We start from the raw sequence: 89,249 nt of genomic DNA on the forward strand, positions 1-89,249 counted from the left end.
ACCGCCCCCCCCCCCCCACCAATAACCACCCCCCCCGCCCCACCTACCAGCCCGCGCGCGGGCCGCGCGCCCCAACTGGACACCCCCCCCCCCCCCCACCCCTCCGCCGTGTGCGTCAGAGCGCGCCGAGCGCCTGACTGATGGCGTCGGCGGCCTCGATGACCTCTCGTACGAGGGCGAGGCGCTGCCCCTCCGTGTCGGAGCGGTCCCCGAGCAGCGAGGTGGGGCCCCACAGGGAGATGGCGGCGACGACGTCCCCCGAAGCGTCCCGGACGGGCGCGGCCAGGGACGCGCGGCCCAGGGCACGCTCCTCGGCCTCGACGGCGTAACCGGTGCGCCGGACGGTGTCGATCTCCGTGTCGAGGAGGTCGTGACTGGTGGTCGTGTACTCGGTGTGCGCGTCGAGCGGTTCGGTCAGCAGCTTGCGACGCTCTTTGGGAGCGAGTCCGGCGAGAAGGCACTTGCCGATGCTCGTGGCGTGCAGCGGGGCGGTATGCCCTGCCTGCGTATAGGACTTGGGGGCGCGCGTTCCCTCGAAATTGCACAGGAACATCAGCTCGGTGCCGCGGCGGACGGCCACGTTGGCCCCGAGCCCGGTGCGGGTGGCGAGGTCCTGGAGCACCATGCGGGCGGCCCGGTGCACCGGGTGGCGGTTGGTGGCGGTGGCGGCGAGGGTCAGGAGACCGAGGCTGAGCCGGTAGAGGTTGCTGACCGGATCGCGTTCGACCATGTCGAGGCGCTCCAGGGTGGACAGCAGGCGAGAGGTGGTCGACGAGCCCAGTCCGGTGAGCTCGGCGACGTCGGAGACGCGCAGTTCGGCCCGGCCGGAGTCCAGTGCGCGCAGCACCGAGACCGCTCGTTCGACGCTCTGGTTCGTCCCGACATCGGTCGCCCGCGTAGCCATGACCCTCCTCATTTTGCAAATCGCTTGCACAATCTGCATCAGCATATCGCGCATGATCGAGGCCTGTACCTGATATCAGCGACAGTGGGGCGGCGCGCGGCGACGGCCGCCCGGACTCGCCGGCCCGCCGGGCGATCGTCGCCTGTGGCGCCGGGTGGACCTGCGTGATCCGCCGGGCCGTCCTCACGGGGCCGGATGGCTGGTCGCCGCCGCCGGGACCGGCCGATGCGGCGGATTGCGGCAAGGTGGCTCGTACCGTGCTCGCATGACCGTACGTCACCGCAGGAGCCGCCGCCCCGGGTACCTCGTGGCGGCGGCGGTGTTCGCCGTGGGCATGGCGGGCACCACCCTGCCCACGCCGCTGTACGGGCTCTACCGCGCCCAGATCGGGTTCTCCGAGCTGATCGTGACGGTGGTGTTCGCCGTGTACGCGGTCGGCGTCGTCGCCTCCCTCCTGCTCGCGGGCGACTGCTCCGACCAGGTGGGCCGTCGTCCTGTTGTCCTGTGCGCACTGGGTTTCGCCGCCGCCGCCGATCTGTGCTTCCTGTTCGAGGGCGGTCTGCCCCTGCTCTTCGCGGCCCGACTGCTGTCGGGGCTCTCGGCCGGACTGCTCACCGGCGCGGCGACCGCCGCCGTCATGGAACTCGCCCCGCCGGACCGCGCGGCGCGGGCCGGATTCGCGGCCACCGCGGCGAACATGGGCGGCCTGGGCTGCGGCACGCTGCTGGCCGGCCTGCTCGCGCAGTACGCTCCGGCTCCGTTGCGGCTGCCCTTCGCGGTGCATCTGGCCCTGGTGGCCGCGGCCTGTGTGCCGGCCTGGCTGCTGCCCGAGACCGTGGCGCGCCCCAGGCGGCTGCCGCACGGACGGCCCCAGGGGATGAGCGTGGCGCCTCAGGCGCGGGGAGTGTTCCCCTCGGCGGCGATCGCCGCTTTCGCGGGCTTCGCGCTGCTCGGCCTGTTCACCGCGATCGCACCGAGTTTTGTGGCCGAGGTGCTGAGGATCGACGATCTGGCGCTGTCCGGGGCGGTGGCCTTCTCCGCCTTTCTCGCCTCCACCCTGGGGCAGTTGCTGACGGGGCGGCTGGGTGTGCGCCGGGCGCTGCCCGCCGGATGTCTGACTCTCGTGGCCGGACTGCTGCTCGTGGGCGCGTCCGTCGTGGTGGAGTCGCTGCCACTGCTGCTGGCCGGTGCGCTCGTCGGCGGTTTCGGTCAGGGGCTGGCCTTCCGGGCCGGCCTGACGGCGGTCGGTGATGCCACTCCGCGCGAGCACCGCGGCGGTACCCTCTCGGCGTACTTCGTCGTCGCCTACATCGGAATCGCCGTGCCCGTGGTGGGTGTGGGAGCGCTGACGCTCGGGCTGGGGCTGCGGACCGCAAGCCTGATCTTCACTGCCGTGGTGACGGCCCTCGCCCTGGGCGTCGGCCTGTATCTGCTCCGCCGGCCCCGGCCGGGGCCGGCGGGCAGGCCGACGGACGCCCCCGCCGGCTGAGCCGCGCCCGCGACGAACGGCCCGCCGCGGCCGTGGCCGGCCGGAGGAGGACGACGGTGCGGCCGAGGCGGTCCGGACGCCTGAGCCGCAGCCGGCGGATCCGTCGTGCGCGGGTGGTCCGAAGGCCTACCGGGGCGGGTGGGGGAGTTGGGCGCCAGGTGTGAGGCGGTCGGCCGGCAGGGGGGTGTCGTCGCGGAGTTCGGGGGGCAGGAGGGGGCCGGGGAAGGACTGGTAGCAGACCGGGCGCAGCCAGCGCTCGATGGCGAGGGTGCCGACGCTCGTCGTTCCGGGGGAACTCGTCGCGGGCCACGGTCCCCCGTGCACCATCGCGTGGCCGACCTCGACCCCGGTGGGCCAGCCGCCCCACAGGATGCGTCCCGCCCGTTCCTCCAGCACGGGAAGCAGTCGCAGGGCCGTGGCCCGATCGGCGTCGGTTCCCTGCACGGTGGCCGTCAGCTGACCCTCCAGATTCTCCAGAAGAGAGAGAAGTTCCTCCGTCCCGGACCAGCGCACGACGAGCCCCGCGGCGCCGAAGACCTCACCGGTGAGTTCCTCGTGCGCGGCGTACGTGGCGGCGTCGCAGGCGAGGACCGCGGGGGCGGGGGCGTACGGGCCGTCCCCGGCCGTGCCCCGGGCCACCTCCCGCACGCCCTCGACGGCCGCCCACCGCTGTACGCCCTCGGTGTAGGCCCGGGAGATCCCCGGATTGAGCATGACCTGGCCCTTTGTGCTCGCCACGGCCTGAGCCACCGCGGAGAGGAAGCCGTCGCCCGCCGGCCCGGCCGGCAGCAGCAGCAGGCCGGGGTTCGTGCAGAACTGCCCCGCGCCGCTGGTCAGCGAAGCCACGTATCCGTCGGCCGCGGGTCCCGGCTCGGCGAGGGCCCCGTCGAGCATGATCACGGGATTGACCGCGGACATCTCGGCGTGGACGGGTACGGGCACCGGGCGGGACTGCGCGGCGGCGACCAGCGCCAGCCCACCGGCCCGGGAGCCGGTGAAGCCCACTGCGGCGATCCGTGGATCACCGACCAGGGCGAGCCCGGCCTCGTTGCCCCGGCCCACCAGCAGCGAGAACACCCCGGCCGGCATGCCTGTTCGTGCGGCGGCCGTCGTGACGGCGCGGGCCACCGCCTCGCTGGTGCCGGGGTGGGAGGGGTGTGCCTTGACCACCACGGGGCAGCCGGCGGCCAGCGCGGACACGGTGTCTCCGCCCGCGACCGAGAACGCCAGCGGGAAGTTGCTCGCGCCGAACACCGCTACCGGACCCACGGGAATCCGGCGCATCCGTACATCCGTCCGGGAGGCCCCGGAGTCGATCCGCACACCGAGCGCGGTTCCGCTTCTGACCAGATCGGCGAACAGGCGCAGTTGACCGCAGGTCCGCCCCCGTTCACCGGCCAGCCGGACCGGGGGGAGCCCGGTCTCGTGGGCCGCACGGTCCACAAGGGCGTCGCCGAGTGCTTCGATCTCCTCGGCGCAGGCATCGAGGAAGGCCGCCCGGCGCTCGGCGGGCAGGGCGCGGAAGGCGCGGGCGTCAGCCTCGGCGAGCCGGGCGGCCTCGGCGATCTGCTCCGCCGACGCGTCCCGGAGCGGAGGGCCGATCGGCTCGCCGGTCGCGGCGGTGACCGCCCGCCAGGCGTCCCCCGTACCGGGGGCTTCACAGCCGGCCAGGATCGAGTGTCCGGTCAGGTTCACAACGATTCATCTCCCTGTGTGCACGGTGGACGACGTGCCGTCAGCGGCTTCGGGTGAAGATCACCCGGCCGGCGGCGTTGTCTTCGGATCAGTCCGATGTATAGCCTAGCTGTGGCATGTGACATTGCACTGAGGGGGTGGCCATGAAAGTTGTTGTCGTGGGTGCGGGCATTGTGGGCGCCGCGTGCGCGTTCCACGCCGCCGCGGCGGGCCTCGACGTCACGGTTCTCGACCGGGGGCCCGTCGGCGCCGGCACGACCAGCCGGGGAGAGGGCAACGTACTCCTCTCCGACAAGGAGCCGGGACCCGAACTGGAACTGGCGCGGCTCAGCCGCGATCTGTGGGACGAGGCGGGCGAGGAACTCGGTCCGGACACTCTCGAACTGGAGGCCAAGGGCGGCGTGGTCGTCGCGAGCACACCCGAAGCCCTCACCGCCCTGCGGGCGTTCGCCGCGAGCCAGGCCGCAGCCGGCGTCCGCACCGAACCCGTCGAACGCGTCCGCGATCTCGAACCGCGGATCGCGCCCGGACTTCCCGGCGGCGTCCACTACCCGCAGGACGCCCAGGTACAGCCCGTCCTCGCGGCAGCCGGACTGCTGCGCGCCGCGATCCGGCGCGGCGCGCGGACGCACACCGGCGAAGCCGTCGCCGCGATCACCGGACCGGGCGGCCGGATCGCGGGAGTCCGCACCACCGACGGCACCGTGCTGCCCGCCGACGCCGTGGTGAACGCCGCGGGGACCTGGGGCGGCGAAGTCGGCCGACGGCTCGGCGCCCCCGTCGAGATCCTGCCGCGCCGAGGCTTCGTCCTCGTCACCGAGCCGCTGCCGCCGATGATCCGGCACAAGGTCTACTCCGCCGACTACGTCGCCAACGTCGCCTCCGGCGACGCGGGGCTGGAGACCTCGTGCGTCGTCGAGGGCACCCGGGCGGGCACCATTCTGATCGGCGCCAGCCGCGAACGCGTCGGCTTCGACACGACCATGAACCCCGCCGTGGTCGCCGCGCTCGCCGCCCAGGCGTGCCGCCTGTTCCCGTTCCTGCGCGGCGTCCACCTGATCCGCGCCTACCGGGGCTTCCGGCCGTACTGCCCGGACCATCTGCCGGTCATCGGCCCCGACTCCCGTGTGCCGGGCGTCATCCACGCGTGCGGCCACGAGGGTGCCGGTGTCGGCCTCGCTCCGGGAACCGGCGCTCTGGTCACCGCACATCTGCTCGGCCGCCCCTGGAGGGGCGCCGATCCGGCCGCCCACACCGGCCTCCTGCCCGACCGATTCCTCACCACCGGAGGTGTGCCGAAATGAGCGAGTTCACCGTGGACGGCGAACCGCTGCCGTTCGTGCCGGGACAGACCCTGGCCGCCGCGCTCGTCGCCTCGGGCCGGGTCGCCTGGAGGGTCACCAGGCTCGGACAGCGGCCCCGCGGAGTCTTCTGCGGGATCGGTGTCTGTTTCGACTGTCTGGTGACCATCGACGGACAGGGCGGGCAACGGGCCTGCCTCGTACAGGCCCGCACGGGCATGGCCATCACGACCGGGGAGGGTGACGATGACTGAATCCGTCGACCTTGTGGTGGTGGGCGCGGGCCCGGCCGGCATGGCGGCTGCCGCCACCGCCCTGAGCGGTGGACTGCGCGTCGCTCTCGTCGACTCGGGAGCGGCCCTGGGCGGCCAGTTCTGGCGCCACCCCCCTCGACAGGCGCGTGAGGCCATCCCGACCGCGGATCTGCACCACGGACTGCGCGAGTACCGGGCGCTGAGCGCGACACTGTCCGCCCACGCGCGCACCGGCCGGCTCACACTGCTGCTGAACCACCACGCGTGGAGCGCGGTCCGTGAGGGCGATGGGTTCACCGTCCACGCCGTGGACCGGAGCCGGGCGCCCGAGGAGACCGCCGTATCGCTGCACGCCCCGGCACTGCTGGTGGCGACCGGCGCCTACGATCGCCAACTTCCCTTCCCGGGCTGGGATCTGCCCGGTGTGCTCACCATCGGGGGTCTCCAAGCGCTGCTCAAGGGCGGGGGAGTCGCCGCCGGCCGCCGGGTGGTGCTCGGCGGTACGGGACCGTTCCTGCTGCCGGTGGCCGCGGCCCTCGCCGCGCGCGGGGCCGAGGTCGCCGCGGTGTGCGAGGCGGCCTCGCCCTCGGCCTGGCTGCGACACCCCGTACCGCTGTTGCGCAACCCCGCCAAGTGGGCCGAGGCCGCACAGTACGCGGGCACACTCGCCCGGCACCGCGTCCCTGTCCGTACCCGCACCGCGATCGTCGGCGCCGAAGGCGACGGAAGGGTCGCCATGGTGCGCGTCGCCTCCCTGGACGCCGACGGCACCCCGCTCCCGGGTACCGAGCGCCGGATCGAGGCCGACACCGTGGGAGTCGGCTGGGGCTTCGCACCCCAGCTCGACCTCCTCGTCCCCCTCGGCTGCTCCCTCGCCGACGCGGGCGACGGCACCATGGCCGCCGCCGTCGACGACGGACAGCGCACCGGCGTGCCCGGCCTCTACGCGGCGGGCGAGACCTGCGGCGTCGGCGGTGCCGCGCTCGCGGTGAACGAGGGCGCGATCGCCGCGGTGTCGGTGCTCACCGACCTGCGGGCGCCCGGCCTGCCGAACGTCCGGCGCCTGGCCGCGAAGCGTGCCGCGGTGGCCAGACACCGGGACTTCGCCCGCGCGATGGCGCAGGCGCACCCCCTGCCACCTGCCTGGTCCGCGTGGCTGACCGACGACACGCTGGTCTGCCGGTGCGAGGAGGTCACCGCAGGGGCGGTGAGAGCCGCCCACGCCGACGGATCGGCGTCCGACCACCGGCAGGTCAAACAGCTGACCAGGGCCGGCATGGGGTGGTGCCAGGGCCGGATGTGCGGGCCCGCCGTGCACTGCCTCGTGGCCCGTGATCAGCCGTACGCATCCGCGGAACGGCTGATCGCGACCCCCATCACCCTCGGTGGGCTCGCCGGTATCGACGAGTCCACCACCGATCACACCTGAGGAGTTCACATGAACCAGAACCGCATGCCCTGGCACGGCGTCATCGTCGCGACGAGCCTTCCGTTCGACCGTGACCTCGCCGTCGACCACGGTGCCTTCGGGGACAACGTCGCCTGGCTCGCCGAACAGGGCCTCCACGGCGTCGCGCCCAACGGCTCGCTGGGCGAGTACCAGACCCTGACCTACGAGGAACGCGACCGCGTCGTGGAGACCGCCGTCGCGAACGCCCCCGAGGGCTTCACCGTCATGCCGGGTGTGGGAGCCTACGGCGCGGTCGAGGCGAAGCGGCACGCGCAGTTCGCCAAGGACGCCGGCTGCCACGCCGTCATGTGCCTGCCGCCCAACGCCTACAGAGCAGATGACCGCGCCGTCCTGGAGCACTACCGGATGGTGGCCTCCGCCGGACTCCCCGTCACCGCCTACAACAACCCCATCGACACCAAGGTCGACCTGCGCCCGGAGCTGCTGGCCAAGCTGCACGCCGAGGGTTACATCGTGGGCGTGAAGGAGTTCTCCGGCGACGTCCGGCGCTGCTACGCCATCAGTGAGCTGGCCCCCGGGCTCGATCTCCTGGTCGGCACCGACGACACCCTCGTGGAAGTCGGTCTCGCCGGCGCCAAGGGCTGGGTCGCGGGCTACCCCCAGATCTTCCCGCGCGCCTGCCTCGACCTCTACAACGCCTCGCTGGCAGGCGATCTCGACACCGCGCTCCCGCTCTACCGCCGGCTTCACTCCGTGCTGCGCTGGGACAGCAACACCGAGTTCGTACAGGCCATCAAGCTCGGCCAGGACATGATCGGCCGGACCGGCGGCGCCTGCCGTCCGCCCCGGCAGGCGCTGGCCCCCGAGACCGAGGCCTTCGTGCGCGCCGCCACCCAGGCCCTCATCGACGCCGGAGTGAACTGAGATGCGTTCGGTCGCCTGTTACCACGCCGTCGACTCGCACACCGAGGGGATGCCGACCCGGGTCATCACCGGCGGGGTCGGCGTCCTGCCGGGCGCGACGATGGCCGAGCGGCGGCAGCTGTTCGTCGAGCGACGCGACCGGCTGCGCACCCTGCTCATGTGCGAGCCGCGCGGACACGCGTCCATGTCCGGAGCGATACTCCAGCCCCCGACCCGGCCGGACGCCGACTTCGGCGTTCTGTACATCGAGGTCTCCGGGTGCTTGCCCATGTGCGGGCACGGCACCATCGGCGTGGCGACGGTTCTCGTGGAGACGGGCATGGTCGAGGCGGTCGAGCCGGAGACCCTCATCCGCCTCGACACCCCCGCCGGGCTGGTCACGGCTCGGGTCGCCGTGCGGGACGGCCGCGCCGAGTCGGTCACCCTGGAGAACGTCGCGTCCTACAGCCACGCGCTGGACCAGGTGGTCGAGGTCGAGGGCTTCGGCCCGGTCCGCTACGACATCGCCTACGGCGGCAACTTCTGCGCCTTCGTGCGCACCGAGGACCTCGGCATCCCCTTCGCCCGGGTGGAGAAGCAGCGGCTGCTCGACGCGGGCGTGGCCGTCATGGAGGCGATCAACGCGCAGAACCCGGTGGCCCATCCGGAGGATCCCGCGATAGACGTCTGTCATCACGTCTATCTGGAGGCGCCCGGCTCGACCGCCGGGCACTCGCGGCACGCCATGGCGGTCCACCCCGGGTGGTTCGACCGCTCGCCGTGCGGGACGGGAACCAGCGCCCGGATGGCGCAACTGCACGCGCGGGGGCTGCTGACGACCGGACGGGACATCGTCAACGAGTCCTTCATCGGTTCCCGCTTCACCGGCCGGATCCTGGGAGAGACCACGGTCGGCGGCCGGCCCGCCGTACTGCCCTCCGTCACCGGCCGCGCCTGGATCACGGGCACCGCGCAGTACCTGCTCGATCCCGCGGACCCCTTCCCGGCCGGGTTCACCATGTGAACCGGCCGAGGGGCGTACGCGGCGGGCCGGACACCGTGCGGCGTCCGGCCCGCCGCGCCGCTCTGCCCGGACGCCGCACGGCCGACCGGGCCACAAACACGCGGACAGCGACACATCAAGGAGCGTGATCGAGTGACAAGGGAGAGTCCGACGGTGGCTGACACACCGCAAGGGAACAGGAGGGCGGAACCGGCGGCGGGGCCGCGCGGGCCGCTGCGCACCGAACCGATCGAGACGGTGGACTGGCACACCGGGGGCGAACCGTTCCGGATCGTGCCGCAGGCCCCGCCCGTCGTGACCCGGGCCGGGCTCACCGTCGCCGAGCGGCGCACGGCCGCCATGGCCAGCGACGAGGTCCAGTGGACGCGGGCCCTGCTGTGCGGCGAACCACGCGGCCACGCCGACATGTACGGGGCCTTCCTGGTGCCGCCGGACGACGACGGCGCCCACCTCGGCGCCCTCTTCTGGCACAAGGACGGATTCTCCACGGCCTGCGGCCACGGCACGATCGCCCTCGGAGCGTGGGCGGTCGCCTCGGGCCTGGTCCCGGCGTCCGCCGACGGAACGACGGACGTCGTGATCGACGTACCCTCCGGCCGCGTCACGGCGAGCGTGCGCACGGTCGGCGGCCGGGTCGCGGACGTGACGTTCATCAACGTCCCCGGCTACGTCCACGCGCGCGGCGTCGAGGTGGCGACCTCGCGCGGGACCGTCGCCGTGGACATCGCCTTCGGCGGCGCCATGTACGCGGTGCTTCCGGCCGAGCGGTTCGGGCTGCTGGTCCGGCCGGAGGACATTCCCCGGCTCATCGCGGCGGGCCGCGAGATCCGCGACGCGCTGAACGCGGCCGGCGCGGCCGAACACCCGGAGGACCCCCGGCTGTCCGGGGTCTACGGGACGGTGTTCACCGAGGAGGCCGGCCCGCCGGCCCACCGGTCCGACGGCACCCGGCGGTTGCACCACCGCAATGTCACCGTGTTCGCGGACGGTGAGGTCGACCGCTCCCCGTGCGGCTCGGGGACCGCGGCCCGGGTCGCGCTGCTCGCCGACGCCGGACAACTGCACCCCGGCGACGAACTGCTGCACGAGTCGGTGGTGGGGTCGGTCTTCCACGCCAGGATCGCGCGCCTGACCACCGCCCACGGCCTCCCCGCGGTCGTCCCGGCCGTGACGGGCACGGCGTACGCCACCGGGACCTGCCGTTTCACCGTCGACCCCGACGACACCCTCCTGCCGGGGTTCGTGCTGCGATGACGACGATGCTCGACGAGAAGGACGTGTTCGCGCTCGGTCCGGCCGGCGCGGTCGCCGCGGTCCGGGAAGCGCTGGCCGGGGGGCTCGACCCGGAGGGCGGCGTGCCGCGGGCGATCATTCCGCTGGCACATGGTCAGGGACTGCTCATGCCCTCGGAATCCGGCGGCTGGTTCGGTGTGAAGATCGCGACCGTCGCGCCGGGCAACGCCGCGCGCGGGCTGCGGCGCATCAACGCCACGTATCTGCTGCACGACAGCGAGACCCTGACCCCGGTGGCGATCCTGGACGGGGTGGCGCTGACGACCCTGCGGACCCCGGCCGTCTCGGTCGCGGCCTGCCTGGACCGGCTGCGCGCGCTCGCGGACGACTGCGGGGGCCTGCGTCTGGTGGTCTTCGGCGCGGGCCCGCAGGGCGAGGGACACGTCGCCACCGTCCGGGCCCACGTCCCGGTGGCCGATGTCACGGTCGTCACCCGGCGCGGGGGACCCGTGCCCGGCTGGGCGGACCGGCATACGACGGCGGACGGCGCGGAAACGGCCGGCCCGGTGTCCCGCGCGGATGTCGTCGTCACCGCGACCTCCGCCCGCGAACCGGTGGTCGACGGACGTCTGGTGCGCGACGGCGCGGTGGTACTCGCGGTCGGCTCGCACGAACCGGACGTACGGGAGCTCGACGGCGCGCTGATGGGCCGTGCGACAGTCGTCGTGGAGAGCCGGGAGACCGCCCTCCGCGAGGCGGGCGATGTGGTGATGGCGATGCGCGAGGGCTCGCTCACCCCGGACTCGCTGGTGACCATGGCGGACCTGATCTCCTCGCGGGCCGTCGCCCCGGCCGGCCGGCCGCTGGTCGTGAAGACGTGCGGAATGGCCTGGCAGGACCTGGTGGTCGCCGTCGCGGCCTACCGGTGGAAGGGGGGAACGCCGGAGGAACGGACCTGCACCTGACCCGACCGTCGGGTCCGTGGGCGCCTGATCCGGTCGGACCACCGGCCGTACCGGACGGGCCCCGGCGTCAGCGGGTTCCGCGTCGGCGGACTTTGCGTCCGGGCCCCGGTGTCAGTGGATTCCGCGTCCGGGGGCCGGGGACACGTGCTCGGCTTCCCGCTTCCGCGCCGACCACAGGGTCCGCACATGTGCGAGATGGCTGCGCATATGCTCCTCGGCACCCGCCGCATCGCCGGCGATCATGATGTCCAGAAGCGCGGTGTGCTCCTGCGCCGAACCCGCCAGCGAACCTTCCTGGGACAGATCGGCGAGCCCGTAGAGCCGGGAGCGCTTGCGCAGTTCGGCCACCGTCTCCACCAGACGGGCGTTGCCCGCGAGGGCGAGCAGATCGAGATGGAAGCGGCGGTCCGACTCCAGGTAGGCGATCAGGTCGCCCCGGTCGGCGGCGGCCACGATCTCCTCGGCCACCGGGCGCAGCGCCTCCAACTGCTCGCGTGAGGCGGACCGGGCCACGCGGCCGATGGTGGGGATCTCGATGAGCGCGCGGATCTCGGTGTACTCGTCCAGGTCGCGGTCGGAGAGTTCGGTGACCCGGAACCCCTTGTTGCGCACCGCCTCGACCAGGCCCTCGCGGGCCAGATCCAGCATCGCCTCGCGCACGGGCGTGGCGGAGACGCCGTACTCGGCGGCCAGCGTGGGCGCCGAGTAGATCACGCCGGGCTGGAGATCTCCCGAGATCAGCGCGGCGCGCAGGGCGTTGGCCACCCGGTCGCGCAGGTGCTCCTGCACCGAGAGGAGTTTGCGGGACGTCAGCCCACTCATGCATTCCCTTTCAGCGGTTTGTCCCCGCACTATACAATGTCACGTTGCGCAGAACCCCCTCATCGTCCGCCGCGGGACGGCGCGGGGCGCCTCCGGCAGTCGGTCCGCCGTCCGGGAGTGGACCACCCAGCCCCCGATCCCGCCGGCCGTGCGGGCGGCGCGACGGCGAGGGATTCCGCGCCGTCGGCGGTATCAGGACACCGGCGTGCGCGCCGGGTCGCGGCGCTCCCGGAGGCCGGGGCTCCGGGACACGGTTCGGTAACAGGGTGACCTACTCCTTGGCTGTGCAATGTCACATTACTATTTTACAGGTCACACACCACGCGCCCCAGCAGTTGCCCCGGGCCTGACGGTCCGCAGCGCCTGCCCCGGGCCGTCCGGCCACCCCGGATCACGAGATCCCTCCGGACCATCCCTTCCATCCGGCCTGTTCCGCGTCTGCCGTGTCTTCCCCGTACCTGTACCGAGGAGTGCCCCCATGTCCCGTCGCACCCGTGCGCTGTCCGCATCCCTGAGCGCCACGCTCTCCCTGGCCCTGCTGGGCGCCTGCACCGCTCAGGGAGGTGACGACCGCGGCTCGGAGAAGGGACAGCCCGGCGTGGCCACCGGCACCGTCATCGGTGGCACTCCGAAGCGGGGCGGCACCCTGACGGTGCTGTCCAACCAGGACTTCGCCCACCTGGATCCGGCCCGCAACTGGGTCCTGCCGGCCATGGACTTCGGCACCAGGCTGCTCTACCGCACCCTGACCACCTTCCGGGCCGCTCCCGGCGAGAAGGGCGGCGAAATCGTCCCGGACCTCGCGACCGACCTCGGCACGCCCTCCGACGGCGGCCGTACCTGGACCTTCACCCTCAAGCCCGGCCTCGTCTACGAGGACGGCACGCCCATACGGGCGCGGGACATCAAGTACAACGTGGAACGCTCCTTCGCCCCGGATCTCGCCGGCGGCCCCGACTACGCCCAGCGCTACCTGGCGGGTGCCGAGGGATACGACGGGCCGCTGGGCGGCAAGCACCTCGACTCGATCAGCACCCCCGACGACCGCACCATCGTCTTCTCGCTGCGCAGACCGGTCGCCGAGTTCTCCTCCACGGTCACGCTCTCCACCTTCTCGCCCGTGCCCGAGTCCCGGGAGAAGGGTGTCCAGTACGACCTGCGGCCCTTCTCCTCCGGGCCGTACCGCATCGAGAGCTATGCGCGCGGCAAGAAGATGGTGCTGGTCCGCAATCCCCACTGGGACGCGGCGACCGACTCGGTGCGCAAGGCCTACCCCGACCGGATCGTCGTGATCCAGGGCCTCAAGGGCGGCCAGATCGACGACCGGATCATCGCGGGCGCGGGCGCCGACGCCTCCGCGGTCGAGTGGTCCGACCTGCAGCCCGCCAGCGTCGCCAAGGTCCTTCCGCGGCCCGAGGTCAAGCAGCGGCTGTCCGCCGAGCGCACCGGCTGCACCGACATGCTCGCGCTGAACACCTCCCGGCCGCCCTTCGACAACCTGAAGCTGCGTCAGGCGATGCAGTACGCCGTCGACAAGGAGGCGCAGGTCACCGCCAACGGCGGACCTGCCCTCAACGACATCGCCACCGGCTATCTGCCGCCGTCCCTCATGGGCGGCAAGGCCGCCGACCCGGTCCACGGCCGGTCCGCCACCGGCGACGTGAAGCGGGCCGAGAAGCTCCTCGCCGAGGGGGGCAAGCCCGACGGCTTCGACACGACGATCACCGTGTCCACGGGCGACAAGAACCGCGCCGAGGCCCTCCAGCAGAGCCTGTCCCGGGTCGGCGTGCGGCTTCGGATCGAGACCGCCGACCCCTCGGTCTACTACGACACCATCGGCGACACCGCCAACGCCCCGGACATGGCGATCAGCGGATGGTGCCCCGACTACCCGTCCGCCGCCACCTTCCTGCCGTTCGTCTTCGACGGCCGCACCATCAAGCCCAAGGGCAACCAGGGCAACGTCTCCCAGTTCCGCGACAAAGCCGTCGAGAAGCGCATGGACGAGATCGCCGCGATGCCCGACGCGGCTGCCGCCGACAAGGCCTGGGCCGAGCTGGACACGGTGATCCAGCGCAAGTCCCCGGCCGTCCCCCTGCTCTGGGAGCGCAAGCCGCTGCTCGTCGGCGAGAACATCGCCGGAGCCTTCGGACACCCCTCCTGGACCGGCCAGTTCGACTTCGCGGTCATCGGCCTGAAGGACCCCTCCCGGAGCCAGGGCTGAAAGGGCGAGGACACAACATCATGAGCCTCACCGCGCAGACCGCCGGACCGGGCGACGCCCCGGCGGCCGATGGACCCGGCTCCCCACCGCCCGACGCTCCCTGGCGGACCACCTGGCGCCGGCTGTGGAGCGACCGCGGCAGCCGTACCGCCCTGCTGGCCGCCGCGCTGCTGATCCTGGTCGCCCTCGCCGCGCCCCTGCTCAGCCGGCTGGGCGGCTGGTCGCCGACCGCCTTCGACCCCTCCGCCATCGACCCCTACCTCGGTGGCCTGCCCCGCGGCCCGCTCGGCGGCATGGGCGCCGAACACTGGCTCGGCGTGGAACCGGTCACCGGCCGCGACCTGTTCGCCCGCGTGGTCCACGGCGCCCAGGTGTCCTTGACGATCGCCTTCGCCGCCACCGCGATCGTCGTCGTCACCGGCACCGCCGCAGGCATCGCGGCCGGCTACTTCGGTGGCCGTATCGATACCGTCCTGAGCCGGCTGATGGACCTGACCATGTCCTTCCCCTCGCTCATCTTCATGATCGCGATGATGTCGGTGGCCCAGGACGTCAACCGGGTGGTGCTGATGACCGTCGTCATCGGTGTCTTCGGCTGGCCGGGCATCGCCCGGGTCGTCCGTGCCGAGGCCCTTTCCCTGCGCCACCGCGAGTATGTCGAGGCCGCCCGTGCCTGCGGCTCCGGACCGTGGCGCATCCTCACCCGGCAGGTCCTGCCCAACATCTCCGGGCCCATCATCGCGTACACCACACTGCTGATCCCCGGAATGATCAGTACGGAGGCGGCGCTCAGCTTCCTCGGGGTGGGCGTGCGCCCGCCCACCTCCTCCTGGGGCCAGATGATCGCCGAGGCCGTCACCTATTACGAGACGGACCCGATGTACTTCATCGTTCCCAGTGCCTTCCTCTTCGTCGCCGTCCTCGCCTTCACGGTGCTCGGCGATGCCCTGCGCGACATCCTCGACCCCCAGGGAGGCCGCCCGTGATCGCCTACCTGGTCCGCAGAGGACTCGGCGTCGCCGGAGTCCTGCTCGCCATCTGCGCCGTCACCTTCGTCATCTTCTACCTGCTGCCCGCCGATCCCGCGGCAGCGGCGTGCGGCAAGACGTGCAGCCCCGAACGCCTGGCCGAGGTACGCCACTTCATGGGGCTCGACCAGCCCGTCTGGAGACAGTTCGGCGACTATCTCGTCGGGATCTTCACCGGCCGGGAGCTCGGCAGCGGCCCCCACGCGCTGCAGTGCGGCTTCCCCTGCCTCGGCTACTCCTACGAGAACGCCCTGCCGGTGTGGGACCTGTTGATGGACCGCCTGCCCGTCTCCGCCTCCCTGGCCTTCGGCGCCGCCTGCCTGTGGCTGGTGCTCGGGCTGAGCGCCGGAGTGACCGCCGCCCTGCGAAAGGGAGGACTGCTCGACCGCACACTCATGGTCGGCGCCGTGGCCACCGCCTCGCTGCCCGTCTACTTCACCGCGGTGATGCTCCTGTACGGCCTGGTCAGGCTGACCGGGCTGCTGCCCTACCCCACCTACGTACCGCTCACCGACGACCCCCTGGGCTGGGCGACCAACCTGGTGCTGCCGTGGACCGCCCTGGCGCTGCTCTACGCCGCGATGTACGCCCGCCAGAGCCGCAGTTCGATGATCGAGACGATGGCACAGCCGTACATCCGGACCGCCCGCGCCAAGGGCATGCCCGCCCGCGTCGTCGTGGTCAAACACGGACTGCGCTCCGCGCTGATGCCGGTGCTCACGCTCTTCGGCATGGACCTCGGCGCGCTGCTGGCCGGAGCCGTCATCACCGAGTCCATCTTCGGCATCCCCGGTGTGGGCCGGCTGTTCTACGACGCCCTCCAACGCTCCGACCAGCCCGTCGTGCTCGGCGTCACGCTGCTGGCGGCGTTCTTCATCGTGGCCGCCAACGTCGTCATCGACCTTCTGTACGCCGTCGTCGACCCCAGGGTGAGGAACTGAACCGTGCGGACCACCACTGAACCGGCCCAACCCCTGCTGCGCGTCCGCGATCTGCGGGTCGCCTTCGACACCCCCACCGGAGCGGTCCAAGCGGTCGACGGAGTCTCCTTCGCCGTGGAGGCCGGCCGTACCCTGGGCCTGGTCGGCGAATCCGGCTCGGGCAAGTCGGTCACCTCCCTGGCCGTGATGGGCCTGCACCGCCGAGCCCGGGTGAGCGGGTCGATCACCTTCGCCGGACAGGAACTCCTCGACCTGACCGACCGCCGGTTCGGCCGGCTGCGCGGGCGCCGGATGGCCATGGTCTTCCAGGATCCGCTGTCCGCGCTGCACCCCGCCTACACGGTCGGCGAGCAGATCGCCGAGGCCCACCGCCACCACTTCGGCAGCGGCCGGCGGGTCGCCCGCAAACGGGCCGTGGACATGCTCGGCGAGGTCGGCATCCCCGAACCGGCACGCCGGGCGGGAGAATATCCGCACCAGTTCTCCGGCGGTATGCGCCAGCGCGCCATGATCGCCATGGCTCTCTCCTGCGAACCCGAACTGCTGATCGCCGACGAACCGACCACCGCGCTCGACGTCACCGTCCAGGCGCAGATCCTCGAACTGATCGCCCGGCTCCAGCAGGAACGGGGACTGGGTGTTCTGATGATCACCCACGACCTGGGTGTGGTGGCGCGCGTCGCCCATGACGTCCTCGTCATGTACGGGGGGCGCGGCGCCGAACAGGCAACGGTCGATGACCTCTTCCGCAGCCCCGCGCACCCCTACACCCGAGGCCTCCTGGACTCCCTGCCCCGGCTGGACGATCCCGACGACGCACCGCTGCGCGCCATTCCCGGCAGCCCGCCCTCGCCCGCGGAACCGATACCGGGCTGCCCCTTCGCGCCCCGCTGCCCACGGGCGGCCGAGGCCACCGAGCCCGAGCGGACCCGCTGCGCGGAGGAGAAGCCCCTGCCGAGGGACGTTCCCGGCGAGGGCGGGCGGCTGGTCGCCTGTCATCTGCCCCTGACGGCCGTCCCCGGCACGTCGCACCCCGGTTCGCCCGGCAGGGCCGCCGTACCGGCCGAGGAGGCCCGATGAAACCCCCGCTCCCGAAGTCCACTCACACACCCCCGCGTTCACGGGAGGAAGGAGCCGCACCGGCCGCTGCCCCGGGAACCGCCCCCGCGGCCGGGGGGACGACGCCCCTGCTGTCCGTACGCGACCTGGTGAAGACCTTCCCGGGCCGCCGCGTCCTGGGGCGCCCCGCGGCACCGGTCCGCGCGGTGGACGGCGTCGATTTCGAACTCGCCGCGGGTGAAACCCTCGGCCTGGTCGGAGAGTCCGGCTGCGGCAAGTCCACCACCGGCCGGATGCTGGTCAGGCTGCTGGAACCCACCGCCGGCACCGTCGAGTTCGACGGTCAGGACATCACCCATCTGTCCCCGCGCAGGCTGCGGCCCACCCGCCGCCATCTCCAGATCATCTTCCAGGACCCCTATGCCTCGCTGAACCCCCGGCAGACGGTCGCCCGGATCATCGCCGAACCGCTGCTGGTGCAGGGCAGCACGGACCGGGCCGCCCGGGAGAAGGCCGCCGAACTGCTGGACCTGGTGGGCCTGGGTGCCCAGCATCTCGACCGGCATCCGCACCAGTTCTCCGGTGGCCAGGCGCAGCGCATCGGCATCGCCCGCGCCCTCGCGACCGGCCCCCGCCTGATCGTCGCCGACGAACCGGTCTCCGCGCTCGACGTGTCCGTCCAGGCCCAGGTCGTCAACCTGATGGAGCGCCTGCGCCACGAACTGGGCCTGTCCTTCCTCTTCATCGCCCACGACCTGTCCGTCGTGAAACGGGTGTGCGACCGCGTGGCGGTGATGTACCTGGGCCGCATCGTCGAGATCGGCGACAAGCACGAGGTGTACGACACGCCCGCCCACCCCTATACCCGGGCGCTGCTCTCGGCCGTTCCCCTGCCGGACCCGGCGGCGGAGCGGCGCCGGGAACGGATCCTTCTGCTCGGCGACCCGCCGAGCCCCGCCGCACCACCCAGTGGCTGCAGCTTCCATCCGCGTTGCCCGAAGGCGCAGGCCATCTGCCGTACCGAGCGACCGCTGCTCGACATCGTGGGTCCCGGCGCCCGCAAGGCCGCCTGCCACTTTCCCGGGACAACCTGACGGGCTCGGGCCTGCCCGGCGGTCCGCCGTACCCCGGGCCGGCCACCCCGCCGCCGTACCGGCGCCCCACTGCGGCGCCGATGCGGCGGCGAAGGGGGTCGATCCCGATGCCGTTCCGGGTGGGCAGGTGTTCCAACCGTCCACCGGCATGCCGTCCACCGGCAGGCCGTCCGCCGGGAAGCGGATCGGCGGGCCGCGCGAGAAGACGTCCGGCTCCCTGTGGGAGCGGAGCGTCCACGAGGTGCCTACCCGGCGCCGAGGCCGGTGCCGGACCCGTCCGGCCCGGGGGAGTGGTGTCCCAGGCCCCGGCGGATCGCGATCTCCACGGGTGAGTACGCGCCGTCGGCCCGCTCCAGTTCATACGGCGCGGCCGGCATCAGCGGCGGCTGGGCCATGAAGCGAGGCCGCGCCCCGTGGTGCGGTTGCGCCGCGTGCACCAGGAACGGATGGCACAGGAAGACGTCGCCCGGGGACCCGGTGGCCAGGGAGAGCGGCCGGTGGTCGGACGCCGCCACCAGATCGGGCGCAAGGGTCAGCCCGCTCGCCCCGTCCTTCCCGTACGTCTCAAGCACCTTCGGCACGTCGAGGTGTGAGCCGACCCGGATCCGGGTCGGGGCGTCCTGTTCACCCACCTCGCTGAACAGGAACAGCATCAGCAGTGCCCGGCCCCGGGAGCGCAGATTCGTGAAGTACCAGCTCTCGCCCTCCGGCAGATAGCTCCCCTCGATGTGCCAGCCCGCGTCGTCCGGCTCCTCCTCGTGCGGGAAGCGCAGCGGGAACGTGCCGAGCGAGTAGCGCGGCTCCCAGCCTCCGGCCCCGACGAGCAGGTCGTACGCGCGGTGCAGCAACGGGGAGTTGGGCGCGGCGGCGAACGGCCCCTGCGCCATGCCCGCCACCCAGTGCACGGGCCGCGTCCACGTCGCCGGATCGTCCGGGTCGCAGCCCGTCTCCCGCCACAGCAGCCGCGCACAGTCCGCGGCCACGCGCGGCGCGACGGCGCCCTCCAGCTTCACGAAGCCGTCGCGGAGAAAACGGGATACCAAGGTCGTGTCATCCATGCCCCCATCGTGGGGCGACACCGGCTCCGGACACCCGACCTTCTCCGCACCGTCTTTGTCGGGTGTTGACCGAGCCCCTCCCGCCCCTCTCGGCAGAAGCTGTCGCCTGAAGCTTCTGCCGAGAGGAGCGGGAGGGGCGGAGCGGCCGGGGGCGCTTCCATGAACGGACGCGCCCCCGGCCCTCCTCGTGGGTACGTCAGTTCAGCGGAGCGGGGGGCTGCGGGCCGTAGAACGTGAGCGGCGGCCAGCCCTTCGACTCGGCGATCGCGGACAGCGCGTTGGCGATCTCCAGGGGGGTGATGTCGTGCGCCGACGGGTAGCCGTTGGGCCAGTCCACCCGCACGCTGAACGTCATTTCCATCATGAGGTCGGACTCGGCCATGCTTGAGCTGGCCTCGAACTTGGACCCCGGCGAGAACTCCACCGCGGTCGACTGTGCCGCGTCCGCGTCCGTGTCCTCGGCCGCGGCCGTTCCGGCGGACGCGAACACGGCCCCCGCTGCCGCCGTCCCCGAATACCCCAGCAGCGACCGTCTGGATATGTTCGACATGGTCCCCTCCTTCTGTCGATCCCCACGCCCCGCGGGGATCGACAGCGATCATATGAACGACTCTTCGGCGGAAGGGAGGCTTCCGGGGATGCGGGGAGAACGAGCGACGGACGCGCGGGCGGCGGAGCGGGCGCGCGGCCCGCGACACCGGTCCTCACACGGCTACCGGCCGGCTCCTCGTCCGGCGTCGGCGATCGACTCCTCGCGCGCCCTCGCGGCCCGCCATGTCCTCCGTTTCCCGGCCGTACGCCTCCTCCTGGGTGGCGCCCTCGCGGGGGCTCCCGCCCGGATGTGCTCCTGGAGCTGTTCGGCCACCGGGTGGTGGCGGAAACCGGCGCCGGCGTCGCCCGGTCGCCAGGGGCCGTCGCCGTGACAGGGGCCGAGGCGGGATTCCGTACTGTTCGGCTGTGCGTCCGGTTCGTGGACGCGCGCCGGGCACGAGCTCGCGCGCAGGTGTCACACGGTGAGAGGGCAGTGATGGTGTCACGCAAGCAGGAGATCTCGGAGGAGACCCGCAGGCGGTTGATGGAGGCGGCATGCGAACTCGTCGCGGACGGGGGCGCGGCGGCCATGTCGATTCAGGCGGTGGCCGTACGTTCCGGTATCAGCCGGGGGTCCGTGGCCTGGCACTTCGGTTCGAAGGACGGGTTGCTGGTGGCCGTGGTGGAGGAGGCTTTCCGCCGCGGTACGGAGTTCCTGGTGCAGCGGCTTGAGGCCGAACCGCGTGGTGCCGCGGCGTTGATGCGGGCGAACCACGCGCTGATGTCGCGCCCGGAGGCCCGGATCTTTTCCACGCTGCTCCTGGAAGCGGTCACCAGGGAGTCCGAGGTCGGGGAGACCTATGCGCGGCAGTACGTCGCCCTTCGGGGCGTGTACTCCGACTACCTGCGTTCGGTGACTCCGGAGCTGACCGCGATGTTCGACGCCGATGCCCTGGCCGTCGCCATGCTCGGCACCACCCTGGGCATCAACATCCAGCACCGGCTCGACCCGGCCTCGGTGGACCGCGAGGGCGCGGTCCATGTGGTGGAGGCGATCTACGACGCGGCCCTGGAATCAACAGAGGGCACGGGTGGTAGCGGAGAGTAGCGACTGCTCCTCTTGCGGGTTCGGCCACTCGGTTCTATGTTGGACGTCCAACATAGAAAGGTGGTTCCGTCGTGGACCTCATCGATCTCACGAGGACTCTGGACCCGGAGGACCTTGAGCGGCTGCCTCCGGAAATGCGTGCGTTGGGAAGGGTCCTGGCGCCCGACATCACCTACGCCCACCCGGCCGGCGCGGGCCGCCAGGAGTTCGCCGCGGCGATGGCGTGCGGGGTGGAGGATCTGCCGGGTGGCGAGGGGTGGGGCTCGGAGGTCCTGAACGGTTTCAGCTCGCACCTGGGCACGCACGTGGACGCGCCCCTGCACTACGGATCGACCTGCGAGGGCCGCCCGGCACGCACCATTACCGACATCGCGCTCCAGGAGCTGTGGTGCGAGGCGGTCGTGCTGGACCTTCGTGGCCGATGCACGGCGAATACCGCGATCCCGGTATCGGCGCTCCAGGACGCCGTCGACGAGATCGGCGGAGCGGTGCCGCGGAACGGAGCGGTGCTGCTGCGCACGGGCCAGGAAGAGTTCGGGCTGCAGGACGCGGAGTTCTTCCAGTATCCGGGAATGAGCCGGGAGGGGACCCTGTTCCTGGCCGGACTGGGCGCGAAGGTGCTCGGATCCGACGCCGCGGGCTGGGACCTGCCCTTCCCCGTCATGGCCGCGGCGTTCCGGGCCACTGGCGACAACGCGGTGCTGTGGGACGGGCACCGCGCGGGCCAGGAGCGGGAAGTGTTCATCGTCCAGCAACTGGCCAACCTGGCCGCGCTCCCCCCGACCGGTTTCCGGGTCGCGTTCTTCCCTCTGAAAATCGCCCGCGCCAGCGCGGCCCCCGCTCGCGTCGTCGCGTTCGTGTGACCTGCTGATCCCCCCGAGGAGTTTGTGATGAAACTGGCCACTGTCATCCATGACACGGGCGAGCACGCCGCGGTGGTACTCGAAGAAGAGCGCCGCGTCATCCTGCTCGACCGCGCAGCCCGCATCCTGTCACCCGAGCCCGAGCCGGCGCTGGAGTCGGTGCTGGCGATCATTGAGGGCGGGGCCGCGGCCCGCGCCGCGGCCGACCGTATCGTCGCCGATCCGCCGGAGGAGGCCGTCGTGCGGTTCGACGACGTGGTGTGGCGGTCCCCGCTGCCCCGCCCCCCGCAGATACGGGACTTCGGCGGGTTCATGGACCATTTCCGCAACGCCCGCGCGCGTCTGGAGGGTGTGCCGGTCGAGCGCGTCGAACTGCCGCCCATTCAGCAGGAACGTCCTCTGTACTACGTCGCGAACCGACTGGCGGTAGCCGGACACGAAGCCGAGGTGCGCTGGCCGCCCTACTCCTCGGTGATCGACTACGAACTGGAGTTCGCCTGCGTGCTCGGCCGCGGCGGCATGGACATCACCCGTGAAGCGGCGGGGTCCCACATCTTCGGCTACACCATCTTCAACGACTTCACCGCCCGTGACACCCAACGGGAGGAGATCTCCACCGGTCTCGGACTGAGCAAGAGCAAGGACTTCACCGACGCGAACGTGCTCGGCCCGTGGATCGTCACCGCTGACGAACTGGGTGACCCGTATCAGCTGCTGATGACCGCGCGGATCAACGGTGTCGAAGTCAGCCGCGGCACCAGCGCGGACATGGACCACACCTTCGCCGACATGATCGCCTTCACATCCACCAGCACACGCCTGTATCCGGGCGAGGTGCTGTGCTCGGGCACCGTACCCACCGGCTGCGGCTTGGAGCACGGCAGGTTCCTCCAGCCCGGCGACACCGTCGAACTGGAAGTGTCCGGCATCGGCGTCCTGCGCAACAAGGTCATCGCGACATGAGCGCGCCCGCCCGCCCAACCGCCGCCGACGACGTCGTCATTCTGGGCGTCGGCTCGACCCCGTTCGGCCGGCACCCCGACCGTACCGCCTCCGGCCTGGCCCGACAGGCGGTGACCGAAGCGCTCGCCGACGGACAGGTCTCCCGCGACGAGATCGGGGCGGTCTTCTACGCCAATGTCAGCCAGAAGGCCCTCGACGGCCAGCACATGATCCCCGGCCAGGTGTCGCTGCGCCCCCTGGGCCTCACGCACGCTCCGCTCGTCAACGTCGAGAACGCCTGCGCGGGCGGCGCCACCGCCCTGTGGCTGGCGGTCTCCCACGTACGCGCGGGCCTGTCCGATGCCGCACTCGCCGTCGGCGTCGACAAACTCGTGTGCGCCGACCCGGCGCGCGGGCTGGCCGTCTTCGACGGGGCCATGGACGTACAGCACCGCGAAGAGACCCTCGCCGGGCTCCGAAACCTGTCCGGCGCCACGGCCGCGGACGACGACGACGGTGCCGGCCGATCGGTGTTCATGGACATCTACGCGTCACTGGCCCGCGCCCACATGCGGAAGTTCGCCACCACCCGCGAGCAGCTCGCCTTCGTCGCCGCCAAGAACCACGCCCACTCGGTGCACAACCCCCGCGCCCACTACCGCAAGTCGCTGACCCCTGAGGAGATCCTCGCCGCGCGCGAGGTGGCATGGCCCCTGACGGTTCCCATGTGCTCGCCGGTCAGTGACGGCGCCGCAGCGGTCGTGGTCATGCGCGCCGGGGCCGCCGGCACCCGCGCCGGGTACGACCGGGCTGTACGGGTCCTGGCCACCGCCCTCGTCTCCGGCAGCGACCGCACCGCCGAGCAGCCGGAGGAACACATCGGCCGCAGAGCGGCACTCGCCGCCTATGAACAGGCGGGCATCACCCCGGCCGACATCGATGTCGCCGAGGTGCACGACGCCACGGCCTTCGGAGAGATCCAGCAAGTCGAGAATCTCGGCTTCTGCGCCATCGGCGACGGCGGCCCCTGGTCTCTCTCGGGAGCCGGCGCGCTCGGCGGCGCACTCCCGGTCAACCCCTCCGGCGGCCTGGTGTCCCGCGGACACCCCGTCTCCGCCACCGGCCTCGCGCAGATGTACGAACTCGTCGGCCAGCTACGTGGCGAGGCCGGTGCCCGGCAGGTCGCCGGAGCACGAGTCGCCGTCGCGGAGAACGGCGGCGGCCTTTACGGCATCGAGGAAGCCGTCGCCGCAGTCACCATCCTGGGAGCAATCCGATGAACGCGCCCCTGCCCACGCCACAGGACCCACTTCACAGCGCCCCAGGCTACGCCCGGCTGATCCTGACCGCACTCCGGCGCCGCCCCGACCACCTGGCATTCCGCTGGTCGGACAACGGCCGAGAGCGATCACTGACCTACCGGGCCACCGCGGACATGATCGAGCGGACCGCCACGGCCCTCGCCCGCCTCCGGCCGGCACCCGGAAGCGCGGTCGCGCTGCTCACCGGCCCCAGACCCGAAGCCTTCGTCGTCATGGCAGCCGCCTGTCTGGCGGGCATCCGTTTCGCGGCCCTGCACCCGCTCGGAAACAGTGAGAACGATGCCTACGTGCTGCGTGACAGCGGCGCCGGACTTCTCATCGTCGACGAGGACCGGTTCGCCGACCGCGCCGCCGAGGCCCGCGCCATGACCGAGGTCGTTTCCCTCTCCGCCCTCTCCGATCTCGCCGGACGCACACCCCCCGCGGCGGCGGACCCTCTCGCGGAAGCCTGCTACCTCTTCTACACCGGCGGCACCACCGGCGAGCCCAAGGGCGTAGTGCTCGGTGACCGCTCCCTGACAGCGAACGCGTGGGCCTGCACCACGTGGGCCTGGCCGGAGAGGACGACCTTCCTCATCACCACTCCCATGTCTCACGCGGCTGGTCTTCTCGTGGCACCCGGACTTCTGCGCGGCGCGACTTTCGTCATCCATCCGGGATTCGACCCCGGCAGAGTCATCGACGCGATCGAGGAAGGCGGCGTGAACACCACGTTCCTCGTGCCGACCATGCTCTACACGCTCCTCGACCACCCCCGGACCACCGGCGCCGATCTGTCGGGCCTTCGATGGATCCTCTACGGCGCCGCCCCCATCGATCGGGCCCGCCTGGTCCAGGCCAGAGACCGATTCGGCCCGATCCTCAGCCAGCACTACGGGCAGGCCGAAGCACCCAACGCGCTGACGGTCCTGGACCCCGGCGAACACCTCAGCGACGACCCGGCCGTGCTCACCAGCTGCGGACGGCCGATGCCGGGAAACGAGATCGTCCTGATCGATCCCGCAGGCCATCCGGTCGCCACCGGGGAGCCGGGCGAGCTGTGCGTACGGGGCCCCCTGGTCATGGACGGTTACTGGAACAAGCCGGACCAGACCCGCGCCGCGCTCCAGGACGGCTGGCTGCACACGGGAGACATCGCGCGAGCGGACTCCACGGGCCTTCTGACCATCGTCGACCGCATCAAGGACACCATCATCACTGGTGGATTCAATGTCTACCCCCGTGAAGTCGAAGACGCCCTCACGGGCCACCCTGCCGTCGCCCACTGTGCCGTCTACGGAGAACCCGATCCCCAATGGGGCGAAGCGGTCGTCGCCGCCGTTGTCCTGCGCTCCGGTTTCCACGCCACTCCCACCGAACTGGCCGCCCACGTACGCGATGTCAAAGGCGCCGTCTGGGCGCCCAAACGGGTGCGTCTGTGCGCCGAACTGCCGCAGACCGCCCTCGGGAAGATCGACAGGAAGGCGCTGCGCGGCAGCTCCTGACCGGGCGCCGACGGGTCGACGACATCGACGACGGCCGGCCGAGTGGGTGGGCACCTGCCCGGTCACCCGGCCCGCCCGAACTCACCTGGGCGCTATGCCGGCGAGCGCCTGCTCTGCGGCAGGACCCCCGGGGCCGCGGGGTGTCCGGGTGCGGTAGGAATGGCCGCGTTCCGGACCGAGCCCGAAGTAGTGGCGGAAGTTGTAGATGAGAGGACTCCAAGCGGCGGGGTCGATGTGGTCGGTGCCGGGAACGACGATGCGGGAGTCGGCGTGGACCTTGTGTACGACGGCCTCGACGATGACGAATTCTCCGGAGACGTCCAGCTGCACCCGCTCCGCGCGGGCTTCCAGCTGGATCGGGCATTCGGCGACGCGAGGCGGCCGGACCAGGTGGGACGGTTCGCCGGTCAGGCCGGCTGCGGCGAACTTGTCCGGCTCGAAGCGGCAGCCCTCGGCCTTGGTCGATGGCACTGGATTCCGGCCGGTCAGTGGTGCCAGTCGCTCCACCGCCGGCCACTGGGCGGGGGCCGGCAGGTTGATCACCAGATCGGGCCGACTGCCGAGGTTGTGCGCGGTCTGCCCGTCGTGGCCCAGTCCGACCACCACCGTCCGTCCGAGTGCCCATGCGGAGGATATCGGGGCCAGGTTGAACGAGCCGTCCTGATTCTCCGTCGACAGGAGCACCACCGGCGTCCCGAAGTACAGGATGCTCGGCTCGATCTCCAGGTGGGTGACGACGGTCCCTGCGGGCAGAGCGCTGGTAGGTGTTGTGTGCATGGTGGGCAGCCTAGGTACGGGTCGTTTCGGCCGGGGCCGAAGTGTCACGGGGCGACAATGGACCGTATGAACACACGGCCCGCACACGCGGCCGGCCCCGATCTGGCCTCCGTGGCCAGGCTGCTGGCCGATGGCACACGGGCGGCCTTCTGTCTGGCCCTGCTCGACGGCAGGGCATGGACGGCAACGGAACTGGCGCGCCACGCGGGGGTGGCACCCTCGACCGCGACCGAGCACTTGCACGCGCTCGTGCGCGGAAACCTGCTCGCCGAGGAACGGCAGGGCCGTCACCGCTACGTGCGTCTGGCCGGTCCGCACGTGGCCGAGCTGATCGAGAGCCTCGCCGCCCTGGCACCCGACCGCGCCCCGGCACCCCGTTCCCTGTCGGCGGCCGGCCGCCGGCAGGCCCTCGCCCATGCCCGTACCTGCTACGACCACCTTGCCGGGACCGTCGGGGTCGCGATCACCGATGCCATGACCGAGGGACGGCTGCTGGACCTCGATCACGGACTCGGACTCACCGGCGCCGGGGCGGCCTGGCTCGACGAGCTCGGCGTCACTGTCCCGACGGGCACGCGCCGACCGTCGGTGCGCTCGTGCCTGGACTGGACCGAGCGCCGTCCACACCTGGCCGGGGCCGTCGGCGCCGCCCTGTGCCGCCATGCGTTCGACGCAGGCTGGATCACTCCCATCGGCACCACGCGCGCCGTGGCCGTCACAGCCGTCGGCCGACAGGCCCTCCGCCACCACCTCGGCCTGTCCGATGCTCTCCTCTCCCGGGAATGAGTGGTTCTGAGCGAATCCGGACACCCGTCGGACGGTGCCCCGTCCGTCCCTGACTCTCCGCGGACGCGTGAGCCCGGACAGTCCCTCCCCGCACGCGAGCACTGCTCCCCGGGTTGACCGGGTCAGCGCCGGCGGGCGGAGAGCGCCATCCCGATGACGAGCTGCGCTGCCGCCGTCACGAGCAGCGCGGCCATCGGCATGGCCCAGCCACCCGAGGCGCTGTGCAGCAGGCCGACGGCGAAGGGTCCGAGTGCGGCGACCAGGTAGCCGAGGGACTGGGACAGGCTGGACAGGGCGGTGGTCTCGGCGGGGCTGCTGCCGCTGCTGCCGATCACCGCCAGCACCAGGGGGAAGGAACACAGTCCCAGCCCGACCAGCACCGCCCATACGACCGGCAGGGCCACCGGAGCGACGAGGAGCCCGGTGAATCCGGCGAGCATGGCCGCCGAGATCGTCATGAAGGCGGGCCGCAGCCGGCCCGGCGCGCGTGCGAAGGCGAGCACCAGGAAGGTCGCCGGAATCCCGACGGCCTGGGAGACCGCGAGCACGGCGCCCGCGCCGCCGCCCGACATGCCCTGCTCGGACAGCATCGTGGGCAGCCAGCCGATGATGGCGTAACAGTTCAGCGCCTGGAGCGCGAAGTACGCGGTCACCAGCGCCCCGAGCCGGGTGCGCGCCATCGCCCACGGCGATACGTATGTCCCGCGTGGATCCGCGGCCGACACGGATCGAGCCGCGGGGCCCCGTACGAACGCCCAGACCAGCGTGGCGAGCAGCGCGGGCAGCGCCCATCCGGCCAGCCCCAGGGAGGGCGAGCCCGCCCACGCGGCCAGGGGTACGGCCGCGGCCGCGCCCAGCGTGGAACCGAGCGCCATCACGGTCGTGTACACGCCGGTGAGCAGGGCGACCTTGGCCGGGAAGTGGGCCCGGAGCAGGGTGGGCAGCAGGACGTTGCACAGTGCGAGGCCGGACATGGCGACGACGGTTCCGCCGAGCAGCGCCCAGGTGGCGGGGATGCCCCGGAGGGCGAGCCCGGCCGTGAGTGCCGCGAGCGCGAGCAGCACGGTCCGCTCGGCCCCGAGCCGGCCGACGACGCGGCCGGTGAAGAAGCCGGCGGCGGCGAAGCTCAGGGTCGGCAGGGCGGGCAGTGCGGCACCGGCTGCCGAGCCGAAGCCGAGGTCGGTCCGCAGGGCGTCGAGCAGTGCCGAGGCGCTGCTGATGCCGAGACGGAGGTTGAGCGCGATGAGCACCACGCCCGCTCCGGCGAGCCAGGCGGCACGGGTGCGGCCAACGGGCCTGCTGGGAGTGAGGGTGGTCTCAGTCATGGAGCAAACGTAAAACGTCTGACGTTTGAAGGTCAAATCATCCAATGTATGCTGGCCTCATGGCCCTGGAACCGGTACGCCGCCCGACGCTGTCCGCCGAGGTGCTCGACACGCTCCGCCGGCAGATCACGGCCGGCGAATGGCCCGTAGGTACCCGGATCCCGCCGGAACCCGAGCTGATGCGCCGGCTCCAGGTCGCCCGTGGAACCCTCCGCGAAGCCGTGCGTGCGCTCGCCCACGCGGGCCTCCTGGAAGTCCGCCAGGGCGACGGCACCTACGTGCGGGCGGCCAGCGAGCTCTCCGGCGCGGTCCAGCGCCTCTACGCGGACCGGGCCTCCACCGAACTCCTCGAAGTCCGCGCCGCCCTGGAAGGCAAGGCCGCCCGGCTCGCCGCCACCCGCGCCACCGACGAGGACCTGGCCGCCCTGACCGCCGCGCTGGAGCGCCGCGCCGAAGCCTGGGCGGCCAGGGACTTCGAAGGATGGGTCACCGCGGACTGGGAGTTCCACACCCGTGTCGTCGACGCTTCGGGCAACGCGCTGCTGGCCGAGCTCTACAGCAACCTCGCCGAACCGCTGCGCACCTCGATGTCCGCATTCTGGGAGCTGCCCGGGTTCGACGGAGCGGACCCCGCCGGGCACGAGGACCTGATGGCCGCCCTGTGCGGCCACGACCCGGCCGAGGCCGCCCGCCAGGCCGACGCCAACATCGATGCCACGGCCGAGTGGCACGGCTCCGCAGGCTGAGGCGATCTTGCAAGGCGCATCCGTCGCCCCGGGCACGGGGAGTGTCCGGCGGGTGCGCGGTACGCGGGAATGAAGGAATGCGGACAGACCGTCATGCCGGGGGGCGGCGGCCTGGGGCCCGGTTCGCTGCCGCCCGTGTCGGCCGGATGCCGGCCGTCACTCGTGGTGCGCGCGTCACGGAATGCGCGCCGGGGCCCGGGATCGGCCCGCGGTTCGGTAGTGGCTGGTCAGATGCTGCTTCCTGGCTCTCCGGTGTGCTGGTCTCCATCGTTCGGAGTGCCTCCCGGCGGGGGTCGCGCGGGCGTGTGAGGCTGGTGGTGACCGGGTCGCGTGGCGGCCGTTGGACGGCTGGGAGTATGCGGTGGATGACCAGAGGCAGGGGTATGAGCAGACGTACACGGAGCTGCTGGCGGTGGTGGCGCGGCTGGATGCCCTGCGGCGGCGCGGTGGGCGCGAGCTGGATCCGATGGCCACTGCGGCGATGCACGCCTCCAGCCACGCGGCCTGGACCCTGTGGCGCGCCATGCGGCGGGAGGTGACTCCTCCGTTGTTCGCCGATCTGGGCGACGAGTTCCTCGACTTGGCCAGGGAGTGGACCATCAGCCCGCCCCCGCCACGGGCCGGGACCAACGCGGCGCATGCGGCGGTACTGGCCTGGGACGGGCGGCCCTCGATGATGGACCCGGGGTGAACCCCCGCCCCGGGCCCGGGCACCGGTCCGCTCGCCGAGTTCGCGGCGGTCGCAGCGGCGCTGCCTCCGCCGTTGACGGGGGAGCGGCGGTCGTCGTGGCCGTTTTCCTTGGTTGTGGCCAGAAATGATCTTCTGTAACCATGTCTGCGGACGTAGCCTCGGCGCTGTAATTGATCTTGATGAAAAGAGATTCAGATGCGTTTGTCCATACAGGCCGTAACGGTTGGCTGTACGTCCGTGGCCGCACTGCTGATGGCGGCTGTTTCTCCGGTGAACGCTGCTGAGGCGGGAACCGGTGCTCCGGCTGTCGCGGCTGCCGGCTGCTACATCAAGAACGTGTCAGGTGATGCTCTCAACGTGCGTAGCGGTCCTGGAACCCGGTACACCACCATCGGGACGATGGCGAAGGGCGGAAAGTTGCCCTGCGGCGTCGACAAGGACACGGTGACGAGCGGTCAGAGCTACTCCTCCTGCGGTGGCGGGAACGGTTGGATGACGGTGAAGGTCAACGGCAGGGACGGATGGGTCGCCGAGGAGTGTGTGGGCATCGGCTGGGGGTGATCCGCGGCCGTGTCGAGGACTGCCGGTTCCGGACGGTACGGGCGAAGTCGCGGTGAGCGCTTCGGGTTCGCCCTCGGTCCGGGCCGGGCTCGGTGCCCTCGCGCCGCGTACGGGTGACGGCCATAGGGCCGACGGTCCGTCTGCCGGCCGCCACGCGGACGGTGCTGCCGGGCACGCGCTCCCGAGACGTGCACTTCTCTTCGCTGGATGGCGAGAGGCCCCGGGTGTTGTCGCCCGGGGCCTCACGCTGTGCTGCCTCGGCCCCTGTCACCGGCCGTCGGCAGGTCGGGGGGCGTCGTCCGGTGTGGTCAGCAACTGCTGGAGAAGAGGGGTGGACAGCCTCAGCAGGTCGTCCAGATCCGCAGCCGCGAGATCGGGCATCCGCAGCATCTCCCGTTGCACGGTGATACCGAACAGCACCGCCCCCACCAACGCCGCACGCAGTCGTGCGTCCGGCCCGTGCAGGGCGGTGGCCAGCGGGGTGATCGACCCCTCCGTCACCTTCTCGCGGAGCAGTTGGGCCGCGTCGTCACTGGTCATCGCGGACCGAAGCAACGCGATCATGGGCCCGTCGGGATCGTTCTCGAAGTCGCCGAGCATGCCGCGCAGGTACTGCTCGCCCTGACGCTCCGGGTCGTCGGTGGCGAGTGCGTCGAAGTTGACCTGCCAGTCGACCGCCGCGCGGAACAACTGCTTCTTGGTGCCGAAGTACTGGATGACGGACGACTTGTCGCAGTCGGCTTCGGCGGCGATGGCACGGATCGTGGCGCGCTCGTAGCCGTGGCGGGCGAAGACCGCTCGGGAAGCCTCCAAGATGTGTCTACGGGTCCGTTCGCCCTTGCGCTCCGTGTCCGGCATGTCAGCTTCCTCTCCTGCGGCGGCCGGGAGTGATCGTACGTGGGAAACGGGTTCAGCCGGTCGTCGCCGGGTCGGCGGTGTCGGCGTGCTGCGGACGCCGCGCGTTCACGGCGACACCGACGACGACCAGTGCCGCGGCCATCAGGATCGCTCCGCCGGCCAGGGCGGCCGTATAGCCATCGGTCAGGGCGCTCGCGGCGCGGTCCAGGAGAGCGGAGTCCTTGGTGGCCAGGCCCTGGTAGAAGGCGCCGTCGGCGTTCGCGAGCCGATCGTCGGCGGTGGTCGTGGAGACGGTGGACAGGATGGCGAGACCGAGGGCTCCGCCGATCTGCTGTGCGGTGTTCAGCAACGCGGACGCGATACCCGTGTCCTGGTGCGCGACGCCGGACACCGCACCGAGCGTCATGGGGAGGAACCCCGTGCCCAGACCGGCCGCGGTGATGAACATCGCCGGCATCAGATCGGTGAGGTAGGAGGAGTCCGGGGTGAGCCGGCTCAGCCACAGCATGCCCGCGCCGGCGAGTACGAGGCCCGGCACGGTGAGCGTCCTGGGGGCGAACCGTGCGACCAGCTTCGATCCGGCACCTGTGGCAGCGGCCATACCGATGCTGAACGGAATGTAGGCGAGGCCCGTCTTGAGCGGGGTGTAGCCCAGTACCTGCTGCATGTAGAGCGACAGGAAGTAGAACATCGAGAACATGCCCGCGCCGATGAAGAGCATGGTGGCGTACGAGCCCGCACGGTTGCGGTCCTTCAGCAGGCGCAGCGGCAGCATCGGGGCGCTCACCCTGGTCTGCAGACCGACGAAGACGACCAGCAGGGCGACGGCCGCGCCGAAGAACGCGAGCGTTCCGGTGTCCGTCCATCCATGCTCTCCCCCACGGGTGATCGCGTAGACGAGCGAGACCAGACCGGCGGTTCCGGTGACCGCGCCAGGTATGTCGAGCTTGCCCCTGGCCCTGCCGCCGTCCGCGAGGATCCTGGTGCCGAGCAGGACGCCGACGCCGATCGGGACGTTCACGAAGAATACCCAGCGCCAGTCGAGGTACTCGGTCAGCACGCCACCGAGCAACAGCCCGATGGTGGCCCCGATGCCGGACATGCCCGCGTACACACCCATGGCCTTGTTCCTGGGCGGGCCCTCCGGAAACGTCGTGGCGATGAGGGAGAGCGCGGTGGGTGCCGCGATGGCCGCGCCCACGCCCTGCAGAACACGGGCCGAGATGAGGATCTCGGAGCTGCCCGCGAAGCCGCCCAGGAGCGAGGCGAGGGTGAAGACGGCTATGCCCACGCGGAACATCCGACGCCGGCCGAAGAGGTCTCCGGCCCGCCCGCCCAGGAGCAGCAGGCCGCCGAACGCGAGGACGTAGGAGTTGACCACCCACGCCAGGCCGGACGCGGAGATGCCGAGGTCGGCCTTGAGGCTGGGCAGGGCGATGTTGGTGATGGTGCCGTCCAGCACCACCATGAGCTGCGCCGAGGCGATGACGAGCAGGGCCAGCCCGAGATGGCGGCCCCGTTGAGGGGCGGGGTCGGTATGGGGAGTGGTGATGGCGGACATGTGACGCTCCAAAAAACTGTACAAGCGTTGAGTTTTTCCTACCGTACAACCCGCGGCTCGGTGCACCCCATTCCGGGGGACCGGTGTGACCCCGCTCACCAGGGCGTTTCTGCTCCTGCGCGGTCTGATCGGCCTGGGGGAGGAGCGTGACGGGCGTGCCCGTACGGGCGTCGCTCCGTGGGGCGGGGGAGAAGAGCGGTGCTGCCACGCCGGTCTTCCTCCCGGCCTGCGGGCTGCCTGCTCCGCGCACTGCTCCGCGCACTGCTCGGCGGTGTGCTCGCGACGTGCGGGTGCTCAAGGCCCGGCGGACGTACCGGGCTCTGAGCGAGGCCGGAACCCGTGCCACCGCTCCCGGATCCGGCCGGGCCTTCCCGCATCCGGGCCGAAGGCGGCGAACACTCGGGGCCGCGGCATCCTGCCCCCCCCACACACGTGCCCGTCGACCCGCACCCACGTGCCCGTCGGCGCCGCGCACGCGACACGACCCGCTCGCCCTATAGCCGTTCGGGCATGCCCCACTCCCAAGTCGGCATTCGACACGTATGCGTCGTGGCTCTCATGATGATCCGCATCAGACCAGGGAGGCACGCATGTCCGGCAGGTCGAGCAGGAAGCACGCCGAGATCATCGGTGCGGGGATCAGCGGCCTGACGGCGGCGACCGCGCTGGCACAACGTGGGTGGTCCGTACGGCTCCATGAACGCGACAGCTCGATCCGTGCCATCGGCGCCGGGATCTACGTATGGGGCAACGGCTTGCGTGCCCTGACGGCACTGGGGCTCCACGACGAGGCCGTGGCCGGAGCGCACATCGGTCCGGTGATGGAGAGCCGTGACCACCGTGACCGGGTGGTCGAGAGCATCCCGATCAACGGCCCCGGCAGGCCCGAGGTCCGCACGATCATGCGCGACCGGCTGATCGGCACTCTCGTGAGGGGCGCCGAGGCGGCTGGAGTCGAGATCGCCACCGGATCCGAGATCGTCGCTGCCGACCCCGACGGGACCCTCGTCCGCGCCTCCGGCGAGCGTCTGAGCGCCGGCGGTACGGATGTCGTGATCGCCGCGGACGGCGTCAACTCCCGCATTCGCGACAGCATCGGAATGGACGCCCGCCGCGAGCGGATGCGACAGGGCGCGGTCCGGCTCACAGTGGAGCGGTCCGACGAATTCGTCGCCGCCCCGGACCGCGACAAGTACATCGAGTACTTCAGCGGGCGCCGCCGCGTTCTGTACACGCCCTCCAGCGCCACCAGCCTCTACGTGGCGCTCGTCGCCGACGCGCACGACGGCGTCGCGGGACAGGTGCCGGTCGACATCGACACCTGGGTGCGTTCCTTCCCGCACCTGGAGAAGATGCTGCGGTCACTGGACGGCATTCCGGCCCGCTGGGACACCTTCGAGTTTCTCCGGCTGCGCTCCTGGTCCCGGGGCAGGATTGCCCTGATCGGCGACGCCGCGCACGCGCAGCCGCCCTATCTCGGCCAGGGCGGCGGCTGCGCCATGATGAACGCGCTGGGCCTGGCCGACGCACTCTCCGCACCGGGGGCCGCCACTCTCGAAGGGCGCCTCGCCACCTGGGAGAGGACGGAACGCCCGCTCATCGAGCACACCCAGCTCTGGTCCTACCGGCTGCGTCTGCTCAATGTCATCCCGGACGCGCCCCGCGCCCCTCTTCTCAGCCTCGCCGGCCGCTGGAAGTCGTTGGGGGCCTCCCGGATGCGAGCCGCCCTCGCCACCCCGACGGGCGCGGACCGCTTCCTGGGCGCCTCTGCCTGAGCCGCGCCCGGAATTCCGACGTACGCCCCGAGGGTGTCGCGGGCCGGGCGGCAGATACCGGACAGGCCCCCGGGCGTCTCCCGCGTGCCCCCTGAGCGTCGCACCAGCCGCACCTGTATGTGAAGGACGAAAGGACAACCCGGTGAGTACAGTCTCCTCCGATCTCAAGTGCGCCGAGGTCAACGGCCACTCCATCAGCTACGACGACCACGGGGCCGCGAGTGCTCCGGTTGTGGTGATGCTGAGCGGGTGGTGCCAGGACCACCGGCTCTTCGACCCGCTGCTTCCCCACCTCACCGACACCCACCGGGTGATCCGGATCGACTGGCGCGGTCACGGCATCGACCGCACGCCCGTCGCCGACTTCGGCTACCCGGAGCAGGCCGACGACGTCATCGCGGTCCTCGACCTGCTGGGTGTCGACATCTTCCTGCCCGTCTCGACGTCGCACGGCGGCTGGGCCAACATCGAAGTGGCCGAGCGCCTCGGGGCCCGCCGGGTGCCGCGCAGCATCGTCATCGACTGGATCATGACGCCGCCGCCCGCGGACTTCGCCGCCGGCCTCGCGGCCATCCAGGACCGCGAGCGATGGACCGAGGGCCGTCAGGACCTCTTCGACACCTGGCTCAACGGCAGTTCGAACGCTGTTGTCGCCCACCACCTCGACAAGGAGATGGCCGGCTTCGACTTCGAGATGTGGGCCCGCTCGTGTCGCGTGATCGCGAACGGGTACGAGCGCTGGGGATCGCCGTTGCTGCGCATGAACGCCCTCGCCGAACAGCGTCCCGTTCGTCATCTGTTCTCCCAGCCGACCGCGGACGAGTACGTGCGTGCGCAACAGGACTTCGGCGCCGAGCACCCCTGGTTCTCGTACCACCAGGTCGGTGGTGAGACCCACTTCCCCACCCTCGATTCCCCGCAGACGGTGGCCGAGCAGATCCGCGGCTTCGGCTCCGGCGACGACACCACAGCCGGCTGAGCGCGGTCATGGGATCCGACCCGCTCGTCGACGCCGCCTACAACGTCCGGCTCAGCGTCGAGGAGAGCGAATTCCAGCGGAACATCACCGCGTACCGCAGCGAGTCCCGACGGGCCACGCGTGATCTGTCCGGACACCGTGCGATCGCCTTCGACGCACACAGCGGGGAACGGCTCGACGTGTGGGGCGTGGAGGAGGGCAGGCTCAGGCCGGTTTTCCTCGTCGTGCACGGAGGCTACTGGCGGATGCTGTCCCGGCACGACACCGCCTTCATGGCCGCCGCCCTCGATACGGCCGGCATCGCGACCGTGGCTGTCGACTACTCCCTGGCGCCAGGAGCACCGTTGGAGGAAATGGTCCGCCAGGTCAGGGCCGCCGTCGGCTGGACCCACCGGCATGGTGCCGAGCACGGTCTGGATCCCGGCCGCATCGTCGTCGGCGGGAGTTCCGCCGGCGGCCATCTCGCCGCGGCCACCATGTCCGGTGGCTGGCAGCGGGAACTGGGGCTGCCGGCGGACGTGGTGAAGGCCGCCCTGCCCATCAGCGGCCTGTTCGACCTGCGTCCTCTGGTGGCTGCCTTCGCCAATGAATGGCTGGGCCTGGACACCGCCCGCGCCGCCGCACTCAGCCCGCTGCTCGCCCTCGACCAGGTCGGCTCCTACCTCCCCGAGTCCGTGATCGCCGTGTCCGAGCACGACGGGAGCGGCTTCCTCGCACAGAGTGCGGCCTTCCACGCGGCGTGCGCGGCGAGGGGCGCCGCCGAACTGCTCGTGGTGCCCGGACGCCACCACTACGACGTCTTCCTCGACCTCGCCGACCCGCGCTCCGCGCTCTTCGAGCGGCTGCTGGGGCTCGTGGCCCGGACCGGGACCGCCGGACGCGCGGCGCGCGAAGAGGACTGAGGGCGCAGGACGCCTCCGGTGCGTCCGTCCGCGCCGGTGAGTCGTACGAATCCCGGCCCGCGGCACCGGCCGGGGCCTGCCCGAGGGAGCCGTCGGCGCGGCCGTCTTCGGCCCGCTTCCTCGCGGACCCGATGGTGGAGGCGGCACGTGACGCGGGCGTGGTCTTCCTGCGGCCTGCCGGGCCCGTGCTGGTCGAGGAAGCCGCCGTTGAGGTGGGCGGGGAGCGGTGCGAGGCCGGCACCGTGGGCCACGGCGGCGGGCGAACGGCCCGGCACGGAATGGCGAGCGGTTCGACCTCGCCGTGAAGGTGCGCGGCCTTCTCCCCGCCACCGGTGTCCCGGTGGCTGCCGGCGGCAGTAGCGACGAACGCTCGATGACCCTCCAGTGGTACCGGTCCGGTCGCCGCGACCGCGGTCAACCGCCGCACGCCGCCGTCGAGGCTGTGCCGGCCGGCGGGCCGAACACTGGAAGCAAGCGGGAGGGCCGGGCCCTCCCGCTCTCGTCACTTCCCGTACGCCTGCGAGAAGTTCACCGAGGCCAGCCGCTCGGCCTGGGTGAACCAGCCGTAGATGTCCTGCGTCGAGAGGCCGGGGAGCGAGGCCGCCGCCGTCTGCAGGTGGTCGAGCGCGGATTCGGCCCGCCGCCGCACCGCGGCCAGGTCCTGACCTACCAGCTTGCCGTGGCGCTTGCGGGCCACGCCGTCGACCAGAACCGTGTCCACGTCGGCCGCCGCCGACTGGAGGACCACCGATCCCGCCGGGTAGCTGGAGCGTACGAGGTCCATGCGCGGCCGGACGACGATGACGTCGCCCCGCTTGCCCGGAGTGAGCGAGCCGACCTGGTCGCCGAGGCCGATCGCGGCGGCGCTGTTGCGTGTGGCCCAGGTCAGCGCGTCCCTCACGGACAGGCCGACGGTGGCGGGCATCCGGCCGGAGCGGTGGACCGGATCGTGATCGAGGCAACGCTGGAACTGCAGTCCCAGCCGCATCTGTGAGAACAGGTCGCCGGAGCCGACGCACACGATGTCCGTGGAGATCCCCGGCGCGAGCCCATGGGCCAGGGCGGCGCGGAACGGGGGGTACCCCATGCCCATCTGCATCTCGGTCTCCGGGGCGATGGTCACCTTGCCACCGGTGTCGGCGAGCAGCCTCCACTCCTCGTCGTTGAGCGCGGGACAGTGGATGTGCAGGTGCTCGGGCAGCAGCAGATCACGGTCGTTGAGTTCGCGCAGTCCGCGCAGCAGGATGGAACTGGTGGCGGCGCCCGTGTGGGAGGCCGCCTTGACACCCAGCTCGCGAGCCGTGCGTATCTCCCGCGCCGTGTCCTCGAACGGGACCGTGCCGAAGTCGCTGAAGAGCATGCCCATCCGCGACAGGTCGCTGTCCGAGGCGAAGTACTCCGAGCGCAGCGCCGCGGCGTCCCCCAGACGCTGTTCGTGCCCGGTGAAGGAGGCCGGCCGGAAGTCGTAGACCTGCATGCCGTACGCGTACACGGAGCGGATGCCGGACGCGCGCAGCGCCTCGACGCCGGCCCGGGCGTGGTCGGGGGAGTTGACGCAGTCGCAGCAGTCGAAGATCGTCGTGACACCCGCGTCCAGAGCCTCCAGGGCGCCCACCATCGAGGCGGCCCCCAGGTCCTCGGCCCGGACCAGGGAGCCGATGCCGTAGAAGGTTCTGGCGAGGAATTCCATCAGGGACTGGTCGGCGGAGATGGCGCGCAGCAGCGCCATCCAGGTGTGGCGGTGGCTGTCCACCATGCCGGGCAGGATGAATCCGCCCTGCGCGTCGATCACTTCGGCGTCCACGCCGGTGAAGTCGTCGGCGCCGCGGCCGATCGCCGTGATGCGGCCGTTCTCGATCAGGACGCCGCCTTCGGGCAGTTCGCCGTACTCGTCGTCCATGGTGATGACATGGCCGCCGGTGACCAGGGTGCGCTGTGTACCGCTCATGGGGTCGCCTCTCCTTCGGGGTCGAACAGTCGGAATCGGTGCGGGGGATGGGTCAGTGGGGTGCGCACGCCCGGGCGTAGTGCACGGTGGCCCGGCGTTCGGCTCGGTGGACCAGCCGTGCGGGGTCTCCCGCGAGCACGTGGGGAGGGTCGCGGCGGTCCGCTCGATGCGGCGACCTGTGCGTCCAGGTGGTCGGAAGGCCTCGGGTGCGTGGCCGATGGCCGCGATCCGGCCGCCTTCGGCCAGGAGCGAGCCCGCCGGCGGTTCACCCGGTTCGTCGTCCATGGTCATCATCCGGCCGCCGCTGACAACGGTCCGCGGTGCGCTCATGGGATCCTCTCGGTCGCTCGGATCGGGCCCTGGGTGGCGATGCTGCCGATGCGACGTGGATCACGCCAATACCTCTTCCCCCCTGGGGTATGCCTGAACGGTCATGGAACCCTTCCCCCGGGGAGCCGCGCGGCTATATGGTCGGCGGCCATGGACATTCCACGCCTTCTGGACGGGCGCCTCAAGCTGCGCCATCTCATCCTGGTCGACGCCCTGAGCGAGCAGGGCAGCGTTGTCGGTGCGGCCGCCTCCCTGCACGTCACGCAACCGGTGGTGACCCGGGGACTGCACGACTTGGAGGCCGTCCTCGGCGTGTCCCTGTACGACCGGGGTCCGCGCGGTATCACCCCGACCGTGTTCGGGGACGCCTTCACCGATCACGCCCGTGCCGTTCTGGCCCAGCTCACCCAGGCTGCCCGGCACGTCGCCGAGATCGCCGACGCCGACCGCGGCACCGTCGTCGTCGGCACTCACCTCGCCGGCTCCAACCTGCTGCTGCCGCGCGCCATCGCCGCCCTCAAGGGGCGGCATCCGCTGCTGTCCGTGATCGTGCGGGAGGCGACGCCGGAAGTGCTCCTGGTCGACCTGGAGGCCGGGCGCCTGGATGTGATCGTCGGCCGCCTCACCGCACCCGCGGACGACGCGACCGTCCGGCACGCGCTCTACGAGGAGTCCGTACGCGTCGTGGTCGGCGCCCACCACCCGGCTGTCGGGGAAGCCGGGCTCACCCTGCCCGACCTGCTGGCCCATCCGTGGATCCTGCCGGGTACGGAGACCGTCCTGCGCCGCGAACTGGAGGAGTTCTTCGTACGGGCCAAGCTGCCCCTGCCGGAGAACCGTGTCGAGTGCACATCCTTCCTCACCGTGCGTCAACTCCTCATCGAGACCGATGTGGTCGCCGTCCTGCCGGGCCTGATCGGCGCGGACGACCCACGGCTGACCCCGCTGCCCATCTCGCTGGATCCGATCGGTCACAGCGTCGGCATCACCCTGCCCCGCAACCGGCCCCTCAGCCCCTCCACCCGCGCTCTGCTCGGCACGCTGCGCGCCGCTGCGGCCGGGCTCAAGGCGGACGGTGCCCACCATGCCGAGGGCACCGAACCCCTCGCCCAGGCATAGCCATTCGGCTATACCGAACGCGGCAAAGAGCATTAGACAGGCATATCTCGCCCGCACCATGCTCCTGATCAGGAAAGGGCACCGGAACAGGAACGGGAAGCCGACCTGAGGGCGAGGGGCGAACAGATGAAGACGGCGCGGCACTATGTGGGCGGGGCCTTCGGCCCCGCCCCGTCCGACGGCACCGCGATCCGGACGTTCCCACTGGTCGACCCGGTCGACGGGACGGTCGTCGGCGAGGTACCGGAAGCGGGACACGAGACCGTGGACGCGGCCGTCGCAGCGGCGCGCGGCGCGCTGGACGGACCCTGGGGAAACACCGGTCCCGAAGAGCGCGCCGCCGCACTGCGCCGCATCGCCGACGGCATAGAGGCCCGCTTCGACGAGTTCGCCGACGCCGAGGCGGGCGACACCGGCAAACCGCGCGGACTCGCCGCCACCGTCGACATCCCCCGCGCGATCGGTAACTTCCGCGCCTACGCGGAACTCCTCCACGGCCGGCCCGAAACCTCCTACACCACCGCCGTCCCCGGCTGGAGCACAGGTACCGGCAAGGCGCTCAACTACACGGTCCGCCGCCCCCTCGGCGTCGTGGCAGTCGTCTCGCCCTGGAACCTCCCGCTTCTCCTGCTCACGTGGAAGGTCGCCCCGGCGCTCGCCGCGGGCAACGCCGTCGTCGCGAAGCCCTCCGAGGAGACCCCGTCCACGGCGACGCTCCTCGCCGAAGTGATCGACGCGGCCGGACTCCCCGCCGGGGCGTTCAACCTTGTGCACGGGCACGGTACCGGCGCGGCCGGTGAGTTCCTCACCTCCCACCCCGGCGTCGACGCCATCGCCTTCACCGGGGAGTCGGCCACCGGCGCGGCCATCATGCGCAAGGCCGCCGACCACCTCACGCCCGTATCCTTCGAGCTCGGCGGCAAGAATCCCGCACTCGTCTTCGCCGACTCCGACCTGGACGCGGCGGTCGACGGCACCGTCCGCTCCGCCTTCACCCACTCCGGGCAGATCTGCCTGTGCACCGAGCGGGTCTACGTCCAGCGGACCGTCTTCGACGAGTTCGTGGCACGGCTGGGCGAACGCGCCCGGGAGCTGACCGACTACGGGCCGATGATCTCCGCCGCGCACCGGGACAAGGTCCTCTCCTACTACCGGCTGGCCGTGGACGAAGGGGCGACCGTCGTCGCGGGCGGTGGCGTGCCGTCCTTCGGGGACCGGCGCGACAGGGGCTTCTACGTGGAGCCGACCGTCCTGACCGGACTCGACGGCCGGGCCCGCACGATGCGTGAGGAGGTCTTCGGGCCGATCTGCCACGTCGCCCCCTTCGACACCGAGGACGAGGCTGTGGCCCTGGCCAACGACAGCCGGTACGGACTCGCCGCGACCGTGTGGACCCGTGATCTCTCGCGCGCACACCGGGTCGCCCCGCGCATCGAAGCCGGCATCGTCTGGGTCAACTGCTGGAACCTTCGCGACCTACGCACTCCTTTCGGCGGCATCAAGGACTCCGGTATCGGCCGCGAGGGCGGCACCTATTCCCTCGACTTCTTCTCCGAGCCCGTCAACATCTGCGTCCAGGTCTGAGGAGCCCATGAAGCCCATCGCCACCCAAGACGACCGGGACACTCCGGTCGGCGCCGCCGCGGACCGGCTGCTGCGCGCCCACGCCGACAACACCCCCTGCGCCCCCGTCCGCGATCTCATCACGTCCGCCGAAGCCGCCTACGCCGTACAGAACCGGCTCACCGAGCGCTGGCTGGCCGACGGCCGGCGCCTCACCGGGCGCAAGATCGGACTGACATCACCGGCGGTTCAATCCCAACTCGGCGTATCCACACCCGATTTCGGCATGCTCTACGCGGACATGGCCGTGCCGGACGGCGCCGAGATCCCGCCCGGTGCCGTCCAGCAGGCCCGGGTCGAGGCCGAGGTCGCCCTCGTCCTGGACGCCGACCTCGACAAGGACCGGCACACGGTCGCCGATCTGCTGCGCGCCACCGCGTTCGCACTGCCCGCCATCGAAGTCTGCGGCAGCCGCATCCAGGACTGGGACATCACCCTCGCCGACACCGTCGCCGACAACGCCTCCAGCGGCCTGTACGTCCTGGGCAGCCGCCCCGTTCCGCTGGACCGGCTGGATCTGCGCCTGGCCGGCATGGTCATGGAGCGGCGCGGCGAGCCGGTCTCCACCGGGACCGGAGCCGCCTGCCTGGGACATCCGCTGAACGCCGCGCTCTGGCTCGCGGACACCCTCGCGGCTGTCGGCCGCCCCCTGCGGGCCGGCGACACCGTGCTGACCGGTGCGCTGGGACCCATGGTCCCGGCGGCCCCCGGCGACGTACTGGAAGCACGTATCGACGGTCTGGGCGACGTGCGCGTCGCCTTCGCCCCGGAGGAGGCCTGAGTTGAGCAACGACACCGAGACCCGCGGCGCGGCGCGAGCGGCCGAACTCGCCGAGATACTCGACCGTGCGGCCCTCGACGGCCGCACCGTCGACCGGCCCACCGATACCGGACCGCTCACCCTCGATGACGCCTACGCGATCCAACGCGCCGTCGTCGAGAGGCGGCGGGCCCGCGGGGAGAGGCCCACCGGCGTCAAGATGGGATTCACCAGCCGCGCCAAGATGGTGCAGATGGGCGTCGACGACGTCATCTGGGGGCTGCTCACCGACGCGATGCGCGTCGAGGACGGCGGGACGCTCGACCTCGACGGCCTCATCCACCCGCGTATCGAGCCCGAGATCGCGTTCCTGATCGGGCGCCCGCTCTCCGGCCGGGTCACCCCGGAAGAGGCGGCCCGCTGCCTCGCCGGGATCGCGGTGGCCCACGAGATCCTCGACTCCCGGTACGCGGGCTTCCGCTTCACCCTCCCCGATGTCGTCGCCGACAACGCCTCCGCATCCCACTACGCCTGCGGCCCCTGGCACCACCCCGACAGCCGCAGCCTCGGCAATGTCGGACTCACCGTGGAAATCGACGGCCGCGTCACCGCCACCGGCTCCTCCGCGGCCATCCTCGGCCACCCCCTGCGCTCCCTCGCCGCCGCCGCACGCCTCGCAGGCGAGGCCGGCATCGCCCTCGAACCGGGCCAGATCGTGCTCGCCGGAGCGGCCACGGCAGCCCTGCCCCTGCCACGCGGCGCCCACGTCCGGGTACAGGGCGCCGGCCTCGGCCAGGTCGAGGTGACCACCCGATGAACGAGCCCCGGAACAGCGCGGCCCTGCTCGTCGACGGCAAGGCCCGACCTCGCGGCCGCTTCCCGCACCTGCGGCGGGCCGGTGACTTCGTCTACGTCTCCGGCACCAGCTCACGCCTCCCCGACGGCACCTTCGTGGGCGCCGAAGCCGACGACATGGGAACCACCAGCCTCGACATCGTGGCGCAGACCCGCGCCGTCATCGAGAACATCCGCGACCTGCTGCACGCGGTCGGGGGCGACCTCTCCCACGTCGTCAACCTCACCACATACCTCGTGAACATGAACGACTTCGGTGGCTACAACGCCGTCCACGCCGAGTACTTCGACGAGAGCGGCCCCGCCCGCACCACCGTCGCCGTCCATCAACTCCCGCACCCGCACCTGCTGATCGAGATCTCCTGCGTCGCCCACATCCCCGTCACCGACTGACCCCGAGGAGCGCCCGGCATGCCCGCCCCTTCCCTTGCCAAGCTCGCGAACCGCCTGCCCTTCAACTTCGCCCAATGGATCGACGAGCACCAGGATCTGCTGAAGCCGCCCGTCGGCAACATCCAGATCTGGCAGGACGCCGATCTCATGGTCACCGTCGTCGGCGGCCCCAACCAGCGCACCGACTTCCACGACGACCCCATCGAGGAGTTCTTCCACCAACTCCGCGGCAACATGGTGCTGCGCGTCATGGAGGAGGAGGGCAAGCCGCCCACCGACCTCCAGATCAACGAGGGCGATGTCTTCCTCCTGCCCCCGCACGTGCGTCACTCGCCGCAGCGACCCGAGCCCGGTTCCCTCGGTCTCGTCGTCGAATTCGCCCGCCCCCAGGGACAACTGGACGGGGTGGAGTGGTACTGCACCCAGTGCCACCACCTCGTTCACCGCTCCGAGCTCCAGCTCGTGTCCATCGTGGACGACCTGCCGCCCGTCTTCGAGGCCTTCTACGGAGGCGACCGGACCTGCCCGTGGTGCGGCGCGGCACATCCCGGACGCCAGTGGCCCCAGGACATGCGCCCACAGACCCGGGCCCGTTCCTGACCGCACCGGCCACCGGTCCCGCCCCCTGCGGATTCCTGAACCCACCTCACGGAGTACGACTTGTCAGTCATCGACGTCCATGCGCACGTCTTTCCGCGCATATCGCAGACCGAGAGCCGCATCCTCAGCGGCGCCGGTGAACCCTGGCTGCGGGAACACGCCGACGGCACCGGCATGATGATGAGCGGGAGCGAGCCGTACCGCCCCGTCACCGCCGCACTGTGGGAGCCCGAGCTGCGTCTCACCGAGATGGACGCGCTCGGGGTCGACGTGCAGGCCATCTCCTCCACGCCCCTGATGTTCGGCTACTCGGCGGCGCCCGACCGCGCCGCCGAGTGGTGCGACCTCGTCAACGAACGCATCCTCGACTACTGCGCCACCGACCCCGCACGGCTGCTCCCGCTGTGCCAAGTGCCGCTCCAGGACACCGCCCTCGCCTGCGAGACCGTCTCCAAGGCTGCCGCCGCCGGGCACCGGGGCGTACACATCGGCAACCACATCGGCGAACGCAACCTCGATGACGCGGACGTCCTCGTCTTCCTGCGCCACTGCGCCGATGAGGGCATTCCCGTACTCGTCCACCCCTGGGACATGCTCGCCGGCGAGCGGATGCGGGGCCATATGCTGCCCTGGCTGGTCGGCATGCCCGCGGAGACCCAGCTCTCCATCCTCTCCCTCGCTCTGTCCGGTGGCTTCGAGGAACTGCCCGAGTCGCTGAAACTCTGCTTCTGCCACGGCGGCGGGAGTTTCGCCTTCCTCCTGGGCCGCGCGGACAACGCCTGGCACCAGCGCGACATCGTCCGCGCCCACTCACCCAGACCGCCCTCCGAGTACGTCCGCCGGTTCTCCGTCGACTCGGCCGTCTTCGACCCGCGGGCTCTGCGGCTGCTGGTCGAGGTGATGGGCGCGGACCGTGTGATGCTGGGCACCGACTTCCCCTTCCCGCTCGGCGAACAGCGGCCCGGCACCGTGGTCCGAGACTGCGCCGAACTGAACGAGGAACAGCAAGCCCTGATCCTCGGAGGGAACGCGGCGGCGTTCTTCGGCATCCCTGCCGGAGGCGACCGTGACTGACGGCGAGAACCCGAACAGCACCGCGGCAGGTGCGCGCATCCCCGTAGCCGTCATCGGCTCCGGCAACATCGGCACCGACCTCATGATCAAGATCCTGAGACTGTCCGACCGTCTCGAAATGGCCGCGATGGTCGGCATCGACCCCGCATCCGACGGTCTGGCCCGCGCCCGTCGGCTTGGGGTGACCACCACCCACGAGGGCGTCGAGGGACTGGTGAGGATGGAGTGCTTCTCCTCCGTCGCCATCGTCTTCGACGCCACCTCGGCGGGCGCGCACCGCCACAACGCCGCCGTCCTCGCGCCGTACGGAAAGCGCCTGATCGACCTGACTCCTGCCGCCACCGGCCCGTACGTCGTGCCGCCGGTCAACCTCGACGAGCACCTCGACGCGCCCGACCTGAACATGGTCACCTGCGGCGGCCAGGCCACCGTCCCGATCGTCGCCGCCGTCTCCCGGGTGACGCTCGTCCGCTACGCGGAGATCGTGGCGTCCATCGCCTCGAAGTCCGCGGGACCCGGAACCCGCGCCAACATCGACGAGTTCACCGAAACCACTTCGCGGGCGCTGGAGAAGGTCGGCGGGGCCGTGCGGGGCAAGGCGATCATCGTGCTCAACCCGGCCGAACCGCCGCTGATCATGCGCGACACGGTGTACTGCGTCATCGGCCACTGCGACGAGACCACGGCCGACGCCGTGCGCGCCTCGGTCAGCGGGATGGTCGACGAGGTCGCCGCGTACGTCCCGGGCTACCGGCTCAAACAGGAGGTGCAGATCCGGACGCTCCGCGCGGACGATCCCCTCGCCGAGCTCGCCGACGGCCACCCCGGAGGCACCGCCACCCTCGTATCCGTCTTCCTGGAGGTCGAGGGGGCCGCCCACTACCTCCCCTCCTACGCGGGCAACCTCGACATCATGACCTCCGCCGCACTGCGGGTCGCGGAAAGGCTGACCACCCGATGATCTCCACTCAGCTGCCCCACCTGTACGTGCAGGACGTGACGCTGCGCGACGGCATGCACGCCGTCCGGCACCAGTACACCCTCGACGACGTACGCGCCGTCGCCGCCGCCCTCGACGCGGCCGGGGTCGACGCCATCGAGGTCTCCCACGGCGACGGACTCGCCGGGTCCAGCGTCAACTACGGCGTCGGCGCCCACCGGGACGAGGAGTGGATTGCCGCCGCGGCCGAGGTCGTCACGCGCGCCCGGCTCACCACCCTTCTGCTGCCCGGAATCGGTACGGTCGCCGAACTGCGCCGTGCCCATGAACTCGGCGTGCGCTCCGTGCGCGTCGCCACCCACTGCACCGAGGCCGACATCTCCGCCCAGCACATCGAGGCCGCACGCGAGATGGGCATGGACGTCGCGGGATTCCTGATGATGTCCCACATGGCCGAGCCCGCCGAACTCGCCCGGCAGGCAGCCCTGATGGAGTCCTACGGAGCACATTGCGTCTACGTCACCGATTCGGGAGGCCGGCTCACCCTGGACGGCGTCCGCGACCGGGTGCGCGCCTACCGCGACGTGCTCGATGCCGACACGGAGATCGGCATTCACGCCCACCACAACCTCGGTCTCGGCGTCGCCAACTCCGTAGTCGCCGTGGAGAGCGGCGCCCGCCGTGTCGACGCCTCGCTGGCCGGACAGGGAGCGGGTGCCGGGAACTGTCCCCTGGAGGCGTTCGTCGCCGTCGCCGACCTGATGGGCTGGGAGCACGGCAGCGACGTCTTCGGACTGATGGACGCCGCCGACGACCTCGTTCGGCCGCTCCAGGACCGGCCCGTGCGCGTCGACCGCGAAACGCTGAGCCTCGGCTACGCGGGTGTGTACTCAAGCTTCCTGCGACATGCGGAGGACGCGGCCCGGCGATACGGTCTCGACACCCGGGCGATACTGCTCGAAGCCGGGAGCCGGGGCATGGTGGGCGGGCAGGAGGACATGATCGTGGACATCGCGCTGGACCTCGCCGGCCGTTGACCGCAGCCCCCGGCGTTTCACCGCCGCATCCCCCGGGGGTTTCACCGCCGCCTCGCTGACGACGGCGCCACCCCTCCCGGCGCCGCCCGCGCCCCGACCCCACCCCCGGCAACCGCACCTGAGCGGCGGGGTGTGGCACACCTTCGATTCCCGCTTCGCCGCCACCAACGGGCCACCACAGCTTCGGTACCGCCGGACTCGGCGGCGGCTGAAGGGCCACCAGCTCCGTGGTGACGGTACGAGGACACCACGCGGCCGGGCCGCGCGGTCGGCAGTGCCCTGCCGATCTCCGGCGCGCCGGGCGGAGCGGCCGAGGACCAGGAGCAGGCCGCCCCGGGCGGCGGCGTGGCCGGTCAGCAGGCGGAGTACGCCCGCGCCGGCGGCCGAGCTCACCAGCCTGCTCACCCCGGCGACAGCCACCGGTGAATGTGCGGTGCTGCCGTAGACGGTACGCATCCGCGTCCATACCGCCAACGGTCCGAAGACGGCGGGCCGTGGGCGGGACCGGGCCGGATGCTAGAATGTTCGCGTTGGCCTTCGGCGCCCCGATCGGTGCGCGGAGGCTTTTTTTATGCCTTCTGACACATCCACGTCCAGTACACCTACCACTACCGGCTACCGTGGGCTGCTCCGCAACCGTGAGTTCGCCGGGTTGCATGCCGGCTTCACACTGACGGTCGCCGCGAGCACCTTGTCGGGCTTCGCCCTCGGCACGCTGGTCAACCATCAGACCAAGTCCCCGTTTCTGACAGCCGTGAGCATGTATGGCGCCACGTTCGCGATGGTGCTCGGTGCGCTGACACTGATGTCGGTCGCGGACGGAAACAGGCCTCGCCGAACCCTCGTCGCGCTTCAGTGCGTCTCGCTCGTATGCACCGCCGCACAGGCGCTTCCGGAACTTCCGCTCGTTGCCCGGTTCGGCCTGCTCCTTGTGCTGGGGTTCTTCCAGTCCCTGGGAACCGGAACGCGGATGGGGCTGCTCGCCGAGGTGGTGCCGAACTCCACGTATGCCCTGGCACGTTCGCTGATGAACATCACCTCGGGCGGCATGGCCATCCTCGGCTTCGCCATTGGCGCCGTACTTCTGCGGTACCTGAGCCCGCAAGAGGTCTTCGTCGTCGCGACGGCCCTGACCGGAGCCGGATTGATCACGGTGGCGGCGACCGTCCGCGAACGATCGATCCGTCTGACCCGTCGCCCCGGACTGCGCCAGACCTGGACGACGAACGTCGCGCTCTTCTCCCATCCCGGCCAACGTTCTCTGCTGCTGAACCTGTGGGTCCCCAACGGCCTGATCGTCGGCTGCGAGGCCCTGTTCATCTCCTACGCACCCCATCACGCCGGCGTCTTCCTGGCCGCCGGATCGGCAGGCATGCTCCTCGGTGACCTGACGGTCGGGCGACTGCTCACCGCCGCGCAGAGACGCCGCTACGCATTCGCCCTGCGACTGCTGCTCGCCATCCCTTACCTGCTGTTCGCCATCCACCCGCCGATGCTGGTGGCGACATTCGCGGTATTCATCGCCGGTGCCGGGTTCGCAGCCACCCTGCCGCTCCAGGAGCAGCTCCTGGAGTTGACCCCCGATCCGGTCCGTGGCCAGGTCCAGGGAGTTGAGTCCGCCGGCCGGATGACGTGGCAGGGCATCGGAGCCGCGATCGCCGGCGGCGTTGCCCAGCACTTCACCGCCGGCACGGCCATCACTGCTGTGGCCGCGACCTCCATCGCCATCACTGTCCTTTCCCGGCCCTTCGTGGTCCGCGCTCGATCCGTCCGCGTCGAGAAGACCAACGCATAAGCCAGCCCGATTCGGTAGCCGATCACACGAACCTTCTACGACAGCGTGAGCGGCGGGCGCGGCCGGAGGCGCCCGCCGTGCTTCGCTACTCGTCGTCGGCGTCCGGCTGCCGGCTGCCGGAGAGGCCGGAGTCCGCCGGGCAGGCAGGGGAGCTGGAAGGAGTACCGGCCGGGCATGTTGATGTGGTGGCGGACGAATGCCTGGTCGAGTTCGGGCCGCTCAACCTCCAGCCCTGCACCGGCCGGCAGCGGGCCGAACGCGGCGGAGAGCACAAAGAACCCGGCCGCTACCCAGGCCCCACGGGGTGAGGCACCCGTTCGCCGCCTGCGATCTGGAATGCCGAGGAGTTCGTGCAGCTCACGTGGCTGACACGACGAAGGCACTCACTTGGTGGGCTCGCGATTGTAGAGCTTCTTGGCCCACCGGTAGCCGCCCAGGGCGATCAGGGCGCACCAACTGACGGTCAGGATTGCGCTGTTGTCGATCGGGGTGCCCATCAGCAGGCCGCGCAGGGTTTCGATGAACGGGGTGAACGGCTGGTAGTCGGCGAACCATTTCAGTCCGGCCGGCATCGAGTCGGTAGGGGCGAAACCACTGCCCATCATGGGCAGGATCATCAGCGGCGTCAGCATGTTGCTCGCGGTGGCGACGCTCTTGGCGACCATGGCCAGTGCGACCGACAGCCAGGTGAGCGCGAGGATGATCATTACGAGGACGCCGACCGCGCCGAGCCATTCGCCGAAGTCCGCGGTCGGCTCGAATCCCACCAGCAGTGCGACCCCGATGACGGCGGCGATGCTCAGCAGGGTCTGGATCAGGCTGCCCAGTACATGGCCGGTGAGCACCGAGACCCGGGCGATGGCCATGGTGCGGAACCGGGCGACGATGCCCTCGGTCATGTCGATGGCTACCGAGATCGCCGTGCCCTGGGCAGCGGTCGCCACAGTCATCAGGATGACGCCGGGGACGACGTAGTTCACGTAGGCGTCCCGGCCACCGGACGGCCCGCCGAGGCCGGTGCCGAGGATGCCGCCGAGAACGTAGACGAACAGCAGCAGGAAGACCACCGGAACCCCGGCGGCCGTCAGGATGAGCGTCGGGTAACGCAGCATGTGCCGCAACTGGCGGCGCAACATGGTCGCCGAGTCGGCAAAGGCGTGGGAAACGCTGATGGAAACGGTGCTCACCGGGCGGTCTCCTGTTCCGTGACCGGGTTGCCCGTCAGGGCGAAGAAGACGTCATCGAGATCGGGGGTGTGGAACCGCAGTTCGTCCACGGTGAGTGAGGCGTGGTCGAGCCGTTCCAGCAATGCGCGCAACGACCGGACATCGCCCTGGCTGGGGATCTGCAGGGTGCGTGCCTCATCGTCGCGGGACACCACGTCCAGCGTCCGGGCCGCGTGGTCGTAACCGCGGGGGTCGGAGAACCGCAGGGTGACATGGCCGCCGCCGACCTGCCGCTTGAGCTCCTCGGGAGAGCCCTCCGCCACCAGCTTTCCCCCGTGCAGCACCGCGATCCGGTCGGCGAGTTGGTCGGCCTCCTCCAGGTACTGAGTGGTGAGGAAGACGGTGACGCCCTCGTCTTTCACCAGCCTGCGGATGATCTCCCGCATGGTCCGCCTGCTGCGCGGGTCCAGCCCGGTGGTCGGCTCGTCGAGGAAGATCACCCGAGGCCGGCCGACCAGCGTCATCGCGAGGTCCAGACGGCGGCGCATCCCACCGGAGTACGTCACCGCAGGCTTCCGGGCCGCGTCGACCAGATCGAACCGCGCCAGCAGGTCCGCTGCGGACTGCCGCCGTTCCCGGCGGGGCAGGCGGTTCAGGCGGGCCATCAGCAGCAGGTTCTCCTCGCCGGTGAGGAAGCTGTCCACCGCGGAGAACTGGCCGGTGACGCCGATCGCGGCGCGCACCTCGTCCGGATCCCGGACCACATCGTGGCCGGCGACCCGTATCTCCCCCGCGTCGGCACGGATCAGCGTGGACAGGATCTGCACCACGGTGGTCTTGCCCGCACCGTTCGGGCCGAGCAACGCGAAGACGGACCCCACGGGGATGTCGAGATCGATGCCGTCGAGCACCACGTGGTCGCCGTATGCCTTGCGTACCGCAGTCGCCGCGACCGCGGATTGACCGAGATCGGTAGTCATGGGTTTCACTCCCGTTGGTGAGATCCGGCGCCACACAAACGCTTTTACAACCCGGCGAAAGTTACGTTGCATACACAAGGCCGTCAATCATATCCATGCGAAGCGACAACGTAATTGCAGGTCAACGGGGCAAAATCATTGCGTGACCCCTGCCGGCTAATGCAACGACGTTGCGTTGCATTAAGCTGGCCTCGACGCCGACAGCGGAGGACCCCCGATGCCTGGTGACAGACTCACCCTCCAGGACCGACAGCAGATCGCCGCCGGGCTGCGCGAGGAGCTGACCTATGCCGCCATCGGCCGCCGCATCGGGCGGCCGACCTCCACCGTCACCCGCGAAGTGATGCGCAACGGCGGGCCGCGCGGCTACCACGCCGAGGCGGCCAACCGGGCCGGCGCACGACACGGGCACCAGCGCAGGACCGCTGCGCCGACCCCGTCACCAGGACGGACCGACCCCGGCGGGCGCGATCCACGGCTCGTGGACGAGGTGGAAGCGCAGAGCATGGAACTGATGATTCGGGCCGGGCTCCCACAGATGATGGCCAGGGTGCTCTCCGCGCTGTTCACCACTGACAGCGGCAGCCTCACCTCCGCGGAACTCGTGCGACGCCTGCACGTCAGCCCCGCCTCCATCTCCAAGGCCATCGGCTACCTGGAGAACCAGGCACTCGTCAAACGCGAACGCGACCCCCACAGCCGCGCCGAACGCTACGCCATCGACGACGACGTAGCGTTCCAGTCCATCGTGGCCGGCGCGCGCAACCAAACCCGGGTCGCCGAGGCTTGCCGGATCGCAGCCCGGAAACTCGGCACCACCACCCCCGCCGGCGCCCGGCTGGAGAACACGAGCCAGTTCCTCCTCCACGTCATCGACGACCTGGTCCGCTCTGCCGAGCACTGGCACGAGGTCTACCCCACCCACCCTCGGAAGACGTCCGAATCCGACGACTGAAAGATGAGATCCGGGCTGTGGGGAGAGAGCCGTACCCCAGCGATTCATCGGATGCGCCCGCTCACACCCGACTGGGTGAGGGAGCACGACATCGGTGTCGGGGTGCACCCGCGATGGAGATCCGAATGCTGAAGCCCGTCGGGTGACAGGCGCATCGGACCTGGCCGTGCGGGTGCGGGGGACAGGGTGCGGCGTGAGGATCAGAAGTACGGGCAGGGGCCGGGTGCGCCCGGCCCCTGGGACCGGCTCTCCCCTCCGGCGCCTCCGGCCCGCTTCCCGACCCCGTGCGGGGCTCGCCGCTCGCGACATGTCGATCGTGCGTGACCTGGGCGTTCTTGGCCGTCTCGCCGTCCTGTCACCCATGATCCGTCTCACGTCCGTGGCATTTCCCCGCGAGGGTGAGGCCGCGATCGTGCGGCTTGTACGGGTCGGCCGAGTACGCCACGCTGAGTCCGAGCACGGGGGCGACCGGAGAGCCCGGATCGCGTACCGACGAGTCTCCCGTGACGCGCTCGTCCATACGCCGGACACCCACGAACGGAAGGCTGGGCCATGCGGAAGCTGATCTACGGCATGAACCTCACCCTGGACGGCTACATCGCCGCGCCCGGCGACGACATCGGCTGGAGCGGACCGCCGAGCGACGAGCTGTTCCAGTGGTGGCTCGACCACGAGCAGGCGAGCGGCCTGACGCTGTACGGACGCAAGCTGTGGGAGACGATGAGCTCCTACTGGCCGACCGGCGACCAGCAGCCCGACGCCACCCCGGCGGAGATGGAGTTCGCGCGGAACTGGCGGGACACGCCGAAGGTGGTGTTCTCCTCGACGATCGACGAGGTCGACTGGAACACCCGCCTGGTCAGCGGTGACGCGATCGCCGAGATCACCCGGCTCAAGGCCGAGGACGGCGGCCCGATGAGCATCGGCGGCGCAACTCTCGCCGGGGCGGCCATGCGCGCCGGGCTGATCGACGAGTACGCGATCGCCGCCCATCCGGTCCTGGTGGGCAGCGGCACGCCGTTCTTCACCGCGCTGGACAGCTGGGTGAACCTGAACCTGGTGGAGACGCGGACGTTTCCCGGCGGCGTGGTACTGACCAGATACGAGACGAGGCGCTGAGCAGCAGCACCCACGCGCCAGTCTCACGGTGGAAATGGCATGTCCATGGGGCAGGCGGGCTCCACCATGTGGTGGGCAGCGTGGTTGGCTGTGCTGAGGCCGGGCAGGGGCGTCGAGTGGTGGCGTGTCATTGCTTCATGTAGGGGTCCAGGAGTGTGCCCCAGGAACCGGCGATCTGGCTGAATTCCTGTGGGCACCGTTCGGCGCGTTCCTGTGGCAGGGCCCCGTCGGGGTTGTCGGGGGTTTCGACGAGGGACTGGTAGGCGTCCGGGTCGGAACCGTAGAGCCAGCATGCCCAGTTGTAGTAACGCTGCACACTCAGGGAGTGCTCGTCGGCGTAGTTGTCGATGGGTAGTCTGCCCTTGGTTTCGGCCTCTGCGAGGCCGCCCCAGGCGTTGATGGTGCTGATCGCGTAGTTGACGTGTGTCTTGTCGCCGGTGGTCAGGAGCAGGGTCGACAACTGGTCGACGGCATCCTCCTCCTTGCCCGTGATGGGCAGCTCGTACATGGCCACCAGGCCGTGCCCGAGCTCGTGGAGGAGCACACCGTTGGTGAGGCCGACGAGATCGCTGTCCACCTCGGCGGCGCGCTGTTCCGTGGTGCCGGTGGTGTCCTGCTTCTGATAGACGGGCTTCAGCGCCTCAAGGAACTCGTAGCAGTAGCTGATGTCCTTCGTCTCCGGGCTCCAGAAGGCGTTCGGCGTGCCGCAACTGCGGCCGCGCAGCGGAACGTCGTACGGCAGGGCGATGAGCTCGTCGACGTACTCGGCGACGCCCTCCAAGACCTTGTTCTCCTTGAGGAAGGCCTCGGTCTGCCGGTCAGCGGCAGTTTTGCCCTTCTCGTACGTGACGACGAGGTGGCCGCTGCCCTGGACGGCTGAGGACGAGACCGACGGCGAAGCGGACGCGGAAGCGGCCACCGGCCGTGCCTCGTCCGCCTGCTCCTGCGCTTGCCTCTGTGTCTTGGCCGGAGCGCCGTTTCCGGACGAGCAGCCGGTGCCGGCCGCAGTCAGCGCAGCGGCGGTGAGGGCCGCCGCCGCCCAGGTCCGTGCCTTTCTCCCGCAGATCATCCGGTTCAGCTGCGTCATCTGGGCACCTCGTCGATTTGTGCGGTCGTCGCCCCGTTCCCAGCGTGTGCACGGACGACGACCCGCCGCACGGCCACACCCATCAGGGCCGCAACGCCGTGCGGGCCTTCCACGCGCATGATCTCCGGCGTACTGCCGGTGGAACAGCCGGAACGCGCGGTAGGCCGGTGGAGTGAGCGGACCCCGGTACGGCGCAGACGGGTGAGTACGGCGGACGCCACGCCCACATACAGTCCCATGGCACGTCAGATGTGTCTGATCTTCCGATAGTGGGGTTGTCATCAGCCAACCAAGGGAGACCATCTCGTGCTGTCCCGTAGAAGTTCCGCACGTTTCGCCATGTCCGCTCTCGCCGCCTGCGCGATCAGCCTCACGCTGGTCCCGGCGGCCCAGGCCCATACCGCTACCGTCCCGGCCGCTGTCACCGCTTCCTACCGGGCGCCGGGAGACGTGACGCTCACGGACGGCGACTTCGGGACGGTGGAGGTCGGGGAGACCGGCACCGTCACGCTCACGCTGACCAACAACGGCACCGTCCTGGTGGGCTTCGACGGCCTGCCGCTGAACCTTCCTCCGGGCGTGACCCGGACCGGGGGCACCTGCGACCTGGACACCGCCTTCGACGCCGGGGATTCCTGCACGATCGAGCTGACCTGGACGCCCACGACCGAGGGGCCCTTCACCGGCCAGGTGTCCCTGACCGTGGACGAGGACGGAGTCGTCTACGACGTCACCGCCCAGGTCACCGGAAACGCGACGACCACCACACCGCCCACCACGCCCCCCTGCCCGCACACCTACTACTAGCCCTCGCACGCCGGTGCACCCGCCGCACGATCCCGGGCCGGTACCGTCCCGACCAGGCGGGGGTGCGCCGCCGCGCCCGGCAGCCGCCTCGGCACCGCCACCGCGGACCGGAGCCGGAGGCTCGCGGTGCTGACCGGCTGCGAGACAGCTGATCAGCACTGCCGGTCCAGGAGCGGGAGGCATGCATCCGGCTCCTGGATCAAGGAATGGGATACGCCGAGGCTGCGCAGGTCATCGGCATCAGCGTTCGTACATCGATGTCCGTACCGGCATGCGATGGCGGACGGGCGCCGAGCCTCGGGCAGGAACAAGAGCAGCACCACCGGTCGACGCGGTGGTGCTGCCCCCTGCTGGGGCCGCCGTTGCGCCATGGCGGCGGCCACGGTCTCCAGGACGGTCCGCTGCTGCGGGGGCTGCGGGGGCTGCGGGCGTCCTTGGGCTCCCGGGAACGGCGGCGGACTATCCGGCCGCAGGTCGTCATGGACATGGGAGAGCCCGGAGCACCACCGTCTGAGCCGCGCACCGAGCGTCTCCTGTGCGGTCGGTCTCGGATCTGACAGGGCGTACGGAGCGGGTCACGCTTGACGTGGCCCGCCGAAGCAGGCGTTCGACAACACCACCGCACGGCAGCGCCGCCGCGAGCGGATCAGTGACAGCTGACCCCGGGCCGACGCTGGTGGTGTGTGGTGAGCAGTTCTACGGACTCCGCGCCGCAGCGGGTGGGGCACGCGGCGCCGGGATTGGCCTGCACCGTCGGCGGGGCCGCCCTGATGGGCACGTGACGGGCCGTCGGCGTCGCCTCCGCGTCATCGGCGGAGACAGGGACACGGTCCGCAGCACCACCTGCAATCGCCCCCCGCCCCGCAACCCCGCATGGTGCGTCGACACCTCGCCCGAGGTCGTACGGGCGGCCGGGGAGGCGGGCGCCGGGAGAACCGCTCGACTGGGCCGAAGCCCTGCTGATCTCGATCCGATCCTGGGAACACACGACGGCAGGGAGCGGAGCATGGTCGCCGAGGCCGTTTCCGTCGGCCGGTCAGCGGCGCCGGAACGAGCATGAAAGCATTCCCACCTGTTCGTTTATGGCTCGTGCACGACGAGCGCGGTGTCGCCGGAAGCAGAGACCGGCCTGGTTCGTACGAGGAAGTCATGAGGGCGTTGGTCGGACGAGAGGCCGAGTGCAAGGAGGTCAAAGAACTGTTCGCGGCCGTGGCGGGCGAGCGCAGCGCGTCGCTGGTGTTCGTCGGAGAGCCGGGCGTGGGCAAGACCGCGCTTCTGAGGGAGTTGCAGCGCCAGGCGCGGGAACGCGGCTTTCTGATCCTGCGGGCCCGAGCCGGTGCGCTGGAGCGCGACTTCAGGTTCGGCGTCCTGCGGCAGCTTCTCGAACCCCTGGCCGATGGTCCAGGTGCGAGCGCGGGGCGCCGTCTGCCCGCCGACGTGGCGGAGACACTGCGCCGGATCACCGGGGTGCCGGAGTCCGGTTCCGGGCGCCTGCCCCTCTCCATGCACGAGGTGACCCGGCTGGTGGCCGCGTTGTGCCGCACGGAGCCCGTCCTCCTGTCCGTGGACGATCTGGACGAGGCGGACGACGCCTCGCTGGGCTGGCTCACCCATCTGACGGAACACATCGCCTCGCTCCCGCTGGCCATCGCTGGAGCCATGAGCCCTCCTGACCCCTCCGACACGGCGATCCGTGATCTGCTCCTCCGGACGCGTACCGTAGGGCTGGCAGGACTGGACGCGGATGCCGTGGGCGCGTTGGTGGAAGAGGGATTGCCCGCAGCGGACTCGGAGGCTCTGGCCCCGGTCTGCCGGCAGGTGACCGGCGGCAACCCGTTCCTGCTGTTGGAGCTGCTGCGCAGCCTGCGAGGCAGCACCGCGGTCACTCCGGACGACGTTCGTCGGCTCGGCTCGTCTTCGGCCGCCCGTGCGTTGCTCGCCCGGCTGCACCACGTTCTTCCGGCCACGGTCCCGCTCGTGCGGGCGGTAGCCGTCCTGGGAGACGGCACGGACCGCGCAGCGGCTGGTGCCCTGGCCAACCTCTCCGAACGGGAGACCGAGAACGCCTGCCGGGTTCTGGTACGGCTGGGCGTGCTGCACGGCGAGCACTCGTTGCGCTTCGCTCACCCCATGGTGCCGGCTTCGCTGACCGCCGAGATGACCGTCGTGGGCAGCGGACTGGCCCACTCACAGGCAGCCGAACTGCTGCACGGCCGGGGCGCTCCCTCGGAGACGGTCGCCGCTCAACTCCTGCATGCGGCACCTGTTACTGCGCCGTGGGCGACACAGGTACTGCGTACGGCGGCGGCAGAGGCCTCACGGCGGGGCGCGACGAGCACCACGGTGACGTACTTGCGCCGGGCGGTGGACGTCGGATCCACGGTCGGCTTGCACATCGACCTGGCCATGGCCGAGCAGGAGGCCGGTCTGCCCGGGGCGGACGCGCGGCTCGCGCGGCTGCTTTCCGAGGCGGAGACGCCCGGACTCAGAACACGCGTCGCCCTGGCACTGTGCCGTGCAGTGCTGCTGCGGGAGGGATTCGAAGCCGCTACCGCAGTGATCGATCCCGTCCTGGACGCCCTGGCCGAACAGGCTCCTCAGGAGGCCGCGGACAAGAGCGCGCGCGTGGTCGCCTGGGCACTCAGTCTCGGCACGCCGCCCCGGCTGACCCGTCGGTGGCAGGCGCTTCGGTCGACGGTCCTTCCCTCGGGTCCGCGAGCCGCCGGCCTGCTCGCCCATCACGAGGCCGTATCGGGAGGCTCCCCGCAGCGGACCGTGGAACTGGCCCGGCACGCGCTGGCGGGTGAACCGCCTGCCGGGCACAGCGAACAGGCCTTCTTCTGGACCGCCGTGGCTGCCCTCCTCGCGGCAGGGATGGTGGACGAAGCCGAGGAGCATTGCGCCCGAGGTCTGCGCAGTGCGCAGCGGTACGGCTGGACCATGTCGGAGTTCGTCGCACACTCCCACCAGGCGAGGGCCTCGCTGATCCGCGGCAGACTCGGGCAGGCGGTGCGCAGCGCCGAGGCCGGCTGCGAGGCACTGAGCCGGATGCGCAACCTGATGCCGGACGGAGACGGGATCGGCCGTGCCGTCGGTGTTCTCGCCGAGAGCCTGGTCGAGCGGGGTGATCTGGACGCGGCCGGGCGCCTGCTGGACCGGCACGCTTTCGGTGACGGTCATCCGCTGGACCGGCCTGAGCACTACCGGCTGGCCTACGTACGCGGGCGTCTGCGACTGGCACGTGGTGACGCCGCCGCCGCCCTGGCGGACCTCCGCACGTGCGGCGAACACCTCGGCACCGGGACGGCCCCGGCCGTGACGGGCCTCTGGCGCGGGTACGCGGCACTCGCCCACCTCCGATTGGGCCAGGCGAACGAGGCGGCGGACCTCGCGGTGTCCGAAGTGGCTTCCGCCCGCCGCTGGGGGACTCCCTACGTGCTGGGCAACGCCCTGGTCATCGCCTCCGTGTGCTTGCCCGACGCGCGCCGGGATCTGCTGGAGGAGGCGGTGGCACTGCTCGACCCCTCTCCTTGCCGTCACACCCTGGCCGCCGCGCTGACCGCCCTCGGAGAAACGTTCCTGCCCACTGACCGAGCGCATGGCGTGGAACTCCTCTACCGCGGCTTCGAGCTGTCCACCGCCTGCGAGGACATCACGGTGGAGAGCCGGTCCCGCTTGTTGTTGCGCAGTGTGGGGCTGCGCCCCCGCAGGCCGCGGACAGGCGCCGCGGCACTCACCGGAAGGGAACGGCAGATCCTGGAGTTCGCCCTGCGGGGGCTGTCCAACCAAGAGATCGCCGACCTCCACTTCCTCACCCGCAGGACCGTCGAGCAGCATCTGTCCCGCGGGTATCGCAAGCTGGGCATTACCGGACGTATCGAACTGAAGGAGGAAATGCTCTGAGGAAGCACCCGGGCCCGGCCGGCAGTGACGCCGGCAGTGAGCCGACGGAGCGCCCGCAGCGGCCTTCCCTCCGTACCATCGGCTGCCGTACTACCCCAGGCCGCGCGTCGCACCCAGGCGATCCGTCCGGCCTCGGGACCTCCGTTCCGGCGGGTTCTCCGACATCCCCTCAGCGCGTCCCCCGGCCGGGGTGCGCATCGCCCAACGCGGTTCGCAGACCCGCACGCCCGGCGATCTCCAGCTTGCGGTAGACGCTGGTCAGGTGTTGTTCGACCGTACGAAGGTTGAGCAGTAGCTCCTCCGCGATCTGCCGGTTGGTGGCACCCTCGGCCGCGCGACGGGCGATGATCCGTTCCTGCCGGGTCAGCGATCGCACGCCGGTGGTGAGCCTGGGGCGTGCTCCGGCCACGGCCAGCGCCGAGGCGGCGTGGTTCGCGTACAGCCCCGCGCCGCATCTGACGGCGGCGTCGTAGCCTCGCATCAACTGTCGGACCGCGTCGTCGCGCCGCCCCTTCTCCAGCAGTGTCTCGCCCAACAGCACCAGCCCGTGCGCCAGCTGGCAGTCCGCGCGTCCGGCCGTCAACAGCCCGAGCGCCTCCTCGATGATCTCCGGCTCGCCCATCGTCCGGCCGTGCCGGGCCAGCGCCCTGCTCAGCGTGAGCGCGGCGCCCCAGTGGCGAGCCCGCTCCACTTCCTCCCCGGTCAGATCTCGCGCGGCCTTCCGGTCGCCCATCGCCAGCCGCACCAGAGCCACCTCCGAACGCCACGGCATCAAGGCCGGGTTGTCGGTGTGCCGCTCCACCGCGAGCACGCCCGCGCGGTCCATCAGCTTCACCGCCCTGCCGAATTCCCCGAGGGCGGCGAGGTTCCGGCCGCGCTGGAGAAGAAAGGGCTGGTGATCGTGGAGGTGGGTCATCGCGGAACGCCCGCGGGGGGAGTCCCGCAGTTCGAGCAGGTGTGAGTGCTCCCCGAGAGTGACCAGCAGGTCGACGTACGCGGTGACCCTGCCCGCGTACCACGCGGTGTTGGCTTCGCCGGAGACCTGGATGTAGCGGATGCCCGCCTCAAGTTCGTCCCGTGCGTGGCGCAGGTCGCCGGCGCGAAGGTGTGCCAGTCCGCGGATGTACTGCCGTGTCGCCTCGGCCGTCGCGTGTCCGAACTGACCGTCGGTGAAACCCTCGTGCGTCACCGTGACAAGCGCTTCGTCCGTCTCGTCCGCGTATATGTACGTCCACGCGGCCTGGCCGAGCACGATCTGGGCCAGGCCGCCCGGAGGGCGGAAGTCGGATCCGGAGGGGATCTGCCGGTACAGATCCGATCCGAGCAGTTCTCGGACCGCCTGCCTGGCATGGGTGAGCGCGGTGGCCGCCGACGTACCCGCCATCAGGGACAGGCAGGCCTCGGCGATGGAGGACAGGGGCCGCTCCCAGGGCTGGTCGCGAATCCGGTCACGGAGAAACTCGACCCTGGACCGATGGGCCGGTCCGGGCCTGAACCACACCGCGCGTCCGGCCAGGGTCAGTGAGTACGAGCAGGCGACATCGGCCTTCTGGGAGGCATCCGCCTGGTCAAGTGCCTGCTCCACGATGTTCATGTTGTTCTGCGGTGGCTCGGGGCACCACGCCAGGCCCGCCGCCGACGCGGCTCGGGCGGTCGGTTCGCCGGACAGCGCGAGAGACTCCGCCAGATGCGCCGGGCCGCGCTCGCCGCCGTGGCAGACCTCCAGCACACCGAGGAACCGGAGCAGCGCGGAGCGGTCTTGTCCGGGGCCGGTCAAAGCGTGCCGAAGGAACGCCAGCGCCATGTCAGGAGCCTCGCGGGCCTGGGGTGAGGTGGCTGCGGAGGTCAGCGTCTGGATCATCCATGCTTCCCGCGGCGGCCCCGCCTTCACCAGATGCGCGGCAATGGCTTCCGCCGGCGCGCTCGTCTCCCGCAGCAGTGTCGCGACTCTCGCGTGCGTGGCCCGGCGGAAGGCGGGGAACAGATCACTGTCCACCGCATTGCGCAGCAGAGTATGGGCGAAGCGGATGGGAGAAGCGTCGGCGACGATCTCGGCGGCGACCAGTTCCGCGACCGCGCCGGCGGCGGTCTCCACCTCCAGCCCGGTGAGCCGGGCCAGGAGGGTGATGTCCATCTGGCCATCGGCCACTGTCAGCGACCTGGCCAGCGTCCGGGCGCCACCGGAGGCCCGGACCAGCCGCTGACGGATCCTGCGGTCGAGTCCTTCGGCGGTGAACCGGCTGAGGGAACCGGTGTTCTCAGGTATGCCGTCCCGTGCGAACGCGGTCACCAGTTGCGTCAGCAAGAAGGGGTTGCCGCCGGTCAGCCGGTGGCAGGTCTGGCGCAGAGCCGGGCCGGTACCGGTCAGCGTTGTCCTCATCCATACGTCGGTGGCGTCCTCGTCCAGACCGGTGAGCGTCAGCTGGGTGCCGGCCGCGCATACGGCGCACACCAGACCGGGTTCGGCCGGCGGTTCGGCGTCATTGAGGCAGGCGACGATCAGGATCGGAAGCTCTTCACAGCGGTGTGCGAGGTAGGCCAGCCACCTCAGTGAGGCCGCGTCGCACCACTGGAGGTCGTCCACCGCGAACAGTGCGCCGTCGCCGGCCGCGAGGTGGGCCACTTGACGGAACAGCGCGTGCAGGACGGGATACGTTACGTCGGCACCGAGACCGGTCTCGCGAGTGCCGAGCAGCCGATGAGCCGTGCCGAAGGCGATCTCGGCGTCCAGCGGCCCGTGATCCGCGGTACGTACGTCCAGTCCGCGGGCCGCCGCGCGGGTGCGGGCTTCGGCCAGGAGCACGCTCTTGCCGATGCCGCTTCCGCCGCGCAGCACGAGCAGGCCTCCCTGTCCACGGGCAGCGCGGTCCACCATGTCCTGCAGAGCGCGCAATTCTGGTTGCCGCCCAAAGATCATTATCTCTCCGATCCTCACCCATGCGCGGGTGCCCGGTCGGCTGTGCCGATACGTGGTCCGCGCGGGAGAACCGTAAATGAGCAGGTGGCAGTGCTCAAAAGCCCGGGGGAGCGGTTTCTCTCGGTGTCGTGGCGTTGTTGTCTCGGAGGTACGCGGTCGCGCTGTTCCTAGTCTGAGTGTTCTTGGAGGCGGAGCGTGGACCGTCACCACCATGAGCAAGGGCGCACCATGATCGACCATGACATCGCAGGCTGCGGAAAGCCTCGGTCCGCAGTCGCGGGTGGTGCCGCCGGAGCCGTGCGGACCCGCATCAGTCGTTCGTCCTCCGCCGTGGACTCCGGATCCGGAATTGATGGAGCCCCGGCCCTCGGATCCGGCGGTCCGCACGGGGCCGGCCTCCCCTCCGACGGTTTCTGACCGGTGGAGGCTGTTGTGGAGGAACACGTGCGGATCGTTGTGCTCGGCGCCGTACACATGTACCGCGGTGGGCGGGAGGTACCCGCGGGGCCGCCCCAGAGACAGGCGATGCTGGTGGCACTGGCGCTGCGGGCCGGTCACACCGTAGCCCTGGCCGACCTGGTCGACGCCGTGTGGGGTCAGAATCTGCCGAACGGTCCGGTCGCCACCATCCGGACCTATGCCTGGCAACTGCGCAGGAGTATCGAAAGCGATCCGTCGGTGCCCAGCGTGCTGCTGTCGTCCGGAGACGGATACCGACTGGCTGTGCCCGGGGCCGGTGTGGACGCTCTGCGAGCCGAGTCGCTGGTCCGGCGGGCGGCACGGGAACGTGGCGCGGGCCGGGCGGAGGAGGCGAGGGAGCTGCTGATCGAAGCCTTGGCCCTGTGGCACGGTCATTCACTGTCAGGGGTACCGGGTCCCTACGCGTACGGTCAGCGGGCACGGCTGGAGGAGCTGCGGCTGACCCTGGTGGAGGAGCGTCTGGCTTTGGACGTCCATCTGGGGGACGCCTCGTCGGCGCTTCCCCCGCTGGCTGAGCTGACACGGGCGCATCCCCTGCGTGAACAGCCCCAGGCCCTGCTGATGCGGGCCCTGTGCGCGACGGGCCGCAGAGCGGAGGCACTGGCGTCGTTCACCGCGTACAGGGTGCGTATGGCGGAGGAGCTGGGCATCGGGCCGGGCCCCGAACTCACCGGCCTGCATGCCCGGATCCTGCGTGATGACCTCGGACCTCGCGTCGCCGGGGGAAACCGGACACCTCGGCAGTCCGTTCCCGCGCAGACAGCCACACCCGTCCGGTCCGGCCGCGTCTCACCCGTCGGCATGCAGGGGGTGCATCCCCCCACTCGCCCGCCGGCACAACTCCCCCCGGCACCTGCGGACTTCACCGGCCGTGATGCCGAGACAGCCCGACTGTGCGGACTGCTGACCTCGGCCGACCGCCCGGTCCCCGCGATCGTCTCGGTCACTGGAATGGCCGGCACGGGCAAGACGGCCCTGACCCTGCGGGCGGCTCACCGGGTCCGTTCCGCCTACCCGGACGGACAGTTGTACGCCGACCTGTCCGGGCGGCAGGGCACCCCGACCGGTCCGGCGGCGGTGCTGGCGACCTTCCTGAGGGCGCTCGGCGTTGCGGCCGCCGACATTCCGGACGGCGTGGACGACCGGTCCAGGCTCATGCGGTCCGTACTGGACGGCAGGCGTGTGCTGATCGTCCTGGACGATGTGCACGATCCCGCGGAGCTCGCACTCTTCCTGCCCGGCTCGGCAGGCAGCGGGGTCGCCGTGACCCATCGGACGGGATTGGCCGGGCTGCCCGTGAGCGGCCGGATCGACCTTGGCATGTTCCGCCGGGAAGAGTCCCTCGCTCTGTTCAGGGCGGTCGCCGGATCCGACCGGGTGGACCGCGAACATGCCGCCGCGCTGGCGGTCGCCGAGTCCTGCGGGCACCTGCCGCTGGCAGTCCGGATCGCGGCCTCCCGTATGGCGGCCCGGCCCGGACGAAGGATCAGCGACCTGGCCTTGCGGCTCGCCGACGAACGACGACGGTTGAAGGAGCTACGGCTGGACGGCCTTACGGTGGAGGCCGCCTTCGACGCCAGTTACCGGCGCCTGAGTGCGGACCAGGTGGCGGCGATGGGCGTGCTCGCCCCGGTGGCCGGACCCGACGTCTCCCTCACCGCAGCCGCCATCGCTCTGCGGATGGCCGAGGACGCGGCCGAGGACCTGCTGGAGTCGCTGGTCGACGCCGCACTGCTGCAGACTCCCCGAGCGGGCTCGTACCGCTTCCACGACCTGGTTCGGTGCTATGCCCTGCAACAGACCGGCGGGACCGGGGAAGCCACCCTCCGTGTGCTCCGCGGTCTCCCGCACCCGTCGCCGCAGTCGGTGGCCGGGCCATGGCCGGGAGCCGAATCGGCACGGTAGCGCGTGGGCCCGGACATCGTCGCCCCGGACGGTGAGAGGTACGTCAGTACGCCGGTGGAAGAGTTCACCTGCCCGTCGGTGCGGCCGGTTTCGTACAGGAATCCGCTGAACGCCCAGTCGATGCCGATGCGGGCGCGCCGGGAGACGCGGCGGATTCCTTCACCACACAGGTCGTAGTCGCCGGCGCGGCGCCGGCGACACTCGCCAGTCCGGCCCCTGCGGCCAGCGTCGTGCCTGCGGCCACCAGAGCGACCGCCTCCTTCACCGTGTACCGAGCCATGTACCCACACTTCTCGCCATGAGCCGTCGGCCCGAGTGGCCCGCGGCATCCGGGAGAAATCTGACCGCTGCTCATCAGTACCGGATCAACAAATGATCAACCCTGCCCGGCAAGACCGTTGATCGGCCGTAGACCTGCTGTAGATCAACGCCTTCCACCATGTCTCCATGAACGCTTTGCTTCGCATCACCGCTATTTCCGCCACCGCACTGGTCTCCGTCGCCACCCTTACCGCATGCCAGGACACCGACACAGCGGCGTCCCCGACTCCCGCCGCGAGCAGCGGCGCCCCCGCACCGGGTACGGCGGAGCCGACGGCCGGCGCTCCGGACGCGAGTGCCACACCGAGCACCGGAGAGTCAGGGGACAAGCACACCGAGGCGGACTCCTCCGATGGTGGCAAGAGCGGATACAGCCAGGTCTGCGGCAGCAACGACGTCGTCTTCACCGCCCGTTCCGAGACTCAGGCCGGCGGCTACATCCTGATCACCGCCAAAGCCAGACCGGGCATCACATGCAGCCTGGAGGGGCTGCCGGTGGTGGCCTTCGGATCTGACGGCACCGAGGCCGCGAACGCCGAGCAGGTTGCCGGCGACCTGGTCACCCTGAGCGGCTCGACCACGGCGTACGCGGGGGTCAACCCGAAGACCACCAACACCGAGGACGGCAAGGAACTGAACGAGATCATCGTCTCCGCCGCCACCGACGATCCTGCTCCTGTCTCACTCAAGGTCGGCTCGATGACTGTCGACAAACCGATTGTCACCAACTGGCACACGGCACCGCAGGACGCGGTGCCCGGCAACGGTGGCACAGACGAGAGCTGACGCAGGCACACGCGCCCGACGCCGGAGCCCGGTCCGCGGACACCTCTGCCGAGTCGTCACAGCGACGCGGTCGCCAGGCCCGTCCTGGAGATGACGCGCCCGCCGCTCGGCCCGCTTGTCCGCCCGGCCGCTTGTCCGCTCGAAGGCGCGGGTGACGCCGGACTCACCGACCGCTCATCAGGCCGCCCGCGCCCCGAGCCGAACGCCGCCGGGAACCGAAGCGGACGTGTACCGGCCGCGGACCGGCCGCAGACCCGGACCGGCCCGCCTCGGGCCGGTCCGGGTCTGCCCGCCTCGACCATGCGCCACCCGCTGGTCGGCCACTCTGTGGCAGGTGTCCGGGCCGGAGCCCGGTGTCACACCGTCAGCTGTTCTGGGCGCCGTTCCAGACGTTGTACGAGGAGTTCCCCCATGACGAGGCGGCGGCGGCTGATCCGTAGCTTCCGGAGTAGGCCCCGGTCTGCACCGCGGAGCCGTCGGGCTGGTAGTTCTCGATCCAGGCACCACCGCTGGCGCCGCCGGACAGACCGTTGCAGTTGTTCATCAGGCGCTGCCCGCCCGGTCCCGCGTACCCCTGCCCTTCACACCACACCGCGTAATCCTTGTCGGCAGGCAGACCGAGGATATGCGCATAGTTGCTGGACCAGTTGAAGCCGAGACCGGTGGAGCCGACGACGTCCTGCACCCGTCGGCCGTTGGGAGCGTCCAGAACGAGGAAGGCGCTGTCGTTCTCCTGTCCGCCGCCCGTGACCCAGCCCGCACTGCGCCAGCCCCACCAGCCATGCGGTGCGCTGCCCTTGTTGTATCCAGGTGCGAATCGGTAGTTCGTGCCACCTTCGCCGAAGCCGCAGTGCCGTGCGGTGGCCACCACCGAGCGGTTGTTGCTCGTGACAACGTTGCCGGAGCAGATGTAGTTGCCCTTGCCCGGGATGGTGAAGTACAGGCGTCCTGCAGTGCCCCATACGCTGGCCCGGGTCTGCGCTCCGGAGCTCACCGTGGGCCTCTTGGCCGGGACGTGCACAGGAGCACTGGTGACCTGTTCCCGTGCATCGGGAGCAGCCTGCGCCGTGGAGGTGCCCTCGGGCGCGGGCATCGGTTTCGCTGTGCGGATCCGCTCCGGGGTCCAGTAGGCATCCAGCTGAGCGCGGGGCATCGTATTGACGGCGGTGGCACTCCCATGGGAGGGCCCGACCGGTTTTTCCTGTGCGACGGCTGTGACCGGCGTCAGTGCCGCGCACAGCCCCGCTGCCATGGCCCAGACGGTAAAGGTGGATCGACGGAAACGCATGGGTTCCTTCCTGGTTCGGGAGTTCGGTCAAGCGCGCTCAACATCGCAGCGGCAGCTCTACACGGGATCAACGTTCGATCAACGCCCGGCCCTGGTCACGTGGTTCGTCCCGCCTCAGGCACTGGGCACCTGAGACCTGATCCCGCCCCGTGTCCGGCGAGACATCCGGACTTCCCGAAGGTGCGCCGGCGGTTCTCCGGACGCCAACCCGGCTGCCGGCGATGCTCAAGGTCTCCCCTGAGCCGGACGACATCAGGGGGCCGGCGGAGCTTCTAGGATCTGCGGCATGGCAACACGACTTGTGCAGATCAATATGAAGGCCCATGACGACCACGCGCTCGGCCGGTTCTGGGCGGAGGCACTCGGTTGGGGTGTCGACAGTGAGGGACCCGGCGTGACCAACCTCGAACCCGTGGGCTTCGCCTACCCCGACCCCGCGGCCGTCTGCATCGACATCGTCGCCCGCCCGGAACCCAAAACGGTCAAGAACCGCGTGCACCTTGATCTGGCCACCACCTCGACCGCCCATCAGGCGGAGTTGGTCGCGCGCTTGAAGGATCTCGGCGCGACGCTCGCCGACGTGGGGCAGGGCGACGTCCCCTGGACGGTCATGGCCGATCCGGAAGGCAACGAGTTCTGTGTCCTGGAGCCCCGTCCGATCCACCAGGACACCGGGCCGATCGCCGCGGTGGTGGTCGACTGCTCCGACCCACGAGGGATGGCCCGGTTCTGGGGCGAGGCGACGGACTGGACGCTGCACGAGGTCGCCGACGACCACGCGACCATGCGTTCCGCCAGAGATGTCGGGCCCTACCTGGAGTTCCTCCGCACTCCCGACACCAAGAGCGGGTGGAACCGCGTCCACCTCGATGTCCGCCCCTACCCCGGTGACGACCTCGCCGCAGAGGCAGCCCGACTGCGCGCCCTGGGCGCCACCGACCCCGGTATGGATCAGTCCGCAGTCTCCTGGACGGTTCTGGCCGACCCGGAGGGCAACGAGTTCTGCCTCCTGACGCCTCGCTGACCGTGAACCACGTCTCCGGCTGATTTCCGGGGCAGGGGCGAACACCGGCGTGGTGTCAGCCCTGCTGCCGGAGACGGGGGACGGCGTCCCTGGTGAGTCGACGCGCGTCCTCGGGGCCGGAGTGGCCACGAGCGGGACGTGGCCGACGGGGGCGCCCGCACGGCTTCGGTGCCTACGGCGGGGTTACGCTCCGGCCCCTGCCTCGTGGCGCCCGGCGGCAGGTCAGGTGTCCCGTGACTGGGGAGAACCATCGAGCAGGCATGGGGTGACTCCCGGTCGGCGGTGGCCGTTCTCGAAGAGCGCGATCACCCCAAGAGCTCGACCATCACCGAGATGCCGCATCAGCGCCTTCGGCCGGCAGACGGCCACGCTCAACGACGCGTACATGCACCAGGCGGTGGAGCCGGGCGAGGAGCCCTGCGCGGGCCCGCCCGGCGCCATGACCGGGCTTCTCGTTCCGGGCTGTGCGGGCAGGGGCGGGGCACGGGGGAGGAGCTGCGCTGCTCCTGAGTGCCGACGCTGCCCTCGTCGTCGCGCCCTCGTTGAGCACCTGCCGCGTAGGCCTCGTGGGCCTGGCGGAGGAGTGCCTCCGAGACGGGCGTGATCCTGCCCTCGATTTCGATGGCCTGGTCCCCGAACTCCACGCTGATCCGGTTGCCTTGGTGGAGGTTTCCGTGGACGCGCCTCTCACAACCGTCATCGGTGGCGAGCTGGTGGAGCTGCCCGGCACCATCGCCGGTATCCGCGCCGGCATGACCTCGGAACAGGCCGCTGCCTTCGGCCGTGAGATCGAGCATGTCCCCGCAGCCGACCTCCCCGTCGCACTCGTCCATTGGGCGCTGCCGGCACGGCCGACGAGGAGGACGAGGCCCTGTTCGGCCGCCTCGCCCGCGGCGAAGACATCGGCGCCCGCACCGTAACCGTCCGCCCGGAGGTGGCGTGAGCCACTACTACCGCATCCAACTCGCACCACCGGCCGACCAAGCCCGGTACGCCATGACACCGGCGCGGCGGGCTCAGTTCGACATCGGTATCCAGCGCCTCGCCACCGACCCGTACGGACATGGCTCCGCCCAGCTCAAGGGTGACCCCGACCGCCGCCGGGCCGTCGGCGCTTGACTCTCCTGGCTCCTGGCTCCTGGCTCCTGGCTTTTGGCTTTTGGCGATTTGGGAGCTGTTGTACGTGATCAGCAGACTCGTCGGCTTCTTCCGGGCATCTGAGCCCAGCTACGCGATGATCAGATCGGCTAGCGCTGCGGGATTCAGTGTCGGCGGAAGCAGATCGCTCCGGTCATCATCCGAGAGAAACGACCGATGCTCGGGCTCAGACAGGTTTCCGCCCAGCGGCGGGCCCCGAGGTCACGGCAGCCGACTCGACCCGGTCGATGCGGCGCCGGACGCCGATCCGCTGGCGGTGCTCGACAGCGCTCGGGCACCCCGCTCGCGTGACGGCCTCGAACACGGCCTGCTGCGCTACGGCAGGCGGTAATCCTCCTCCACGGGCACTCGTCGGGGTCGGTTCCGGCGTACGAGTCGGCCCGAGTACTGGAGCCGTGCGGTGCCACCCTCCTTGTGGTCCCGGCACAACAGGGCATCGCGGACAGCCGCCCCGTACGGCCGCCGGGTGCTGGGACTGCCCGTACGAGGGGTTCTTCGCCCAGGTCGTCGCAGTCGGCCATCTGCCCGCCGACCTGCTCGGCGCTCGGGACATCCTGGAGATGGTCGCCCCCGGCGCGCTGCACGCGATCTGCTGGGCGACCCACGGGCACCGCACCGCAACGACAGGGTGGTCACCGCTGGTGTCGCCCTGCCCTGAGCGCAGCCGGGGTGGTCAGGGGCGGCGGTGCACCGAGACGGCGTACTCCCCGTCGGCGTACGGGTCTCGGGACCAGGTCGCATACCTGGCTTCGAGGACGAGTCCCCCTGCACGGCAGTGGGCGTCGTAGTCGTCCAGCGTGTAGCCCCGGTCCAGGGAAAACCCCGCGACCAGGTGTCCGCCCGTCCGGACATGACGCGCTACCCCGGCCACCAGGGCCGGTTCCGTTCCCGGCGGGGTGAACAGGGGGACGTTGCCCGCCATCACCACCACGTCGAACGACCGCCCCAGGTCAAGACCGACCAGATCACGCCGGTGCCAGACGATCTCCGGTGCCAGGCGCCGGGCGGTGGCGAGCATCGACTCGTCGACGTCCACGCCGGTCACGGCGATGCCGTGACCGGCCAGCTCGATGGCCACTCTGCCGGTACCGCAGCCCGCGTCGAGCGCGGTGGCAGGCTGGAAGGAGCGGACCAGCGCGGCTTCACCGTGGATATCTCCTCCTTCGGCGGCGATGTCATCAAATCGGGCCTGGTACTCGTCACCGTTCCACTTCATACGGCCACCCTCGCACATGCGCCGAGCCGCCCACCGGCCGGTTTCGCTCCCCCTTTACCGGCCCCCGCGCGTTGGCCGAGATCGTCCTCGCCGAAGCGCGTCGACGCCTGAGCGCACCCCACCAAGCACCTTGCGCTGTGCTGAGAACCGGGCGTACTCACCTGTGTGGGTTGTCCGCTGGTGAAGGTGCCCCCGACGTCGCGGACCCATGAGTGCCTGAGCGCGGACGTACGCAGGCTCTCGGCGTGGTCGGCGGCCCGCACCGGGCTCTGCGGGCCGGAACAGTGGCTGCGACTGCTCGAATGCGACTGCGGGGTCAGTGTGCGGACGCCGGCGTCAAGATCACGCAGGCACACGTCCCCCTCGGCGCCAACTGCGATTCCGCTAGCGCGATACGGCACCGTCGCAGGGACCGCCCGGTGCAGTGCCGTACACCGAGGCCACCGAGGCCACCGCGCGTTCAGCCGCGGTGGGCCTGCCGTCCGGTGGGTTCCACAGCCGGCGCGGCCGGTGCCGACTGTGAGCCGGCCATGTCGAGCAGGAGCAGGGCGTCGTGGTCGGGGGTGCCGGGTTCGGCGGTGCAGACGCCGATGCGCTGTCCTGGGGTGCCTTCGATGTGCAGGTACTGCGAGGTCAGGGTGAGCGCGCCGACCTGGGGGTGCTGGAAGGTCTTGTGGGCCGGCTCGCGCAGATGCTGGTGTTCCTGGTCGTCCATACGCAGGGCGCGGGCGAGCGCGTCGAGGACGGCGCGGGGCTGGGGCGGGTCTCCTTGCCGCGTTCCAAGCGCACGTAGTAATCGATGCTGATGCCGGCCAGGGTGGCCAGCTCCTCACGCCGCAGGCCGGGAGTGCGGCGGATGCCGGCGCCGACGGTGAGGCCGACGTGTTCCGGGCTGGTCCGGGTGCGGCGGGCGCGCAGGTAGCGGCCCAGCTCGGCGCCCTCGCTGTGCGCGCTCGTCGATGCCATGGCTCCAGTCTCACCCGAGAGGTGCCCGCCTCGCAGCGGCGAAGGGGGCACTGCCATGCCCCCCTGAAGAGCCCGCCCTGCCACGCGGCCACCATCCGGGCGAAGGTGAATGAGGAAGACACCGCCCCTCTCGCCGCAACCCAGGTTCGACCGGCACACCCGGCCGGGCCGGGCCACAGTGAGGGGACGGGCAACGCCACCGACCGGAGAAGGCGAGATGCGCTATATCAAACTGCGTGACCTGGAGGTTTCCCGTATCGGGTTGGGAGCGATGGGCATGTCCCGCGGCTACACCGGCTCGGGCACCGATGACGCGGAGTCGATCCGGACCGTGCACCGGGCGCTGGAGCTGGGCGTCACGCTCATCGACACCGCCGAGATCTACGGCCCCTACACCAACGAGGACCTGCTCGGCCGTGCGCTCAAGGGCCGGCGGGAGAAGGCGGTTCTCGCCACCAAGTTCGGCCTGGTCTCACACGGCGGCGACGGCCCATGGAACGTGGACTCCGGCCCGGCCAACATCCGCACCGCTGTCGAGGGCTCCCTCAAGCGGCTGGGCACCGATCACATCGACCTGTACTACCAGCACCGCGTCGACCCGAACACACAGATCGAGGAGACCGCCGGAGCCGTCGCCGAGCTGATCTCCGAGGGCAAGGTGCGCGCCTTCGGGCTCTCGGAGGCTGGCCCGGACACGATCCGCCGCGCCCACGCCGTCCAGCCCGTCACCGCGGTCCAGTCGGAATACTCCCTGTTCACGCGCGGCGTCGAGGACCGTGTGCTGCCCGTGCTGCGCGAGCTCAACGTCGGCCTCGTACCGTTCTCGCCGCTAGGCCGCGGAGTCCTGACCGGCACCGTGCGCTCCACCGACCAGTTCGACGAGAACGACTTCCGTCGCGACAACCCGCGCTTCACCGGCGAGAACTTCCAGCACAACCTGGCCCTGGCCGACCAGGTCAAGGACATCGCCGACGAGGTCGGCGCCACGCCGGGCCAGGTGGCGCTGGCGTGGCTGCTCGCGCAGGGCGACGACATCGCCCCGATCCCCGGCACCAAGCGGGTGGCCCGGGTGGAGGAGAACACGGCCGCGGACGCCGTCACGCTGACCGCTGCGCAGCTCGACCGGCTCTCCAGCCTGCCGCCGGCCGCCGGCGCCACCCACACCGAGGCCCAGGCCCGCTTGCTCGAACGCTGACCCCGCCCTGGCCCTCGCGCTTCGCGTGGCGCCCCCGCCCCTCGTTCGGAGTACCACCTCTCATGTGCGCACCAGTGATGTACGGAGCCGACCACGTTCGCGTCGAGGACCTGCCCGACCCGAGGATCGTCCAGCCCGCCGACTCCGCGCTGTTCCCGTCGCTGCTGGCGCTCTCCGATGTGACGACCACCGGCCACCACGACGTCTTCGATCAGGGATTCGCCCTCGACCGCACTCCGGACCCCCACCGGGTGTCGGCCGACCGCCAGGTTTCTCAAGGCCCTCATCCGCCCCTGACCACCCGACCCGCCCTCCAGTGAAGGACATCCCGCTCATGCAGACCGTCACCCTGAACAACGGCGTCGAGATGCCGATCCTCGGCTTCGGCGTCTACCAGATCCCCGCCGAGGACACCAAGCGTGCCGTCCTTGACGCACTGGCCGCCGGTTACCGGCTGCTGGACACCGCTGCTGCCTACGGCAACGAAGAAGCCGTGGGCAGCGCCATCAAGACGAGCGGCATCCCGCGCGAGGAGCTGTTCGTCACCACCAAGCTGTGGGTGCAGGACACCCCGGCCCAGGACAACACCCGCCGCGCGTTCGACACCTCGCTGGCCAAGCTGGGCCTGGACTACGTCGACCTGTACCTGATGCACCAGCCCTTCGGCGACGTCTACGGCCAGTGGCGCGCCATGGAAGCGGTCAACCGTGACGGCATGGCCAAGGCGATCGGGGTCGCCAACTTCTACCCCGACCGGCTGATCGACCTGATCGTCAACAACGAGATCACCCCCGCTGTCAACCAGATCGAGACCCACCCCTTCTTCCAGCGCGCCGACTACCAGGACCTCATGCGCGAGCACGGGGTGCAGATCCAGTCCTGGGGCGGCTTCGCCGAGGGCAGGAACGACCTGTTCACCAACCCGCTGCTCGCCGGCATCGGCAAGGAGTACGGCAAGTCCGTCGCCCAGGTCGTCCTGCGCTGGCTGACCCAGCGCGGTGTCGTCGCCATCCCCAAGTCCGTGCGCGCCGAGCGCATGGCCGAGAACATCGACGTCTTCGACTTCCGGCTCACCGACGAACAGATGGCTCGGATCGCTGGTCTCGACACCGGCAGCTCCCTGTTCTTCGACCACCGCGACCCCGAGATCGTCGCCTGGCTCGCAGCACGACGGCTGGATGCCTGACCCACGCACGGTCTGAGGACACCGGCAGACGGTCGTTGTCCACGCCGAGCCGCTGGACGGCGGCGATGGAGAGTCCGAGCACCTCGGCGAGATCGCTTTGTCACGCCGCAAACGGGCGTCGTCGGCCGTCGACGCTGTACGCGTCGACGGTCTTCGAGGCGGATGGGTTGGCCGTCGCTACGGCCAACTCGGCACAGATGTACGGACAGTTGCGGCGGAAGGTGGTGCTGGCGAGGCCGATTCGAGCAGCCAGGGCCGGCGCGCTCGGGCTGCGACCGGTCTCCGCGGTCAGTCGTCGGCGATGGCGGGGCGGCGGTGCGGCCGGGCAGCGGGCGGCGGTGCGCGCTCACGCCGTGCCTCCGGCGGCCTGGGTGAGGAAGGCACCGATCGCGTCGCGGCGTTGCTTCAGGTCTGTATGAAAGCAGGGGCGGCGTCGCAGGCGAGGGCACCCCTGCCCTCTGCCACCGGTCCAGACGACGCCAGCACGTCTGACCCGAGCCGAACCCGAGCTCCAGGGGCAGGAGTTGCCAGGCCATGTTGTTGTGGAGGACGAACAGGATGCCCTGGAGGCAGAGCCGGCTTGACACCGGCCTCGGCCCCGACGATCGCTCCGGCCACGGCGGCAGCAACGGCTCGACCAGAGCCCACAACTCATCGTCCACGATCCACGGTCGGGTACCCACGCCCTCACGAACGGCCGAATCAGCACACCGGTAACGGCCTACCTGGACGATTCAGCAAGATCGTGTTACGAGCTCAAAGCAAGGTCCATTTGCATGCTGCTTCCCGCAGGGGTCCACTGGAAGTGACCGAGAATGAGGAGTTGGGTCATGACATCATACGACCTCAAGGTGATGCGACTTCAGTGCGTCCAAACCGCTGGCGGCGCGACCGATGACGTGAAAATGCAAATCGATGGTGTGAAGAGGTGGCCACCGGGGGACCCGGAAGGCTACGTCACGATGGCCGTAGGCAACTACCGCGACATCAACGAGAGGTACACGTTCCACGGCGACTGGATGAATGTCTTCCTCTACGGCGATACCACCTTCGGGGAGGATGACAGGCTTGGGGACGCGAATATTCCGAGGGAATCCCTACCAGGTGTTGAGTTCACGGCCAATCTGAGCAACGAGGCGCAGTACGTGCTCACCTACAAAGTGATCAAGATCGAAGACTGAACGGGAACTCGCGGGCCCGTCGACGCCTGACCTTGGTACGCCTGCGAGCGCTGTCACCGCTACATCAAGGGCAACCGGGGGTAGCGCTCGCCAAGAGCATGGGTTACTCCGAAAGGCACGCGGGCCTGCCCAACTGGCAGGCGTTCCGCGTGGCCCGGATGAAGGGCCCCGGCTACCGGTGGACGCTCGCCGACTCCAAGGTGCCGGACGTGTATCCGGCGGCCGCCGGGGCGTGGAAGGACACCGTCGCCACCTACAGCGGCGAACAGCGTTCCTACCGGCACCCCGTGATGGGTGCTGGGGCTCGGGGAGGGCCCGGTGCAGCTGCCGCCCCTTCCCGCCGTGCCCGACGAAGTGGAGCAGTTCGCCCTATTCGGCGGCAGGCGCAAAGCAAGGTCCATTTGCATGCTGCTTCCCGCAGGGGTCCACTGGAATTGACCGAGAATGAGGAGTTGGGTCATGACATCATACGACCTCAAGGTCGTGCGACTTCAGTGCGTCCAAACCGCTGGCGGTGCGACCGATGACGTGAAAATGCAAATCGATGGTGTGAAGAGGTGGCCACCGGGGGACCCGGAAGGCTACGTCACGATGGCCATAGGCGACAACCGCGACATCAACGAGAGGTACACGTTCCACGGCGACTGGATCAGTGTCTTCCTCTACGGCGATACCACCTTCGGGGAGGATGACAGGCTTGGGGGCGCGGACATTCCGAGGGAATCCCCAACAGGTGTTGAGCTCACGTTCGATCTGAGCGAAGAGGCGCAGTACGTGCTCACCTACAAAGTGATCAAGATCGAAGACTAAGCATTCTCAGCGTTGCCTCTCCAGAGTGAACCCAGGGGCCTTGAGAAGTGCCAAGGTGGGTGGGTTCGCCTGTTGAGCACGGGATATGACGGCTTGTTGACTTCTGCCGAGCGGTGACCCTGGACGCAGAACAGGCATGGCCGCTGGTGATCATGTGGGTGTCGAGTCCGTATGAGCACAGAGCGAGTTCATGACTGCGCACCCGTCTTCCCGCATGCCGTCATGCCCTCGGCAACTGGGGGGACACCTCCGACTCAACCCCGCTAGAGACAGCCGCTGACCTGCGGAAGTATCGGGCCACGGTGCCCGATCCGCGGGCCCGTCGCGGCATCCGTCACCCCTGGACAGCCCTGCTCACCGCCGCGGCTGCCGCCGTTCTGGGCGGCGCCGCCTCGGTCACAGCGATCGGCGAGTGGATCACGGACGCTCCGCAGCGCGTCCTGGCCCTGCTCGGGTTCCGCTCCGATCCGCTGACCGGACTGATCCGCCCGCCCCATGCCACCACCGTCCGCCTCGTCCTGGCCGCAGTGGACGGCGACGCCCTCGACCGCGCCATCGGCGACTTCCTGCAGGAACGCAAGGCCCCGGCCCCGGCCTCGCGACGGAAGGCCATTGCCATCGACGGCAAGACACTCCACGGCACCCGCACCGCCAACCGGACCGCCACTGCTTTGCTCGCTGCGATGACCCACAGCGGCGAGGTCCTCGCTCAACGACAGATCGACGGGAGGAGCAACGAGATCCCGGCCTTCGTCCCGCTCCTGGACGGCATCGAGCTGACCGGTGCCGTCATCACCGCCGATGCCCTCCACACCCAGCACGACCACGCTGCCTACCTGCACGAACGCGGGGCTCACTGCTTGGCCGTCGTCAAGCGGAACCACCCCGGCCTGCATGAGCGCATCCGCGGCCTGCCCTGGCGCGACGTCCGCCTGGACCACGTCGAGCGCACCCGGGCCCATCACCGCGACGAGATCCGCCGTCTGAAGACCGCAGCGTTCGCCCACATCGACTACCCGCACGCCCGCCAGGCCCTCCAAGTCGTGCGCTGGAGACGCGATCCGGGCACGGGCAAGCTGACGATCGAGCGGATCTACCTGGTCACCGGTCTGCCGCCCGGCGCGGCCGACGGCAGCGAACTCGCGGCGTGGATCCGCGGCCACTGGCGCATCGAGAACCAGCTCCACCACGTCCGCGACCGGACCTTCCACGAAGACGCCTCGAAGGTCCGCACCCGCCACCTGCCCCGCGTCATGGCCGGCCTGCGCAACCTCGCCATCGGCGTCCACCGCCAGGACGGCCACACCAACATCGCCGCCGCCCTCCGCCGTACCGCCCGCGACCACCTGCGGCCCCTCACTGCAGTCGGCCTGGCGTGACGAACCCGGACACAAGATCACTTCTCAAACACCCTGCCTCCCGCTCCTGGGGTCGGTGACCGTGTAGACGCGCTCGATCTCTGCGGGTCCGACCCCAGCACCACGGCGGGCGCCGGATGGTCAGAATCCTGAAAGCGCGTGACTATCGACTGCTCGGTGTGGTGTTCGGCGTCGTTGCGGGAGCTGATCCGGTGCTGCTGCCTTCGCGTGCCGCCTTCTCTCCTTCGGTCTTTCCCTTGTCGTACCACCACTGATTTTGGACCTGTATTCTTTGTTCCAGGCCTTTCTGATCCTTTAGCTCAATTTCTTTGATCACGCTGTAGCCTGTCCAGAGCATGATTCCCAACATTCCAGTGACCACGGCGAGTAGAGCCATGAGGACGTACTGGGTCCTCCTGCTGCGGTTGTCTTCTCCGAATTTTGCGCTCAGTGAGTGCCGCAGTGTGAGTCGGGGGGACTGGCCATCGAGTAGCAGTTTATAGCTTACCTCTTGCCCCTTATGGATGGGGTAGGGTTCGATTTGTAGTGTATTTCCGTGAGCAGATGCAGGCGGCACCCTGCGGTTGTCCGTGCTGCTCGATGCCAGGACGGAAACGACTCGGGCGTTCATATCGAATTCGATTGACTCAGAATTGAAGTGCGGTGTCTCGATCTCCCGGTTTCCCACATTGATGACCTTGAGGGTGGCCGTTTGGGGGCTGGTAATACGTTCCGAGCCGAGATTGACGGTCAGGCCGCTGTGCGTGGAGGAGAGCAGCGGTGTCGCCTCGATCGAATACGCGAGCTTGCGATGGGGAACTGCCGCGCGCCACGCCCACCAGCCGACGGCAAGGGTCGCGAGGACGCCAGCTGTTGCCGCAACTGCACTGACCGCCTCGGCCCAGTTCGCTGAAGCCGAAATTACGAATGCCATGCACGCGTTATAGCAGGATCTCAACTCAAGTGGTCCGGGTGGTAGTTATGAGCCACTCCTGGCTGAAATTCGCCGTAGGGTGAAGTCGGGGAACGTCCGGGCAGGCGTGGTTCCAGCCCCCAAGGGAGCCGAATCGTCGCGCGCTCCGAAAGGAATTCTGTGCGGAGATTTATAAGTTTCTGATTGGGTGTCCTGAATTATTCGGTGAAGTGGTACGTAACGTTCCCAAGCCGTGGGGTCGGTGGTGGGGGTTCGTTGGGGTTCGTCCAACGCGGCCTGCCCCCGGGCCGCAGGCGCCGACCACTGGGCCGGCCTTCTCACCGGAGGTGGCGATACGGCCGGTGGACCGAGCGCCTGCGAGCGACATCGGCCGCGGTCGGCCTCGCGCTCGCCGGTCGGGCCGGCGCCCCGCATGGCCGGTGTCTTCGGAGCGTCCGTCAGCCGCAGCACTGTGCTCCGGCTGGTCGAGGCCCTGCCCGATCCCGAACCACCGGTGCCGCGGGTGGTCGGCGTCGACGAGTACGCGACGTGCAAGGGCCGCGCTTACGGGACCTTGCTGGTCGACGTCGAAACCCCGGCGGCAGGTGGGCTTGCTGCCCGACCGGGAAGCATCCAGCCTGGCCGCCTGGCTGGCCAAACGGCCCGGCACCGAGGTCGTGTGCCGCGACGCGCGCCGTTCTTCGCGGATGGAGGCCACCGCCGGGGCGCTCCAGGCCGTACAGCTAGCAGACAGATGGCTCTTGCCGCACAACCTGAGCGAGGCCGCCGGGCGGTGTGTTGCCCAGCACCGCGACTGCCTTGGACCCCTGGCACGTGAGCCGGTCGAGCCCGCTGCGGCGGCTCCACTCCCCAAGGGAGATGACCGGATCACCATGACAAACGGGGCACTGGTTCGCCGACCGTATTCGGGGCAGGCACGCCGCCGTTCACACCCTGCTGGCGGCAGGACACGACCGACGCTCGATCGGTCGCCAGCTTCGCATGACCCACCGCATCGTCAAGCGCCTGGCCGACGCCACATTCCCCGAAGGCCTCTTCCACCGATAGTGGTAAACCGCCCCACCGTCCTCGACGAGTACCAGCCCTGCCTGGACGACCGCTGGAGACAGGGATACACCAACGCGTAAGCATTGCGGAAAGAGATCGTGCCGTTCGGCTACACGGCAGCTACCCGCAAGTTCGTGCCTACCTGCGCAAGTAACGCCTCCCAACTGGAACGGTCTCCGCCCGGCCACCGATCCCTCGGACGGTCTCCGGGTGGATTCTGCGACACCCTGAAAGCCTCACGGAGAGCGAACAGTTACGACTCAAGGCCGTGCTGGCCGACTGCCCGGGACTGGAGGCCCTCGCCGGGCACGGCCGGTCCTTCGCCCGGATGCTCACCGAGCGCGAGGACGAACGGCTACCGGAGTGGCTCGACGCCGCCCGGGAAGACGACCTGCCCACCATCCACACCCTCCCCGCAGGCATCGACCGCGACCGGGACGCCGTCATTGCCGGCCACCCTGCACAATCCTCGTCCGGCTCCACTGCCACGCCAGACGTCACCCACGGTGCACGCTTCTTGTGGGCATCATCGACGACAGCCTCGACCGCGCGGCGGCGCGCCCCGCCCGATACTCACGACGGCCGGGGCGCAGATTCGTTTCCTGGCCAAGCAGCACAAGGGCTCGACCAAGGCGGTCGCGCAGCTGCTCGGCGTCTCGCAGCGGTTGGTCGAGCGCCTACCTGCAGGACCGGATCTGCCGGCCGCGTCCCGAGCGGGCGGAGGGGCTGGCCGGTGAGATCGACGACTGGCGGGTCCGGAGGATCACCCAGCACCTGCCCCCGGTGTACGCGGCCAGGCTGTTCGACGCGCAGTCGTCGCGCGCCACGGAGCGGCAGCTGCAGGACATCACGGCCGAGGGGCTCCAGGATGATCAGTACTTCACCGCCCGTAGCACTCGCGTCGCCGGTCTCCAGGTCGAGCTGACCGACATCGGCTACATCGAGCTGGTGTTCCGATCCAGCCCCCGCGGATATCACGATCCGTCATCCCCTGAGACGAAGCACGATAGCTGGCACTATGGCAGGAGGTCTGTCACCAGGACTTCTGGGCAGGTAGGGCCAGTGTGGCTCACGTAGTCGCCTGGGACTCATCAGCTTCTTGCTTGTGCAACCCCTTTCGAGTCCCCAGGCGTCCGACCTCTTGACGGACGGCTGCCGATTACCCGGGAGAGCACATGGCGAAGAAGGACCGGACAACGGACGCGGGGGAGAAGGACCGCGAGAAGTGGATGGCTCGTTTCCAGGTACGACTGGCCATGCAGCCGGGCGTGGACCGGGCAGTGGTGCTCCAGGCGGTCAAGGAAGTCACGACACACTGCGCGGATACGGGGGAGCACCCGAGGACTGCTTTCGGCGACCCGGACGCCTATGCCGTTCAGACTGCGGCGCGGCTGGTGCCGGCGGACCGGGCGGAGCGCGCGAGGCGGCATGACACCGCAGTGGACGCGCTCGGCTCCGTGGTGAAACGGGCACGGGACATCGCCGGTCTGTGACCGTTGAAGCGACGCCCGCCATGCCGGTGACAACCATCGTGCTTCGGCTCATCTCCCAGAACCTCACAGGTGTTGGGGGATTGGGGGATGCCCCGGTCACTCAGCCCAAAGCGATCATTGAATGTGACGTTGCGTGCCTTGCCCCCGGCCGTGGTCTGATGCCGGCGCGGGGCCGGTGCGGCGGTGGCGTCGGCCAGGCGCTCGGCGGCGAGCACCGCCTGCCCGGGGCACGGCGGTGGGCGAAGACCCGGGGTTGTCGACGGCGGGTCCTGTGCCCAGCGGGCGTCGGCCGGTCCTCGCGCGTTCTGCTCCCACGGGCCCGTCTGGTTCGGGATCCTCGTTGGATGACCTGCCGCACGGTGACGCGTTTCTCCTCACGAGTTTCGAGTTCCGGACACGGCGTGCACTCGGGCGGCCTTGCGGTGCCGCGCCCGGCTGATGAGGTGGCGGGCCTTGGAGCCCTGGAATCAGTGCGCCGGTTGAGCCCGGTCTCCTTCGCGACCTCCCACGGGCCCATCGCGCCGGACTCGTACAAACCGCGATAGCGTCGCAATTCCAACCGGCGATGAGGATCCAGGGCCACCCTTGCCGTCCTCCCACCGCCCTTTCAGCAAGACGACAGCAGGCTCCCCGCCCCCCGCCCCCACCTCCCGCCGCATTGACCTTGGTGCACTCTCGTTCGTACGAGGTGGCGCACGTCCACTTGTACGCCCGCACTGCCGTGCAGAGGGTTTCGCGAGGACGCCGTGCTGATGGTGAACGGCACCCTGATCCCGCGCTGTGGTTCCGCACTCGTGATCGCGGTTCGCCCCCGCGATCTACCGTCCGGCTGGGGACTCAGACGTGCTGGGCCACCGGGTCGGCTGTCACCGGGTCGGCTGCTGCCGGGTGGCCTGCCGTGGTGTGGTCCGTCGAGGTCTGCCGGGTGGTGTGGCGGCGGTGGGTGAGGAGGAAGACGGACAGGCCGAGCAGCGTCATCCCGGCGCCAACCGCGGCCAGCGCCGGATACGCCGACGACTGGTCAAGGACGATGCCCCCGACTGCGGAGCCGAGCGCGACGCCGGAGTTGAACGACGCGGCGGCGAGCGCGGACACCAGGACGGACGACGAGCCGACCAGGTGGAGTACGTAGGACTGCAGCGGCGGCACCATGCCGAAGCCCGCGCCGCCGAGCAGCACCAGCAGGACGAGGACAGCGGGCAGGACGGAACCCAGGGCCCCCAGAGCCAGCAGCGAGACGGTCAGAGCGCCGAGGATCACGACCACGGTGCGGGTCACCGACCGGTCCGCGTAGCGGCCCCCGAGAGCGTTGCCGCCGATCAGCCCCGCACCGAACAACAGGAGCAGCCAGGTGAGGGAGTCGGCGGAGACGCCGGTGACGGTCGTCAGGTAGGGGGCGATGTAGGTGTAGACGACGAAGAGCCCGCCGTAGCTGAGAGCGATGGCGAGGAAGGCCGCCCACAGGGCGCCGCTGCGCAGAACACCGAAGCCGCGATCCTCCGGCCGGCCTTCGCTGCCCGCGGTGCTGCCGGGCAGGAGCATCCACATGGCTACGGCGCCGACGAGCGCCAGGGCGGACACGACCCAGAAAGCGGCCTCCCACCCTGCCGCGCGTCCCATGATGTTGCCGATGGGGACGCCGATCACGTTGGACACGGTGAAGCCGGTGAACACCACGGCGATAACCGTGGCCCGACGGGAGTGTGCGACCAGGCTGCTGGCGATGGTGATCGCGATCCCGAGGAAACTGCCGAGCATCGCCCCGGCGAGCGCCCGCGAGGCCGACACGACCAGCAGGGAGCCGGTGGCCGCGGTGAGGACGTTGGCGGCCATGAACACCAGGGTGAGGCCGATCACCAGGGGCTTGCGGGGCAGACGCATCGTGGCGGCCGCGACGAGCGGTCCGCCGATCATCGCGCCGAGCGCGAAGCTGGTGGTGACCCAGCCGGCCCGGGACACGGACACTCCCAGGTCGTCACTGATGAGCGGCAGCAGACCGTTGGGGACAAGTTCGGCTGTCCCCAGGGCGAAGGCGGTCAGAGCGAGAGCAATGATGGGCAAAGGCATGCCCTCGATGCTGGGAGAAGTCCTGGTCAGCTACCAGATCCCTTCTTTTGCACGCCCCGGGAAGGGTGGCACTCGTAGGGATATGGTCGCGCCCGCCCGCATCGCTTTAAGGTTGATTTATGAATGATCCGGGTGATCTGGCCGTCTTCCTTCGGGCCAAGCGCGCCGCGCTGCCGCCGGAGGACACCCCCCTGAACGGATTCGGAGTCCGCCGCCGGGTCCCGGGCCTGCGACGGGAAGAGGTCGCCCAGCTGGCGGGCGTAAGCGTCACTTACTACACGCGACTGGAACAGGGCCACAGCCGCCACGCCTCCGACGAGGTTCTGCTCGCCCTGGCACGGGCCCTGCAACTCTCGGTCACGGAGACGGAACACCTGCTCGACCTGGCACGGGCCAAACGCATCCCTGCCACGGCAGACCACGGCCCGGAGACGGTCAGCCCGAACGCCCGGACACTGCTCTCCCTCGTCGCCACCCGGCCGGCCATCATCCTGGGACGCCGGAACGACGTACTGGCCTGGAACGACCTGGGACACGCCCTGATCGCCCCGCACCTGCCCTCCGACGCTCCCGAGCACCCCAGTACCCAGCCGTCCTTGCCCCGCCTGCTCTTCCTCGACCCCCAGGCCCGAGCCCTCTACCGGGACTGGGGCAAGGAGGCGGCCGACTATGTCGCGTACCTGCGGCTGATCAGCGGGAAGTACCCGGACGACGAGGTCCTGACCCGCATGATCGGCGAGCTGTGCGTGAAGGACGATGACTTCGCCGCCCTGTGGGCATCCGGACGCGTCGGCGAATGCGTCGCCGGAACCAAGCACATGATCCACCCGGGCGCAGGCCACGTGACGGTCGACTTCCAGCTCTGGGCCCAGTCCGACCGGCCCGACCAGCGCCTGGAGATCTACGAACTCCGGAACGATCCCGACGACTCGCGCGTCCGCGCGCTCCTCACCGCGCCCGCCCTGCTGGCAGGCACCCGATGAGCCTGCCACCGCAGGCGACGGGCTCACCACGGTGCTGGCCGTGATCGGGGAGCATGTCGATGTGCAGGTCGGCCGTGTCACGGTGCGACTGCCCGGGGTTGTGGCCGAGGCCGCGGTGGGCGCCTGGGAGCGTGACGAGTTGGGTGATGTCGGGGAGGAGACCCATGAGCAGTATGTGCTGCGGGATCAGGCTGGTGATCTGGCACTGATCGGTCTGGTGATTTCGGAGCGTGGGCGCTGGGAGAGTGAGGAGGTCGTGATCGACCTGGATGTCGTCCTCGCGAGGGCAGCCCTGCGGGCGTCGCTGTAGTCACTGGATCGTGTGACGTACAGGGATATCCGGCATGTGTTCCGACTGGTTCATCTCATGCTGGGGGAGCCCGAAAACAGGATCACGTAAGGACGCTTTGTCATGACTACCGTTGCTGCCCAGGACGCCATCACCGTCAAGCTTGAGCGCACGTTCGACAACATCGATGCCAACCACGACGGCTATGTGGACTGGACGGACTACAAGGCGCTCGGCGACCGCTACGTCCAGGCCTACCGGCTCGGCAACGACGACCGCAGGGCCAGGGCCATCCAGACCTTCTGCCAGATCTACTTCCTGGAGCTGCTGCGCCACGCCGGCGTGGACGGGGACCGGCTCACGAAGGACCAGTTCGTCACCGCCAACCGCCTCGCGGTCATCGACACCAGCCGCCTCAACGTCACCGAGGGCGGCGGCCACGCGATCTTCGACATCATCGACGTCAATGGCGACAACGAGATCGGCAAGGACGAGTTCGCCCGCTTCCAGAAGGACGTGTGGAAGAGCGACGCCTCAGACGCGATGGACATGTTCGCCAAGCTGGACACCGACGGGGACGGTGCGATCTCGCGCCACGAGTTCATCCGCGCGGTGCGCGAGCACTTCCTCTCGAACGACCCGGACGCGCCGGGCAGCGTGTTCTTCGGAGCCATCTGACCCACCGCTCCGAGGCGGCGGCCCCGGATCAGCCTGACCACTGCGTGCCCCACCGTCGTATCTCGGCGGTGGGGCACCGTCTTTCACGCCACCAGGAGCCCCTAGCCCCGTCTGTTTGAGTACCTCGGTGGTCACGGGGATGGCTGCTCAGGGGCCAGATGAGGCTGAGGTGACCCAAGCATCAGGCTTGTGCGGCATCGGCGGTCGGTGGGGGCAGTACCTCCGTCGCCGATGCCAGGCTTGTGCACACGACGTCGGCCTGGCCGCACCGTTCGCCGTCACCCCGGCGCCCCCGCGAACCGCCATGCCGGAACCCGCCGCGACGACTCCCGCCGTTCCCCGGGACATTCCCGATGGACCCTGCGTTGGGACGGCGGACACCTGGTTACCGCAGCCCCGTGAGGTGCCCTCGCCGAGACAACTTCGTGCCCATGCTCCACACCGTCAACGCCCAGGGAGCGGCGCTCGCTACGCCATCGAGGAAGTAGCTCGCAACTGAGAACACCTGACCGTGAATGTTCGTATCTCCGCCTTCCGGGTCGATGCGACCTACCTGGACACCGGCATCGCATTCCCCGCCGGCTACCAGGTCCGGATGTCCCTGGAAACGAAACGACGGGCGTGATGGCGGACATCGATGAGGACATCCCCTGGAATCCCGCACCAGCCCAGACCGCAACGCTCATCCAGGCCTCTGATGACGTACGCGACGCCCTCAACTACGCTTAACAGAAAGGGCACTTGAAATCACGACAATGGTCGCAGGCCGGCAGGGGGCACGTGTCCCTGTTCCCGCTCACCGCGTGCGCCTGCAGAACTGAAACATGCGGCGCGCCGAGGGATCAGCCTCCTTGGCGCCGAACGGCTGACGGGATGGCGCACAGCTCGTTTCCGCGTACCGGCGGGAGCGACGGCGCGGAGGAGGCATCGCGCTGGTTCATCCGTCCGGGCGGACGTGGACTCTTTGGCCCCGGAGCGGCGCTCCGGTAGGTGATGGTGCATCGGTCCCATGGAGGAGTTCATGATGGAGCGTTTTCTGGCGCCGCACGAGGCGGCCATCGACGCGGCCGGTGTCCGCGTCGTCCTGTACTGCGATGTGGAGGGTGATCTGGACAATGCGGTCCTCAGCCAGGCCCTGGACCATCTGCGGGCGTGCAGTCCGCTGGTCGCTGGGAAGATCACCCCGGGCCGGGACGGAAAGCCGCTGGTCCGTATCGAGGACTCGGCTCCGGGGCCGGTGCTGGGCCACGGCGAGGATTTCGACGACGAGATCAATGCCCCTGTCGCCTGGGACCGGGGGCCGTTGCTGCGGCTGACCGTGCTCCGCGAAGCCGGGGGCAGCCGGGTGGCGATGACTCTGCCGCGGGCATTCGTCGACGGGATGAGCTACCTGTCCCTCCACCAACGACTGTGGGACACCTACACAGCCCTGGCCATGGGCGGCCCCCTCCCCGGCAGTCTTGTCCAGCCGGTGCTGGGCCCCGCACTGGACGACCTGCTCGCTACCCGATTCACCCCGGAACAGCTGCGGGACTTCGTTGCCGAATGAGCACAGCTGGATACTGAGGCGCCGCCCACGCTCGTGCCCGCTTCTGCCGCTCGGGACGGCCATCCCGGCACGGACAGGCGTTTCCGCATCATCGGAATCGATACCGACGCGGAACAGGCGAAGCGACTGGTCCAGATCGCCCGGAGTGCCTCGCTGACCCTGAACACCCTGGTCTCAGGCATCCTGCTGACCAGCCTGCGTTCCCTGTTCCCCGCCACTGATGGCCCGGAGAGGCTACTGTGCACCACGGCCGTGGACATGCGCCGTCGGCTCACCCCGCCACTGCCCGCCGAGGTCCTGCAGTCCGCGGCAACCACTACCTCCATCCGGCTGGAGGTCAGTACCGGAACTCACTCCGTGGCAGCCGGTCAGGCCCTGGACGCTCGCCTGCGGGCCGATCTGGACAGCGGCGCCGCAGCGATGGAGCTGGCCGCCTTCCCCTACATGCTCGACCAGCACCCACCCAGCCTCGTCATCACCAACGTGGGCAGCATCACCGAACCGGACCTGCCACCAGGCCTGCGCATCAGCAACACTCGCCTGGCGCCCCTCGGCCACGTCCCCATGATCTTCGCCGTCGTCAGCCGCTACCAAGGACGCCTGGCCATCGACCTGACCTACAGCCACGCCTGGTACACCGACGACCAGATGCAGGGCCTGGCCCACACGGTGACCGCCACCATCGACGCCCTGACCGCCGGAGAGCCGCAGCCGGCAACGCCAACCCGGCATGCACCCGGGCAGGTAGCCGTCTGACCCTCGCACACCGGGCACGCCACTGGTTCCCCTGCAGTCGGCATCTGTGTGGCCCCGCCCGCACGAGATCCTCGTGGCGAGTCTGTGGGCGGCGGGCCTGCTGGAGATGGACGACGCAGCGGTCGACGGCTCCCCAGTCGGAGCCTCGCAGGGGGCTCACACCCGACCTTCGCCGGTCGACCGCGCACGTCCGGGCAGCAAGCACCACCTGATCACCGATCGGTACGGCCCCCTCGGCCGTCTCGCTGACAGGCGGAAACCGGCACGACCCACCCGGCTGATGCGCCTGCTGGACGCCCTACCTCCGAATCCGTGGTGCGGGCGGGCGTCCGCGTCATCGGCCGGCCCGGCTGTTCGCCGACCGTGGTTACGACTTCGACAAGTACCGTCGCCTGCTCCGGTCCTGGGGAATCATGCCGAGGATCGCTCGCCGCGGTGTCTCTCACGGATCTGTCCTTGGAAGACCCGCTGGGTGGTCGAGCGGACGTTTGCCTGGCTCCACCAGTTCGAGCGGCTCCGCACCCGCTGCGGGATAGGCGTCGACCCGCCCCTGGGGCACTTCCAACTCGCCCGCACCATCTTCTGCTGGCGATGGCTCCGAACCTCATTCTGAAAAAGATCAGTAGTGGTCAACGTCGGAAGTCCTTCGGGGATTGACTCAGAGTCGGACCTGTGCAAGGCCTCGACCACATCTCATGGCCCTCGGACAGACTGGGCGCCTACCTGGTATGGGTGTACGAGTAACCGGGCTCGGGATTGGGGGCCGGACCGAGCAGCTTGATTCCCCGGCGGAAGGGTGCCTCACCCGCGAGCGCGACAACGCTCAATCGCGTACACGGTTCATGCCGAGCAGAGCAGGCTTGCCCCGCTTGCCACGGCAGTGACGAGATCCGGTGCGACGAGCCGTGCCATCGTCGCGTCGACCTCCAGGCCGAGCCACTGGGCAGGCTGGTGCCGAGCAGGTCCACGTAGCCCTCGTGGTCGTCGCCGGCCCGGAAGATGGGCGACTCGCCGGTGTGATCGCACCAGTCGCTGACAAGTTCGACCCACTCGCCGTGGTCGGAGGCGATCTGGATCAGTGAGCGGGCGACGGCCGGGTCGAGCATCACGCTGTCGCCGACCTCAAAACTCCGCCAGGTGGCGGCCGTGGCGCGTAGGGCCTCCGCGGCGCCGTCGAACCAGGCCTGGTATCCGTAGTCCAAGGTCTCGTGGACCGGACGAATCGAGCTGTCCACCCGTGCCACCGACAGCCGGTACTCGGGGCCGTAGCCATGACCGTCGAGATAAGCGGACGGGGCGAACATCTTCGGGCTCATCAACGTGTCGAACAGTGTGCCCCATTGCGGGCTTCGCGCCCGTAGCTCCCAGAATCCGATCAGCGAGGGTGGGAGCGGGGTGCCGAGGCGCAGCTGCAACCTGGTCAGCAGCGTCGTAAAGTCCGCCGACGGAGCGTTGGGCTCCATGCTTGCTGGCGGATCCTCCGAGGCTCAGACGCATCAGCTTGAGGCCTTCGCCGTCGGCCGGTCGGCCGCCGGCATAGGCGAACTGGCCGAGGTGGCGGGCGTCCAGGCCGGGGAGCTGCCGCCCGGCGGCTCAGCCGCGCGGGCGGCTTCTGAGCAAGGGAGGTCACGAGCGCACGTCGCGCTCCATGCAGCGGGGCCGTTCCCACGCGTGCATCGTCCGTGAGACGGGCCTGCATGTGGGCACCGTGCGGTCCTGACGAGGCCGCTTCGCCGACGAGAACATGCCCGGCTCGGCCGACCGCCGGCGCCCCGGCCGGTACCCCGGCCACGCTTCCTGGTACAACGAGGTGGAGATCTGCTTCTCCGTCGTGCAGCGCAAGGTCGTCTCGTCCAACGACCTCACCGACCTGGCCCCGGTCAGGGACCGGCTCCGAGGATTCAAAGACCGCTGGAACGCCACAGAACAGCCATTCCAGTGGAAGGTCACCACCTCCGACCTGGACGATCTGCTGGCCAGGCTCGACCGACTCACCGCCGATCAACGGAAAGAATCCTCCGCGCAGCCAGTTATACGCCCTCCGAAAGACTTCCGACGTTGACCACTTGGCTTCCGATCACAGCGCACGGCTCTGGATGAAATCCCGGTCACATCCGCGCAAGCGCGTCGTGGTGAAGAAGGGACACGGGCAAGTCGCAGGCGTCGGCGATGAGTCCACGGGAGGCACCACGCGGGAGTCGACTATGCCGCTCCATTGATAGTATGCAAGCGACACGCATATCGATGAGATGCGCTTCGCTGGACGCGTGTGCGTTCGCGATCTCTTCTCCTCCGCGTCGGGACCCGCTGTCATCTTCTCCGTGCGACAGTCGTGTGGAGCGAAGAGTGAGCAGCGGGGTTGCACATGGCTCGCAAGGGTGAAGCGCTGGATCTGGTACTGGCGCAGATTGAGCGGCAGTTCGGCAAGGGCGCGGTGATGCGCCTCGGTGAGCGGCCGATCGAGCCCATCGAGGTGATTCCCACCGGGTCGACCGCGCTCGACGTCGCACTCGGCGTCGGCGGCCTGCCGCGCGGCCGTGTGGTGGAGGTGTACG

At 70.2% G+C, this 89,249-nt stretch carries 79 protein-coding genes and 4 pseudogenes; 62 read left to right on the forward strand and 21 right to left on the reverse strand.

Features of this window, described 5'->3' with window-relative positions; translation table 11 throughout:
• Positions 1-115: 115 nt before the first annotated feature.
• Positions 116-904 carry an IclR family transcriptional regulator gene (locus ABT170_RS33120; protein ID WP_329941818.1) on the reverse strand — a complete coding sequence of 263 codons (789 nt, stop codon included), beginning with the start codon at positions 902-904 and terminating at the stop codon, positions 116-118.
• Between the two features lie 265 nt (positions 905-1,169).
• Between ABT170_RS33120 and ABT170_RS33125 the strand changes: the two genes are divergently transcribed.
• Entirely contained in the window at positions 1,170-2,393 is a 1,224-nt protein-coding gene (locus tag ABT170_RS33125; RefSeq protein WP_351873593.1) for an MFS transporter, read from the forward strand.
• A gap of 126 nt (positions 2,394-2,519) precedes the next feature.
• Here ABT170_RS33125 and ABT170_RS33130 read toward each other — a convergent pair whose 3' ends face one another.
• Positions 2,520-4,082 (reverse strand): aldehyde dehydrogenase (NADP(+)), encoded by a 1,563-nt coding sequence (locus ABT170_RS33130; RefSeq protein ID WP_502970601.1) that lies wholly within the window; start codon positions 4,080-4,082, stop codon positions 2,520-2,522.
• Positions 4,083-4,231: 149 nt separating this feature from the next.
• Between ABT170_RS33130 and ABT170_RS33135 the strand changes: the two genes are divergently transcribed.
• From ABT170_RS33135 to ABT170_RS33165, 7 genes are all read left to right on the forward strand, one after another.
• On the forward strand, positions 4,232-5,392 hold the full coding sequence (locus tag ABT170_RS33135; RefSeq protein ID WP_351873599.1) for an NAD(P)/FAD-dependent oxidoreductase: 1,161 nt from the start codon (positions 4,232-4,234) through the stop codon (positions 5,390-5,392).
• A complete protein-coding gene (locus ABT170_RS33140) occupies positions 5,389-5,643 on the forward strand; it encodes a (2Fe-2S)-binding protein (protein ID WP_329941822.1) in 255 nt (84 codons plus the stop codon). The genes ABT170_RS33135 and ABT170_RS33140 overlap by 4 nt, the downstream gene beginning before the upstream one ends.
• The gene (locus ABT170_RS33145) at positions 5,636-7,072 is read left to right on the forward strand and encodes an FAD-dependent oxidoreductase (RefSeq protein WP_351873602.1); all 1,437 of its coding nucleotides are present in this window, start codon (positions 5,636-5,638) and stop codon (positions 7,070-7,072) included. Before ABT170_RS33140 ends, ABT170_RS33145 begins: the two co-directional genes overlap by 8 nt.
• Positions 7,073-7,081: 9 nt before the next feature.
• Positions 7,082-7,978, forward strand: coding sequence for a dihydrodipicolinate synthase family protein (locus ABT170_RS33150; protein ID WP_329941824.1), 897 nt, complete (start codon positions 7,082-7,084; stop codon positions 7,976-7,978).
• 1 nt (position 7,979) lies between these two features.
• Positions 7,980-8,981, forward strand: coding sequence for a proline racemase family protein (locus ABT170_RS33155; RefSeq protein WP_329941825.1), 1,002 nt, complete (start codon positions 7,980-7,982; stop codon positions 8,979-8,981).
• A gap of 213 nt (positions 8,982-9,194) precedes the next feature.
• On the forward strand, positions 9,195-10,235 hold the full coding sequence (locus ABT170_RS33160) for a proline racemase family protein (protein WP_351873743.1): 1,041 nt from the start codon (positions 9,195-9,197) through the stop codon (positions 10,233-10,235).
• The gene (locus tag ABT170_RS33165; RefSeq protein WP_351873607.1) at positions 10,232-11,179 is read left to right on the forward strand and encodes an ornithine cyclodeaminase family protein; all 948 of its coding nucleotides are present in this window, start codon (positions 10,232-10,234) and stop codon (positions 11,177-11,179) included. Before ABT170_RS33160 ends, ABT170_RS33165 begins: the two co-directional genes overlap by 4 nt.
• 111 nt (positions 11,180-11,290) lie before the next feature.
• Here the strand turns inward: ABT170_RS33165 and ABT170_RS33170 are convergent, their stop codons facing one another.
• The gene (locus ABT170_RS33170) at positions 11,291-12,001 is read right to left on the reverse strand and encodes a GntR family transcriptional regulator (protein WP_329941827.1); all 711 of its coding nucleotides are present in this window, start codon (positions 11,999-12,001) and stop codon (positions 11,291-11,293) included.
• 478 nt (positions 12,002-12,479) lie between these two features.
• Between ABT170_RS33170 and ABT170_RS33175 the strand changes: the two genes are divergently transcribed.
• Genes ABT170_RS33175 through ABT170_RS33195 form a run of 5 tightly spaced genes read left to right on the forward strand, consistent with a single transcriptional unit; the run spans position 12,480 to position 18,347 of the window.
• Positions 12,480-14,225: an ABC transporter substrate-binding protein gene (locus ABT170_RS33175; protein ID WP_329941828.1), complete on the forward strand. Its 1,746-nt coding sequence runs from the start codon at positions 12,480-12,482 to the stop codon at positions 14,223-14,225.
• A gap of 20 nt (positions 14,226-14,245) precedes the next feature.
• Complete coding sequence (locus tag ABT170_RS33180) at positions 14,246-15,211, forward strand: ABC transporter permease (protein ID WP_329941829.1); 966 nt, start codon at positions 14,246-14,248, stop codon at positions 15,209-15,211.
• Positions 15,208-16,194, forward strand: a complete 987-nt coding sequence (locus tag ABT170_RS33185; protein ID WP_329941830.1) for an ABC transporter permease — start codon at positions 15,208-15,210, stop codon at positions 16,192-16,194. Before ABT170_RS33180 ends, ABT170_RS33185 begins: the two co-directional genes overlap by 4 nt.
• Before the next feature lie 3 nt (positions 16,195-16,197).
• Entirely contained in the window at positions 16,198-17,274 is a 1,077-nt protein-coding gene (locus ABT170_RS33190; protein ID WP_351873612.1) for an ABC transporter ATP-binding protein, read from the forward strand.
• On the forward strand, positions 17,271-18,347 hold the full coding sequence (locus ABT170_RS33195; protein ID WP_329941832.1) for an ABC transporter ATP-binding protein: 1,077 nt from the start codon (positions 17,271-17,273) through the stop codon (positions 18,345-18,347). Before ABT170_RS33190 ends, ABT170_RS33195 begins: the two co-directional genes overlap by 4 nt.
• A gap of 245 nt (positions 18,348-18,592) precedes the next feature.
• Here the strand turns inward: ABT170_RS33195 and ABT170_RS33200 are convergent, their stop codons facing one another.
• Complete coding sequence (locus ABT170_RS33200) at positions 18,593-19,405, reverse strand: phytanoyl-CoA dioxygenase family protein (protein ID WP_351873615.1); 813 nt, start codon at positions 19,403-19,405, stop codon at positions 18,593-18,595.
• A gap of 196 nt (positions 19,406-19,601) precedes the next feature.
• Positions 19,602-19,955: a hypothetical protein gene (locus ABT170_RS33205; RefSeq protein ID WP_351873618.1), complete on the reverse strand. Its 354-nt coding sequence runs from the start codon at positions 19,953-19,955 to the stop codon at positions 19,602-19,604.
• A gap of 477 nt (positions 19,956-20,432) precedes the next feature.
• Here ABT170_RS33205 and ABT170_RS33210 point away from each other — a divergent pair, with 477 nt between their 5' ends.
• The 5 genes from ABT170_RS33210 (at position 20,433) to ABT170_RS33230 (ending at position 25,655) form a co-directional block, all read left to right on the forward strand.
• On the forward strand, positions 20,433-21,044 hold the full coding sequence (locus ABT170_RS33210; RefSeq protein ID WP_329941835.1) for a TetR/AcrR family transcriptional regulator: 612 nt from the start codon (positions 20,433-20,435) through the stop codon (positions 21,042-21,044).
• A 71-nt stretch (positions 21,045-21,115) separates the two neighbouring features.
• Positions 21,116-21,907: a cyclase family protein gene (locus tag ABT170_RS33215; protein ID WP_329941836.1), complete on the forward strand. Its 792-nt coding sequence runs from the start codon at positions 21,116-21,118 to the stop codon at positions 21,905-21,907.
• 27 nt (positions 21,908-21,934) lie between these two features.
• On the forward strand, positions 21,935-22,870 hold the full coding sequence (locus tag ABT170_RS33220) for a fumarylacetoacetate hydrolase family protein (RefSeq protein ID WP_351873622.1): 936 nt from the start codon (positions 21,935-21,937) through the stop codon (positions 22,868-22,870).
• A complete protein-coding gene (locus tag ABT170_RS33225; protein ID WP_351873625.1) occupies positions 22,867-24,129 on the forward strand; it encodes a thiolase family protein in 1,263 nt (420 codons plus the stop codon). Before ABT170_RS33220 ends, ABT170_RS33225 begins: the two co-directional genes overlap by 4 nt.
• Entirely contained in the window at positions 24,126-25,655 is a 1,530-nt protein-coding gene (locus tag ABT170_RS33230; RefSeq protein ID WP_329941839.1) for an AMP-binding protein, read from the forward strand. Before ABT170_RS33225 ends, ABT170_RS33230 begins: the two co-directional genes overlap by 4 nt.
• Positions 25,656-25,736: 81 nt before the next feature.
• On the opposite strand, the gene ABT170_RS33235 is transcribed toward ABT170_RS33230, so the two are convergent.
• Positions 25,737-26,432 carry a flavin reductase family protein gene (locus tag ABT170_RS33235; RefSeq protein ID WP_351873628.1) on the reverse strand — a complete coding sequence of 232 codons (696 nt, stop codon included), beginning with the start codon at positions 26,430-26,432 and terminating at the stop codon, positions 25,737-25,739.
• 66 nt (positions 26,433-26,498) lie between these two features.
• Between ABT170_RS33235 and ABT170_RS33240 the strand changes: the two genes are divergently transcribed.
• A complete protein-coding gene (locus tag ABT170_RS33240) occupies positions 26,499-27,218 on the forward strand; it encodes an ArsR/SmtB family transcription factor (protein WP_443034248.1) in 720 nt (239 codons plus the stop codon).
• 122 nt (positions 27,219-27,340) lie between these two features.
• On the opposite strand, the gene ABT170_RS33245 is transcribed toward ABT170_RS33240, so the two are convergent.
• Entirely contained in the window at positions 27,341-28,543 is a 1,203-nt protein-coding gene (locus ABT170_RS33245; protein ID WP_351873631.1) for an MFS transporter, read from the reverse strand.
• 59 nt (positions 28,544-28,602) lie between these two features.
• Between ABT170_RS33245 and ABT170_RS33250 the strand changes: the two genes are divergently transcribed.
• The 3 genes from ABT170_RS33250 to ABT170_RS33260 all read left to right on the forward strand — a co-directional run bounded on the left by ABT170_RS33250 (position 28,603) and on the right by ABT170_RS33260 (position 30,541).
• Positions 28,603-29,289 carry a FadR/GntR family transcriptional regulator gene (locus ABT170_RS33250; RefSeq protein ID WP_351873634.1) on the forward strand — a complete coding sequence of 229 codons (687 nt, stop codon included), beginning with the start codon at positions 28,603-28,605 and terminating at the stop codon, positions 29,287-29,289.
• Between the two features lie 361 nt (positions 29,290-29,650).
• Positions 29,651-29,980, forward strand: a complete 330-nt coding sequence (locus ABT170_RS33255) for a hypothetical protein (protein ID WP_266927016.1) — start codon at positions 29,651-29,653, stop codon at positions 29,978-29,980.
• A 237-nt stretch (positions 29,981-30,217) separates the two neighbouring features.
• Positions 30,218-30,541, forward strand: a complete 324-nt coding sequence (locus tag ABT170_RS33260) for an SH3 domain-containing protein (protein WP_329941844.1) — start codon at positions 30,218-30,220, stop codon at positions 30,539-30,541.
• Between the two features lie 267 nt (positions 30,542-30,808).
• On the opposite strand, the gene ABT170_RS33265 is transcribed toward ABT170_RS33260, so the two are convergent.
• Positions 30,809-31,399, reverse strand: coding sequence for a TetR/AcrR family transcriptional regulator (locus tag ABT170_RS33265; protein ID WP_351873638.1), 591 nt, complete (start codon positions 31,397-31,399; stop codon positions 30,809-30,811).
• A 52-nt stretch (positions 31,400-31,451) separates the two neighbouring features.
• Complete coding sequence (locus ABT170_RS33270; protein ID WP_351873641.1) at positions 31,452-32,960, reverse strand: MFS transporter; 1,509 nt, start codon at positions 32,958-32,960, stop codon at positions 31,452-31,454.
• Between the two features lie 590 nt (positions 32,961-33,550).
• Here ABT170_RS33270 and ABT170_RS33275 point away from each other — a divergent pair.
• The 4 genes from ABT170_RS33275 to ABT170_RS33290 all read left to right on the forward strand — a co-directional run bounded on the left by ABT170_RS33275 (position 33,551) and on the right by ABT170_RS33290 (position 36,921).
• Positions 33,551-34,735, forward strand: coding sequence for an FAD-dependent oxidoreductase (locus ABT170_RS33275; RefSeq protein ID WP_351873643.1), 1,185 nt, complete (start codon positions 33,551-33,553; stop codon positions 34,733-34,735).
• A gap of 142 nt (positions 34,736-34,877) precedes the next feature.
• Entirely contained in the window at positions 34,878-35,714 is an 837-nt protein-coding gene (locus ABT170_RS33280; RefSeq protein ID WP_329941848.1) for an alpha/beta fold hydrolase, read from the forward strand.
• A gap of 8 nt (positions 35,715-35,722) precedes the next feature.
• Positions 35,723-36,616: an alpha/beta hydrolase gene (locus ABT170_RS33285; RefSeq protein WP_329941849.1), complete on the forward strand. Its 894-nt coding sequence runs from the start codon at positions 35,723-35,725 to the stop codon at positions 36,614-36,616.
• 131 nt (positions 36,617-36,747) lie between these two features.
• The gene (locus ABT170_RS33290; protein ID WP_351873648.1) at positions 36,748-36,921 is read left to right on the forward strand and encodes a hypothetical protein; all 174 of its coding nucleotides are present in this window, start codon (positions 36,748-36,750) and stop codon (positions 36,919-36,921) included.
• Between the two features lie 197 nt (positions 36,922-37,118).
• Here ABT170_RS33290 and ABT170_RS33295 read toward each other — a convergent pair whose 3' ends face one another.
• Complete coding sequence (locus ABT170_RS33295) at positions 37,119-38,564, reverse strand: amidohydrolase family protein (RefSeq protein ID WP_329941851.1); 1,446 nt, start codon at positions 38,562-38,564, stop codon at positions 37,119-37,121.
• A 480-nt stretch (positions 38,565-39,044) separates the two neighbouring features.
• On the opposite strand from ABT170_RS33295, the gene ABT170_RS33300 reads away from it, so the two are divergent.
• The 11 genes from ABT170_RS33300 to ABT170_RS40720 all read left to right on the forward strand — a co-directional run bounded on the left by ABT170_RS33300 (position 39,045) and on the right by ABT170_RS40720 (position 49,398).
• On the forward strand, positions 39,045-40,013 hold the full coding sequence (locus ABT170_RS33300) for a LysR substrate-binding domain-containing protein (protein ID WP_351873650.1): 969 nt from the start codon (positions 39,045-39,047) through the stop codon (positions 40,011-40,013).
• Positions 40,014-40,139: 126 nt separating this feature from the next.
• Positions 40,140-41,597: a 2-hydroxymuconic semialdehyde dehydrogenase gene (locus tag ABT170_RS33305; protein ID WP_351873653.1), complete on the forward strand. Its 1,458-nt coding sequence runs from the start codon at positions 40,140-40,142 to the stop codon at positions 41,595-41,597.
• Positions 41,598-41,604: 7 nt separating this feature from the next.
• A complete protein-coding gene (locus ABT170_RS33310; protein WP_329941854.1) occupies positions 41,605-42,417 on the forward strand; it encodes a 2-keto-4-pentenoate hydratase in 813 nt (270 codons plus the stop codon).
• Position 42,418: 1 nt separating this feature from the next.
• The gene (locus ABT170_RS33315) at positions 42,419-43,213 is read left to right on the forward strand and encodes a 2-keto-4-pentenoate hydratase (protein ID WP_329941855.1); all 795 of its coding nucleotides are present in this window, start codon (positions 42,419-42,421) and stop codon (positions 43,211-43,213) included.
• On the forward strand, positions 43,210-43,644 hold the full coding sequence (locus tag ABT170_RS33320) for a RidA family protein (protein ID WP_329941856.1): 435 nt from the start codon (positions 43,210-43,212) through the stop codon (positions 43,642-43,644). The genes ABT170_RS33315 and ABT170_RS33320 overlap by 4 nt, the downstream gene beginning before the upstream one ends.
• Before the next feature lie 18 nt (positions 43,645-43,662).
• Positions 43,663-44,244: a 3-hydroxyanthranilate 3,4-dioxygenase gene (locus ABT170_RS33325; protein WP_351873658.1), complete on the forward strand. Its 582-nt coding sequence runs from the start codon at positions 43,663-43,665 to the stop codon at positions 44,242-44,244.
• 60 nt (positions 44,245-44,304) lie between these two features.
• Complete coding sequence (locus tag ABT170_RS33330; RefSeq protein WP_351873661.1) at positions 44,305-45,318, forward strand: amidohydrolase family protein; 1,014 nt, start codon at positions 44,305-44,307, stop codon at positions 45,316-45,318.
• A gap of 82 nt (positions 45,319-45,400) precedes the next feature.
• On the forward strand, positions 45,401-46,279 hold the full coding sequence (locus tag ABT170_RS33335; protein ID WP_502970602.1) for an acetaldehyde dehydrogenase (acetylating): 879 nt from the start codon (positions 45,401-45,403) through the stop codon (positions 46,277-46,279).
• Positions 46,276-47,295 (forward strand): 4-hydroxy-2-oxovalerate aldolase, encoded by a 1,020-nt coding sequence (dmpG, locus tag ABT170_RS33340; RefSeq protein ID WP_351873667.1) that lies wholly within the window; start codon positions 46,276-46,278, stop codon positions 47,293-47,295. The genes ABT170_RS33335 and dmpG overlap by 4 nt, the downstream gene beginning before the upstream one ends.
• A 571-nt stretch (positions 47,296-47,866) precedes the next feature.
• Complete coding sequence (locus ABT170_RS33345; RefSeq protein ID WP_351873670.1) at positions 47,867-49,090, forward strand: MFS transporter; 1,224 nt, start codon at positions 47,867-47,869, stop codon at positions 49,088-49,090.
• Between the two features lie 77 nt (positions 49,091-49,167).
• A complete protein-coding gene (locus ABT170_RS40720; protein ID WP_502970603.1) occupies positions 49,168-49,398 on the forward strand; it encodes a hypothetical protein in 231 nt (76 codons plus the stop codon).
• A gap of 75 nt (positions 49,399-49,473) precedes the next feature.
• Here ABT170_RS40720 and ABT170_RS33355 read toward each other — a convergent pair whose 3' ends face one another.
• Together ABT170_RS33355 and ABT170_RS33360 are read right to left on the reverse strand one after the other, a co-directional pair.
• Complete coding sequence (locus ABT170_RS33355; protein ID WP_351873673.1) at positions 49,474-50,277, reverse strand: ABC transporter permease; 804 nt, start codon at positions 50,275-50,277, stop codon at positions 49,474-49,476.
• Positions 50,274-51,236 carry an ATP-binding cassette domain-containing protein gene (locus ABT170_RS33360; RefSeq protein ID WP_329941863.1) on the reverse strand — a complete coding sequence of 321 codons (963 nt, stop codon included), beginning with the start codon at positions 51,234-51,236 and terminating at the stop codon, positions 50,274-50,276. Before ABT170_RS33360 ends, ABT170_RS33355 begins: the two co-directional genes overlap by 4 nt.
• A gap of 217 nt (positions 51,237-51,453) precedes the next feature.
• Between ABT170_RS33360 and ABT170_RS33365 the strand changes: the two genes are divergently transcribed.
• The gene (locus ABT170_RS33365) at positions 51,454-52,191 is read left to right on the forward strand and encodes a GbsR/MarR family transcriptional regulator (RefSeq protein ID WP_351873676.1); all 738 of its coding nucleotides are present in this window, start codon (positions 51,454-51,456) and stop codon (positions 52,189-52,191) included.
• A gap of 552 nt (positions 52,192-52,743) precedes the next feature.
• Entirely contained in the window at positions 52,744-53,310 is a 567-nt protein-coding gene (locus ABT170_RS33370) for a dihydrofolate reductase family protein (RefSeq protein ID WP_329941865.1), read from the forward strand.
• A 127-nt stretch (positions 53,311-53,437) separates the two neighbouring features.
• Here ABT170_RS33370 and ABT170_RS33375 read toward each other — a convergent pair whose 3' ends face one another.
• Entirely contained in the window at positions 53,438-54,397 is a 960-nt protein-coding gene (locus ABT170_RS33375) for a DUF4344 domain-containing metallopeptidase (protein ID WP_351873679.1), read from the reverse strand.
• 306 nt (positions 54,398-54,703) lie between these two features.
• Here ABT170_RS33375 and ABT170_RS33380 point away from each other — a divergent pair, with 306 nt between their 5' ends.
• Together ABT170_RS33380 and ABT170_RS33385 are read left to right on the forward strand one after the other, a co-directional pair.
• Positions 54,704-55,204, forward strand: a complete 501-nt coding sequence (locus ABT170_RS33380) for a choice-of-anchor D domain-containing protein (RefSeq protein ID WP_351873682.1) — start codon at positions 54,704-54,706, stop codon at positions 55,202-55,204.
• Between the two features lie 1,149 nt (positions 55,205-56,353).
• Positions 56,354-59,107 carry an ATP-binding protein gene (locus tag ABT170_RS33385; RefSeq protein ID WP_351873684.1) on the forward strand — a complete coding sequence of 918 codons (2,754 nt, stop codon included), beginning with the start codon at positions 56,354-56,356 and terminating at the stop codon, positions 59,105-59,107.
• Between the two features lie 169 nt (positions 59,108-59,276).
• On the opposite strand, the gene ABT170_RS33390 is transcribed toward ABT170_RS33385, so the two are convergent.
• Positions 59,277-62,264, reverse strand: a complete 2,988-nt coding sequence (locus ABT170_RS33390; RefSeq protein WP_351873687.1) for an ATP-binding protein — start codon at positions 62,262-62,264, stop codon at positions 59,277-59,279.
• Positions 62,265-62,468: 204 nt separating this feature from the next.
• Here ABT170_RS33390 and ABT170_RS33395 point away from each other — a divergent pair, with 204 nt between their 5' ends.
• Together ABT170_RS33395 and ABT170_RS33400 are read left to right on the forward strand one after the other, a co-directional pair.
• Positions 62,469-64,409, forward strand: coding sequence for an AfsR/SARP family transcriptional regulator (locus tag ABT170_RS33395; protein WP_351873690.1), 1,941 nt, complete (start codon positions 62,469-62,471; stop codon positions 64,407-64,409).
• Positions 64,410-64,856: 447 nt separating this feature from the next.
• The gene (locus ABT170_RS33400) at positions 64,857-65,516 is read left to right on the forward strand and encodes a DUF4232 domain-containing protein (RefSeq protein ID WP_351873693.1); all 660 of its coding nucleotides are present in this window, start codon (positions 64,857-64,859) and stop codon (positions 65,514-65,516) included.
• Between the two features lie 364 nt (positions 65,517-65,880).
• Here the strand turns inward: ABT170_RS33400 and ABT170_RS33405 are convergent, their stop codons facing one another.
• Complete coding sequence (locus ABT170_RS33405; RefSeq protein WP_329941872.1) at positions 65,881-66,768, reverse strand: peptidase; 888 nt, start codon at positions 66,766-66,768, stop codon at positions 65,881-65,883.
• A 322-nt stretch (positions 66,769-67,090) separates the two neighbouring features.
• Here ABT170_RS33405 and ABT170_RS33410 point away from each other — a divergent pair, with 322 nt between their 5' ends.
• The 3 genes from ABT170_RS33410 to ABT170_RS33420 all read left to right on the forward strand — a co-directional run bounded on the left by ABT170_RS33410 (position 67,091) and on the right by ABT170_RS33420 (position 68,947).
• Positions 67,091-67,828: a VOC family protein gene (locus ABT170_RS33410; protein WP_351873696.1), complete on the forward strand. Its 738-nt coding sequence runs from the start codon at positions 67,091-67,093 to the stop codon at positions 67,826-67,828.
• Positions 67,829-68,502: 674 nt separating this feature from the next.
• On the forward strand, positions 68,503-68,748 hold the full coding sequence (locus ABT170_RS33415; protein WP_351873699.1) for a hypothetical protein: 246 nt from the start codon (positions 68,503-68,505) through the stop codon (positions 68,746-68,748).
• A 19-nt stretch (positions 68,749-68,767) separates the two neighbouring features.
• Positions 68,768-68,947: a hypothetical protein gene (locus ABT170_RS33420; protein WP_351873702.1), complete on the forward strand. Its 180-nt coding sequence runs from the start codon at positions 68,768-68,770 to the stop codon at positions 68,945-68,947.
• A gap of 712 nt (positions 68,948-69,659) precedes the next feature.
• Here the strand turns inward: ABT170_RS33420 and ABT170_RS33425 are convergent.
• Positions 69,660-70,202, reverse strand: coding sequence for a class I SAM-dependent DNA methyltransferase (locus tag ABT170_RS33425; RefSeq protein ID WP_351873705.1), 543 nt, complete (start codon positions 70,200-70,202; stop codon positions 69,660-69,662).
• 460 nt (positions 70,203-70,662) lie between these two features.
• Positions 70,663-71,168: pseudogene (locus ABT170_RS33430) on the reverse strand (helix-turn-helix domain-containing protein).
• Between the two features lie 217 nt (positions 71,169-71,385).
• On the opposite strand from ABT170_RS33430, the gene ABT170_RS33435 reads away from it, so the two are divergent.
• The 3 genes from ABT170_RS33435 (at position 71,386) to ABT170_RS33445 (ending at position 73,549) form a co-directional block, all read left to right on the forward strand.
• Complete coding sequence (locus ABT170_RS33435; protein ID WP_351873708.1) at positions 71,386-72,363, forward strand: aldo/keto reductase; 978 nt, start codon at positions 71,386-71,388, stop codon at positions 72,361-72,363.
• Between the two features lie 62 nt (positions 72,364-72,425).
• Complete coding sequence (locus tag ABT170_RS33440; protein WP_329941878.1) at positions 72,426-72,683, forward strand: hypothetical protein; 258 nt, start codon at positions 72,426-72,428, stop codon at positions 72,681-72,683.
• 14 nt (positions 72,684-72,697) lie between these two features.
• The gene (locus tag ABT170_RS33445) at positions 72,698-73,549 is read left to right on the forward strand and encodes an aldo/keto reductase (RefSeq protein WP_329941879.1); all 852 of its coding nucleotides are present in this window, start codon (positions 72,698-72,700) and stop codon (positions 73,547-73,549) included.
• A 446-nt stretch (positions 73,550-73,995) separates the two neighbouring features.
• Here the strand turns inward: ABT170_RS33445 and ABT170_RS33450 are convergent.
• A pseudogene (locus ABT170_RS33450) lies at positions 73,996-74,214 on the reverse strand (transposase); the annotation flags it as partial.
• Positions 74,215-74,379: 165 nt separating this feature from the next.
• Here ABT170_RS33450 and ABT170_RS33455 point away from each other — a divergent pair.
• The 3 genes from ABT170_RS33455 to ABT170_RS33465 all read left to right on the forward strand — a co-directional run bounded on the left by ABT170_RS33455 (position 74,380) and on the right by ABT170_RS33465 (position 76,919).
• Complete coding sequence (locus tag ABT170_RS33455) at positions 74,380-74,730, forward strand: hypothetical protein (protein WP_351873712.1); 351 nt, start codon at positions 74,380-74,382, stop codon at positions 74,728-74,730.
• A gap of 459 nt (positions 74,731-75,189) precedes the next feature.
• Positions 75,190-75,540 (forward strand): hypothetical protein, encoded by a 351-nt coding sequence (locus tag ABT170_RS33460; RefSeq protein WP_329941880.1) that lies wholly within the window; start codon positions 75,190-75,192, stop codon positions 75,538-75,540.
• A 302-nt stretch (positions 75,541-75,842) separates the two neighbouring features.
• Positions 75,843-76,919, forward strand: a complete 1,077-nt coding sequence (locus ABT170_RS33465; RefSeq protein WP_351873715.1) for an ISAs1 family transposase — start codon at positions 75,843-75,845, stop codon at positions 76,917-76,919.
• A gap of 142 nt (positions 76,920-77,061) precedes the next feature.
• Here ABT170_RS33465 and ABT170_RS33470 read toward each other — a convergent pair whose 3' ends face one another.
• Entirely contained in the window at positions 77,062-77,832 is a 771-nt protein-coding gene (locus ABT170_RS33470; protein WP_351873718.1) for a hypothetical protein, read from the reverse strand.
• A gap of 1,566 nt (positions 77,833-79,398) precedes the next feature.
• Between ABT170_RS33470 and ABT170_RS33475 the strand changes: the two genes are divergently transcribed.
• Both ABT170_RS33475 and ABT170_RS33480 read left to right on the forward strand, forming a co-directional pair.
• On the forward strand, positions 79,399-79,956 hold the full coding sequence (locus ABT170_RS33475) for an XRE family transcriptional regulator (protein ID WP_351873720.1): 558 nt from the start codon (positions 79,399-79,401) through the stop codon (positions 79,954-79,956).
• Between the two features lie 98 nt (positions 79,957-80,054).
• Positions 80,055-80,372 carry a hypothetical protein gene (locus tag ABT170_RS33480; RefSeq protein WP_329941885.1) on the forward strand — a complete coding sequence of 106 codons (318 nt, stop codon included), beginning with the start codon at positions 80,055-80,057 and terminating at the stop codon, positions 80,370-80,372.
• A gap of 837 nt (positions 80,373-81,209) precedes the next feature.
• On the opposite strand, the gene ABT170_RS33485 is transcribed toward ABT170_RS33480, so the two are convergent.
• Positions 81,210-82,439, reverse strand: a complete 1,230-nt coding sequence (locus ABT170_RS33485) for an MFS transporter (protein WP_351873723.1) — start codon at positions 82,437-82,439, stop codon at positions 81,210-81,212.
• Between the two features lie 119 nt (positions 82,440-82,558).
• Here ABT170_RS33485 and ABT170_RS33490 point away from each other — a divergent pair, with 119 nt between their 5' ends.
• From ABT170_RS33490 to ABT170_RS33515, 6 genes and pseudogenes are all read left to right on the forward strand, one after another.
• The gene (locus tag ABT170_RS33490) at positions 82,559-83,422 is read left to right on the forward strand and encodes a helix-turn-helix domain-containing protein (protein WP_351873726.1); all 864 of its coding nucleotides are present in this window, start codon (positions 82,559-82,561) and stop codon (positions 83,420-83,422) included.
• Between the two features lie 40 nt (positions 83,423-83,462).
• Positions 83,463-83,732 (forward strand): hypothetical protein, encoded by a 270-nt coding sequence (locus ABT170_RS33495; RefSeq protein ID WP_351873729.1) that lies wholly within the window; start codon positions 83,463-83,465, stop codon positions 83,730-83,732.
• Between the two features lie 102 nt (positions 83,733-83,834).
• A complete protein-coding gene (locus ABT170_RS33500) occupies positions 83,835-84,389 on the forward strand; it encodes an EF-hand domain-containing protein (protein WP_329940430.1) in 555 nt (184 codons plus the stop codon).
• A gap of 1,021 nt (positions 84,390-85,410) precedes the next feature.
• Positions 85,411-85,938 (forward strand): hypothetical protein, encoded by a 528-nt coding sequence (locus ABT170_RS33505; RefSeq protein WP_351873732.1) that lies wholly within the window; start codon positions 85,411-85,413, stop codon positions 85,936-85,938.
• A gap of 33 nt (positions 85,939-85,971) precedes the next feature.
• Entirely contained in the window at positions 85,972-86,694 is a 723-nt protein-coding gene (locus ABT170_RS33510; protein WP_351873735.1) for a phthiocerol/phthiodiolone dimycocerosyl transferase family protein, read from the forward strand.
• A 40-nt stretch (positions 86,695-86,734) separates the two neighbouring features.
• Positions 86,735-87,307: pseudogene (locus tag ABT170_RS33515) on the forward strand (IS5 family transposase); the annotation flags it as partial.
• A gap of 106 nt (positions 87,308-87,413) precedes the next feature.
• On the opposite strand, the gene ABT170_RS33520 reads toward ABT170_RS33515, so the two are convergent.
• Entirely contained in the window at positions 87,414-88,157 is a 744-nt protein-coding gene (locus ABT170_RS33520) for a hypothetical protein (RefSeq protein WP_351873738.1), read from the reverse strand.
• Positions 88,158-88,438: 281 nt separating this feature from the next.
• Between ABT170_RS33520 and ABT170_RS33525 the strand changes: the two genes are divergently transcribed.
• On the forward strand, positions 88,439-88,756 hold the full coding sequence (locus tag ABT170_RS33525; RefSeq protein ID WP_351873741.1) for a hypothetical protein: 318 nt from the start codon (positions 88,439-88,441) through the stop codon (positions 88,754-88,756).
• Between the two features lie 303 nt (positions 88,757-89,059).
• Positions 89,060-89,249: pseudogene (locus ABT170_RS33530) on the forward strand (recombinase RecA); the annotation flags it as partial.

The sequence above is a fragment of the Streptomyces sp. NPDC001787 genome (genome assembly GCF_040297465.1).
In the GTDB taxonomy this organism is placed as follows: Bacteria; Actinomycetota; Actinomycetes; order Streptomycetales; family Streptomycetaceae; genus Streptomyces.

Excerpts from the sequence above, each read along its gene's own strand:
- dmpG (WP_351873667.1), top strand. The coding sequence starts at position 46,276 with ATGATCTCCACTCAGCTGCCCCACCTGTACGTGCAGGACGTGACGCTG.
- ABT170_RS33155 (WP_329941825.1), top strand. The coding sequence starts at position 7,980 with ATGCGTTCGGTCGCCTGTTACCACGCCGTCGACTCGCACACCGAGGGG.
- ABT170_RS33335 (WP_502970602.1), top strand. The coding sequence starts at position 45,401 with ATGATCAAGATCCTGAGACTGTCCGACCGTCTCGAAATGGCCGCGATG.
- ABT170_RS33290 (WP_351873648.1), top strand. The coding sequence starts at position 36,748 with ATGGTGGAGGCGGCACGTGACGCGGGCGTGGTCTTCCTGCGGCCTGCC.
- ABT170_RS33385 (WP_351873684.1), top strand. The coding sequence starts at position 56,354 with ATGAGGGCGTTGGTCGGACGAGAGGCCGAGTGCAAGGAGGTCAAAGAA.
- ABT170_RS33270 (WP_351873641.1), bottom strand. The coding sequence starts at position 32,960 with ATGTCCGCCATCACCACTCCCCATACCGACCCCGCCCCTCAACGGGGC.
- ABT170_RS33285 (WP_329941849.1), top strand. The coding sequence starts at position 35,723 with ATGGGATCCGACCCGCTCGTCGACGCCGCCTACAACGTCCGGCTCAGC.
- ABT170_RS33125 (WP_351873593.1), top strand. The coding sequence starts at position 1,170 with ATGACCGTACGTCACCGCAGGAGCCGCCGCCCCGGGTACCTCGTGGCG.
- ABT170_RS33295 (WP_329941851.1), bottom strand. The coding sequence starts at position 38,564 with ATGAGCGGTACACAGCGCACCCTGGTCACCGGCGGCCATGTCATCACC.
- ABT170_RS33480 (WP_329941885.1), top strand. The coding sequence starts at position 80,055 with ATGGCGAAGAAGGACCGGACAACGGACGCGGGGGAGAAGGACCGCGAG.
- ABT170_RS33370 (WP_329941865.1), top strand. The coding sequence starts at position 52,744 with ATGCGGAAGCTGATCTACGGCATGAACCTCACCCTGGACGGCTACATC.
- ABT170_RS33230 (WP_329941839.1), top strand. The coding sequence starts at position 24,126 with ATGAACGCGCCCCTGCCCACGCCACAGGACCCACTTCACAGCGCCCCA.
- ABT170_RS33240 (WP_443034248.1), top strand. The coding sequence starts at position 26,499 with ATGAACACACGGCCCGCACACGCGGCCGGCCCCGATCTGGCCTCCGTG.
- ABT170_RS33445 (WP_329941879.1), top strand. The coding sequence starts at position 72,698 with ATGCAGACCGTCACCCTGAACAACGGCGTCGAGATGCCGATCCTCGGC.
- ABT170_RS33435 (WP_351873708.1), top strand. The coding sequence starts at position 71,386 with ATGCGCTATATCAAACTGCGTGACCTGGAGGTTTCCCGTATCGGGTTG.
- ABT170_RS33120 (WP_329941818.1), bottom strand. The coding sequence starts at position 904 with ATGGCTACGCGGGCGACCGATGTCGGGACGAACCAGAGCGTCGAACGA.
- ABT170_RS33440 (WP_329941878.1), top strand. The coding sequence starts at position 72,426 with ATGTGCGCACCAGTGATGTACGGAGCCGACCACGTTCGCGTCGAGGAC.
- ABT170_RS33455 (WP_351873712.1), top strand. The coding sequence starts at position 74,380 with ATGACATCATACGACCTCAAGGTGATGCGACTTCAGTGCGTCCAAACC.
- ABT170_RS33325 (WP_351873658.1), top strand. The coding sequence starts at position 43,663 with ATGCCCGCCCCTTCCCTTGCCAAGCTCGCGAACCGCCTGCCCTTCAAC.
- ABT170_RS33400 (WP_351873693.1), top strand. The coding sequence starts at position 64,857 with ATGAACGCTTTGCTTCGCATCACCGCTATTTCCGCCACCGCACTGGTC.
- ABT170_RS33245 (WP_351873631.1), bottom strand. The coding sequence starts at position 28,543 with ATGACTGAGACCACCCTCACTCCCAGCAGGCCCGTTGGCCGCACCCGT.
- ABT170_RS33210 (WP_329941835.1), top strand. The coding sequence starts at position 20,433 with ATGGTGTCACGCAAGCAGGAGATCTCGGAGGAGACCCGCAGGCGGTTG.
- ABT170_RS33200 (WP_351873615.1), bottom strand. The coding sequence starts at position 19,405 with ATGGATGACACGACCTTGGTATCCCGTTTTCTCCGCGACGGCTTCGTG.
- ABT170_RS33525 (WP_351873741.1), top strand. The coding sequence starts at position 88,439 with ATGCCCGGCTCGGCCGACCGCCGGCGCCCCGGCCGGTACCCCGGCCAC.
- ABT170_RS33505 (WP_351873732.1), top strand. The coding sequence starts at position 85,411 with ATGATGGAGCGTTTTCTGGCGCCGCACGAGGCGGCCATCGACGCGGCC.
- ABT170_RS33405 (WP_329941872.1), bottom strand. The coding sequence starts at position 66,768 with ATGGCAGCGGGGCTGTGCGCGGCACTGACGCCGGTCACAGCCGTCGCA.
- ABT170_RS33205 (WP_351873618.1), bottom strand. The coding sequence starts at position 19,955 with ATGTCGAACATATCCAGACGGTCGCTGCTGGGGTATTCGGGGACGGCG.
- ABT170_RS33345 (WP_351873670.1), top strand. The coding sequence starts at position 47,867 with ATGCCTTCTGACACATCCACGTCCAGTACACCTACCACTACCGGCTAC.
- ABT170_RS33275 (WP_351873643.1), top strand. The coding sequence starts at position 33,551 with ATGTCCGGCAGGTCGAGCAGGAAGCACGCCGAGATCATCGGTGCGGGG.
- ABT170_RS33170 (WP_329941827.1), bottom strand. The coding sequence starts at position 12,001 with ATGAGTGGGCTGACGTCCCGCAAACTCCTCTCGGTGCAGGAGCACCTG.
- ABT170_RS33195 (WP_329941832.1), top strand. The coding sequence starts at position 17,271 with ATGAAACCCCCGCTCCCGAAGTCCACTCACACACCCCCGCGTTCACGG.
- ABT170_RS33175 (WP_329941828.1), top strand. The coding sequence starts at position 12,480 with ATGTCCCGTCGCACCCGTGCGCTGTCCGCATCCCTGAGCGCCACGCTC.
- ABT170_RS33520 (WP_351873738.1), bottom strand. The coding sequence starts at position 88,157 with ATGGAGCCCAACGCTCCGTCGGCGGACTTTACGACGCTGCTGACCAGG.
- ABT170_RS33265 (WP_351873638.1), bottom strand. The coding sequence starts at position 31,399 with ATGCCGGACACGGAGCGCAAGGGCGAACGGACCCGTAGACACATCTTG.
- ABT170_RS33145 (WP_351873602.1), top strand. The coding sequence starts at position 5,636 with ATGACTGAATCCGTCGACCTTGTGGTGGTGGGCGCGGGCCCGGCCGGC.
- ABT170_RS33410 (WP_351873696.1), top strand. The coding sequence starts at position 67,091 with ATGGCAACACGACTTGTGCAGATCAATATGAAGGCCCATGACGACCAC.
- ABT170_RS33310 (WP_329941854.1), top strand. The coding sequence starts at position 41,605 with ATGAAGCCCATCGCCACCCAAGACGACCGGGACACTCCGGTCGGCGCC.
- ABT170_RS33305 (WP_351873653.1), top strand. The coding sequence starts at position 40,140 with ATGAAGACGGCGCGGCACTATGTGGGCGGGGCCTTCGGCCCCGCCCCG.
- ABT170_RS33485 (WP_351873723.1), bottom strand. The coding sequence starts at position 82,439 with ATGCCTTTGCCCATCATTGCTCTCGCTCTGACCGCCTTCGCCCTGGGG.
- ABT170_RS33375 (WP_351873679.1), bottom strand. The coding sequence starts at position 54,397 with ATGACGCAGCTGAACCGGATGATCTGCGGGAGAAAGGCACGGACCTGG.
- ABT170_RS33300 (WP_351873650.1), top strand. The coding sequence starts at position 39,045 with ATGGACATTCCACGCCTTCTGGACGGGCGCCTCAAGCTGCGCCATCTC.
- ABT170_RS33360 (WP_329941863.1), bottom strand. The coding sequence starts at position 51,236 with ATGACTACCGATCTCGGTCAATCCGCGGTCGCGGCGACTGCGGTACGC.
- ABT170_RS33225 (WP_351873625.1), top strand. The coding sequence starts at position 22,867 with ATGAGCGCGCCCGCCCGCCCAACCGCCGCCGACGACGTCGTCATTCTG.
- ABT170_RS33390 (WP_351873687.1), bottom strand. The coding sequence starts at position 62,264 with ATGGTCGATCATGGTGCGCCCTTGCTCATGGTGGTGACGGTCCACGCT.
- ABT170_RS33365 (WP_351873676.1), top strand. The coding sequence starts at position 51,454 with ATGCCTGGTGACAGACTCACCCTCCAGGACCGACAGCAGATCGCCGCC.
- ABT170_RS33235 (WP_351873628.1), bottom strand. The coding sequence starts at position 26,432 with ATGCACACAACACCTACCAGCGCTCTGCCCGCAGGGACCGTCGTCACC.
- ABT170_RS33140 (WP_329941822.1), top strand. The coding sequence starts at position 5,389 with ATGAGCGAGTTCACCGTGGACGGCGAACCGCTGCCGTTCGTGCCGGGA.
- ABT170_RS33135 (WP_351873599.1), top strand. The coding sequence starts at position 4,232 with ATGAAAGTTGTTGTCGTGGGTGCGGGCATTGTGGGCGCCGCGTGCGCG.
- ABT170_RS33460 (WP_329941880.1), top strand. The coding sequence starts at position 75,190 with ATGACATCATACGACCTCAAGGTCGTGCGACTTCAGTGCGTCCAAACC.
- ABT170_RS33320 (WP_329941856.1), top strand. The coding sequence starts at position 43,210 with ATGAACGAGCCCCGGAACAGCGCGGCCCTGCTCGTCGACGGCAAGGCC.
- ABT170_RS33425 (WP_351873705.1), bottom strand. The coding sequence starts at position 70,202 with ATGAAGTGGAACGGTGACGAGTACCAGGCCCGATTTGATGACATCGCC.
- ABT170_RS33250 (WP_351873634.1), top strand. The coding sequence starts at position 28,603 with ATGGCCCTGGAACCGGTACGCCGCCCGACGCTGTCCGCCGAGGTGCTC.
- ABT170_RS33180 (WP_329941829.1), top strand. The coding sequence starts at position 14,246 with ATGAGCCTCACCGCGCAGACCGCCGGACCGGGCGACGCCCCGGCGGCC.
- ABT170_RS33500 (WP_329940430.1), top strand. The coding sequence starts at position 83,835 with ATGACTACCGTTGCTGCCCAGGACGCCATCACCGTCAAGCTTGAGCGC.
- ABT170_RS33220 (WP_351873622.1), top strand. The coding sequence starts at position 21,935 with ATGAAACTGGCCACTGTCATCCATGACACGGGCGAGCACGCCGCGGTG.
- ABT170_RS33490 (WP_351873726.1), top strand. The coding sequence starts at position 82,559 with ATGAATGATCCGGGTGATCTGGCCGTCTTCCTTCGGGCCAAGCGCGCC.
- ABT170_RS33150 (WP_329941824.1), top strand. The coding sequence starts at position 7,082 with ATGAACCAGAACCGCATGCCCTGGCACGGCGTCATCGTCGCGACGAGC.
- ABT170_RS33470 (WP_351873718.1), bottom strand. The coding sequence starts at position 77,832 with ATGGCATTCGTAATTTCGGCTTCAGCGAACTGGGCCGAGGCGGTCAGT.
- ABT170_RS33165 (WP_351873607.1), top strand. The coding sequence starts at position 10,232 with ATGACGACGATGCTCGACGAGAAGGACGTGTTCGCGCTCGGTCCGGCC.